The sequence below is a fragment of the Shewanella sp. BJSY2023SW005 genome (assembly GCF_047314585.1).
GTDB classification, from domain to species: domain Bacteria; phylum Pseudomonadota; class Gammaproteobacteria; order Enterobacterales; family Shewanellaceae; genus Shewanella; species Shewanella algae.
This window is the reverse complement of record NZ_JBKORJ010000037.1, coordinates 1-115,343: the sequence shown is the minus strand read 5'-3', so window position 1 is coordinate 115,343 and position 115,343 is coordinate 1. Positions and strand designations below refer to the sequence as shown.

Below are 115,343 nucleotides of genomic sequence, written 5' to 3'. Positions count from 1 at the left end.
TGTGCGTCTGTTGATTTTCATAGTCATCACTCACCATAATTTGGACCCTGGGTCCGTTATGATTGTTGGCCCAAGGGCCTTTATAGTGCCGGTTTCCCGGCGTTACCCCGGGGGAAACACCCCCAGGGCTAAGGTGCGTTACATTACAAAGGTTTGCAGTTGGTTACGGCCATTCACCAGGCTGACAGTAAGCAGTTGACCATCGCGAACCAGCAAGCCCTGTGGGTTGTTTGTGCCAGGCAGTTTCACACCTGAGTGAACTTCACCTGTGAGCAGGTTGAGTTGCATGGCTTCACTCGCGTCATTGTTGAGCAGCCAGGCTTGCTCGCCATCGACGCTGATACCCGTCAGTTGTGGCAGCGCCTTGCCTTCAAGCCCCTTGAGATTGGCTTCGGCAGACAGTGTCATGTCACCCTTGTCGAAACGGGATACCACCAAGGCATCGCTGAATTCGTTGCGGGTGGTGACAGTGACGTATTGATCCAGCGCTTTGCTGTAACCCAGTGCCAGGCTATAACTGGTCTTGGCTCTGACAGTGCTGAACTGACCACGGGCCGTTTCGCCTATGCCGTCGCTGCTCTGATTGAAGCGGCGATAGTTCATTTCCCAATTTTGCTCAGGATCCACTACCAGTTCGGCCCAGGCCTTGTTGAATCCCATCACCAACAGGCTGTTGGCCGAGGTAAAGCTGACGCCGCTCAAGGTTTCAATGTGCAGCATATACATGCCGTCGATTTGCGCCTGCGTGAGCAGCTTGAACTGACGGTCGAGTATGTAGACCCAGTTGTCTGAAGTGGTCAGGGCGTAGAGCTGGCTTTCAGGCTGGTAGTCGATGGCAGTTACCCGGCCGGAAATCGCTTCCGGCAATGCCGTTTGACTCAGTAGTCTGGCTTCTGGAGCCGAGGTAAACAGTGCAGCCGTCTTGTTCCAACTTTCTATATCCGGGTTGCTGATGGCATAGGCGCCGCGGGCATTCGGGGCATAGGTTGGCCAGTGGTCCAGTTCCCAGCTCATGAACTTGGGATTGAAGGATACGCGGCCTGGACTGTCCTGGCCGACGAAGGGAATCGGGCCGGTTTGGGTGAAGGCCTGTACTATGTTGCCGGCAATCACTACCAGGAATACTCCGCAGGCCAATTTTGGCAGGGTGTCCAGCGGCTGTTTGCCATAGGCGTTGCCGGGAAATTTATTGCCCAGGGTCAGCATCAGCAGAGCAACAACCACAAGGACCACGATAAAGACCAGCAGTGCCCAGGTGTAGGTATGGGCGCCCATGATCTTCAATGAGAAGCCCTGGCCTATGTCGCTGCCGAGGTTGATGGAAGTATGCACGGATGCCATAAAGGCACCATAAATACCCAGCCAAACCAGCGCGGCAATATATTTCGGCTTGAGGCCAAAGCGCACAATATACAGAGCGGTCAGCGCCACCAGAATCATTGCCGTACGTTCTTGCCAGCAAAATGCACAAGGGTTATCCAGGAGAATAAATCCGAAAAAGAAACAGGCAATACCTACGGGTAAGGCCATGATGACAATAGCGGCTAAGGATGCCAACTTGTTGAATATATGCTCTTTCATAACGACTCTTTAGTAATTTCCGACTGGAAGTAAAATGCCCCAGGACATCATGATCCAAATAAAGAAACTCATTCCGATACAACCGAAAAGAAGTTTATCTGCCAGTTTTTCTTTTTCTGGTTTCTTATAAACCAGATAAGCGGCATAGGCCGTAATGCAAAATAGTGTGAACTCCATTGGATACCTCTTGTTTCACTTGTGATTTATCTCTATGTGGCCGCAGCCAAACGCCATTCCCGTTCCAGTCCATAAACGAGTTTTGATTTCACCCAGTTGAATGCCGGGGAATTATTAATATTTCCATAAAGAATGTAATTGCCGACAGTACGATGTTCGCTACGGATTTCTTTTATATTTTCAATCATGTTGTCAGATAATCTTCGATAACTGACCGCCGGCAACATGTCGACAAACTTGCGGGTAAATTGATTGCAGCTGAGGGTTATATTGTCCGACTCGGCAAGGATCTGCATCGCGGTGGCAACACTGTCTGTATAACCGGCGACATCCATCTGCAGGCCGTTGTCACGACACAGATTGACCAGCAAAGGGCAGGTCAGGTCGTTGTAGTTGTCGATTTCCAGCAAGGGATAGTGGGATAGCTGCTCCAATGACATGGATTCGGACAGAATTGGATGATCTTTTCTGGCCAGAATGTAGATATCACCTGTCTCAGAGAAGATTTCATAGTTGAGCCGGGTGTCATCAAAACCTTCGTAGACCACCACGAAATCGACGCCGCCACCAATGAGTTCATTGCTGCAGTCATGGCTGAGTGTACGGATGTCGAAACGCAAGTTGGGGGCTTCGGGAAGAATATAGTTATCTATGACTTTATGAACCGCATAGACAAACTCATCATAGGCTCTGATAACAAAATGACCGCCGGATTGGCTGGGGGAAAAGACAGAATGTTGCCTCTCAAGCAGTTGATATTGTTCTACCAATAATTTGGCGTGTGGGATTAACTCTTCGGTCTTTTGTGTAGGAATTAATCCATTTGATTTACGGACAAATAAAGAGTCCATAAAAACATCACGTAGCGCATTTAGTGTACGGGTGACGGCACAACTGGATATACCTAATTCGGCTGCGGCCAAGCTTCCTTGACCATGTTTATATACAGCGAGTAAAACTTTTAATTGGTTGTAATTAAGGCTGTCAATTTTCATGTAATCGCTCCCCACACTGCTGAGACATTACTATGAATTCATTGTTGGCCTATTGCCAAGATTAAGATCACATTGAGAAATAGTTAATTATTTGAAACATGAATTGCTTCCTATTTTTAGCTAAGCGAAAAAACCTTATTTCCGCAGACGAAATTAACATAGGGTTATTTTTATTCTCAGGGTGTGAATCTACTCAAGTAATACAGTGAAAGTATTTTCGAGATACTCACTTGTGACTTTGCTACTTGCGCATGGCAAAAACTTGTTATAGGGATTCAGTTTGGTTTCAAACTGCGCCGTTATAGTCGTTCATTTAATGGAGAAGGAACAAGAATAATGAAACGATTGGGACTGATGGCATCCTTGCTGCTGGCAACGACGGTTCAGGGGCAGGAGTTGACTGCTGCCGAGCAGTTTTTTAACCACTTATCCGGTTTGTGTGGCAAGGCCTACAGTGGTGAGTTGATCAAGGGGGGCAGCAGCGGCGATGGTTTTACGGGCCAGCCGCTGGTGATGCATGTGCGCCAATGCTCAACAACCGAGATCCGTATTCCGCTGCATGTGGGAGAGGACAGATCCCGCACCTGGGTGATCAGCAAGACGGCCGATGGCCTCAGGCTCAAGCATGATCATCGTCATCAGGATGGCAGCGAAGATGCCGTAACCCAGTATGGCGGTGACAGTCGCAGTCCGGGAACCGAGTCCTGGCAGTCATTCCCGGTCGATGAATTTTCAATTGCCAATTTCAAACAGCATGGTCTGGCCCAGTCGGTAACCAATGTTTGGCATCTGGGGCTGGATCAGCAGAATTTCAGTTATCGCCTGACCCGGGAGAAGCGCGATTTTCTGTTGCAGTTCAAATTAAGCAATGAAGTAACGCCACCACCGGCGCCATGGAGACATTGATAATACTGGCAAATGGGTGAGGCGACTCAGGATCACCTCACCCATGGGCTTATTGCGCTTCGAAGGTAAATGATTGTCCGGCAAGTGCGGCTTCAACCATGAGGCCACCCTTGGCAGCGGTAAACACCGCCATGCCGTTGATATAGGAGGCCTTGGCAGCCTGACTGCCGCCGGATTGGCCGGCTCCGGCCGAGTTGCCTGTAGTACCGGCCTGAGCGTTGGCACCGGCGTTGATGGCTACGGCGGAAGCCTGGGCGCCGAATTCAAAGCTGCCGCTGGTAAAGTCGCGGTAGGCCTGTTCATCCTTAAAGAAAATAATCTCGCTGTAGGCCTGACCACCGATTTGAAAACCGATGGAAACTTGAGTCATGCTCGACTCACCGGTATAAACGCCGCCGCGATAGACACGTCCTTTACCATAGGCCGCCCCTATGCCCAGACCTCCCTTGCCGACAGTGGGGAATATGGCGTAACCATAGGCAGAGTCGAAGAATTTATGGGTTTCACTGGCTTGTTTGAAGGTAGCTATGGCACTGCTGTAGCTGTCATTGGCACTGGCCGTCGGGATCAGCAGCAGGCTGCTCGCCAGGGCTAATAAGGCAAACAAGGTACTTGAAATGGCTTTCATGATGAACCTCCAAATTGAGAGTCTTAAGCTCCCCGTCAATGAGAGACTGGGTACCTGTAGGTACTCTTGAGCTTACTTGTCCGGCAGCAAAAATACAGAGGGGGAGACTAAAAAAGCGCCGATAACGGCGCTTTTTGGAGTGAATGTCAGCCAGAGTTCAGTTAACCCATCTCCTATACAGCGCTGCTAAGGAAAGGGTTTGCCGAGAACATAATGTTCAAACCAGGCCTGATCCCAGTCCATCTTGGCTTGTTTGTGCTTGTAGCGGCTCAAACCATGGCCTTCACCCGGGTAAGTAATCAGTTCCACCGGCACATTCAGGTAATGCTTGAGGGCGCGATATAGCCCCTGGGCGTGCCCTAAAGGTACCCTGGCGTCTTTCTCTCCGATATGGATAAGTGTCGGGGTCTTTATTCTGTCTGCATGCGTCAGCGACGAGCCATGGGTATAAGCCTCGGGTTTTTCCCATGGCAAGCCCTGCATAAAGTTGACCACATGTCCGGGCGTGTCTTCCAGCATCCATTGCAGGCGCTGATCGAATACCCCGGCCCCTGAACTGGCGGCCTTGAATCTGTCGCTGCTGGCGATAAGTGCATTGGTCAGATAGCCGCCGTTGCTCCAGCCCATGACGGCCAGCTTGTCGGCATCGACCAGGCCCTCGGCAATCAGCTTGTCCACACCGGCCATGATGTCGTTTACCTCAATCTCGTGTTCATGGCCCACCAGATCAGTGAGGAACTTGTCGCCATAGCCGGTAGAGCCGCGGTAGTTGGGCGACAACAAGGCCCAGCCGTTGGCGGCGAAAGTAGCACGGCCATAGGATCTGTGTTGCAGTGCAAACGGGGTAGCTGCAGTGGGGCCTCCGTGAATTTGCACAACAAGTGGCAGGGGGCCATCGGCTTTGCGGTAGCCGGGTGGTAATTCCAGTATGCCTTCAACCTGAGTGCCATCGGCGGCTTGCCACTTGACTATGCTCAGTTGTGGCAGCAACCAGGAATCGGTTTGCGGATTGATATTGGTCAGGCGTTTGGCCGGTGCTTTGCGTTTCTCGGCGTTGGCGATGAATAGATCGTAGAAGTGATCCAGACCGTTATGGCTGAACGCCAGTTGCTTGCCGTTGTGACTGAAACTGTAGCTGCCGATGACGGTATCATCCTGCAGCAGAGTCCGGGTGTCACCCTGTTCCAGGTCATTGATTTCAGTGCAGTAGAGGCGTACCAGCGCATGATCGGCACCGCGATAGCAGATCTCTTCACTGCCCGGACGCCAATGGATGTCGCCGCCGCTGAGTGTCATATCACCCTGGCGTTTAACACTCAAAGGTGCCTGTTCGGGTTTACTGGTATCACTGATAAACAGCCTGCCGGGATGGCCGTCGAAATCGATTCTGAAGGCGAGTCGGCGGTTATCCTCGGCCCAACTCAGCCCCAGCAGCCAGCCGTAAGGAGAGGGCGCCTGTTCACGCCAACGCTTGTCGGCCAGAACCAGGCTGCCGGCGTTTTTGATATCGAAGACTTCTACCTGGGACCAACCTTCCAGATTGACCAACTCGTTGTCTTCTGTGGTGATCCGCGCCAGTTTATTGTCATCATGGCTGACGCTGAACTCCCAAACCACTTTGTCATCATCCAGCAGCAACTGTTTGCGAAAATGGTTCAGATCCAGGCGGTACAGGGGGGTGGTATCGCGACTGCCGTGAGCATACCCAGGGCCTTGGTGAGCGGCGCGCATACCGGCCCAGGGATCTTTGTCTGTCAGGGTCTTATGGGTCAGGAAATAGAGCTGGCTGCCATCGTCACTCAGCTGGTAACTCTTGACGCCACCGGCCTCTTGGGTAACGGGAACAGCTTCACCACCTTGGATAGAGAGACGATAAATTTGTGGTTTGGCGTTGAAGGGCGCCGGCTGCTCGGCATCGCCGCGGCTGCTGAGAAAGTAGATATATTGGCCATCCGGGCTCCAACTGATAGCGCTTTCACTCTCGTTGCTGAAGGTCAGTCGTTTGCTCTGGCGGCTCTTGCTGTCGACCAGCCAGATGTCTTTCTGGGCCTTATCCAGATTTTTGTCCCAGCGCGATTCCAACCAGGCGGCCATTTTGGCATCCGGGCTGAGCACTACCTGGCCCATGTTGGCTATCTCGAAAAAGTCCTGGTTGGTTATTTTATGCTGCCGCTCTGCGGCCAATACCTGGGTTCCCATACCGATAAGGCACAGGGCCAGCAGGCTGTAGCTGTTAGGCAATCCCATCTCTGTTCCTTTGTTTTTGTTATTAAAAGCCGCATTAGATTAACGTAAAGGTCACAGCCTGGGCGATGTTACTTATCTTTTTTTTCGTGCAGTATCTCATTGAGAAAATCCAGCTCTTCCTTATCGAGAGGCTGTTTGGGTACAGAGGCGGCTTGAGCACGGGATTCGCGTCCACGAAGATAGGCGGCGCGGGTGAGCTGATTGAGGCCGTAGATGGCCAGCAAATAGAGGGTCAGCAGCAGTGCCAGTCTCGGGATTGCCTGCGCCACAGCCGAAAACTGATCGCCGAGAAACAGAGTCAAGAGCACGGCAATGTTACGAACCAACCAGTTCAGTATCAGTGCCAGGGTCAATACCAGCAGCCAGTTACTGCGCAGCTGTTGCAATCTGTTGTCCTGCTGAGCCGATGCATGAAAGTGGCGCTTCATCAGCTGCAGCACCAATACCAGGTACAGGGTGGTTTGCAGTAACAGCAACAGTGGCAACAGCAGGGAACCCCAACTCAGGCTGGGCTGGTAGCCCAGTAGAGCCACACCAGTGACCAGGCTGGGATTGAATAGCCACAGCAACACCACCAGGAACATGGCAAGTATGGACGGCAACAGATGCTTGAGCGGCAACCTTGCATCTACAGTCGGCCTGAGTTGTTGCTTCAGGTATTGATACAGTGCCGGCATCAACAGGAAGTACAGCGGCAGTAATAACAGAAACAGCAAATGGATAGGCGCCGGGGTATTGTCACTATTGAACAGGCCGGTAAAGAAATAGAGTGCCATCAAGGCAAAGATGCCGGCGAGCAGTCGACGTTGGCTATGGCTGTCCTGATAGACAAAGCGGGCGTAGATGGACAACGCCAGGCAATGCAGGCCTCCAAGCAGCGACAGCCACCAGTAAGCTTGGGTAAAAATGTCGCTGAATGCTGTCATCTGGCCCCCTTAACGACATTCTTATCTCAGCCGCTTGAGGGGTGCAACAAAAAATAGTCAGTTTTTGGCGCACTGCATGCGCTTATGGCGGTTGGAGGCATCCTTCGGAGGCTTGCCCGGTGCGGCTTTGCGCTCGCACCAGAGGTGGCGCAGTGCCAGTATCGGGTGGCTCAACAGCATTCTGGGACCGGCATAACGCATCACCTGACGCATCTGCTCTTTGGGTTCAGGTTTGTAGCAGTGTACCGGGCATTTGTTGCAGGTGGGCTTGCTTTCACCGTAGGGGCAGCGGTCGAGGCGGGTGTGAGCGTACTCCATCAAGGCCTGACAGTCGGGGCAGAGGCTGCCATCTTCAGTTCTGGGGTGATGGTCACGGCAGTAGATCCACACCATGGCAGAAACAGTGCGGAATTCGGTCAGTAGTTTTCCTTGCAGCAGTTCCATAGCCTTACCTTAGTAAATAACTCAACTATGGTCATCTTAGTCCTGAGGTGGGGCAGGGTTCAAAGTCAGTGGCAGGAATTATGAAGGTGCGCACAAAATGAAGCTTTATGCGCACCCAAGGTCAAATGACAAGTTAACCCTAGATATGGATAACCTTGTCGGCTTCCAGGGTCCAGCGGCTCAAATCGCCAAGTGTGCCAATGGCGGCGCCGTCCAGCAGCATGTCGGCCACTACGCCGCGGGCTTCAACACAGGTCTTGCACAGCAGCAAGGGCACACCCTGAGCGGTAAGGATTTCAAACATCTGCTGCAGGTTGTAGCTGAGATCAGGGGTATTCTGACCTTTTACTGCGCCAAAGACAGCGTCTGACATCAGGAATAACTTGAGTTCCACTTCGGTCTGCTCCTGGTCTTTCAGCGCCAGGGCGATACGCAGAGTGTTGAATAATTTTTCTGTGCCATAAGGGCTGGCGTGAGCCACTATCAGTAATTTTTGCATCTGAATCCTTGTTTGCCATTCTTGGGATCAAAACCCTAGGAGTGTACCAGCCTGTATCTGTCGATGGCGCGCCAGGCTTCACAGACTGAGTTTCAATTGCAAAAAGCGCCTAAAAGCGAGCAGAAAAAGCATAAATACTTGATTTATACTAAGACGATACTCTATTAATATCGGTTAAACTCTGTGCAGAGCGGGGTGGCTTTGGCGGATTGCCAATACCACAAAACAGGGCCGCCAGTTGGCCCGGCACTCAAGAAATGGTGGACGAAGATGTTTAAAATCCTGGTCGTAGTACTGTTGGTCGCAGCGGGTATTTTCCTCTATAACCGGGCGCAGCGGCTGGCAAAAGAGGAGCGTGATGAGGCGCTTAAGCTCAAAGACAGAGCTTCGGCCATGCCTCAGTCGCCACAGGCCGAGACGGAAAACGAGACTCAGGAAGAGCACCAGAGTGTCGATCTGGACTTTGCCGAATCGAAAGAGCAAGCCGAACCCAAGCCTCAGCCATCGGCTGAGCAAGCGGTCGCAGAGTCGCTTGAGCTTGAACCTCAAGCGGAAAATATCGCCCCTGAGGTGGAAGTTGGCCGCGCCGAGGTCGAGACTGTCCTGCCAGAGCCAGAGCCAGAGCCAGAGCCAGAGCCAGAGCCAGAGCCAGAGCCAGAGCCAGAGCCAGAGCCAGAGCCAGAGCCAGTTAAGGCGGCTGCGCCGGATATCAGTTGGGGCAATATCACCCTCAAGCGGGCGATGGAACAGTATCAGGCCTCTGAAGGCGCTATCGAAGCGCATGATGCTTTACTGGCCGTGATAGGTGAATGCTACAAGCAGCGGAAAAACAGCAAGTATCTGCAGTTGGGGCAAGAGTACGATACTGCATATAGCGCCCTGTTTGCCGCCAGTCGGGAGAAAGTACTCAGCAAATCACCCAAGGCCGAGTTCAAGGGCACAGGTTTTATGCAGCTCTCCACCCTGTGCAGCGATGCAGGTCGTTTCGATGCCGCCATAGCTCTTTGCAACAAGGCGATTGAATATGGGCTGGAAGATGGCACAGTTACGGGCTTTGAAGGTCGTATCAAGCGGATAGAAAAGGCCAGGGATAAAGCCTCGGCCTGAGTACAAAAGCCGATTCAATGTGTAGAATCAAGCAAGGAGTGAAGGGCAAAGTGCTTTTTCACTCCTTCCCAAGCGAGCCTGCGGGTTCGCTTTTTTATTGATGGAGAGCCGCAATGAAACCAGCGACTTTATGGGTTGCCCTCACTTCGCTGTTGCTGCTGGCAGCCTGCAGCAAGCAGCCGCAATGGACCCTGTTTTACTATCCGGATACGGATATACAGCAGCCGAATAGAGATAAGTCGGACGTCGAGCCGCAAACGGCCGAGACGTTGGATCGTTACCACGCCATTGCCGGTTATTATCAAACCCTGCAGCAGTGCCAGGACAAGGGCAGAGGCATGCAGCGCCTCAATGAGGGCAAGGGCAGCTTCGAGTGTGGTCACAACTGCCGTCTCGACGACAGGGATATGATAATCTGTGACCAATGGCACAATAACGGCCCCTAAGGGACATGAAATTTAAACAGGATTACTTCACCCGCCTGGCGGGATTTTACCAGCAGGTACTGCCTGCCGGGCTACCTTCGCCCCATTGGTTGGCCTGGAGTGATGATGCGGCGGCGCTTTTGGGCCTGACTGCCCCCAATGAAACCCTGCTGCAGCAACTCGCCGGCAACCAGAGAATGCCGGGCGCCGAATATTACGCCCAAGTCTACAGTGGACATCAGTTTGGCGGTTACAGCCCCAGGTTGGGCGATGGCCGTTCGATCATTCTCGGTGAGGCGCAGGGGCCTGACGGTGCCTGGGATTTGGCCTTGAAGGGCGCGGGACCCACGCCATACTCGCGTCACGGTGATGGCCGTGCAGTGATGCGTTCTGCGGTGCGCGAGTTTCTGGTTTCCGAGGCGCTGTATCATTTGGGCGTGCCCACCACCAGGGCGTTGGCGGTGATCGGCTCTGAGCTGCCTGTGTGGCGCGAGTCGCTGGAAAAAGGCGCCATTACCGTGCGCCTGGCCCGTAGCCATATACGTTTTGGCCACTTCGAGTATTTCTGTTACAGCGAGAAGGGTCAGGCCGACAAGCTCAAGCAGCTGCTCGATTTCACCCTCAGCCAACATTATCCCCAGTTCAGCCTGGACTATGAGGGCTACAAGGCCTGGTTTGCTCTGGTGGTACGTGATACCGCGCGTATGATAGCCCACTGGCAAGCGGTGGGCTTTGCCCACGGGGTGATGAATACCGACAATATGTCGATTCTCGGTGACAGCTTCGACTTTGGCCCCTTCGCCTTCCTCGATACCTTCAAGGAAGACTTTATCTGTAACCATTCTGATCCCGAGGGGCGCTACGCCTTCGGTCAGCAACCCGGCGTCGGCTTGTGGAACCTGCAACGTTTGGCGCAGGCGTTGACGCCTGTGCTGGCTTCCGATGATTTGATAGCTGCGCTCAATACCTATCAGCATGAGTTAGTGCAGCAATATCTTGGCTTGATGCGCGCCAAGTTGGGGCTGGCACCTTTGGCCGAAGATTTAAGCCTTGATGCCAGGCTGGAGCAGGACAACAAGGACCTGGCGCTTATCGGCGCCTTTACCGGCTTGTTGGAACAAAACGCCTTGGACTACACCCAGAGCCTGCGCCGCTTCGGCGAGCTGGATCCCAAGGCAGAAAACAGCAGTCTGAGGGATGATTTTATCAATCGACAGGGCTGGGATGATTGGCTGCCCGAGTACCGGCGCCGTATCGATACCCGCCAGGGACTTGAGCAGTGGCAGGCCGAGCGCCGGGCTCACAACCCCAAATATATCTTGCGCAACTATCTGGCTCAGGAAGCGATCATTGCCATCGAAGAGGAGGGCAATAGCCAGCCGCTTGAGCAGTTGCACCAGCTCCTCAGGCGCCCGTTCGATGAACAGCCTGAGATGCAGGAGTATGCCAAGCGACCACCGGATTGGGGTCAGGGGTTGATCATGTCCTGCAGCAGTTAAGAAATAGGATTAAAATATGCAGTATCAAAATCTTAGCTTGGATCCCGAGCATAAAACCCTGTCGATGACGGCCGGGGTCGAGTTCGAAGCCTTCGACAGCTTTGCCGAGCCCCTGTGCCGGGCACTCGATGCCAAGGTACTGGAGCGGCAATGGGGTGCAGATCGTCACCAATGGCTGCTGGATTTTGAAGGCAGTCTCTTGTGGCTCAACTATGAGTTCTACGGCGATGTGTGCTGGTTGAGCTGCCAGAGTGAACAAGACTGGGATGTGTTGGTATACCTGAAGCACTTACTGGAGTCACAGGCATGACAGAAAAGCAGGCCACGGCGGCGTTTCATTATCGGGATCTTTCCCCTGAACTGATTTTGGATGCCATTGAAAGTCTGGCGATTTACCCCGAGACGGGGCTAACGCCACTCAACAGCTATGAGAACCGGGTCTATCAGTTTCGCTGCGATCGTGGCCAGAGGTACGTGGTTAAGTTCTATCGCCCCGAGCGTTGGACCGATGCCCAAATTGTGGAAGAGCATGAATTTACGTTCGAGTTGGCCGAAGCCGAGATCCCCATTGCCGCCCCTGTGGTGCTCGACGGCCGCAGTCTGCATCACTTCAAAGAGTGGCGTTTTGCGCTGTTTCCTTCCATAGGCGGTCGCAGCTTTGAGGTGGACAACCTGGATCAGATAGAGGGCGCCGGCCAGTTCATCGGCCGTTTGCACCAGTATTCCCGTGGCAGCCTGTTCAAGCAGCGTTTGAACCTGACGCCGACAACCCTGGGGACTCCGGCGCTGGAGCAATTGCAGTGCACAGAGCTGATCCCGAACGCTTTGCGGGAACATCTGCTCGAGGCGGCGTTAAGCCTTTTCTCTGAGCTGCAGCGGCGTTGGCAAGGTATCGAATACCAGAGTATGCGTCTGCATGGCGATCTGCATCCCGGCAATATTCTCTGGACCCCCAATGGCCCCGGGTTTGTCGATCTCGACGATGCCTGCAACGGCCCTGCGGTGCAGGATCTGTGGATGATGCTGTCCGGCGACAGGCAGCAACAGACGTTGCAGTTGGAGGTATTGCTGGAGGCCTACGAGGCCTTCTCCAACTTCGATACCAAAGAGCTGCAGTTGATAGAGCCACTCAGGGCCCTGCGAATGCTGCATTACAACGCCTGGCTGGCCAAGCGCTGGGACGACCCCGCGTTTCCGCGCCACTTCCCCTGGTTTGCGACCGAAGAATACTGGCAACAGCAGTTGCAAGCCTTTAAAGAACAGCAACAGCGCCTGGATGAAGCGTCACTGAGTCTTATTCTTTATTGAGGCTGCATCGAACGAGTGCCGGGCGTTGAGGATATGGCCGCCCGGCATTTGGATTTAACAAAAAGGGAACTCAGAGCTTGAGTTCGACTCAAAAAGAAGATTATGTTATTCAGCAACTCCAGCAGTGTTGGCTGAAATTTTAATAAACAAGGAACTCCAATGAAGAAAATCCTGATGTTGGCGGCGGCATTTTTGCTGCTTCCCCTGGCGGCCACAGCGGCCCAGTACAAAGAAGGCGTGCATTATACTGTGGTTAGTGAAGGCCCCGCCTCCGCCAAGCCTGAAATCACAGAGTTTTTCTCTTTCTACTGTCCTCATTGCTATAACTTTGAAAAGAACGTGATCCCCAAGCTGAAGGCTCGTCTGCCCGAAGGTGTGGCTTTTGAGCAAAACCATGTCGACTTTATCGGCCGCGAGATGGGTGTTGAGATGTCCCGTGCTTTCGCCACTGCCGAAGTACTGAAGGTGTCTGATAAGGTCAATCATGCCATGTTCAGCGCCATTCAGGACAAGAAGCAGCATTTCACCAATCGTGATGACATCAAGGCTATCTTTGTTGCCAATGGTGTGGATCCCAAGCAGTTTGATTCTGCGGCCAACTCTTTTATGGTCAACAGCATGGTGGCCAACATGAAGCGCAACACAGAAAACGCCAAGATCTCAGGTGTTCCAGCGCTGGTGGTGAATGGTAAGTATCGGGTTGAAACCGGTGCCATCAAGTCTTATGACGAGATGTTGGATATTGCTATCTATCTGACTCAGCTGAAATAATTTAGCATCTAAATACAAAAAAGGGCCTTAATGGCCCTTTTTTGTTACCCGGAAAACAGCTGGGCATAAAGCAAAAAAAAAACCGTACTCCCTGGTCGCAAGAAGCACGGATTAGAGCCATAGGGCTCAGTTTTTACCCTGAGTAACGGCTTTACTCTAGCAGTGCGTCAAAAAATTGGCAAGTGTTGCTTTATTGACTAATCTGCATGGGCGAGAGGTATAACAGCAAGATTTTTAGAACAAAGGCGCATATTTGCGAATTTTGACTCATTTTCCTGGATTGAAATGAAACCTTCCACCGGGTTAGGGGGTCAAAACTTCGGGATCGGAAATCAACTAAAGGAGGTTTCTCGTGCGTGTATTTCCTGTCTATGCTCCCAAGCTGATTGTCAAACACGTAAGGATATTCTTGACCGGCGCCGTCTGGGTGAAAGATCTGGGAAGATTAGAGTTTGATAAAGGGCGCTTTTTGCTGCCGAGAAAAAGCCTGCCAAAGGTAAAGCAGGCTATCATGGAATTGAACGAACTCATTGAAACTCAGAATAGCCAAGCTAAAACCGTTTAGATTCAGTTGACTTCGTCGTTGAGCAGACCAACAAGGCCGGTGACTTTCTCGTTCCACGAGTTGAGATCTTGCTGAAGTTGTTGGTTTTGCTCTATCAGATGGGCATTCTTCTGCTTTTCTTCTTCCAGCTCCATTTTCAGAAGCTCAATATTTTCGAGCGCGGCCTGGATCTTGGTCTCCAGTTTGGACAGTAATTCTAGGCTCATACAGGAGTCCTTAAATAGTTGGGCGAATGAGATATTGATTCTATCAGTGCCGCTGGCTTAAGGAATAGCTCTTATCTCCAAGTGTCCAAAAAATATGCGATAAAATTGGCTGTTTGGCAGTTTTTTTCACTTATCTGAACCACAACTGTCCCAAGCCGACTTTTGCCGGATAAAATAACGGTTTTCACCTGGAACCAAGCCGATGACAATTCAACGTATCGATACCAATCCGCGCATGAGCAGCATAGTGATCCACAACAACACGGTTTATCTCTGTGGTCAGGTTGCCAAGGATAAGTTTGCCGATATTCAGCAGCAGACCCGTACCATGCTAGAAGAGGTGGATGAACTGCTTGAGCGGGCTGGCAGTAGTCGTGAGCGGATCCTCTCTGCGACTATCTACCTGAAACAGATGAGCGATTATGATGCCATGAATGCTATCTGGGATGCCTGGCTACCGGCGGAGCATGCACCGGCCAGAGCCTGTGTGGAGGCGGCTATTGCCGAACCCGAGTATCTGGTGGAAGTCTCGGTTATTGCGGCGATTTAAATCTCACAGCCTGCCGAGGCAATCAGCACTCGGCCAAACTCGGCGCCTTCCTGCTCAGGTGTGATAGCCAGCAGTTGATCCATTCGAATGGCGCGGTTGCTGGTGGCCGTTTGCACCAGCAGCCACTCGCTCTTGTCGGGACGTGTCTCGGTGATCAGCGCCTTGCCATGCAGTATCTCTCCTTGCAACAGCTCTATTTTCAGCGGATAACCGCGAATACAGGCCAACTCCAGGTAATCATAGCGGCCGCAATCTATGGCTTGGTAAGGTTTCATATCTTGGTCTTTTAGTTTGAAGTTAAATAATGCGCTTCCAGATGGAAGCTTGAGCTATCCAAAGTTGCACCTGCTTCCATGCAGAATGGTATAAAAGTAGTTCGAATTTTCACTTATACCAAAATAACTTGCAGTAAATTGTGAGACATGAACCTGGTGGGGGAGTGGCTTGCTAAAGTCGCTGTATCGTCGTGGCTGTTAACCATGCCACTCGATTCAAGAAGAGATATTAAACAAAAAGCCCCATAAATGGGGCTTTTTAGAGGCTGGAGTTTGGCTAAAATCGATAGTCGACACTCAGGTACAGTTGCTGGGTGTTATCCAGTGCATATTTGCCTGAGTCTATCTTGTTGTCATAGTCCTGCTTCAGATAGCGATAACCTATCTCGGTATTGAGATTGTCGCTCAGCTTATACACCAGACCTGTCTGACCACCCCAGACAAAATTATTGTCTGATTCCAGGGCACTGCTATCCGGTGCCGTGTGGTTGATACCGGCGCTGGCACCGACAAACCAGTTCAGTTTGTTGGCCTGATCCAAACCTATCAGGTAGTCATAGGAAACCAGCCCCATCTGCTGCTTGGCAAAGTCATCGCTGTTGTAGCTGTACGTCGCGTAGAGACGCTGGTTGGGGGTCAGGAAGGCACCACCACGCAGCATGTAGACGGCATTGCGATCATCATCGCTGAACTTGCCGCCATCAGTGGGCTTATGAGAGTAGTCATTTTGCTGCGCACCAACACCGCCGCCAACAAACCAGTCAGCTGCAAAAGAAGGGGCTGAGAAAGCGAGAGCCGCAGCGGAAGCCAGTACTAGAGATTGAATTTTCATAATTTACTCCTGGATCCGGGAAAGTCCGGATGACTGTTTTTAAGCCGGGTCAACTTGTGTTCATCGGCAGGTTAGGACCGCTTTACTGAACTCCACCTGAATGAGAGCTTGATCGGGTTTTTAATCGTATGTATTGGCTTTTTGTGTTAAAAAACCTGATGTTAGAAATTCCAATTGTTGTGGGTCAGTGATGGGTTTGTGGTCGAAAAATAGACTGTTAACCTGAGGGAAAAGGGATGAGACTGGTATTTGTACACGGCTGGAGTGTGACGTCCACAGAGACCTATGGTTATTTGCCGCAGGCATTGGCCAAGCTGGCAGACACTGAGCTTGAGGTGAGTCATCTGCACCTGGGACGCTATATCAGTTTTCAGGACCAGGTGAAGTTGGAGGACGTTGCGCTGGCCTTCGAGGCTGCCAGACGTGAAGTGCTGGGGGATGAACCTTTCGCGGTGATCACCCACAGCACTGGAGCAGCCGTGATACGTTGCTGGTTGGAGACCTTCTTCGGAGCCCAAAAATTGGCGGCTTGTCCCGTGACTCATATGATCATGCTGGCACCGGCCAACCACGGCTCCGCCCTGGCACAGCTTGGCAAGTCGCGCCTCGCCAGGATTAAGGCCTGGTTCGATGGATTGGAGCCGGGGCAGAAGATCCTCGACTGGTTGGAGCTGGGCAGCCTGGGGCAGGCTGCTTTAAGTAAAGCCTGGTTGAACTATGATTTTGAGGCCGCTCGGCTTTGGCCCTTGGTGCTGACCGGCGAAAGTATAGATGCGTCCCTCTATGATTATCTCAACTCCTATACCGCCGAGCCGGGCTCGGATGGTGTCGTGCGGGTCGCCGCGGCGAATATGAATTATGCTCGCCTGCGCCTGGTGGAGCAGGCACAGGAATGTGACAGCTTTGATGGTGCCTGCGTGGCCAAGCTGGCGCCGGAAAGTTTCATTCAGGCCCCTGTCAGTGGCTTCGGCATTATTCCCAAGGCCAGCCACAGCAAAGAGAAAATGGGGATCATGCGTTCCGTCAGCCGTAGAAACGCCGCCAACAAGCCGGTAGTGCAGGCGATTCTGAATTGGTTGAAGGTCGACTCGGTAGAGGCTTACCGCCGTGCCTGTCAGGAGCTTACGCGGCAAACCCAAAGCCGGACCACCAAGAAGCGTTACACCATGCTGGTGATTCGGGTGTGGGATGATACCGGCGCCGCCATAGAGGATTTCGATTTTTATCTGCTCAGTGGCGAGCAGTATCTGCCGGGTATTCTGCCAAGAGGCTTTATGCAGGATAAACAGCGCAACCAGCAGAGCCCCAACTGCCTGACCCTGTATCTGGATGCCGCCAAGATGCAGACCCTGCCTCAAGGGAAAATCGGCTTTAAGTTGGTACCGCGCCCAGATGATGGCGCCTGTTATTATCGTGCGGTTGAGTTCCAGTCTGATGCCGGCGCGGTATCCAGGCTGCTGAAGGAGGACGCCACTTTGGAAGTGGATCTCTTGCTTAAGCGGCACAGGGATGCAGGGCTGTTTACTCTGATCAGCCCTGAAGAGGGCAGCGACTTTTCCCGCTTAGCTCCCCAGGGGGAACTTACCGATATTTGATGGCTAAATTTTTTACAGTACTCCTGCTGGACGCAGGCCTTGGCCCTCTTGACATTATTCCGGGCGCTCCCTAGTCTGCTTGAACAATAGTCAAGGTGGTAAGCAATGGAAATCAAGTATCAGTTAAAGCCCGCCGCAGAGCGTCGCTCAGAGCAGTTTTGTCCTGAAGGTAATGTTGGCTTTGGTCGTCTGCGCACCGACCATATGTTCATGATGGATTATTATGATGGCGAGTGGCGGGATCCCCGCATCGTCCCCTACGGTCCGTTTGAGATGGCTCCCGGCGCGATGGCGCTGCATTATGGTCAGAGTATTTTTGAGGGCGCCAAGGCCTTTATGCATGAAGACGGTGAGATTTATACCTTCCGTCTCAACAAGAATGCCGAACGCATGAACCGCTCTGCCGATATCGTCTGTATTCCCAATATTGATGAAGCCATGCAGCTTAAGGCGATCAATGCCCTTATCGATGTCGACCGTCTCTGGTTCCCCATGCAGGACGGGGCTTGCCTCTATATTCGGCCCTTTATTTTTGCCACCGAAGACAGACTGTCAGTCAGCCCGGCCAACCGCTACACCTTCTGTGTGGTGATGAGCCCCAGCGGTGCCTACTATGGTGAGAGCCTCAACGCCATTCGCCTGCTGATCAGTAAAGAATTCCACCGTGCAGTATCCGGTGGTACCGGTGCCTCCAAGGCCGCCGGCAACTATGCCGCTTCACTGCGTGCCGGTAAGTCTGCCGCGGCTCACGGTGCTTCCCAGGTGCTGTATCTGGACTCAACCAATGAATATATCGAAGAAGCCGGGGCGATGAACCACTTCCATATTCTCAAGGATGGCACAGTGATCATCCCTGAGTTTACCGATACCATTCTCAAGTCGATCACCTCACAGTCTATTATTGAGTTGGCGCCACTGCTTGGCTGTGAAGTCCGCCAGGAGCAGGTCAAACTGGATGATTTTATTGCAGGTGTCGAGTCGGGCGAGATCATCGAAGCCGGTGGTTTCGGCACAGCCGCCGTGGTTTCTCCGGTCGGCTCCTATATTTTTGAAGATGGCCGGGTGGTTACTGTTGGTGACGGCAAGGTGGGTGAACATGTCAGTCGCATCTATCGAATCTTCACCGAAATCCAGAAAGGGCACAGACAAGGCCCACAAGGCTGGGTTTGCAAAGTGCCCAGGCTGGAGAAGGCATAAGCCAATAACTAATTATTGATAAAACGCGGCCATTTGAGCCGCGTTTTTTATGGGGTGATGCTATTTTCGGCCGAGTAAGGCTTGTGCTTGCGCTTCTGTCATTGGGCGCCCCAGCAGGAAGCCCTGGGCCTGATCGCAGCCCTGGGCGGCGAGGAAGTTAAGCTGGGCCTGGGTTTCTACCCCTTCTGCCACCACCTGTAACTCCAGGCTGTGAGCCAGGACTATGATGGCGCTGGTAATGGCGGCATCATCAGGATCTTTGGTGATATCACGGACAAACTCGCGGTCAATCTTCAAGGTGTTCAGCGGGAAACGCTTGAGATAGGCCAGACTGGAGTAGCCGGTTCCGAAATCATCGACCGCCAGGCTTAACCCCAACCCCTTCAGTTGATTGAGTATTTCCACTGATTCCAGCGGTTGCTGCATCACAGCCGACTCTGTCAGCTCTATCTCAAGTAGATCTGCAGCCAGACCATGCATGGCAAGAGCAACCTCTATGCTGGAAATAATGTCAGTCTGCAGCTGTTTGGCGGAGATATTGATCGCTATCGGAACCGCTTCCAGCCCCTGATTCTGCCAGCGCTCCAGTTGACTACAGACACTCAGCAGTACCCACTGACCTATGGCGTTGACCAGGCCGGTTTCCTCGGCCAGCGGAATAAACTCCGCCGGAGAAATAGGCCCCAGATCCTGGCTTTCCCAGCGCAGCAGGGCCTCCATGCCGGTGAGTTTACCGGTATGGACGCAGAATTTGGGTTGGTACAGCAGATAGAATTCGTCGCGATCCAGCGCCTGTTTCAGCCCGGCTTCCAGCTGCACATGGCGCACCGCATAGGCGTTGAGTTTAGCTGTGTAGAACTGGAAGTTATTGCGCCCCAGCGACTTGGCATGGTACATGGCGGTATCGGCAAACTTCAGCAATTCCAGTGCTTCTTCGGCATCATCCGGATAGAGGCTGATGCCTATGGATGGTGAAACATTGAGGCTGAAGTTCTCCAGTGCGAAGGGGCGTTCGAACGCCGCCAGCAGTTTTTCGGCGATAACGGTCGCCGCCTTGGTTTTTTGCAGGCCTTCGAGGATGATGATGAACTCGTCACCGCCCAGGCGGGCAACAGTATCTCCATCTCTTATCGCTTGGGTCAGTCTGGAGGAAACCGCTTTCAGCAGTTGATCGCCCACATGATGGCCCAGAGAATCGTTAATGTGTTTGAACCTGTCCAGATCCAGAAACAGCAGGGCGACCATGTTACGGTTACGGTGCGCCTGGCGCAGGGCATGATCCAGTCTGTCCTGGAACAGAGTGCGATTGGGCAGGCCGGTGAGCTGATCATAGTTGGCCAACAGGCGCAGGTCTTCCTCGGCCTGTTTGCGGTCTGTGATATCGGTAAATACCACCACGAAATGACTGGCTTCGCCCTGGCTGTTGAGCACCTGATTGACTTCCATCCATACCAGCAGCGGCTGCTTGCTGTGGGTGCGGATCTGCACTTCACCGGACCAGTGTTTTTGGTTCAGCAATTGATGCTCTATCTGCTGATAGAAGCTTCTGGCGTAGAGTCCTCGGGTCAGGAACAGGAAAGACTTGCCGGAGATCTTCTGTTCGTTGAAGCCGGTAGTGCTGCAAAACGCCGGATTGACCGAGATGATGCGGTAGTTGAGATCGCAGACCACCACAGACTCATTCATGCTTTCCAGTACCTGGGACGATAGCCGCAGCGCCTCTTCCTGGCCACGGCGCATGCTGATATCCGTGTAGGTGCCCGCCAGGCGCAGTGGTTTGCCACTACGGTCGCGTTCGACGATTTTACCGCGATCCAACACCCAGCCCCAGTGCGTGTTGCCAAGCTTGATACGATACTCGGCCTCGAAGAATTCGGCATCCCCCTGCAGGTAGCTCTCCAGTGCCGCTTGAACATGGGGCCTGTCGTCGGGATGTACCAGCGCCATCTGCCGACTGGCGTTGGTTTCCAGTGGTGCTTCCGAGCCTTGTTTGGGGCCGGTAACGAAGAAGCGATCGTCTTCCAACTGCCAGTCCCACATCCGGTCACCCGAGCCCCAGAGCGCCAGTTTCAGCCTCTCTTCAGAAAGCTGGATATTGGACTGTGTTTGCTGCTCGAGACGACGTTGCGACAGGAAACGCCTTAGCCAGAGGCCAAACAACAACAGCGCCAGTGCCAGGTAAAACAGATTAGCCAGGGTGGTGCGGTAAAAAGGGGCCGGCACTGTGAGTTTTAACAACAGTTGCTCATGTCCTTCGGGATTGTGCTGCAACTGATGGCGGGCAAACAGCCGATAGTCGCCGGGCGCCAAATTGGTATAGCTGATCTCGTGCAGCGACTGGGCCGGATGCCAACTCTTGTCCCAGCCCTCAAGGAAAAAGCTGAATCTGTGGCGTTGGGGATAGGCAAAATCCAGTGCCGTGATCTCAAAGCTTATTAACTGCTCACTGTAGGGAATCGTCAGCTCGGGTATATGGCCAAGATCCAGCCTGGGAAAATAGCTGTTGCCCAGGCGGTAACCGGCCAGGGCCAGTTTGGGTTGTTTGCGTACCTTGGGCACCTGCTGAGGGTAGAAATGGTTCAACCCATTGATGCCTCCAAACCAGATACTGCCATCCTTGTCCTGCCAACTGACATTGCCGTTGAATTCCAGCGCCTGCAAACCTTCATATTCGTTGAAGGTCAGCACCTTTTCCTTGTCGATGGCAAAGCGGCTGATCCCTGAATTACTGCTGAGCCAGAGGTCGCCGCTCTTGTCCTGCTCCATGGCATAGACGGTTTTGCCCGGTAATCCCTGATTACGGCCGAAGTGTTGCAGCTCATCCTGGCGCAGGCGACTGAGGCCACCGTGAGTGGCAAACCAGATATTGCCGTCCCTGTCTCTGAGAATATCCCGCACCATGGGATTGGCCAGGCGATCACCGCGGATGATCTGTTGTTGGCCGGTGTCGGGTTGCAGCCAGTAAGCACCATTGGTGGTGCCGACCCAGATGCCATTGTTGGCCGTGGTCAGGCTGAGGATCATCTGCGACTGTGGCCCTTCTTCAAGATACTTGTTGACAAAGTGGGCCTGGAAAACACCGGTATCCGGGTCGAAATGGTATAAAGTGTTGCCGGCACCGAGCCAGATCTGTTCATCTGGGCTGATGATCAAATCGCGAATACCGGGTTCGTTGCCCGGGGGCCGATACAGCTGCATTTGGCCGCTTTTGTTCAGTCTTATCAAGCCTTCACTGCTGGCCAGCCATAGCCTCCGGCTGCTGTCCTCGGTAATCGCCCTGATAGTGAGGTCCAAAAAGGATTCATCCTGCCCAAGTAGTTTGGCGAGCTGGCTGTTGTGGGAGAAAAATCGGCCATCTTGATCCATATGAAATAAGCCGGCCCTGTCGGTGCCCAAATACAGCAAGCCGTCGCCGGAGCGGAAAATGGCGCGGATATTGTTGTCCCGCTGGCGTTCCAGGGGTTGTTGATTGTTGTAGATATGCTCGAAGTACTGCCGGGCCAGATTCACCTTGTCTATGCCTGAAAACAGGCTGCCAATCCACAGAATACCGTTGTTGTCCTGCAGCAGGCTGTAGACATCATTATCGCTGAGGCTATTGGGATCGGATGGGTCATAGCGATAGTGCCTGGCTTGCCACTGGCCTTCTTTAAGCTGTAGCTGGATAAGCCCCGTCTGTTGGCCCCCTAGCCAGATGCCGCCTCTGCTGTCAAAGATAAACTCCAGAATGCCCCGATTGGGCGTTGGCAGCCGGTAGATGAACTCTGGGTTTTTCAGCCCGGGCGGATAACGCCAGAGTGCATCATCGATAACCAGCCACAGGGCGCCATCTTCGCTCTGGCGAGCCTGTACCGGATGACCATGTTCGGCATCGGGTAAGGGCAGGGGCTTGAGTCCTTCATTACGCAAAACCAGCAAACCATCACTTTGGGTGCCAATCAGCAGGGCATCTTTTCCTATGGGAGTCAGTACCCGGATATCGGCGCTGATATTTTGCCCCAGTGACAACTCATGCAGCTCGCCGCTGACCGTATCCAGGGCGTAGAGTCCATTGCCGCTTCCGACCCAGAGTGTCTCACCCACCAGAGTCAGGCGGTTGATTCTTTTGCTGTTGATCCCCTTGTCACGGCCAACGGGAGTGAATACTCCCGTCTGTAGATCCAGGCGGTTCAGTCCGCCGTTGAAGGTGCCTATCCACAACTGTCCCCGGCTATCCTGCAGTATGTCGGTGACATGATTATCCGACAATGTCTGGCTGTGGTAGGGGTCATGTTGAAACAGAGTAAATTCGATGCCGTTGTAACTGTGCAGCCCATCCTGGGTGCCAATCCACAAAATGCCCGCCTTGTCCTGGTAGAGGCTGGTGATGCTGTTCTGATTCAGGCCATTCATGCTGCTGACATGCTGGAATCTGAGCTGGGGCGCAGGTTCTGCCCTGAGCTCAAACAGGCAGACAGATAACAGTAGCGCGGCGAGTAGGCAGCAGATCCGAGACAAGAGGCCCTCTTTTTCAGTAGGTTTTTGATTGGTGAGAATTTATTTTATAACAGATTTCTTTTCTCAGTTTGGCAAACTTTATCGCACTTTATCCTACTTTGTTGCCCAGTTGATAACAGAAAGGAAAAAAGGCCCCGCCGGAAGGGAGGAAGCGGAGCCTTTTGGAAAGGGGGAGAGGCAATCGACAGCTGTGTTATCAACGACTGCCATCGAAAGCCAAGCTACTGTTAGAAACTGTCGTCCGGAATCCGTACTGCGCCTTCCATCAGGATGCGCGCCGAGCGACTCATGATGGCCTTGGTCACCTGCCACTGGCCGTCCTTGAATTCGGCTTCGGCGCCGACTTTCAAGGTGCCGGATGGGTGGCCGAAGCGTACCGAACTGCGCTCACCGCCGCCGGCCGCCAGGTTAACCAGGGTGCCCGGGATAGCCGCGGCCGTGCCTATGGCCACTGCCGCCGTGCCCATCATGGCGTGGTGCAATTTACCCATGGACAGGGCGCGAACCAGGAGGTCGACATCGGTTTCGGCCAGCTGTTTGCCACTGGAAACCTGATGCGCCTGTGGTTTGGCCACAAACGCTACCTTGGGAGTGTGTTGGCGGGTTTCGGCTTCGGATAGACTCTTAATCAGCCCCATGGCCAGCGCGCCGTGTGCCCTAAGCAGCTCAAAGCGAGCCAGAGCCTCGGGATCGCCGTTGATCTCCGGCTGCAATTCGGTGCCTTGATAGCCGAGATCGGCGGCATTGACGAAAATGGTCGGGATCCCGGCGTTGATTAGCGTCGCCTGAATTTTACCGCTGGGGTGTACTTCGGCGGGAACCGTCAGCTCATCCACCAGCTTACCGGTAGGGAACATGGCGCCGCCGTCTTCACCATCATCGGCGGGGTCGATAAATTCCAGCACAATTTCGGCGGCGGGGAAGGTGACGCCGTCGAGCTCAAAGTCACCGGTTTCCTGCACTTCTCCGGCGCTGACCGGCACCTTGGCGATAATGGTCTTGCCGATATTGGCCTGCCAAATCCGCACTTCGCAGATGCCGTTTTCCGGTACCCGTTCCGGGGCCACCAGACCGGCATGCAGGGCAAAGGCGCCGGCCGCGGTGGAAAGGTTGCCGCAGTTGCCGCTCCAGTCGACGAAGGGCTTATCTATGGAGACCTGACCATAGAGGTAGTCCACGTCGTGACCGGGAACCTGGCTGGCATTCATGATCACACATTTGCTGGTACTTGAGGTCGCGCCGCCCATGCCGTCTGTGTGTTTGCCGTAGGGGTCAGGGCTGCCGATGACCCGCATCAACAAGGCGTCGCGGGCCGGGCCGGGCACTCTGGCCGCCTCGGGCAGTTTGTCCAAGCGGAAGAACACTCCCTTACTGGTGCCGCCGCGCATATAGGTGGCGGGAATTTTTATCTGTGGTTTAAATGCCATGGCATTGGATCCTTTGAGATAAATATTTTTATCAGTCGGCCATAACCTTGGCTATGGCCGACTTGGTCACGCATCAAGGGCCGGCTTAAACATTGCCCTGCAAGAAGTCCTGCGCGAAACGCTGCAGCACACCACCGGCTTCATAGATGGTCACTTCCTCAGCGGTATCCAGGCGGCAGCGCACAGGTACTTCCACCGTTTCGCCATTGCTGCGATGCAGCAACAGGGTCAGGGTGGCGCCGGGTGTGCGCTCGCCGAGAACGTCGAAGGTTTCTGTGCCATCTATGCCCAGGGTCAGCCTGTCGGTACCCGGGAAGAACTCCAGCGGCAGCACGCCCATGCCTATCAGGTTGGTTCTGTGAATGCGCTCGAAGCCTTCGGCCACAATCGCCTCGACTCCGGCCAGACGCACGCCCTTGGCAGCCCAGTCACGGCTGGAGCCCTGGCCATAGTCTTTACCGGCTATGATGCACAGCGGTTGCTTGCGCTCCATGTAGGTTTCTATCGCTTCCCACATGCGTACCTGTTGCCCTTTGGGCTCGATACGGGCCAGCGAGCCCTGGATCACCTTGCCGCTGTCGTCCTTGACCATTTCGTTGAACAGTTTGGGGTTGGCAAAGGTGGCCCGTTGAGCCGTCAGATGGTCACCCCTGTGGGTGGCGTAGGAGTTGAAGTCTTCCTCCGGCAAGCCCATCTTGGCCAGGTATTCGCCGGCGGCGCTGGATGGCAGAATGGCGTTCGATGGCGACAGGTGATCCGTGGTGATGTTGTCACCCAGTACCGCCAGTGGCCGCATCCCCTTGAGCGCACGTTCACCGGCCAGGGCACCTTCCCAGTAGGGTGGACGGCGGATATAGGTGCTCATTGGGCGCCAGTCATACAGAGGGTCGACCCCATCACCGTATTCCACGGCGATATTGAACATGGGCTCATACACCTTGCGGAACTGCTCCGGCTTGACCGACGATTTGACGATGGCATCTATCTCTTCGTCGCTGGGCCAGATGTCCTTGAGGGTTACAGCGTTGCCGTTCTGATCTGTGCCTAGTGCGTCTTTCTCTATGTCGAAACGCACAGTCCCTGCAATGGCGTAGGCCACTACCAAAGGCGGCGAGGCCAGAAATGCCTGCTTGGCATAGGGGTGGATCCGGCCATCGAAGTTACGGTTACCGGACAATACCGCGGTGGCGTAAAGATCTCTGTCTATCACTTCCTGCTGGATTTTGGGATCGAGCGCGCCGCTCATGCCGTTACATGTGGTACAGGCGAAGGCGACTATGCCAAAGCCCAGCTGTTCCAGGTAAGGCAATAGCCCAGCCTCGCGCAGATAGAGATCCACCGCCTTGGAGCCGGGGGCCAGAGAGGTCTTGACCCAAGGCTTGCGTACCAAGCCTTTTTCCACAGCGTTGCGGGCGATAAGACCGGCGGCAATCACGTTGCGTGGGTTACTGGTGTTGGTACAGCTGGTGATGGCGGCGATAATCACGGCGCCGTCCGGCATCAGGCCTTCTTGCTGCTCTACCTTGCCGGCAATGCCTTTGGCGGCCAAGTCGCTGGTGGCCAAACGGGCGTGCGGGTTGGAAGGACCGGCCATGTTGCGCACCACGGAGGAGAGATCGAACTCCAGCACCCGCTCATATTCGGCGCCTTCGAGGCTGTCGGCCCACAGACCCGTGGTCTTGGCATAGTTTTCCACCAGCGCCACCTGCTGGTCATCACGGCCGGTGAGGCGCAGATAATCTATGGTTTGCTGATCGATATAGAACATGGCGGCAGTGGCGCCATATTCGGGAGTCATGTTGGAGATGGTCGCCCTGTCACCCAGGGTCAGGCTGGCGGCGCCTTCACCGAAGAATTCCAGATAGGCACCCACCACTCGCTCTTTACGCAGGAATTCGGTCAGCGCCAGCACTATATCCGTGGCGGTAATACCGGGAGCGGCCTTGCCGGTCAGCTTGACGCCGACTATGTCCGGCAGGCGCATCCAGGAGGCGCGGCCGAGCATCACGCTTTCGGCTTCCAGGCCACCCACGCCTATGGCGATCACCCCGAGGGCATCCACGTGTGGTGTGTGGCTGTCGGTGCCGACACAGGTGTCCGGGAAGGCGACACCGTCGCGGCTCTGGACCACGGGGGACATCTTCTCCAGGTTGATCTGGTGCATGATGCCGTTGCCGGGTGGGATCACATCGACGTTTTTAAAGGCCGTCTTGGTCCAGTTGATAAAGTGGAATCTGTCTTCGTTGCGTCTGTCTTCAACGGCGCGGTTTTTCTCGAAGGCATCCGCTTCAAAGCCGGGGTGTTCCACCGCCAGAGAGTGATCCACAATCAGTTGGGTCGGCACCACAGGGTTAACCTTGGCCGGATCGCCGCCCTTGTCGGCGATGGCATCACGCAGACCGGCCAAATCAACCAGTGCTGTTTGGCCGAGAATGTCGTGACACACCACCCGCGCCGGGAACCAGGGGAAGTCCAGATCCCGTTTGCGTCCGATAATCTGTTCGAGGAAGTCGTTGAGCCTGCCTGGCTCGGCGCGGCGGACCAGGTTTTCAGCCAACACCCGCGAGGTGTAGGGCAGTTTGGCATAGGCTCCGGGGCTGATGGCCTCGACTGCGGCGCGGGTATCGAAATACTCGAGGCTGGTGCCGGGCAGGGGAGTTCGGTAATTGGTATTCATGAGTTCTGTCCACTGAGAAGCAACTGCAAAAAGAGCCGGGCCCCTGCTCACTTGGGTGCCCGCTCTTGCTCATTCATCGGGCGACCGTTTGGCCGCCGGGATCAACGCTCGCTGAGAGGCGTCACCTTGCGTGGCTCAACTCCAACATAATCGGCACTCGGGCGGATAATGCGGTTGTTGGCGCGCTGCTCCATCACGTGCGCGGCCCAGCCGGTGAGGCGGGAGCAAACGAAGATGGGGGTAAACAGCTTGGTGGGGATCCCCATGAAGTGATAGGCACTGGCGTGGAAGAAGTCGGCGTTACAGAAGAGTTTCTTCTCTTCCCACATCAGGGCTTCACAGGCAACAGAAACGCGATAGAGGCGATCATCACCATATTCCTGCGCCAGCTTTTCCGACCACTCTTTGATGATCACGTTGCGGGGGTCAGACTCGCGGTAGATGGCGTGACCAAAGCCCATGATCTTCTCTTTGCGCTCCAGCTTGCCCTTGAGCACTTCGCGGGCATGGTCTTCATCGCGCATATCCTGAATCAGCTCCATCGCCGCCTCGTTGGCGCCGCCGTGCAGAGGGCCGCGCAGTGAGCCAATGGCGCCTGTTATGCAGGAATGCATGTCAGACAGGGTAGAGGCACAAACCCGGGCGGTGAAGGTAGAGGCGTTGAATTCGTGCTCGGCGTAGAGGATCAGTGACACATCCATAACCCTGGCATGCAGGGCCGATGGGGCTTCGCCGTGCAGCAGGTGCAGGAAGTGGGCGCCTATCTGGTCGTCATGGGTTTCTGTGTCTATACGCACGCCGTCATGGCTGTAGCGATACCAGTAACAGATGATGGAAGGAAATGCCGCCAGCAGACGGTCGGCCACTTCACTCTGCTCGGAGAAATCTTTTTCGGTTTCCAGGTTACCCAGCATGGAGCAACCGGTACGCATAACGTCCATAGGGTGGGCATCGGCCGGGATCCGCTCCAGCACCTCTTTCAGTGCCTGTGGCAGGCCGCGCATGCCTTTGAGTTTCTGACGATAGGCCGCCAGTTGAGTTTCGGTGGGCAGTTCGCCGTAAAGGATCAGGTAGGCCACTTCCTCGAAGCTGACGTTTTCGGCCAGATCTTTGACGTCATAGCCGCGGTAGGTCAGGCCTGAGCCGGACTTACCGACTGTGCTCAGTGAAGTTTCGCCTGCGCTTTGGCCGCGTAATCCGGCGCCGCTCAGTTTCTTGTCAGTCATAATGCATTCCCTCTTCCGTTACACTCTTGTCAATTTGTTGGCCAGCCATAGCTGGTTTGGTATGCGGTTGCCTTTTTCAGCGCTCTGGGGTGCTGTGTAGGGCGGCAACCCCGGGTGTTTCTTGGGGCAAACCCTGCAACCGGCGCGTCTGCGCCGGTCAATCATCCCTGGATTCAGCCGTTACTTTTGGCTGAACAGCTCATCGAGCTTGGTTTCGTAGTGGTGGTAGCCGAGGAACTTATACAGCTCTTCACGGGTTTGCATGGCATCGACCACATTGCGTTGATGACCGTCGGCCATCAGTGCCTGCATCACTTTCAGGGCGGCCAGGTTGGCGGCGCGGAAGGTGCTCAGTGGGTAGAGCACCATGTCGGCACCGGCTTCGGCCAGTTGTTCCTTGTTGAACAGTTCTGTCTTGCCGAATTCGGTCATGTTGGCCAGGATCGGGGCGTTGACGGCCGCCTTGAATCGACGGTACTGATCCAGCTCGGTCAGCGCCTCGGCAAAGATCATGTCGGCACCCGCCTCGATATAGGCCTGGGCGCGTTCGATACCGGCATCCAGCCCTTCCACGGCAACTGCGTCTGTGCGAGCCATGATGACGAAGTTCTCATCTGTGCGGGCATCCACGGCAGCCTTGATACGGTCAACCATCTCTTCGGTGCTGACCACGGCCTTGTTGGGTCTGTGACCACAGCGTTTCTGTGACACCTGATCTTCCATATGCACGGCGGCAACACCGGCCTTTTCAAATTCCTTGATGGTGCGGGCAATGTTGAAGGCGCCGCCCCAGCCTGTGTCTATGTCGACCAGCAGCGGCAGTTCGGTGGCCGATGTGATACGGCCGGCATCGATCAGCACATCGTTCATTGAGGTCATGCCCAGATCCGGCAGGCCGTAAGAGGCGTTGGCGACACCGGCACCGGAAAGGTACAGGGCCTGAACACCGGATTGCTCGGCCATCAGGGCGAAATAGGCATTGGTGGTTCCCACGATTTGAAGCGGCTTGGCCTTGGCCAGAGCCTGGCGGAATCTGAGTCCTGCGCTGCGAGTCATCTGTTTGCTTCCTTATATTGAGTCCAGGGCGGCATGCTCCGCCTGAAGCTGTTTGAGTCTGAGTTCGGTATTGCGCCGTCCCTGTTCGATATGACGGCGCATCAGCAAGCCGGCCAGTTCGGCATCGCGCTGTGCTATGGCTTCGACTATGCGTCTGTGCTCGGCAATGGCTTTGACCGGGCGGTTCTTATTGGTGCATTGATAGCGATACATTCTCAGCAGGTGATATAAGCCGCCGATCAGGGTTTCCTGCAGGTGCTTGTTACCGCTGGCGCGGATGATCTGATAGTGAAAGTCCACATCACCCTCTTCCTGAAAATAGGTATCGCCTTCTGCCAGCGCCGCTTCCTGACGGGCCAGCAGTTGCCACAACTGGTCGAGCTGCTCATCGGTTATCCGTTTGGCGGCCAGTTCACAGGCCATGGCTTCCAGCGTGCTGCGCAGCTCGTAGAGGTCGTTGAGCTCGGCCACTGTCATGGCGGCGACTCTGGCGCCCACATGGGGGATACGTACTACCAAGCGCTGACGCTCGAGGATCTGCAAGGCCTCGCGGGTTGGACCGCGGCTAATACCGTACTTGAGTGCCAGCGCCTGCTCGTTGATCTTGCTGCCGGGAGCCAACTCACCCTTGATGATGCTGGTCTGAATTTGCACCAGGATCTGATCCACCAGGGTACTGCTCTTCTCCGGAGTGGCTTTATCAACGCCGTTTTTGTCCAATACAGGTGCCTGAGTCACTGCTTAAGTTTCGCTCGATTGTTAACAATGGTTCGACATTAGATGTGATCTGGGTCATTGTCAACAATACCTTTACCTAGACGTAAGTCTAATATTTTGGTGTTTTTGATATTTAAGCCCTTATATAACATTGCGTTAAGTTTATTTTTTAAACTTGCTGTTAGCATGGGTTTACACTTGCTATTGCAACTATTGTCGACAATCTTGTTTTAAACAGTTTTCTTGAGGGGCGACTGATAGAATGCTCCTTGTCAGCGGCAGACAAGGAAAAGAGCGAAGCTTGTTATCCGTAGCAGTGTCCCAGACCCTGGGCCGTTAAACCGAGAGCATGAGCCACTGCCAATTAGGCGAGGGCGGTTGCCCGGAGTGAATCGTTCGAGTGAGGAGAGAGGCAAGAGTGACAAGAGTGGACAAAGCATGAGCGCAGAAATCATCAACACAGCAAAACCGAATCGGATATTGATAAGCGCCTGTTTATTGGGGCAAGAAGTACGCTATGACGGTGGCCATAACTTGCTCAATGATGCCAGAATGCAGCTATGGCAGGCCCAAGGGCGGTTTGTGCCTTTCTGCCCCGAGTGCGCCGGCGGCTTGCCGACACCCAGAGCTCCGGCCGAACAGATACAGGGACGAGTGCTGACCTGTGACGGTGAGGACGTGACAGAGGCCTTTGAGCGAGGCGCCGAGCTGGCACTGGCCAAGGCGCAGCAACAGCAAGTGGTTGCGGCCATTCTCAAGGCCCGCAGCCCTTCCTGTGGCAAAGGCAAGATTTACGATGGCAGTTTCTCCCGCCAACTCATAGAGGGCGACGGCGTGACCGCCGCCTTGCTGATGCGTCATGGCATTCAAGTGTTCAGCGAATTTGAGCTGGATGCTGCCGAGAAGTATCTGACTGAATGTGATAAAAGCGCTTGAGTCGAAATACTCAGTTTTAAAACAACAATGCCGGGCTTAGGCCCGGCATTGTTTTGTCTTGGACAATCACTGTCAGTGGCTTTTTTGTGCCAGCTTGTTGTAGTCGTCGGCGGGATGGCATTCGGCCAGCAACAGGTCTATTTGGGCATCTTTTTGTTGCCAGATGTCGTTGAGCCAGCGTTGAAACTCTACCCTGTACTCTGGCTCGCTGAAGTAGCGAACAGAATCCACCTGAGGCACGGGCAGAGCCTCGATTCGCACCACAATTTTGTGCACTTTACCCTGCATCACGGCGCCGAGAATATCCTTGGGGGCATCGGGATAAAGCACTGTCACGTTCAGCAAGGCATCAAACTGCTCGCCCATGGCTGACAAGGTGAAGGCAATGCCACCGGCTTTTGGCCGCAGCAGGTGCTTGTAGGGGGATTTTTGCCGCTGCCGTTTGTCTTCGGTAAAGCGACTGCCTTCCACATAGTTGATGATGGAGGTGGGCAAGTCTTTGAATTTTTCGCAGGAGCGCCGGGTCGTTTGCAGATCCTTGCCCCTGAGCTTGGGGTTTTTCTTCAGCTTTTCCGGGCTGGTGCGGTTCATAAAGGGCATGTCCAGCGCCCAGCAACCCAGGCCCATAATGGGAACATACAGCAACTCTTTCTTGAGAAAGAACTTCAGCATGGGGATGTTGTTGCGCAGGATATAGGTCTGCGCAGCAATATCAAAGCCACTGAGGTGGTTGCTGATCAGCAGATACCAACCATCTGGCTTGAGGCTTTCAAGTCCCTGCACATCCCATTCGACCTTGGCTATCAGGTGCAGTATGCCGCCATTACAGCTGGCCCAGGCCCACATGAACCGGTTCATTAACCGGGTCATGGCGATGCGGCCACCCTTCCAGGGCAGCAACAATTTGAACAGGCCGCCGATACACACCAGCGACCCCCAAACGGCGGTATTGATGATCAGCAAGCTCAGGCTGAGAATAAACAGCACAGGCCCGGGCAGGAAGTGCAACATCAGGAGTCCCCTTGAGAATGGTTTGCCTTGGCGGCCAATTGTTCCAGCACTTCATCCTTGTGCTGCCAGAGGGCGTTCAGCCGCTCCTGAAAGGCTTGTTTGAACTGACGATCATTGGCGTAGTCACCCCGCATCCCCGAGTCTATCTCCTTGACCTCCAAATGGAGGTAAACCTCAGGCAAACGGCCGCTGATATAGTCCCAAAAACTGGGGATCTTGCCGGGATAATAGATGGTGACATCCACCAGTTTGTGGATCTGCTCGCCCATGGCCGACAACGCAAAGGCCATGCCGCCGGCCTTGGGTCTGAGCAGGTGTTTGAACGGTGAGTTTTGCTTCTGGTGCTTGCTGGGCTGAAAGCGGGTACCTTCGACAAAGTTCATCACGCTCACCGGCTTGTGCTTGAATTTGGCGCAGGCCTTACGGGTAATTTCAATGTCTTTGCCTCTGAGTTTCGGGTTCTTTTTCAACTCAGCCGTGCTGTAACGGCGCATAAAGGGAAAGTCCAGCGCCCACCAGGCCAGCCCAAGTACGGGCACATAAATCAGCTCTTTTTTCAGGAAAAACTTGAGAAAAGGGATCCGCCGATTAAGCAGTCGCTGCAGGATCAAAATATCGACCCAGCTCTGGTGGTTGGCTACCACCATATACCACTCCTGCTCTGACAGCTCCGGAAGCTCGTCTATATGCATCTTCAGCGGATGAAGCAGCTTTTCTATGCCGCCGTTAACACTGATCCAGGCACTGGCGCAGAAATCCAAAGCGTGGCTGCATAGGCGCTGTAATGGCTTTATTGGAAGCAGTTTTATCAGGCTGCCCAGCAGAATTGGCAGGCTCCAAAACAGGGTGTTGATAACATAGCCGCTAAAGGCAAGACAACCTCGAATCAAGGACAACTTGGGCTCCCTCAGGATCATAAAAAGAAAAATCGACCGACTATGTTAACCGCAGTCGCCACCAGGCTTCAATCTTAAGCTGGCGTTGACAGGGAGTTAGGGCCTGCTCACATAAGCATTGGTACAAGAGGTTTAGCCTGCTTCAGCCGTATAAGTTGCGCCATCTATATCTCTGCGCTGTACAGAAGATGGCTTGCAATGCAGCGTCTTTCAGCATCTTCCTGAGCCTTTACCCGTATGTTGCTTTGTGGCGAAACTGCGCCTGGCACTTTAAATCCCCGGCGCATTTTTGGTGGAAGCCGGTTGACTGTCAAGCGCAACACTGGCGCCGGTAAATGGGACAATCGGCGCCGTTATAGGCTAGGGCTGCATAGCGGCTATGGCTGGTTAATTGATAGGGCTTGGTTTTCGGGCCGGGCAAATACTTTGGCACAGAAGCTTGACTCTGGAGCTTACTCCAAGCTTTACACTCCTTGGCAATAACAAACGGCCCGGATAGTCACATTTGAGTTCCGAGGCATCATTTGAGCCATAGCATGAGGCACAGTTATGAGTCATTCCTGTTGTGATCCCAAACCCACGCCCGAGCCTGTAAAGGCGGGGGCTAAGGACCCGGCAAATTGCACAGCAAGTTGTACAGATGGTCACATAGTCAGTAACGCTGTCAGTCATTCCAACGAGCATTCTGGCTGTCATTCGGCTTGTTGCCATGATCATCATGAGTCCCATCAAGCCGACTCCGCTGCCGAAGTCAACACTGCCAGGCTTGCTCAAGGTGAGCAGCATCAGTGGCAAATACTGGGTATGGACTGTGCCAGCTGTGCCCGTAAAGTCGAAACTGCGGTTTCCAGGGTGAGCGGCGTTTGCAGCACCAGGGTGGTATTTGCCACCGAAAAGCTGCTGGTGGAACTGACGCCCGGCGTTTCGCCCCAAGGCATAGTCGATGCTGTGCATGCGGCCGGCTTTAAGCTTAAGCAGCAGGCCCAGGCAGGTAAGGAAGGCCCAAAACCCGGCCCGGCGAGCCGGCTTGGCAAATACTGGCAACCCAAATACTGGCAACCTTTGTCACTGGCACTGTTAATGCTGCTGGCGGCTCTGGCGCCTGCGAGTATCAGCACCAGTCTGTTCACTCTGGCTACAGTTTGGGGGCTGCTGCCTATTGCCCGCAAGGCTTGGGCCCTTATTCGCAGCGGCACCCCTTTTGCCATTGAAACCCTGATGACAGTTGCCGCCATAGGTGCCTTGTTGCTGGGCGAAACGGCCGAGGCGGCTATGGTGTTGCTCCTGTTTATGCTCGGTGAGCAGCTCGAATCGTTTGCGGCCGGCCGCGCTCGCGCCGGAGTCAGCGCCTTGATGGCATTGGTGCCGGATAAGGCATTGAGGTTGCAAGATGGCCAGAGGCAAGAGGTGGCCGCCTCAGAGCTGCGTCCGGGCGACATCATAGAAGTTGCGCCTGGAGCTCGCCTGCCGGCCGATGCCGAACTGCTCGATGCCTCGGCGGCATTTGATGAAAGTGCCCTGACAGGAGAATCTATCCCGGTAGAAAGGGTTAAGGGCGAACGGGTCGCCGCCGGCTGCCTGGCAGCCGACAGGCTGGTGAAGATGAAGGTTGTCTCCGAGCCCGGCAGCAACGCCATAGACCGCATCCTGCATTTGATTGAAGAGGCCGAAGGGCAAAGAGCACCGATAGAGAGATTCATCGACAAGTTCAGTCGCTGGTACACACCAGCCATCATGTTGCTGGCCTTGTTGACTGTGCTGTTGCCACCTCTGCTGTACGCCGAGCCTTGGGAGCAATGGATCTACCGTGGTTTGACACTGTTGTTGATAGGTTGCCCCTGCGCCTTGGTAATTTCGACGCCGGCGGCGGTAACCTCTGCGCTGGCGGCCGCAACCCGTCAGGGAGCCTTGATTAAGGGCGGCGCGGCATTGGAAGCACTGGCACATGTTGATACCGTCGCCTTCGATAAGACGGGTACCCTCACAGAAGGTAAACCTGAAGTTACCTTGGTGGAGAGCCTCACAGAGCAGGATGCGACCAAGTGGCTCAGGGTGGCCGCCGCCATTGAATTGGGCTCACATCACCCCCTGGCACAGGCGATAGTCAATCATGCCAAAGCGCAGCAGCTGGAACTGCCAGGCGCAGAAGCTATTCGGGCTTTACCCGGTATGGGCGTTGAAGGGCGGGTCGATTCGCAAAAATGGCGACTGTTGGCCCCTTCAAGGTTGCCAAGCTTAGCTCCTGAGTTGCTGCAACGCGTCACAGAACTGGAGCAGCAGGGGCAAACCTTGGTCGTACTGTGTGATGCCGAGCAGGAGCCACTTCGTCCTGTGGCCATCATTGCCCTCAGGGATCAGCTGCGCGTCGAGGCCGCCGAAGCCATAGCCAAACTACGCCATCTCGGTATCGACAGCGTAATGCTGACAGGTGACAACCCAAGAACCGCCAAGGCGATTGCCGAGGAGCTGACCATCGACTGGCGCGCCGGGCTGCTGCCGGAAGATAAAGTTTCTGAGGTGGCGGCATTGGCCGAGCGCCGCAATGTTGCCATGACGGGAGATGGTATCAATGATGCCCCGGCAATGAAGCGAGCCCGTATCGGTATTGCCATGGGCGGCGGAACCGATGCCGCGCTGGAAACCGCCGATGCGGCCCTGACCCACAATCAGTTGGGAGGGGTGGCGGCAATGATCCACTTGGCCAGGGCAACCCTGAGCAATATCCGCCAGAACATAGCCTTGGCGCTGGGGCTGAAGGCGATTTTTCTGGTGACCAGCTTACTGGGGATCACCGGCCTCTGGCTGGCGGTGATGGCCGATACGGGCGCAACTGTGTTGGTAACTGCCAACGCCTTGAGACTGCTTAGAAAGCGCTACTGAAATGTATTGGTGTTGATAACAATAAAAAAGAGGAAGGTACCTTAGACCTTAACACCTTCCTCTTTCAAACGGACTCAGGTTATGCCTTGGAGCATGCCATTAGTGTATAGAGCTTGCCCTCAAAGGTATTGCTGCTGGGCCACACTGCAATGCCTACCCGCTGAATCTTGTTGAAGCCACACTCGTTTAACAGCTGCAGATATCCCTCATCTTGCCAAGCCTGCATCCGGCTGCCGAATCGCGTCACCTTGCCGTTTTCTTCAATCACCCAAAACAGTGTGGAACTGGTTTGGAGTGCCTCGTCCCAAGCATGCTCCGTCAGTAGCAGGTGGGGAGCATCGAGAAATAGGCCCTGTGAATGCCTTTGCCAGCTTGGCTCTGCCTGTCCCTGTCGTTTGACTTCATCAAAGCTGTGAACTTCCACAAGTAGTTTGCCATTCGGCATCAGCCAGTTTGCACAATCCTTGAGTAAACTCTTGGCATCCGCTGCGCTGAAAACATTCAGCTCACCGAAGGTCATCATGATGAAGTCAAACTTCTTGGTCGGCCGGTAGCTTCTGACATCCAGCAGTTGATAGTCGATATCCAGTCCAGCCGTCTGCGCTTGTTGTTGGGCGTAGGTTATAGAGGCTGGTGAGAAGTCGACGCCGGTGCAGCAAAAGCCGCGTTTTGCCAGCAATTGAGTGTAAAAGCCGGGGCCACAACCCAGATCCAGCACTTTTGCGCCAGGAGCCAGTTGGCTGCAGAGCCAATCTACCTGGCGCTCAATCACCGCCAGTTTTCTACTGGCCCAATCGTGCTCCTGGGAGAGGTGGTTTTCCAGCATTCGCTGGCTGAAATCGGCATCATTCCAGGGAATTTTGCTTTCGTTCGGCAACAGCCTTATTGGCAAATGCTGGCTGATTAGCTTATTGATATTCATACATTTCCTTGCTTTTCTAAAGCTTACTTGTGTATGCAGCCTGTCATTTTGGTAAAGTTGAACCACTGGCCGTTTTCGGCGGCCATCATCTCGCGATCCCGTACGGCATAAGGGTTGTCGCATGCCAACCACTCCTGCCATGCCTGGGTGCACTGCCCGCTCTCTTCGCACAGCTCCAACTGTAAAAATGCGCTCTGTTGCCAGAGTTGCATCCACCAGTCGACGGTGAAAAAGTTCATCCCGGGCTGCCACCAGGGGGCCAGCTCAGGGGCAACACTTTGCTGCAGTGGAAAAGGCTTTTTCAGCCCGGGTACCACTATGGCGACCTGGCCGCCCGGCTTGATGAAAGGGGCGAGGTGGGTGTCAAAAAATGCTGAACTGGCACCAAAGTAGTGGTAGGCATCGATGGACAAGACAGCATCGAAACTGTTTTCTGCAAATGGGGCATGTCCCGGCCGCATCTGGGTTACGTCAAAGTTCACTGCCGTGATCCTGTCTTCCAGGCCTGCAGCCTTGAATCTTGCCTGGTTGTCTTCGGCCGCTATCCAAAGATCCATTGCGGGACTTCGAGGTTGAAGGCCTTCGCCAGATAGATGGAGGTCATGCCTGTGCCACAGGCCAAGTCCAGCACCCGCATCCCTGGTTGCAATTGCAGTGACCGGCAGACTTCTTCGGCCAGCAGCAGGGCGTTGGGGCCCATCATGTTGCTGTTGATATAGTCACGGGAAAATAGTGTATTCATCTTTCTTTCCTCAACGGTTGTCCAGTTGGGCGCGCACATTGTGCAAGCCGGCCGTGGTTATGCGATAGGGCTGACCTTTGACAGATTTGATCAGTTTTTTGACTTTGAGTTTTTTGAAAATGGCGAGGGTACAGTCGCAAAGAACAAGCCCTTCGCGGCTATAACATTCAACGGCTGTGACGCGACCTGAAGTGTCGCGGAAATAACAAATGCGTCCGCCTTTGGCGAGGACGTGCAGGGTACGTTGTTCCTGACGGGATATATTCATACTGGAAAAACTCGATAATCATCATGAGCAAAACATGCGGGCACTTGTCAGTGTCCACCTTTGATTTACGCGCATTGATAATCAGACCGGCCTTGAAAGGTCAGTTAACTGATTATCTGATGATTACAATCTCCAGCATCAATGCCTCAATGAGAGTTGAAAGTAGCTTTACCGCTCAATTTTTACCACTAAGGATGTTAGATGTAAATCAGCCGGTTGGGGAACTGTGATTTTAGGCTGTTGTTTGTGCATTTGACTCTTGTTTTCAGTTGATTGGACTGTGAATAAAGCTCAAAGGCGTTTGGCCCGTCTGCTTTTTAAAAAACGCAATGAAGGCGCTGTCGGAAGAAAACGCCAGATTGTGGGCCACTTCACTGACAGATCTGGCGCCGGATAGGAGTTCGATGGCCTTCAAAAGGCGCCACTGTTGGCGCCATTGCTGATAAGTCATACCGGTTTCAGCCTTGAATAACCGGGTGACTGTCTTGGTGCTGGCGCCGACACTGCCGGCAAGTCGGCCTATATCAGGCGCGAGAAACTCTTCCTTGATAAGCTGCTGGCGGAATCGGCGAAACCTGCGATCCCGTGGCAGTGGCAGCTGAAATGAATGTTTCTTGGCGGCATAAAACTCTTCCCAAAATAACGCACTGCTATTGGCCATATTCTGCTCCGGCGTGTCCCAAGGCCACAGTGCCATTTTGTCTATCAAGGCTTTCAAGAGGGCGTTGACTTCTATCATGCGAAGCTCAGCCGGAGTGTTGAACCTGGCACAATCAAAATACAAAGAGCGATAGGCCACCACATTGGTCATTACCGCGCGGTGCGAAATACCGGGCGGGATCCACACGGCTTTGGTGGGTGGCAAGATGCAGATGGCATTCTCCAATGCAAAGCTCATGCAGCCGTGGGGGGCATAAAGCAGTTGCCCTTTATGGTGTTGGTGCATGCCCGAATCGTGCTGGCCAACATCGGCCGCTATGCCGATAACACTGGCTGGAAAGGTATCCGCATCGAACTCAGTTTCCTGCTCAATAATCGCCATGATGTCCCTATTTTGATGTTTCTTATCTTTATGTTGTTAACGTGCCATTTCATCAAGAGTATACACTGCGCGCCGACTTGGAAAGCGCGGATCAAGCTTGGATGCAAGGCATGGTTCGCAGCTTGCTTGATTGTGATAAGGATAAGAGATGAAAACCAAACCTTCGCTATGGTTGATGCTGGCGCTACTGATGTTCCCGCAAATAGTGGAAACCATTTACAGCCCGGCCCTGGGGGCGATTTCGCAGACATTTGCCGTGTCCTACCCTCAGGCGGCGCAAACCCTATCGGTTTATTTTTTGGCTTTCGCTTTGGGCGTGGCAGTGTGGGGCATAGTGGCCGACAGTTGCGGCCGTCGCCCGACCATGTTGCTGGGACTCTTTATCTATGGCGTCGCAGCCTGGGTGGCCATGTCAACAACCAGCTTCGCGGTGCTGATGGCCGCCAGAGCCAGCAGCGCTTTTGGTATTGCTGTCGGCTCAATCGTCACTCAAACCATGCTGCGTGACGCCTTCAGCGGCGAAGAGTTGGCGAAAGTGTTCAGTGTGATGGGACTTGGGATTGCCATCAGCCCTGTTATCGGCATGTTTTCCGGTGGCCAATTGGTCAAGGTGGGTGGTCATCATGCGGTGTTTTTGGCTTTGTTTATTATGGCCTTGGGTTTATTCGCCTATTGTTTTATCAGGTTGCCGGAAACCCAAACCAGCAGGCAGAATTTGCAACTGGTCGCCTTGAGTAAACGTATGCTCGGTGACAGGCAAATCTGGCAATCTGCACTCTTGGTTACTGCCTATAACGTTGCCCTGTTTTCTTACTACCAACTCGGTGGATTCAATTTTGCCAGGCTTGGGTTCACGCCGGAACAGTTCGGTTACAGCGGCTTAATCCTTGGCCTGGGCTCACTGGTCGGCAGCTACAGTAATAAACGCTTGATCTCCAAGGGAGTCTCTCAAGGCAAACTCCTGCAAGGCGCTGCTCTATTGCTGCTTATGGGAGCCATAGGGGTACAACTCTCGCTGAACTCCATCGGGTTTCTGGCGCCTATGCTACTCGTGGTTATGGCATTCGGAATAGCTATCCCCAATGTGCTCAGCATGGCTTTGGCTCAGTACCGACAGCAGGCCGGCAGCGCCGGTGCCCTGTTCGGCTTGATGTACTACTTACTCATCGGCAGTGGCCTGGCTCTGGCAGGCGCGGTGCAGCACTTGGGATGGGTACTGTTAGCCTGCGGCAGCATGGCGCTGTTGGTAAGCCGGGTTCGCTGATGAGTTTGCCGCAGTTGGCTATAGTTCAATGCAGAGTTTGCGCTATTAGGCCCAGTCTCCGGTCTTAGTGTTCATTTGCGGCGACCAGCTATTAGGTAGGATCTAGAAATGACAAAGCCCCTTATTGAAGGGGCTTTTTGGAATGGGGCTTGCTGAATTTTGAACGTTTTTAACAGCGCGGAATATCACTCCACGTTCTGGATCTGATTATGGAGTTTGGCTTTGTAATCAAGTTATATCAGTGCTTTAGTGGCTGCATAGTTTTTATTTGCTCGGGTTTGTAACCGTTTTAGTAACCACTTTGCTGATGGCTTGCGTTGCTTTGATGTACTTACATTTGGATGATGGTGATATGGGAGAGTGATAGCGACTTCGTTATCACTCTCTTAATTTCGGCTTAATTTACACCTAATGCTTTATACACAGCATCTACCGGATCGGCATAGAAGCTGATCTGGAATTTCGAGAACACTTCTGCTGGCACAGTTGGGATATCTGATGCAGAAGCCATCGGCAGTAGCACTCGTTTCGCGCCGCTGTCCATTGCAAGTTGCAGCGAGCCTGCTAAGTCTTCCACCGGATTCACCACTCCACCCAATGTCATATCCCCCAAGGCCACCATCTGCTCCTGCAGAGGTTTACCTAGCAAGATCGAGCAAAAGGCAATAAGCGCCGCCAGGCTGGTCTTCGTGCTGGGGCCAGAGTTGTGTAGTTCAACTACATGCAAGTGGTATTCATGGTCAGAGAATTTGGCGCTGGCACTTACACGGTTGAGGTTGCCCTTGAAGTAATCAAAACCTACCCGAATAGCTTCTTTGGCTGGCGTGTTGGAACCAAGACCCGAAGTAGAGTGCTTACCATTTCCTGGTGTCATCTGGGTTTCAAAGCGATACAAGCCTAACTGGCCGGCGGTGCCCTTGGTTACCATATGTACCACCCCAGGCTTGCCTAACCCTTCAGGGATCAGTTTACTACCGCCTTGCTCAGGTACATTGACGAAGAACTCTTCGAAGGTTTCATTATCCAAGTAACTGAAATGCACATCAAAGAATTCCATGCCACCAAGCTTTTTCAACTGCTCTTTTACCCGGCGGCGAGTTTCCAGCGCATAGGTCAGACAGGCTCTAACATCTTCTTTGGTGTACTTGGCATCTGGATGCAGCAGCTTTAGCAGGCCAGATGCTGTTCTCCTGACCGCAATTACATCACGCTGATTGAGGTTATTGCCCAGCTTAAAGTAACGGTCAATGGCATCGGCAAAACTACGCTTGCGCATCTCGCGCATGTATTCAGCTAGATAGTCTGTAATGAGGCCGTAACTATTGGTAAAAAATTCCGGCCGCATTTTAGGAATTTCCCAGCCGGGAATATAGGCATGGAAGCGGTCAAAAAAGGCAGTGTCTATCATGGCATCTGGGAACGGTGCCAACAGATGGCTGGTCTTCACCAAGGTTTCGACGCTCTGGTTAATGTTACCTACGAACACCATGGACGCTTTGGCTTCGATGGAATCACGGCCACGGGCGAAAGAGCCAGACGCCATGTAATCCTTCATGATCTGCACGCCATCTTTGTCTTTAAAGTTAATGCCGGCTACTTCGTCAAAGGCTACCACATCCCACATGCCCACCAGCCCTACCTGGCGCGAACTCATGTTGTAAAACAAGTTGGCAACCGTAGTTTGGCCGCCGGATACGAGTAGCGAGTTTGGCGAACACTCTTTATATACGTGGCTCTTACCTGTGCCCCGTGGGCCAAGTTCGCAGACGTTGTAGTTGTTTTCAACAAACGGGATCATCCGTGTCAGCAGGTGCCACTTGGTGCGGTGTTCAAGGTTGGTAGGTTCCATCCCCACAGAGCGCAGCAGCACATCCATCCACTGATCGGTTGAAAACTCCGCACGGGCGCTAAACAGCTCATCCATGTCCATAGATGGCATCTGGATAGGCTTGAGGTTTGCCACCGAAAATGGCGAAATTTTCTGACCCTCTTCAAAAAAGTAATTCAGGGTCACGATGCACCAAATACCACCAGTCAGTAGCTTTTCGTTCTGCTTAACGATACTTGGCGGAATAATGGCGTCTTTAATCCCCAGGTTGGAAAGTTCAGCCTCATAGACATCTTTCTTCTGGTTCAAACGTACGCCAACCTTATCAATTACCTTAAAACTACCGCGTTCTCGAATAAGCGATTTCACCTTTTCGGCTTCATCGGGGCGCACATAGTTTTCGGCCAGCACTTTTTTAACGTTTTCCATGCCCTCACGTACTACCTCGGAATCGTCCGAAGCGCAGTACATGCCGAGCAGATACTCGAGCACGTATACAGGCACGTTGGCGCCTTCTTTAAGTTGTTTGGTCAGGTCTTTACGAACCACTTTGCCCTTAAAGAAGCGGTTAAGGCGGGCATCCAAATCGGCGGCGTTAAGCTCGGCAATTTCGTCACTGCTGGTTTTGGCTGGTGGAAGTGCAGGATTTTCATCATGTTGTACAGACTCAGTGCATGGTACTGCGCCTGTATATACATCCATCTGCTGGATAACGACATTGTTGGTCACTTGGGTTACAGATGTTGGTTCCTTTGATTCGGCTTTGCCCAAGAACTCGCCGCTGTCATGTTGATGATCATTAGTAGACATGAAATTCACCCTGTCGGCTTGCAAGGTCCATTTTACAGGACATTGCCATTGTTATTCATTTTTTAGTTAGCTAATTAAAACAGTGGTTCGTGCACCACTACCGTGCAGCCGTCACTAGCTGATTAAAAACCAAAGTCATTATTAAAGGCCAAATCAATGGTGACCGGATAACGGGTAAGTTCTATGCCTTCTTCGTCATCGGTCAGGACCAGTTGATAGTGTGCCTTGCGGTCATACTGCTCGGCCGTGAGTTTAAGCCGGATGTCTTGCGCCCGTTCATCAAGGCTATTGGAGGAGGATTCAAAAGTCGCCCGCTCAATTGCAGATACACTTTGACCCGCATCATCCAATATGCAGAAACGTACACTACGTCCCTTAAACTTATCGCCCACTGCATCTGTTTGCAAAAAACGAATTTTATCAATGACATTAACCAGCTTGATAGGTTGGTGAGCAGGCACCACGCCGACTTTTTGCTTCTCATTTAGCTGCTGTTTTTTCCCGCGAAGCTCTTGTACTTCAAGTATGGGAACGCAAATCTCCTGCAGCATAGCGCCGCCATGCACAAAACGGGCTCCGCCCACAAAATGGAATCGACTAACGCCTTTGGGTAGCCAGCATTCCATGTCGGTTGTTCCTCCGAGTATTTGAGCCAGGTGGCCATGCCATACCTCGTTATTTTCAGGCAAGTTACGGCCGAGCAAATAACGCTTTTTAGCAATCACAGTCCCGGAAGGTTCGTGTAAAAGACTCGATTTCACCCCAAGATCGGGATTAGCCTGCTGGAATAAAAATCCATGGTCGGCGGTGACCAGTACCTTAGTTACCCCAAAGCCGTTGATGACTTTGTTGATGAGTGTGTGAAGCTCTTGAATTGCTTTACGAGCCGCAACAAAGGTTTGGTGTTCTGTAGCCGCTTTATCGCCGTAGGCATCAATCACATCATGGTAGATGTAAATAACGGTCGCATCATCAACGACCTCATTGGCCTGTGCTCGAGTCCAACTCAGCAGATCTTTGGCCGATATTGCCAATCCGCCAACGGATTGCAGAATGGCGCTGCGGTTGGCAAGACCTGCACTGCTTTTGCCATCCACCAGCACAGTCGCACCATCGGTGGAAAAATCCAGTTGCTTATGGGGCAGTAATGCCGCCATTCCCAATTGGGTATAGCTTGGCAGCACGCTCACCTGGCTTTTGAGCTGAGCGGAAAAACGCTTGGCCAGATTAATCTCAGTCTGCAGTTCTTTAGCCACTTCATAACGCAGCGCATCGCTGATAATTACAAACTGGCGCCGCACGCCACTCTGTGCAAGGCGTGGCCTGACGTTAAGATCGTAAAACTGTTCCTGTCCTGGTACGCCAAACTGCCAGTTATCCAGTTTGTGCTCTTTGGCAAGCAAGCCATCCCAGGCGAGGCCCAATTGGTACAGATACCAGCTTACATAAAGGTCTTCGATGGCCGAATCAAGGTTGGTAAGAATTTCTACGGTTTGTCCCTGTAAAGCTTCTACTGCCTCATTGAACAGACGGTAAGAGGCGTCAAACTGATACAGTTCTTTTTCGTAGGCCAGATACATGGCCTGTGCTGTGGAGTAGTGGAATCCATCGGGGAAACACTTACGCAGCTCAAAGAGCTGTTCAGCATGGTTTAGTGCCAGATATAAATGATTATATTTGGAGGTAGTACGTGCCCAGTACATCTGCCGACGACGTGATAGCAACATGGCAAAATCAGCGCGTGAGAATGCCAGTCTGCCTGCCTGCAGATCATTAACCAGCACACGAATGATCATCTGCTCTATTGTTTCAAAGGTTTCCACTGCCAGTAACTGCTGTGGCTCCAGCTCACGTAAGCGATTATCAAGCTCAAGCTGGCTTGAAATACGGGCTGAAAGTACCCGATAGTCTTCGCTGTAACGGCTTGAGTCCCGCCACAGGCCCAGTAGATGCATAGCATTGACGCGCCCCGATGGATTTGCCAGCAGTTGCCCCTTCATCCACTGGGGTCTGGCACCATCCATCAGTTCATAACACTCGCTCACCATCATGCGGCGCAGCAAATCGTTAAGGGTCGGCTTAGGTGCATCGTCGCCATTGCCGTTGTGACCATTGCCGTTCTGATTAGAATGGCTATCGCTTTCGGGCAGCAGGTAATCAAACTGCTCCGCCATCAGTGCCCAAAAGCTGGTTAGCACCCCATGCTTTTCAAGCAGTGCCAGCTCTTTTTGAATGGCGCTGTCATCCTCATCCACCATCAGGCTGCCCAGCGTCATCAGCATGTCGGGATAATTTGCTTTGCTACCCAGCAGTACACTGATGATTTTCATGTCCAGTGTCAGCGCCGTTTCCTGGCCACTGCGGCCATCAATGCGGGCTTTGAGGGTTTTCAGCCTCTCCTGGCTGGCAAAAAAGCCTTGCCGCGCCGCAATGTGCTCACGCAGCGACATATCATGCAGCCCAAGTTCGTTGAGGATGATGGAGGCAGCATCAGCATAAAAAGTTTCGCTGTAACAGCGCATATCCAGCAGCCAGTCCTGCGCCGCTATCGGCTCGGCGCTTGGCCAGTACAGCAAAAATGCCTGCGCTGGTTCGTGCAAATCAATGCGGCAGCGCACCTCAAGTTGCGACTCATTGGCCATATTGAGTATGCATACAGGTTTATCCTGATGCCACAACGACAGTTGTGGCACCACATGGGTAAAGCTTTGATCCGGGTCATGCCAAAATACAATCCGGCTTTCGGAGAATTTTTTGTTAAGACCCTGTTCTAACTGAGAAATGTCCATAATGGCCCAAAAAATCTAAAAGTAGCAGCGCGAAATAATTAGTTCGTTATTCCCGTTGCATCCAATTATCACATAGATGCAGATATATCGCGCTGTCAGTCGCCTTTACCGCCTGTGATAGCCTTAACGTCACTGAGCAGGCTACCGAACTTGCCATAGTTCACCTTTACGCCATCATCCAAATCCAGTTGTATACGCATATCTGCGTGGTGCTTGAGTTCATCATCAAAGGCGCGCAGTTCACTTAGCTGCTTGGTCAGCTTGTCGATTTCTTTCCCCAAACGTTTGGCATCGGCAGTGCTGGCCTCAGTTTGCTCCATACGCTTACGCTCGATGCGGCTCGCCATCTGGCCCAGCAGCGGCGTCACATACTCGGTGCGCATCCGTGGCAGGGTGGACTCATTATAACGGTGCAGGTACACCAGGCACTCGAAGGCCTTTTCCTTGCCGGAGCTGAACAGCCAATAAATCGGCCGCTTCTTGTAGGTTTTAAGATGATCTTTATAGAACTGGCTCGAGAGATAACGGCGAATAGTCTCGCGGGCAGTCTCGCCGCCTTTTTTAACCGGTTTGATGGCATACAGGCAGAGGCTGTCGGCGATAAAGTTAAGGTTCTCCTCCAGCTGCGCCTTGCCCCAGACGGTCGCGACAAACTCTTCGATGCGCGCCGCCACATCATCTTCAAACCAGTTCTCAGAGGTTAAGGGCAAGATGCCATCGTCGTCGGCGGAGAAAGTCGAATAGGCGCCCTTATCCACCAGTGCCTTAAAACCTTCGTTACCGGCATGGGCGTACACCAGGCCTTCGCGGTCCAGCGAATAGCGACCCATCATGCAGCCAATGGCGTAGGAGATGAGTTCCGCAATGGTGTCCGACTGCAAGCGCGCCTCGCGCTCTTCGTCGGTAAGGTTGCCGCCATAGCGGTAGTGCGGGTTGCAGGTCAGGGTGATTTCGCTTAACGGTACCTCGGGCGTCAGTTCATCCTGCAGGCCGTATGCTTCGATGAAGATACGGTTGTTTTCTTGCTCCAGCCGCTGCATCTCTAGCGTCATCTTCCGCCAGTGTGTACGAATATTCTGGAAGGTGGCTTTCACTGACGGCTGGCGGTAGTCGGGATTCAGTAGCGGCATGCTGGTAAAGTCCCAGGATGTTTCAAAGGAGTCCCAGTCGTTTTTGCCGAGAGATATCAGCCGCTTAACATTGGCATCTAAATTCTGTTTGTTATTTTCAGGGGGCTGAAACGGAACGCGTGCCATATCACCGACCTGAAACGTTGTAGTTGGATTGAGAATTTGCATAAATCCAAGCATTAGTTTGCTATTCATCAATCCGATTACTCGTTTCAGCATACTCCTTGCTGGAAAACCTGAAGAGCCTTTAACGTCAAAAATGAAGCCATTGGGCGCGTGTCTAGCGGCAAATGAGTTCGTCGTTATGTCAGCCCATGTGATCCCCTCTTTGAAGTAGTACTCTGTATTTTGAGGTCTGGATCGTACTTTGCCATTCTCATCTGTAAAATTACGGATGCGGATTCCGTCATCTTTCCAGTCAACGACATATTCACAATTCCCGTACCATTTACGCCAGTCGCCACCCTTGTTGTATGGGAACCACTTTAATCCTGTCTCTCTTGCTTCATCACGTGAGGAGAGCCCAAAGCCAATCTCTTTTAGAGAGACTTCGTGCCACGCCCTCATAAATGTGTCATTCGATCCGGTTTGCAAACCAACTCTAGGCTTTACGACTTCGCCAAATAATGGAGCGTGGGCAAAGACTTGGCGAATAGTATCACTTACCCAGTAGGCGATAGGGCTGCCCGGTATTTTCTTGAAATCTTCTGTTGAGGCGAGTAAGGGATTTGAGCGTCCCTCTCTAAGGCTTGTATCTTTCTCCGCTTCACTTCTTCCATCAGTAAGTTTCAAAAAATAGCCTTTGAATTTAGTATCTCTTGAGTTGGCTATTACAAACGCAGTTGTCGAGACGACCTCTCCGCCAATGCTGTCAAAGGCTCTTGCGCCCAAATGGGCCATGGAAACAATTGTAGATTTGTGGAGAATTTCGGTGCGCAAAGTCTCGAACGAGGATAGAAACATCCAACTTTGCATAGTTATCATGGCAACTGAACCTCGCTTGTTAGCCAGATCCAAATTGCGTTCGATAAACATCGCAAATAGGTCTGATTTGCTGTTTGGGAACTGCTTTTTAGCAAACTCTTTCAGATCAGCATTCATGCCCTTACTGCCCATATAAGGCGGGTTGGCAATGACCGCATCATAGCGTTTAGCGAGAATGCTGGCCTGATGTAGCAGCCCCAGCAGTGCGCGGGCGGCGGGCTTTTGCTGGGTATCGCCGCTGCCTGTTAAGCGCTGCAAAGTAGCGAGCAGGTCATCAATGGCCTCGGCCTTATCGGCTGGCACCTCAATCAGGGAGCCTAAGGTTTTGGCATCGATAAAGCGCTGCTGTAAATCGGTAAGCAGTTGTAGGCGGTTATCGTTGGCTGCAATGGTTTGAGGCGCAGCTGCAAACAGGTCTTGTACCTGGCCTCGGTTCCAGTCGGCGTTGAGGTTAAGGGCTTGCCACAGCTTGCTGATATTGAGCGAGCGGCTTTCCTGCAGGGCATAAATGTTTAGTTTAAGCTCGCGGGAAAAGAGTCTGCGGTCATCCTGACGGGCGCGCATCAACAGGGCAAAACCGGCGAGCTGCGCGGCGCGGTCGTCAATGTCGAGCCCATAGAGGTTATGGCCGAGAATGAGCAGCGGAATATCGCGGCTGCGGTAGCCGCGCTCTTCGTAAATGTGATAGAGGATGTTATAGGCTTCCACCAAGATGTGGCCGGAGCCGCAGGCCGGATCCAGTACCGTGATGGACTCGGGCTCAATGCTGGTGGGGGTTAAGCGGGCAAGTTCGCTCAGCACCTCATCCGGCTGCTGCCCCGGCGCCACATAGTAGGGCATGTCTGCGGCGAGCGGCGAATCTGGGTAGGTTTGCAGCCAATAGCGCCCAACCGAGTTTTGCACCAGATACTGCACAATCCAGTTGGGGGTAAACAGCTGGGTGGCAGCCGGAATATCGGCGGATTTCACCACCTTGCCGATGACCTCATCCTTTTTGTCGCTGATGTAAAACTGATACAGCCAACCTATGACCTCAACCTGCTCCCAATCAGCCTCGGGAATACCATCCACCAGCTCACGCCAGAAGGCATCGGTACGGGTAAGGCCGGTGGGCAGCAGCAGCTCGGTTTCATCGTCGATGGCTTCAAACAAAAATGGCATCGCCTGATGCAGGCGGTGGCACTGACCGAGCAGTAATTCGCGGTACAGCGCCTCTTGCTGATTACCGGCCAGTAAGAGCTCGAGTAACTCAGATTTGTCGAGGCTGATGCCCTCAGCCATTAATGAATCAATCACCTCGGTGGCGCGGTCAAGCACCTCAAAGCCCTGGGGCTGGGTGGGGTGAGACAGAATACGCACGCCGTGCTCGAGGTAGGCATCGTCGCTTTTCAGCTCCATAAAGCGGATGGCACAAAAGCGATTAAACCAGGTGTAAGCCACCTGCTCTATCAGCGCCTCAAAGCCTTCATCGGCTATGCGTTGGGTTAGGTGCTTGAGCGGTGCGCTGTAGTGGGCAGGATGGGTATATCCTGCTACCTGGAGTACATCACCACTGACGTTTGGTGGGGTGATGCTGGTGGCGCTTAGGCCAAACTCGGCAGCACGGGCGCGAATGGCTCGGATAAAAGCACTGCGGGCACGGGGTGCGACTTTTTTAAGGTTGTTGGTGTTCATAATTGATCCGGGAAATGCTTCGTTGTGTCTAGTGCAAACGCGCTATCAGCTGATGGCAAAAATCAGAATAACGCCTGCTGCATGTGTAACCGCGCTGCCAGGTATGCCAATGCCGAGATGAAGAGTGTGCTTGCTGCAACCGTGGAAATCAGCCAGCTACGGGCACGTTTTTGCCAGCCTGCTTCATTGCGCTCCATATCGCTACGCAGTTGCGCAAGTGCTTCTGTATAGGCTTGCAATTGCTCCTGGTGAGCATCCGCTGTTTTTACGAGTTGCTGATGTTGCTGAGTGGTTGAGGCAGACAGGGAACTCAAGGCCGCTTGCTGTACATCCAGCGCCTGGGTCCAATCCGTTTGCTGCTGAATCATTGCCACTTGCCAACGTGTGTCATGCTCAGCTAAAGCGCTCTGCTGTCTGAGCTCGGCCTGTTGAAGTGCTTGCTGGAGTTGGGCCTCCGTAGCAGCCATAGACTGATAGATGTTTGTTTTAATATGGTCTATTTCATCGAGAGATATTTTCATTGCATTGGCAACTTCACGCTCATGGGCATCAAGCTCACTCTCGACCTGAGACCTGAGCTCAGACTGCTCTAACAACATTTTCTCAACGCTTTGCGCATGCTCCTGCTGTAACAATCGATGTGATTGGTGTATCTCAATAATTTGCTGGTCCACACTGGACAGCAGCTCATCTTTGGTATGCTTGACCTCATTGGCTATATGAATCAGCTGTTTAGCACCTTCTTGGGTGAGACCTTTCAGCTCAAAATATTCATTTACCAGTTGTTCGAGTTTCGCATTCTGCTCTGATAACTCCTGCTGCTGCCGTTGGATATGATCCGAGCTTTCGGCAAGCTGTTGAGTCTGCTCATGAATAAGCTCTTGTTGGATTGCCAAGTCTTCCTGTTGGGTAGCCAATTGCTTAGATTGAGCAACGCTCAATACCATCAACTGGCCAAGCCTTTTTGAAAAGCTGGCTTGCAACTCGACAGCATCAAGTTTTGCATTTTCCAGCTCGCTTTTATTCCACCAACGGCTTAAAAAATTTCGACTTTCATGTCGGGCCCTGGCCGACTTGATGTCATCCAACTTCTGATAGTCAGATGAAAAATCTTGCAATAATCCTTTCATATCCACTGCTTGCAGAATGTCTTCAGGTATTGCTACATTGGCCATCGATTTGACGAACTTGTTGACTTGCGTTCCCATTACACACTCCATCCCTTGATATTCATGCTTTCCATAAGCGCATCCAGCTCTTGTTGCTGGTCTTGGTATTGACGTTTTTTTACACTAAGTTCCTGCAAGAGTTGCTTCCTGCTGGTTAATTCTTTTTCGTATGATTGGCTTATAACTGAAAAATCTTCAGTAACTTCGCCCAATAACAATTCTATATTGAGATAGGTTCCTGCAACATCCTGGTAAATAGACGAGTTTTTGAATTGAGCCTCCAGTAAGTCAGCCATATGTAAAACATTACTGTGTAGCTCATCCAGATGCGCTTCTTGGGCTTGTAGTAATTCCGTGCCTTTTTCAGCAAGCTTGTCGAACAGGCTATCCAGACCATAAATAATCAGTGCGGTAATAACCCCTGTTAATATCCCTGCAATTGCAGGGGAAAGAATATCTGCCAGTGGAGCCAGCAAGGGCACAGAGAGAACAAAGGCTTTGATCGACTCTTCAAACAGCATACCCAAAGCCATAGTAACCACTCCGGCTATTATTTTGGTTACCTGACGACAGACTTCATCAAAACTCATGTTCTCTGGTGGGTAGACAACCATTTTGATAGCCTCCCACAGTCCCTTTATGCCTTCGCGGATGATGGTGACCACCTTGGCAGAAGTTGTCACCACTGAGTTGATGACAAACGTAAGCAGGTTGCTGACAAAGCCTTGAACGCCTCCTTGAATCGCGGCATCCAACGCACTGGCCAGTTTACTCACGACTCTGCTCGCGACTCTTCTAAATGCAGCAATAAGTCTGTCAATCAACCCGGGCTCTCTAAATGTGGATGTTAAAGATTTGAATTCTAGAAAAGATCCATTGACGAACTCATAGAGCAGCACCCCTAGCGCTTGCCTTAACGCATTCTTTCCGGCTTCTTTAGCACCAGTCATGGCAAGCTCACTGCCCTGTTTTTTGATCTGCGCGGCAAGTAGGTCCCGCTCGATCGCGCGATCTGAGTTTTTTACAGTTTCGTCGAACACCTCTTTGTCAATTCCAAAGGATTCGGCGTTAGTTTTACCCTTATCGGCTTTGCGTTCCTGTGCTGCCCATTCACGCTTATCCTTATCTTGCATTGACTGATTGATTCGCCCCTCAGCGGCTACAAGGTTCGCATCTTGATTGGCCATTTCAACCCGCTGCTCTTTCGTCATAAACAAGTTGGCACCAGAGTCCATTTCAATGGTTTTGGCAGCACGAACGTGATCCAAGTGAGTTTGACCATCCCTTGTTAACTCCTTGCCGGTGTAGGCACTGACCGGAGCGTCCTCTTGCTTGAACATTTCCTTACGTTTAGCGGGAAGATCTCTATCGTAGGCATCTCTATCAAAATTTTCTGACCGCTTTTCAGTTAGCTCATCAAATTTAGCCCTATCTTGCTCAGTTGCCGTGATCCCTTGTTCAAAATTATGCAAAGTAGTCACGTTGCCACCGGTTTTATCATCGAACATCGCCGGAGTTAACCCAAAGGGACCGATAAGCTGCTGAAGTACTTGTTGTTGGCAGCTAGCCATAAGCTCGCTTAATCGCTGTTCCTTCAATGCGGCTTTGGTTTGAGTAACTTGTTGAGTCTGCTTCATGTGTCGTTCCCTGAATCCCTTGCCCTATTTAATCCGTACCCGTTTGCCGGCGCTGATGGCCTGATTCAAGCGGCTGCGCAGCTTATCGAGATATGCTTCGATATCGTCACTGGTTTCAATAAACATGTGACTGGCACCGAGTAGCTCAGTAGGTGACACAATTTCAATCGGTTTGGCGGCCGGAGTCTGTGTCTTGACTTGTGGTTGTGCTGGGGTATTCGTGGCCGACTCCATACCATTTGTCGCAGTGGCTGTTGATTGCCCTTCTGTGACTGTTTGCGCCCTATTTGTAGCATTTTCAGTATGTGCAGCTTTCGCCTTTTGGGCCTCGCTGTACTTGTTGATGATATCGATGACATCGTCTTCAAGTTCATCGGCTTCTTTCTCTAGGCTTAACATCTCGTGCAGAGAATGGCTTTGAGCTACTTTTTGCTTAAGTGTTTCAAAAGGATGCAGGGCACGATTGCAGACCTCATCTGGTAATCCATTCAGTAGCTTGATACAGCCTTGTTTAACCGCATCAATGGTAACAGTGGCGGTGTAACGTCTGGTTTCTATCAGGCGTTGGTTGACCCTTTTGATTGCATCTATGTGATTAGCCACTGAGCGCAGCTTGGCATAGGGACTGCTGGCATTGGCGATAAGCTCAAGCTCATTGAAGGCATTAGCTGCCTCAGGCTCCTGATCCAGCGCATGACGATTAGCTACAAACTGATCGCCCAATGCTCGTTTGAGTTGTTGCCAGGTATCAAACTGGCGAGTGTAGAATTCTTCTACTTCTTCGAAGTCTTCGGCAAAATCCTGTAGTTCATTATTGTTGTTCTGTAGCTGCTCAATCAGGCTAAAGCTATTATTTTGCTGCTCAAGCAGTACTGCAACCAAACGGCTACCGGTATCGAGTACCGACTTGCCTGGGCTGTCTGATTGCGTTGCTTTTGTAGTGAACTCTCGCAGCAGTGTTTGCCAGCCTTTGAGTTCCTCCACCAGCTTTTTGGCCAGCTCTTTTTCATTGGCTTCAAATGGCTTGTTAAAGATGTCTTTTGCCAGTTTTGCTGCCTTGGTGATTTGCAGCTCGGAGTGCTGACGTACCCGGCGCAGCCTCAGACCTGCATGGCTTCGTACCGAGGTAAAATGATCGTAACTCCGCTTTAATGGCAGATCACCCGATGAGGTAGACAGAGCGACTTTGCCTTGCAGCACCAGGTGTGCCAGCTGCAGAATCACTTCATCTCGGTTCCAACCAAATGGACGGGCGGTAAAACGGTCCAGCATCTCTTTCAGATATACAGGTTTGTTTGCTTCGTCCGAGATTTCGAGGAATAGGGAGATCTCTTTTTTGGCGGCTGCATTGGGGTCTTGTTCATTCAGGCCAAGGTTTAGTTGTGCTAAATCATCTGCCGTCACTACAGCTTTAAGTTCATGCAATGGTGCATTGCCAGAGCTCTTAAGTAGGGTTAGCTTTTGGAATGAATTTTCAATTACATAAGCAAAGCATTCATCGACGATGCTGGTCACATTGGAGGCTTTGATGTTCAGTTCGCTTCCCAACACATAGCAGGGCGAGCGCCTCACCAGCTCCTCGAACGCCAGACTCAGCCGCTTGCGGCGACTGGTATTTTCCATCGCTTTTTCTGCGAGCAGTTTTTCTTGCTCAGGGCGTTGACCACGTATACCGGAGAGGAACTTTTCAGTTTTGAGCCAGGTGTCAAATTCATCCCACAAACGCTTATCACTGGGCAGGCGCACTAACACGCAGCCCTGGCCCTCACTGCTCATCGCTTTACAGGCTTGCTCGTTATAGCTGTCGTAATTGGCGTCCAGAGGAGACACTACTTTGAGAACTAAATCCGTTTGCAGACTGCCATCCAGCGGGTGACCGTTACAGAAACGACTCAAAGGATAGTCTTGTTTATTAATTGGATAACGATACTGACGTTTACCGCCAAGCACTTCATCAAACACCAGTTTAGCGAGTTGACGGTTTTCCTCGGTTGACTCAACCAAGGTATGTTTAATTTCCTGTTCGATGGCTTTTTCATCATCAGTCAGGAATACATACTCATCGCCGTTACGGGTAATGAGCAGTTGGCTTTCGAGACGGTTAAGACTGGCTTCGATACGACTTTTCAGTACGACCTTGTCAGTGTCGATTTCTTCAATCGACAGGGTAACCAGGTTGTCCAGCGTCGATTTGAGAATATCGACATAACGAATCAAGAACAGGGTTTTGAGAATGCAAACATCGTAAGGTTCGAGTGATTTTTTGTCGGTGGCTTGCTCGAATATGCGTTTAACGTTGGTATCAAGGAATGACTCAATTGCCGGATAAAAGGCGTGGAATGGGATAAGGACTCCCACTGATTGCTGCATAAACTGGCGGGCAGCGTTCTGGAATGCATCCAGCAATGAACGCTCGCCCCTAGAGAGGTGTTTGCCAGTAGCCCCCACTTTTCGAATTGCCTCAAATACCTTCTGCACCAGCAAATACTGGTAAGGCACAAAGGGATAGTGATCAACAAACTGGACGTTATCTTCGAAGCTATTGAGTTCGACTGTGGTATTGCTATCGAAGGCCAACTGGTTTTTAAGGATGTCGCCTTTTTTGGCGTACAACTGAGCTAACTCATCTTTTGCAACCGGGCTTTTTTCAAGCAATCTTGCCTGGATAACCTCGCTGGTGTTGGAAGACGACAGCGAGATGCGGGTATGGAAGCGCCCCTGAATTTTGGAAAAATCCTGACCTTTTTTGGCGCTGAGATCCCCAAGAACGGCGTCAATATCTTCCTGTGAGGTGACAATCACCCAAGCGCGCCCACCGCAAGCGGTTCCAAGGTTCTCTGTAATGGTTTGCAGTTTCAGCATCATTTGCGTGTTATCGCCAATGAATTGACCGACTTCGTCTACCAGGAACAGGATACGCTTGTCACCGGAGCGATCGAGATACTCCCGGACCCATTTGGCAAAGTTAGCAATGTCCAGCGTGAACATGGACTCCAGATTATCCATGCTTTGAATTGAGGATGTTTCCGACTGGCCGGTTGCGTGCGCCCATGCAATCGCCATTTCATCACGACTGAAACTATAGGCATCGCGCTCGTCTTCCCAGCGTTCTCCTTTAACTTCCTGGAATTTATCTTTAAAAGCCTGAAATTGGCCACGTTCGTCGAGTTCTCGCTCCAAATGCGCGATGTGCGGGTGATCTGCACAGTAACCAAGACGTTCGTTAAAGACTCGCAAGAATACTTTCAAGATTGCGTCTTCTTTGTCTTCGGTGTCGGCTTTGCTGTCGATGTTAAATAGAATAACGTCGGTATCGCGACTCACCGCGGCGTGGATGTCGCTGTAAAGCAGACTATCGGTGATTTTCGAACGAAAGAAGTCTATCGCTGTACGGGTTTCACCTGCATTTACAGCTTTTTGATTGCCCAGCAGATAAGATAGGATCTTGATAAAGTGCGATTTACCCGAGCCAAAATACCCAGATACCCAGATACCAATTTTACCTGCTACCGAAGGATCGTCAGGAGCTGAGATACCAGGAAGGTAAGTCTCAAAGAAGTGACGGAGATGACGATCTAGCTCTCGTGTTACGACGTACTCGTCCAGTTCACTCCAAATGATTTGTTCATCGAGTTGATCGGCTTTAACGACACCATTAATTGGACGGTCGAGTTGTTTAGTAAAAAGATCTTTCAGTTGCATCATGTAATCCCAATATTCTGTGGTGCAGATGGGTATCTGGCATTCCGTTGCTAAAATGTTTAAAAAAACGCGCTTAACGTTCTGTTACGTATACTGCTTTGCTTTGGGGACGAGAGGGAACGCCCGGTAGTAGTTGGCACGTGATATTTCGGCCGAGTCAAAATCAAAGGGGTATAGTTCCAGCCCTGTGTAACGACCTGGGTACATCATAACCAATGGTATTTGGTCCATTTTTGCGTGCAGCGCGTTTAGCAGGCTATGCCCTCGCAGTAGCGGCCAACATTGTCCAAGGCCAGACAGCACAACGAATTGAGGCTCTCTTGTCATTATTTTTGCTGCTAGATGACTGGCGACTCGACCTTGCTCCAATGGACCTTTAAGCGCTTTAGCTAATGCCTCTGCGCCTTTTTGCTTTTCCATTTGGAAGGATTTGTCTAACAGCTTTCGTCCTTGCAGTAACTCTACTAATTCTTCAAAGATATTAAGGTGTACGAAGCGATAGCCTTGACGTTCAAGCTTACCAAGCGTACCGACAAGGTGCTCTCTGACCATGAGTTCATGCTGGGGAGGGTAATCGAAGATGTAGAAGCCAATCTCTCCCCCTAGTTCTTGATTGAGCAAAAAGCTGTCGCTCTTTAAGCGCTCTTCGATGACATCAAGGCGCGTTATTAGTGAGGCTTTGCTTTCTTGCTGATTGTTCATCGTGCACCTTCCATGGCATCAAGAATTTGTGGGCAAGAATACCGATTGCACCACTCTGATATCAGTGGATGCAAGTAAACTTTTTTAAGTTTTTTACTGCGGCCGGACGCTAGATAGCCTGCATCTGCCAGTATCTTGAAGACATTTGAACCAATTTTGTTAATTGAAGTGCTGGCGTAATTGTCTAAACCCTCGATTATACGCATCCGAGAGTTGATGAATTCTTGCCAGTCATCGTTTTTCAGCTCTTCTCTGTACATTCGTCTGGCGTCTGCGAAGCTGGTTTGCATGAAGTCAGTTAAAACAGGTGATTGCTTCATAATTGCCAGCAGCAATAGCTGACTTGCCAGTTCATCATGTGCCTCTTCAAGTTCTGTCCAAAATGCTTCTCCTAATGGCTCAATACGCTTGCGAACTGTGCTTGCCATGCGTTTAGCACTGTGAATAGAGGGCTTTTGCAGGAGGTTTTCATCAACTATGGCCTGTAGCCAGTGTTGCTCATCGGGATGACTTTGCAGTAAGTGCGCAATAAGTCTACTTTCTCGGAGCATGATGCTACCGCCGATAATGTCACCTAAGTATTCTTTTGCATTCATGATTGGGAGCTCTTATTCATGCCCGGTGCGATGACGGTGTTTTCTACACCGTAGAGGGCTTGATAGTTTTTCAGGGCCAGATGTAGCTCAGGGCCTTGAAGTGAATGGTTCTGACTGCAGTCGACATTCCATAGTCGCAACAGATATCCGGCTAATGCTGCGCGGATGTCTAGTCTCAACATTTGTTCGCACATCTGGTAGTCACGAATGACTGCTTCTGAGTGGGTGAGACTTGGGTGTGGCTGAAGTACCAACTCGACAATCCTGTTCCACTGTTTGTCTCTGAGTTGTTTTTCATGTTCTGCGATTGGCGCTGAGATTAGTGTTGCTGATTCAATCCGGGTGAGTACGAAGTCCCTGAACTCACCGCTCAATCTGTCAAATGCCCTGATATGCCATCGTAAGCCTGTATCCACGAGTGTATGTGGTACTACCTCACGTGTAGTCTTGCCTGAAGACAAAGAGTAATAAGTAATTTTTAAAGCTAAACCCTTATACATAGCCTCATTGACCATGGCCACAATATGAATCGAAGGCTGATTTATCCTGTAGGGACTGTCACAGGTTATGGCTGGGAATCCTTGGTTGAAAAACCCATCACCGAAGCCATGACTAAGGGTGGCTAATGTTTTTATTACATCAAACTCAAAAACAGGTTGATATAACTCGGTTTTCAGATGAAGTTTCCGCCTCTCATCATAGGCCACATTCTGAGGTGCAATTTCTTTGTATCTGGCAAAGTCTTGGGTTGCAACTGAGGGTGCGATGCCAAAGCGCTCTATAAGGTCCGCTCTACGGGCCTCTCCTTTGAACATTAATACAAAATCGATGTGCGCTAATCGCTCTCTTTGGGAGAGGGTTAAGCTATCAAGAGTCAGTTGCTTCACAGACTATTCCAAGAGCAGGGCAGGTAAAATTGGACAGATTATTATGAGCTGACCACCTACTGATTTTCAGTAGGTTGGATGTTAGCAATACAGGTCCTGCACAGCCATAGCCACAAGCGTAAAAATTGAGATTGTTGTCGCAAAATGTCGCTAAGAGCACTAACTGATAAACAGCCTATTTAAAAAGCTTTCTTCTGAATATCTCTGGTCAAAGTAACGTGATACCAATTTCATTTAATAGTTGATCTGTTTCAGCGGGAGTTCAATGCACTTGAGACAAGGCGAGTCGGCGAAGTCATAGTGGTGCTATGTCGAGACGACTTAACGCGGTATCAAGTGCATTGAAACCCGCACTGTGTGAACGTGTCAGGCATCCTGCTTCTGTGTTGCATTGCTCTCAAAGGGAACCACCCTTAGTCAATCAATGCGCCTTGAATCAGCATCCCTGACACGCTCTGAATTGATCAAACTATTAATGAAGTTGGTATGACTACCAAAAATTCCCATTAACTACACTTTTTGCATCCCATTGAATCTGCGCATCTATCTGAGTGCTGCTGGCTAACCGATTGAAGAACGGCATGGGGTACAACCTGGTATAAACATGGAAGTGTAGGTGGGGAGCATCAGTCTCTTTATAGTAATGGTCAAGTGCTGATTGAATGACCTCCAATGCCTCAGGACCTTGCTGGCGGGCAATGAAGTATTTGGCATATTCAAGCTCGATTCTGAAGCGCTGTACGATGTTTGTGACCTGCTGGTGGTCCTTGTATTCATAGTTATTGAGCAACGCCACCAGCTGGTTGTATGCGTCGATACCTGTCTGCAAATCCTGTTGATTCAGTTCTTGATTGCAATACCAGGCAAGGGCGTTTTTCATTGGATTGGCTCGCATAGCCATCTTTCCCTCTTTGGTTTTGGCACCTGTCGATCTGCCACCATGTAACTTGCAACGGCCATTGATTTTGTTGCCGTATCGCAGACACCGACCACCACTTCGGGTTTTGGCTCCGCACCGGGGTAGGCTATCTAAGTTAAATCTGGTCATTAGAGATGATCCCTAAATTGTTTCAGTTTCATCGTTTCAAAGTGGATCAGCTAGTGGATCAACTTCGGTTCATGGGGTTTGTTTTGACTCAGCCGTCATGGGCTTTGTGGATCCACCTCTCAGCCAAGGTTTCATCCCGGTAGCGATAGCTTGGGTTTAGGTTAGCTCGGGTATCAGAATACGGCTTGGCTGTCATAATGGTGTTGTCTGGCTGCAATTGTTCACCATTGGCATTGGGGCTTCGAAGGCAACAAGATGACTGCTGTTTTTTCGGCTTAGCTTGATTGGCTAAGGATGGTTTGGACCTTTTTAGTCTACTTATTCTTGCGTTAATTGCTTGCTGAGGTGGTGTTTGCTTTGGTATCTCACCTTTGCGTGAGAACCAACTGCGTAATACCGTTATTGGCTTGCTGAGCTTAGGGTCCACCAGCAGTAGGTCTGTATCATGATTTTCTGCCTTCTGAGCTTGAGGTATGCGGAAGATTAGACCTGCACAGCCATTAGGGTTGAGTTCTTTGGTGCTGCGTTTCGTGAGGTAGCTGACGCGATAGACGGCAGACACCAGACTTCGTCTATCTCCCCGGTAGACGTTGCAGTAGCAGTTTTCAGGGATATGCATGCTACCGCCACTGATAGCGTTCCAATCATTTCTCAGGGACTCAACAAGTCCAGTTGAATGTCGAATTTCATGACCACTGAGAAAGATGGCTAAGTGGTAGTGTTCTTTGTTGCTGGTCTTTTGCTCTCGAGCGCATATCAATGCACATTCGCATTGGTAGCGAGTTTTGAGTTTGCTTTGTTGTTCAGACAGAAATTGAGAGATCAACTGATTATCTTGATTGAATGACTGGGGATGTAAGTCCACTCTGAGCACAAAGACTTTGCTGTATCTTGAAAGCATGGCTTCAAATACCCCAAACGTCTTGTTGACTGCTTTTGTTGGAAGCTTTGCTTGTTTGTCCAAGTAGACATTCCATGCATGTTGTTTGTAGCCATACAAGTAGGAGTTGTCTTTGGTAATTGCAAAACACATTGGGCAGTGGTCTCTCTAGATTCTTAATTACCGGGTAGTAATGCGATGGGTCATCGGGGTGATCCCTATGGGAAAGCCGGTTGCAGTGGGGATGATGTATTTGCTGGTTAGGGAACCATTCGTCATCTTGCGTCACCCCTCGCGTAAACGAGTTAGCCAGGCAAGAAAAAGGCGGGATTACCCGCCATTGCTTATTCTGGTTTCAAGCCATCGGTGAACATCTCGCAAGAGCCAGACATTTGAGCCACCTTGCTTAAACGCTGGCTGTGGGAAAATACCCTTGGCTCGCCATCTGTCGATAGTTGAACGGCTAAAGCCAGTTAGATTTAGTATGTCGTCAGTTGTCACCAATCTATGTTGATCGATATACATAGTTAGCGGATCTACTGCTTGGTTACTCATGCCTCATCTCCAACCATTTCACGACTGGCTACCCAGGCATTGAGTTCTGACAAAAGCCAGGCAACAGCATGGCCGTTTTCATTAAGGCGACGTCTCTTAGGGAAGAGTCCTTTCCGTTCCATTGACCAGGCAGTTGTTCTACTGATCTGAGTGATTTGACGGCGCTCAGCTTCTCGCACAAAGCGATCACCGGGTTGAATTGCAGGGGCTGATTTCATACATCATTTCTCATCATAGTGTTCGAGGCTGTTTGCCGTAGTACAGGGCCAGTTTGGTGCTGATTTTGTCTCATCATAGTGTTCGAGGCTGTTTGCCTGTTGATGAGATGTATTTTGTTGATTATGAAAAAAGGAAATAGCCCCTCTACTCAGAAGAGGGACCATTTTTACGGCTATGTGTATGTATTTAAATGGTTTGCTCTATTATCTCTTTGATCCGGCGGGCAGGGAAAATGCTCTTAAGTTCTTTGACTAACTGCGCACTCGTCAGTTTAGAGCCAGTGCTTGAGCTGGAAAGTCTTTTGGCGGATAGCCAATTTTTGATTGTTTTTTTCTCAGGATACCGGCAAGAAAAGCTCTTCAAAGCAGGGATATTTTTGTTCTCCCCTTGTTGCGAGAACTCCTGAATGACTTCATAGATTGCAGTATTAAGTGCTTCCTTTGTGATTTTTCCTGGGAGCTGGCGTTGCTGAATTTCAGATGCCATCATGTAAACCAATTCTTTGATACAGCTATATTTTTCAGCTTTCTTGGTTCCTCCCTGCTGGGGTTGAACGACAGATTTTTTGTAACCTAGGTCGGTATATCTGTCGGTAAGAGCAAGCGCATCATTAGAGCCAGCGTAATACCCCATCATCACAGAAATGTTGAGTATGCTGTCCAGGAAGCAGTACAGCTTATTGTGTGCTGGCTCTATTTCTGGATATTCCCGGAGTAATTGAGACATCATTGACATTAATCGGGCATGGTTATCTCTTACCAGCTCGAGCTGGTGGGGGTGCTCCTGATTACCCCTGCCATGATAGAGCCCTCCTTTATTAGCAAGAGCTTTAGAACGGCTTTCTAGTAGCTGAAGTAATGCCAAGCCAGGCGCTAATGACTTCTGACCACTGTCGAAGTCATGGCTCAGGTCATGCGGAAAAATCATACCCAGAGCGTCGAGTTGGTCTGGTACCAACTCAGGCAAAAGCATATTACTTACGTCTTGAGAACGCTTTAGTCGCTCTGATTCAGGTATTTTCATCGTTGTACTACTCTAGTTATTAAGTCGTGAATCACTATTTACTAATGGAGTTAGGCTGTTAGCTAATTTTTCGTGAGCTTCGCGGCGTTCATCCAGATAGTCATAGCGGTTGTAGATGGCTTCTACACCCTTGAGTTTGTGATTTAAACATCGTTCGGCAACGTGACCAGGGATGCCGAGTCCTGACATAAGGCTGCGACAGGTTCTCCGGAGGTCATGTATTGTGAAATGGTCTATGTCTGCCTCAGCAAAAACATTGGGATAGTGTCGTGTGCCTCCATTCACGGGTTTACCGAACATTTTGGATAGGGCGTGGTTCAGTGTGTCAGGCGAAATATGGCCTCTTTTCGCGTTGGTTTTCCGTGAGGGAAACAGGAATTCAGAACCACATGCCCGCATCTTCAGCTCCTCAAGCCAAGGCAAGATCTCTGTCGGCAGAGGAATGGTAATTGCTACACCTGTTTTGCTGCGTTCAGCAGGGAGGTGCCAAAGTTGACTAACCAAATCTAATTCACTCCACTTAGCTTCAGTCAGTTCGTTTTTGCGCACCCCTAACACCAGCAATAATGCGATGGCTAGATAGTTATCTCGGGTAAAGGCTGCTGGGTAACTGCGCAGAATTGGAAACAACTTCGATAGCTCATCCATGCTCAAAGCTCTGTCTCTGCTTTTTTCAAGACCACCAGCATCGTTGACGCTGAAAGGGCTTGCTGGGTTGCTTTTGGCAAGGTCGAGTTTGCAAGCATGATTGAACATCTGTTTGCAGTACATCAGGGTGTCATTGGCTGTAGAAGGACGACCGCTTTCCTCGACCTTTTGAATTATGTCTCGGATATCCCTGGCTCCAACTGAGTCAATTGGTTGTTGACCTATATAGGGTTTCACCTCTTTCTCATAAATGCGTTTTGGCACATTTGGGTGTTTGAGCCGCTTACAAAGACCTGCGTGCCAATCACCAAACAAGTCATCAACTGTGTAAATCTCTACGCGATTGCTTTTCTGCCGTTCAGCTTTTGGATCAATACCTTTCTTGGCATTAGCTTTGATGACGGCAGCCTGGGCTTTAGCATCGGCCAAGGTCACTTGCGGATACTGACCACCAGCTAGGGTTATGAACTTTCTCTTACCATTTACCGTGTATCTCACCTCCCAAGACGCCTTCCCTGGGGTTTGCACCCTAATGTAAAGCCCATCCCCAACCGGCTTGCGGGTAATTTCTCCTGATTTGATGAAGGCGCTGATCTGCTTACTGTTCATGGCATCACACTCGAAGTGGTTACTAATCTTTAGTTTTAGTGCGTATTAGGTGGTTACTATCAAGTTAGTTACCTATCTAGTAACCACTATGAATTGAACAGCATTAAACAAGATAAAACAAGTGAAAACAAAAAAGCCCAGCATTTACTGGGCTTAAGTGGCTATTTGAAACTTGTCTGAACGCCTGCGAACATCATTCCATATTTTGGATCTGCTCTCGCATCTGCTCAATCAGCACTTTAAGCTCGACTGCGGCGGCGGTGATTTCGCTGCTGATTGATTTGGAGGCCAGGGTGTTGGATTCGCGGTTGAACTCTTGCATCATGAAGTCCAGTCTGCGGCCTTCGCTGCCACCCTTGTTGAGGATCCGGCGGGCTTCGGCCACGTGGGCTTCGAGACGATCCATCTCTTCGGCCACGTCCTGTTTTTGGGCCAGCAATACCATTTCCTGTTCCAGTCTGGCTGGGTCCAGTTCGCCCTGGATTTCGGCCAGGCGTTTGCTGAGTTTTTCCCTTTGCCATTCCATGACCTTGGGCATGTGCTCGCGGACTATGGCGATCTGGGCTTCAACGGCATCCAGGCGGGTCAGTAGCATCTCTTTGATGGCGCTGCCTTCACGGCCGCGGGCTTCGATAAACTGATCGACGGCGCCGTCGAAGGCTTTGAGCAGTTCGGCGGCAATGGCATCCATGTCTTGCTCGGATGAGGACATGACCCCAGGCCAGCGCAGAATATCCACCGGGTTGAGCTCACCCTGGCCGGCTTGCTGTTTTACCCAGTTGGCGGCCTGCAACAGTTGCAGTGCCAAGTCCTGATTCATATTCAGCTGGGTACCTTGTTGATCGCTCAGCTCGTAGCGCAGGTTGACTTCTACCTTACCGCGATTGAGACGCTTGCGCAGTCTGTCTCGCAGCACAGGCTCCAGGCTGCGGAACTGTTCCGGCAGGCGCAGATAGGTTTCCAGATATCTCTGGTTGACTGAGCGGATTTCCCAGGAGGCTGTGCCCCAGTCGGCTTTATGCTCGATACGGGCGTAGGCGGTCATGCTGTGGATCATCAGATATTCCAGTTGCTTGAAGACGGGTGTAGCAGAGGATTATAGACAGCTTGCCCCCGGGGTTAAAGTAAAGTGTATACACTTTGTCGGTTCGATACGGATCCGCCATGGCGTCAAGCGTCGCAAGGCCCTATAATATGCAGCCAATTCAGTCCAGACGACAAAATACAGGAATTCATTATGCGTCCCAGCAACAGAACTCCGGCTCAAACCCGCCCCATTTCAATCACTCGCCAGTTTACCGCCCATGCTGAAGGTTCTGTGCTGGTCGAGTTCGGCGATACCAAAGTACTCTGTACCGCCAGTTTTACCGAAGGGGTGCCGAGATTTCTCAAAGGCCAGGGCCAAGGTTGGGTGACGGCAGAATATGGCATGTTGCCCCGTTCTACTCATAGCCGTATGGATCGCGAAGCGGCCCGGGGCAAGCAGTCTGGTCGTACCCAGGAAATTCAGCGCCTCATCGGCCGTGCTTTGCGCGCCGCTGTGGATATGAAGCTGCTGGGTGAAAACACCATAGTGATCGACTGTGATGTGATTCAGGCCGACGGCGGTACCCGCACCGCAGCCATCACAGGTGCCTGTGTGGCTCTGGTGGATGCGCTCAATTGGGCTCGTGCCAAGGGTATTCTCAAGGCCAATCCGCTCAAATTCCTGATCGCCGCCGTGAGCGTGGGGATTTTTGAAGGTGAGCCTATCTGTGACCTGGAATATATCGAAGACAGCGCCGCCGAAACCGATATGAACGTGGTGATGACAGAAACCGGCAAGATCATCGAGATCCAGGGCACCGCTGAAGGCGAGCCGTTCAGCCATGAAGAGTTGCTGAGTCTGCTGGAGCTGGCCAAGCATGGCATTCGTGAGATTATCGATGTACAGAAGGCCGCATTGAGTTAAGTTTTTTAAGGACCCCATGAGGGTCCTTTTTTTCGTACTCCAGAGAGTACTTGTTCGTACCCGTGAGCCTTAAGGGCTTGCCCATAATCAAAAGAGGAGAGATCGTGAAAGCCTATCAGCGCGAGTTTATTGAATTTGCCCTTGAGCGTCAGGTGTTGAGATTCGGTGAGTTTACCCTGAAGTCCGGCCGCAAGAGCCCATACTTCTTCAATGCCGGTCTGTTTAACACTGGGCGGGATCTGGCCCGCCTGGGCCGTTTTTATGCTGCTGCGTTGGTGGATGCCGGTATCGACTACGATCTCCTGTTTGGCCCGGCCTACAAGGGGATCCCCATCGCCACAACCACGGCTGTAGCCTTGGCCGAACACCATGATCTGGATATTCCTTACTGCTTTAACCGCAAAGAGAAGAAAGACCACGGCGAAGGCGGCAACCTGGTTGGCAGCGAGCTCAAGGGTAAGGTGATGTTGGTGGATGATGTGATCACCGCAGGTACCGCTATTCGCGAGTCCATGGAGATTATTCAGGCCAATGGCGCGACTCTGGCCGGGGTATTGATTGCACTCGACCGTCAGGAGAAGGGCAAGGGCGAACTGTCTGCCATTCAGGAAGTGGAGCGCGACTTTGGTTGCCAGATAGTGGCCATCATCAAGCTGGCCGATTTGATTGCCTACTTGGCCGAGAAACCGGGGATGGAACAGGAGTTGGCCGCCGTCAGCGCCTATCGTGAACAGTACGGTATTTAATGCCACTCAGGATAGAATCTCATCTCTTACAGAAGCTTGAGTAACTTTCTGTACAGTCCATAAAAAACGCTGCCTTGGCAGCGTTTTTTATGGCGGAGAGGCTATTTGGCCTGATGCAGAAACTCGGCGCGAGTGGCCGGGTTGGACTTGAATACGCCGCCAAGAGCCGTAGTGGTGGTGGAGCTGGTGGAATCCATCACACCGCGGGATTTAACGCAGTAATGCACCGCATCCATTTTTACCGCCACATCTTTGGTTTCCAGCAGGGTCTGCAACGCAACCAGTACTTGCTGGGTCAGGCGCTCCTGTACTTGTGGCCGCTGGGCAAAGAAACGCACTATGCGGTTGATCTTCGACAGGCCGATGATCTTCTTCCGCGGCAGATAGGCCACAGTAGCCGTGCCATCTATGGTCACCAGATGGTGCTCACAGGTGCTGGTGAGGCTGATGTCCTGCACCCGCACCATTTCATCGAAGCCCATCTTGTTGTCGATAACAGTGATCTTGGGGAAGTTGGCATAGTCGAGGCCGGAGAAAATTTCGTCGACATACATCTTGGCGATACGTTTCGGCGTATCCATCAGGCTGTCGTCGCTCAAATCCAGCGACATCAAGGTCAAAATGGCCTTCATATGGGCCTCTATTTTTTCCTTGCGCTCCTCGGCCGACAAGCCACAGGGTACCATGGGGGTCTCGAGTCCTCGCTCCAGGAGCGCGGTCTGAACCATCAAAGCTGCTTCACTCAATGCCATTGTTTTCCTCCGGCGGATAGACGCCAAGCCAGCGCCTTCCGTTTGTTACTGTCCGCGCAAGCTGTGACGCTTTTCACATTTATCTGCGGGAAGCGGAGGATACCGCTATTTGCTGTAAATTCATACCAGAAAAGCCCCATAGCACGAAAAAAGCCGCTCCCTGGAGAGCGGCTTGGTTTACGGCTGTTCAACTTAAACGCCCAGATTCTGCTTCAGGAAGTTGAGCATTTTCTGATAATAGATGGCTCTGTGGCTTTCATCGTAGAAACCGTGGCCCTCATCATCCATGATGATTTTCTGGTAGGGGTAGTTACGCTTCTTGAGCGCATCTTCCAGGGCTTCAAACTGCTCTATGGGAGCGCGCTCATCATTGCCGCCGTGTACCAACAGCAGATTGGCCTTGAGCTTGTCGACGTTGCGAGTGGGCGACATGGCACGCAGCACGGCCTGATCCTGACCAAGCACAGTTCGCAGGTAGCTGGTACCCGAATCACGTTCCTGCACGTCACCTTCTTTAAACATCATTTCCAGGTCGTACACCCCGGCAAAGCCGATGGCGCACTTGAACAGATCCGGCTCCATGACCGAGCTTTGCAGCGCGCTGTAGCCGCCAAAGCTGCCGCCGACGATACAGATTCGCTGCTTGTCCACTATGCCTTGATCTATCAGATGGCGGGTGGCGTCTATGATGTCGTACTGAATTTCACTGCCCCACTTGCGGTAGCCCGCTTGCTGGAAGGCTTCGCCGTAACCACCCGAACCGCGGAAGTTAACCTGCAGTACGGCTATGCCCTGATTGGCCAGCATCTGGTTTTGAGGATCAAAGCCCCAGCTATCCCTGACATAGTGTGGGCCGCCGTGCGGGTTGACCACCAGAGGCAACTGTTTGGGATCTTTGCCGGGTGGCAAGGTCAGGTAGGCCTGAATTGTCATGCCGTCACGCACCTTGATGTCCATGGGTTTCACTTCGGCCATTTTGGCCGGATCTATGCTTCCCATGGTGCGCAGCAGGTGTCTGAGTTTGACCGCTTTGGTATCAAACAGATAGTAGTCGCCCGGGTTGCGGTCGTTGAAGGCCAGAATGACCATCTTGTCGGCGTTACGGGTCTCGCTGACGATGCGTACCTGGTGCCCCGGCAGGCTGGCCAGCAGTTGCTTGAGATACACGGCATGCTGATCTTCAGAGTCAACAAAGGCGTAGGTTGGGTAACCGTTGGCAAATTCCACCGCGTAGAGCTGTTTGTTCTGGCCGTTGATCCAGAAGTTGTCCGGCTCGACTCTGGCATCACTGACTATCTGCTGCTTTTCACCGGTTTTCAGGTTGACCCGATACACGGCCTTGGGCTCACCGGCCAGGGAGGCGGAGGCATAGACACTGTTGGGATCTTCGGTAAAGGAGATAGGGGTAAAGTCCTTCAAACCTATGTTCAGCTTGTCTGTGTCAATCCATTCGCCGTCGTTACGGTAGAAAATACGGGTGTTGTTGCTTCTGTCCTGACCGGCAACAAAGCGCACTTCACCGTCATCATCTGTCATGAAGCTGGCCATACCTATGGGAGAGCGGGTGATTTTCTTGCGGGTGCCGCGGTAGACATCAACCTGATAGACATCCTGCAACTGTTCATAATCCAGGCTGCGACCGCCGTTCCAGGGGATGGCGTTGACCAACATGTAGCGGTCATCATCCGGCAGGGGATCGAGTACATAGGCAGTGGCCTGGATAGCGGTGTTTTTCTTCAGGTGGGAACCGGTTTGCTGCTGGCCCGAATTGTAACCGAACAGATAGGCGGCCTTGGAGCCATCGGCATTCACCGCCATCAACTCACCATAGTAGAGCGGGCGATCATCCCAGCCCTTGAGGTATTCCTTGGCGACCACGACACGTTCATCGTTGACCCAGGAATAACTGCCCACTTGGGCATTGCCCGGGAAATAAACAATGTGCTTGGCACTGAGATCTTCAGTATTGAGGATCAGTAGCTTATCTTTTCCTTCGTGATTCATGATCACGCTGAGATAGTCACCTGAGGGGGAGATTTTGACATTGGTGTATTGCGCACCCTGGCTGAAAATTTCTGCCGGCGTGGGTGCTTGATTGCTCTGGGCCAAAGCGAGAGTGGGTGCCAGCAGTAACGTGCTAGCCAACAAAGGTTGGAACTTCATTTGACATCCTTGTATTTATTATTGGCGGTTTATGTTTGTTTGATGTTAATGAAATGCTTGGGTTTGGACAAGGCTAAATCCATAAAAAAAGGACGGTTTTTACCGTCCTTGATCCCGAAAACAGGGGGCTCAGCTCTGTAATAACTGGCTTTGAATAAACTGCCACTGCTCCTCGAAGTGAGCCGTTGGCTTGAGCTTGAATTCACTGCGAACAAACTGGGCAATACGGCCTTCGGCCACGGCCAACAGCAGGTTTGCCAGAATGGCTTCATCCAGGGCGAATTTTTGCCCTTCTCGCAGGGATTTTTCCCGCAGGATCTGCTTCAGATGGGTTTCCAACTTGGCAAACAACAGGTTGATCCTTTCTCTGAGACGCTCATTTTCGCCCAGCAGGGCATCACCGCTCAGTACCCGGGAGATCCCTGGGTTGCGCTCGGCAAACACCAATAACAGCTGCAGTGCCTGTTGGCAGCGTTTCATGGTGTCTTTCTCCTCATCCATGATGAGGTTGATGCGTGACAGCAGAGAGTCTTCAATAAACTCAATCAGGCCTTCAAACATCCGCGCCTTGCTGGGAAAGTGGCGATAGAGCGCCGCTTCCGACACGCCAACTTCCGAGGCCAGCTTGGCGGTGGTAATCCTTTGCCCCGGATTGGTTTCCAGCATTCTGGCAAGGGATTGGAGTATGTGTTCACGACGATTGATTTTTTCTTTTACAGCCATGTTTCGCTCTGTCAGTGGCAGGAATTATTGAGTGCCTGAATGGCCGAAGCCACCTTCGCCTCTGTCCGAGGTGTCAAATTCATCCACCAGTTTGAACTGGGCTTGAACGACGGGCACAAACACCAATTGGGCCAAGCGGTCACCTATCTCCAGGGTGAAAGGTGTCTGGCTGCGGTTCCAGCAGGAAACCATCAGCGGGCCCTGATAGTCAGAGTCGATAAGGCCGACCAGGTTGCCGAGTACTATGCCGTTTTTGTGGCCCAGACCCGAGCGGGGCAGGATCACCGCCGCCAGAGAAGGGTCGGCCACATGAACCGCAATTCCGGTCGGGATCAATACAGTTTCACCCGGGGCTATGGTGATGCTGGTGTCCAGCATGGCACGTAGATCCATGCCGGCACTGCCTGGGGTCGCATAGCTTGGCAGCGGAAATTCACTGCCAATACGCGAGTCGAGAATTTTCAGTTCTATGGGTGTTTTCATGAGTTGTTTTTATGCTTCGCTATCAGGATCAGCAACTGTTTGGCCAGGCTCAACTTGTCGGTGGCCGGCAGTTCATCACAACCTGTTGCAGAAAATACTTTCAGGGCATTCCGGTCGGCGTTGAAACCCTGACCCGGAACAGACACATCGTTGGCGGCAATCATATCGAGTTTCTTGCGCTTGAGCTTGTCACGCGCATAGGTCTCCACCTCATGGGTTTCTGCCGCAAAACCCACAGTAAAGGGCCGGATAGGATGGCTGGCGACCGTGGCCAGAATATCCGGGTTACGCACCAGTGCCAATGCCATGGTTTCGGAAGATTTTTTTATCTTGGCTTCGGCGACATCGGCGACACGATAGTCTGCCACTGCAGCGCAGCCAATAAAAATATCCTGCTGTTCCACCCGGTGCATCACGGCATCGAGCATCTCTTTGGCCGATTGCACATCGACTCGGGTCACCCCTGCCGGGGTCGCCAAATTAACCGGGCCGCTGACCAGAGTCACTTCGGCGCCCATCTGCGCCGCAGCGGTGGCCAGTGCAAACCCCATCTTGCCTGAGCTGTGGTTGGAGATATAACGCACAGGATCTATCGCTTCGCGGGTCGGTCCTGCAGTCAGCAGCAGCTTTTGGCCTGCCAACAGCTGTGGCTCAAAGCAAGCGGCGGCTCGCTTGGCGATATCATTGGGTTCCAGCATACGCCCCGGGCCGACTTCACCACAGGCTTGGCTGCCGCTATCCGGGCCCCAGATACCATAGCCGCGCTCGGCTAGCACCTTGAGGTTCTCCTGAGTCGCTACGTTTTGGTACATCTGTTGGTTCATCGCCGGGCAGAGCACCACCTTAGCCGCCGTTGCCAGGCAGGTGGTGGTGATCAGTTCATCGGCCATACCGGCACGAATGCGGGCCAACAGGTTGGCGGTAGCGGGGGCAATGATAACCAGATCGGCCCAGCGGGCCAACTCGATATGCCCCATGGCTGCCTCGGCCGCAGGATCCAGCAGATCTGAGGCAACAGGATGGCCGGATAACGCCTGCAAGGTCAGCGGGGTAATGAATTCCATGGCGCTCTGGCTCATGACGACTCTGACTTCGGCACCTCTGTCTTGCAGGCGCCGCACCAGATCGGCACTCTTGTAGGCGGCAATGCCACCGCCAATCCCCAAGAGGATTTTTTTATGCTTCAGGCTCATAGAGACAATCAACTGATGGTAATTGGCGGCTAAGATATCACAAAGCTCCCCCGACTTGGCAGGATGCAGCTTCAAAAATCTCGACCATAATTGAAACAAAGTATAGGGCACAGGGATGGGAGCCAAGGATGGGGATCAGAGACTGGCCAACGGGCGAGGGACCGAGGGAAAAGTTGCTGCAGCAGGGAGCCAAGGGCCTGAGTGATGCCGAGTTACTGGCAGTATTACTGCGTAACGGCCTGGCGGGGCAGAGTGCGGTCGAGTTGGCCAGAGATTTGCTCGCGGCATTCGGTTCACTGCGGCAACTCTTGGTGGCACCGCTGAATCAGGTTGCCCGAATTCCGGGAATGGGGCCGGTAAAATATACCCAATTGCAGGCTGCTGCCGAACTTTCGAGGCGAATTTCCCGGGAAAAGCTGCAAAGAGGGGCGGTTTTGACAAATCCTGATTTGACTCGCGACTATTTAATGAGACAATTAGCAGACCGTGCCACCGAGGTGTTTGCGATTCTGTTGCTGGATAGCCAGCACCGAGTGATCCAATTCGTGGAGTTATTCCATGGCACCCTGGACTCTGCATCCGTCTATCCACGAGAGGTGGTTAGGCTAGTGCTGGAAAAACAGGCCGCGGCGGTCATAGTTTGCCATAATCACCCGTCCGGCGTGGCTGAGCCCAGCCAGGCTGACAGGCGAATTACTGAGCGGTTGAAATGTGCGCTCGCAACCATAGATGTTTCACTTCTGGATCATATGGTTGTAGGGGATTGCGAGATAGTTTCCTTCGCAGAACGCGGATGGATGGATTGATCCATCGCTTGATCTTTCCTCAGTTATCCTGTATAACATGCGCCCTCTTTGTGCCTCGGGCGACGGCCATACGAGGTACATTAATGCTCGAGCGTTAAAATTGTTTTTTGGAGAAGATTGACATGTCAAGAGTATGCCAAGTTACTGGCAAGCGACCAATGGTTGGTAACAACCGTTCGCACGCAAAAAACGCAACTCGTCGTCGTTTTTTACCTAACCTGCAGAACCACCGTTTCTGGTTAGAAGACGAAAAGCGTTTCGTACAATTGCGCGTTTCTACCAAGGGTATGCGCATTATCGACAAGAAAGGTATCGAAGTCGTTGTTGCTGAACTTCGTGCCCGTGGCGAGAAGGTGTAATAGAAAATGGCTAAAGCTAAAGGCAATCGTGAGAAGATCAAGCTGGTTTCAAGCGCCAAGACTGGTCACTTCTACACTACCGACAAGAACAAGCGTAACATGCCTGAGAAAATGGAGATCAAAAAGTTTGATCCCGTAGTTCGTCAGCACGTTATCTACAAAGAAGCCAAAATCAAGTAATCCACTTGGTATTTGAATTCTTGGAAAGCCCCTCTCGTAGGGGCTTTTTTTTGATTTGAATTTAGCCGCCGCGGCCGTAGTCGAGCCGGTTTGGCTCTCGTTGCTCTTAAGCTTATCTCCTTTGTCACCAAGCTGCCTCTATCACCTTCAATCCACTTTAGTCCTGAGTTATTCCGCGTAAGGATCCGGCTGCTGGCCTTCTGCGGTTCAGGTGGATTCATACTTTCTAAACAGATCCCTGCTATACCTTTCTATGCAATCACTTGAACCGCAGCGGCGAATATTTACTCGGTTTGAGTCTCAGGGGGGAAGATGCTGGATATGACTTACCCTTCATGTGAATAGTTAGAGATTTAAAATAAGTATTTGTGCAAATAAATTCTTTTTAAGTGAATTTAAATGCATTATTATGTTGTCCGTGCCACGGGGGTGGCATTCATTTTATGTCGGCTTTAACGAGTGTGAGGTAAATCCCAAGGTGCGTACCACAGAATTGGTTGATGGTTTTCGTCATTCTGCTCCCTATGTCAATGCTCACAGGGGCAAGACATTTGTTGTGATGTTGGGGGGCGAGGCGTTGGCTCAGCCTAAGTTTCGCTCCATCATCAATGATGTTGCTCTGCTGCATAGCCTGGGGATCAAGGTGGTATTGGTCTATGGCGCCCGGCCACAGATAGACGAAGCCTTGGCTAACAATCAGATTGAGCCTGCCTACCATCAAGGCGTGCGGATCACCGATGAAGCCACTCTCAAGGTCATTAAGCAGGTAGCCGGTTCTTTGCAGTTTGATATTACTGCCAGGTTGTCCATGAGCCTGTCGAACACGCCGATGCAGGGCGCACAGATCAACGTGGTCAGTGGTAACTTTGTCATCGCCCAGCCTTTGGGGGTCGACAATGGTATTGACTATTGCCTCTCAGGCAAGGTGCGCCGTATCGATGTTCAGGGACTCAAACGGCAGATGGAAAACAACTGCATCATCCTGATGGGGCCGATAGCGGCCTCGGTCACTGGCGAGAGCTTTAACCTCACCGCCGAAGAAGTGGCGACTCAGGTGGCTATCAAGCTCAAGGCCGACAAGATGATAGGCTTCAGCTCCCAGAATGGTATTTTGGATCGCAACGGTGATGTGATTGCCGAGCTGATGCCCAACGATGCCCAAAAAATTCTCGATAAACTGGCCGGCCAGGGTGAAGGCTGTGTCGGCACCATGGCATTTCTCAAGGCCAGTATTGATGCCTGTCGCAGCGGTGTGCCCCGTTGCCATCTGGTCAGCTATCTGGAAGATGGTGCCCTGTTGCAGGAACTCTTCTCCCGTGAGGGCATAGGTACCCAGATAGTCACAGAGAGTGCCGAGCGCTTGCGGCGCGCGTCCATTGCCGATATTGGCGGCATACTCAACCTGATCCGCCCGCTGGAAGAACAGGGGATCCTGGTGCGTCGCTCCCGCGAGCAACTGGAGATAGAAATAGAGCAGTTTATGCTGATTGAGCGTGATGGCCTGGTGATAGGCTGCGCGGCGCTCTATCCCTTTGAAGAGGACAACGCCGGCGAGTTTGCCTGTCTGGTGGTGCATCCTGACTATCGCGACGCCGATCGCGGTAGCCTGCTGTTGCAGAACATCATAGGCCAGGCCAAGGTGCGTGGTTATTCCAGGCTGTTTGCGCTGACGACCCGCAGCATTCACTGGTTCCTGGAACACGGCTTTGAGCTGGTGGAGGTCGATGCCTTGCCGAATAAGAAGAAGCAGCTCTATAACTACCAGCGTCGCTCCAAAATTTTGGCGCTTGACCTGTAAAAACCGGCCCCGCTCAGCGGGGCTTTTTGTAAGCAGGTATATTTCATTTGTTGACATATTATGTCTTTAGCTCCTAAGCTAAGCCCACTTATGCCTATCCATTAAGGAGCAAGAGATGAACAGTGGAAGTTACGAGTTGGCGCCATTGACCGGCATCGCCAGTGGCAGTTTTATCGCCTTGATACTGATGTTGGCGGCCATCTTGCTGCTGATCCGCATTCGGAAGATGCCGGCAACGGCCAAGAGCGCCGCCTCGGGTTTGCTGTTGGTAACACTGGCGGGATCTGTGTGGGTATTTTGGCAGGCGCAGGCATCCAAGGTGGAATTGACGGCTCAAAGCCTGGTGGTCGAGGTGCCATTCTACGGCCAGAGCCTGGCTCCAGAGCATCTGCGTGTCTCAGAGGCGAAAGTGATTAATCTCGGCGATGCCAGCGGCCCCAGGCTTGGCATGCGTACCCAGGGCATAGGTCTGCCCGGTTACACCCTGGGGTGGTATCGGCTCAACGATGGCAGCAAAGCGTTTGTGGTTCTGACGGAAAAAGATAGCGTCTTGTTACTGCCGACCGACCTTGGTTACAGCCTGCTGCTGAGTATGCCCGAGGCGGAGAGTTTGCTTGAGGGACTGGGGCAGAACCAGCCGGGATAAACGTTGAATATTGCCAACCGGCCCGGAAACTCCATCCGGCCCGGTTGTGTTTGTTACCTGCGAGAGCGTTTTCGCAGCATATCCAAAGTAAACACCACCAGGGCGGCCCAAATAAAGCCGAAGGTAATACTCTTTTCGATATCGAAGGGTTCATCGAACAGGGTCACTGCCATGATAAACATGATGCTTGGGCCTATGTACTGGAAGAAGCCCAGCATGATCAGCGGGATCCGCACTGCTGCACCGGCAAAGCACAGCAAGGGGATGGTGGTGATGATACCGGCGGCCATCAGCAGCAGGTTGAGATCCCAACTGTTGCTGAGCATATTGGCGCCGGCTTCACCAGTGCCCAGCAGTAAAAAGCCCAGCGCTGCCGGCATTAACACTGCAGTTTCGACCAAAAGGCCAGTCTTGGCGTCGACATTGACCTTCTTGCGCAGCAGGGCGTAGAAACCGAAGGAGGCTGCGAGCCCCAGGGATACCAGCGGAATCGAGCCGAAAGAAACCAGCTGGATCACCACCCCGGCGGCGGCAAGCGTTACCGCCACCCATTGTAGTCTCCCGAGCCGCTCCCCCAGAAACAGCATGCCGAGCAACACATTGAACAGCGGGTTGATAAAGTAGCCCAGACTGGCATCCAGCATATGATCATTGTTGACCGCCCAGATAAACAGCAGCCAGTTGCCGGCGATAAGAATCGAAGTCAGCAGTAGTACCGCCAACTGTTTCGGGCGCTTGAGCAACAGCCTGAGCTGTCCGAAACCACCGATAAACTGCATCAGGATCCCCATAAAGACGAAGGACCAGATGATGCGGTGCAGCAAGATCTCGGGGGCCGAGACATGATGCAACAACTTGAAGTACAGCGGCGCAAAGCCCCAAAAAATATAGGCGCAAAGGGCGAGAATGACCCCCTTGCGGTATTCGGTTTCAGGCATAGGTACTACACAATGACGAAAAGGAGAGAAGGGCGATTGTAGGGGGCAAAGCCCCTCGGCTCAAGTTATCGACAACAGATTCAGTGTTTGAGTTTTAAACAGCTACTCAGCCGACCATGTAAGTCCCTGTACCAAAAGCGATATGGCTGCCTTTTTCATTATGCAGCTCCATTCGACAGACAGAGACCCTGTTGCCGGCACGGATCACTGTTCCTGTGCCGCTGAAGACTTCTCCCCAGCCGGGGCGCAGATAGTCGATCCTGAGATCTATGGTGCTCAGGGTTTGCAGTCGCTGTTGCAACTGCTCCACTGTCCAGTTGTCGCGACTGATCACTAAGCCGGAGAATGCCGTTAGGCCGCCAACCACATCCAGCACGGTTGCGGTAACCCCGCCATGGAGTATTTTTTGATGTATGTTGCCGATTAGCTCCGGCTTCATTTTGATCTCCACTTCGACACCAGAGGCGTCGTATCGGCGGATCCCAAGGCCGAGAAGATTGTGAAAAGGCACATGTTTATCAAATACTTCTGCTACCTTGGCGAGTACCTCGGCTTGAATGTCCTGGCTCATAGGGCTTCCTGCTGTTGTTGTTTTTTAGAGCAATCAATCTAACGCTAATATGGCCGTTTGCCTAGTCCAGGCGGAAAAATCCCCTCTTGGCTGGCACTCTGGTGTTGGCTTCATTTAGAATAGCGGCCTCTTCTTTGGACACAGACAGTCATGGATCAGCCGCTGAATATCGCTCCCGAGAGCCTCAATCATCCCCAAGACCCTATGCAGCAAGCCTTGCAGCAGGTATTTGGCTACCGCACTTTCCGTGAAGGGCAGCGCCAGGTGATTGAACGTGTGATGGCCGGGGAAGACTGCATGGTGATCATGCCCACCGGCGGCGGCAAGAGTCTGTGTTACCAACTGCCCGCATTGTTGATGCCAGGGCTGACTCTGGTGGTTTCGCCGCTGATCTCCCTGATGAAAGATCAGGTCGACAGCCTGCTGCAGACCGGGGTCAATGCCGCTTATCTCAACTCATCCCTGCCCAGGGAGCAGAGCCTCAAGGTGCTGCGCCAGTTGCATCAGGGGGAGATCCGCCTGCTGTATGTCTCGCCGGAGCGCTTGCTGCAACATGAATTTATTGAGCGACTGCAATCTCTGCAGCTGTCGATGTTTGCCGTGGATGAGGCGCACTGTATCAGCCAGTGGGGCCATGATTTTCGCCCCGAATATGCCCAGCTTGGCCGCCTGAAACAGCTGTTTCCCGGCGTGCCTGTAATGGCGCTGACCGCCACCGCCGATAAGGCGACCCGGGATGATATCTGCCAGCGGCTCAATATCGCCCCCTATGTGCTTCTTTCCAGCTTTGATAGGCCGAATATTCGCTACACAGTGGCGGAAAAGCTTAACGCCGCCAATCAATTGCGCCAGTTTATTGCCGCGCAGAACGGCGCCGCCGGGATTGTTTATTGCTCCAGCCGTCGCCGGGTCGATGAAGTAGCCGAAAGGCTGCGGTTACAGGGCTATGCCGCTGAAGGCTATCATGCCGGTATGAGCGGCGACGAGCGCGCCAGTGTTCAGGACAGATTTCTCAAGGAACAGTTGGATATAGTGGTGGCCACGGTCGCCTTCGGCATGGGGATCAACAAGTCCAACGTGCGCTTTGTGGTGCATTACGATCTGCCCAAGAGCATAGAGGCCTATTATCAGGAAACCGGCCGCGCCGGGCGAGATGGTCTCGAGGCCGAAGCCTTTATGCTGTTCGAGCCCGCCGATATCGGCCGGGTGCGCCACCTGATTGAGCAGGGTGAACCCGGGCCGCAGCAACAGGTGGAACTGCATAAACTCAATACCATGGCGGCCTTTGCCGAGGCTCAGACCTGCCGCCGCCAGGTGTTGCTGCACTACTTCGATGAGCCGGCGCTGGAGCCTTGCGGCAACTGTGATATCTGCCTGGATCCGCCGAAACGCTACAACGGCACCGAGGATGCACAGAAGGTGTTGTCCTGCATATATCGCTTGGGGCAGAAGTTTGGCATGAACCAGCTGATTGAGGTGCTCAGAGGCTCCAAATCGGCCGCCGTGGTCGACCGGGGGCACGACAAGTTATCCACCTGGGGTGTCGGCAAAGACAAGAGCCATGAACACTGGCTCAGTGTGACCAGGCAGCTTATCCATTTGGGGCTGGCGAGCCAGGATATTACCCGCGGATCGAGTATTCGCCTGAATCCGGCCGCCAGGCCTGTGCTCAGGGGCGAAGTTGCACTGATGTTGGCCGAACCCAGAATTGACTTGCATGTTACCCGCAGGCGCAACGTCAGCAGCAAGGCGCCACTCAACTACGATCGCAAGCTGTTTGCCCGCCTCAAGCAGTTAAGGCGCAGCATAGCCGAAGAGCAGGACGTACCGCCCTATCTGGTATTCAACGATGCAACCCTGGCGGAAATGGCGGCGATTTTGCCTACCAGCCAGGGCGAGATGTTGGCGGTCAATGGTGTTGGTGAGCGCAAGTTGGCCCGCTTTGGCGATCAGTTCCTCGACGAGATAGAGGCTTATCTCGCCGGTGACTGATGTTGCTCGGCGGCTTTCTGCTGACTGAGTTGGTTGACGCCGGCACGCTTCACCAGGCTATCCAGGTTATCGGGCTGCTGCAGCGAGGCCACTCCAATGCGCACGGCATGAGCCACTTGCCAGCTCTGCACTATCGGCTTGAGTTGCTCGCTGACCTGCAAGGCGCCCTGGACCGAGGTGTAGGGCAGCAGGATCACTATCTCATCCATACTGTAGCGCAGCAGTCTGTCTTGCTCTCTGAGTTTCTGTTCCAGCGCCCGCTGCAGGGCGGAAAGATCCACCTGACGTATATGGCTGGTACTCAGCAATAACAGGCTCAAGGGGTAGTTGCCCTTCTTGGCACTGCTGAGCATGGCATCCAGCTGCTGGGCCGCAGGCAGTTTTTCCAGTGCCACGGTACTCGGTTGTTGCCAGCGGTTACGGCGACTGACCAACCAGATCAGCGCACCTATGATGGCGAGTGTCAGCACAGAGATGGTGCCGTAGGCCTGGCTCAGTTTGGAGCGCTGATTGGCACTGGCAAGACGAATGTTCTGCTGGGTTTCTACCTGCAACTGCTCCTGCTGGCTGAGCCTGGCCTTGTATTGCATAAAGCGGGTATTGTTGAGCTGCTTTTGGGCCTCGGCCGCGGCCTGGGCCGCCAGTTTCATCGCCTCGTATGCCGGTTTGAACTCTGCTCTTTCGGCGTAATAGTCACTGATAAGCTGTTGGGTATAAGCCACTTCATCGGCCAGTTGCAGTTGCTCGGCCTGCTGCGCCGCCTGCAGCAGCAGCCTTATGCCTTCATCGTCGTTGCGCTGGGCGAGACGTACCCTGGCCAACAGTCGGGTCGCACGCATATAGTTGTTTACTTTGCCTTGTTTTTCATAGGTCTGCAGGGCAATACCCACTAACTCATCGGCAATCTCGGTTCTGCCCCTGGCGAGTTCTATCACGGCTATCTGGCTGTAACTGTTGGCAAGCTCCAGCGGTGAGCCTATCTCAGGCAGCAGTATTTTGGACTGTTTCAGCAGGCTGTCGGCTTGGGCCATATCCTCTTGCGCCAGCGCGACTCTGGCGGCCATCAGTAACAGCACATGGCGCACCTTGCCTTTGGCTTCATCTGTGTCCAGTGCCAACTTGAGATAGTAGGCCGCTTGGCGCAGGTCGCCGGTGGAATACATCAGGCTGGCCATGTCGCCGTAAACATAGGCCAGAGGTGGCCATAGCCAAGGCGGATTCTGACTGCTGATATCCGGGTAGATGTCCAGCGCCAGACGCAGATCTTCAATGGCGGTGCCATAGTTGCCAAGGTCGTTTTCCAGCTGGCCCTTGAGTCTCAGGGCGTTGACCAGAGCCTGGGGTTGGTTGTGGCGTTTGGCCTGCTCAATGGCGCCGTCGAGTAACAGCAGTGATTGCTTCAGATCGTCGAAATTGGCATAGGCATCGGCGCGGCAAATTTGAAAATAACTGTCTGCCTGTTCCAGCCTTAGCTGCTTGGCTCTGGCTTCTCCCAGTTCGGCCAGATTGATGGCGGCGCCGTTGTCTCCTAATTGCAGTAGTGCTTCACATTTAAATAACTGTAATCTCAGCACTTGGGCCTGGCTCAACTCTGAGGCCTGACGCTCAAGCTCGTTGATTTGGGTCAGCGCCAGCGTAGGATATTGATAGAGGGTGTTGGCCAGTGTGTCCAACCGCTCCGCGGCCCAAAGCACACAAGAAAATGACCACAGAAGCAAGCTCAGTGCCAAGAGGCGAAAATCCATTTTTTCTCCGCTGAGTGAAGGTGAGTTTTGCCGGGCGAAACCGTGTTGGGATAATAACTATTTTTTATCATTTTTGGCACAAAAAATGATGCTATCGGCAAGATTTTATTCATCTATTTAGCTTTAGATCACCAAGGCTTGAATGGTGCAAATCAGCACTTTAAGCCGAAATTTTCAACTGATGCTGAGAAATATAGGCTTGACAGCGAGCAAGGAGGCAGTTAATTATTGAACTTCTTGAACCCGGTGGGAAGAATATAAACCCACTTTTAACGAATTTTTATCTGGTATAGAACGGCTAAATGAACCCACAAATGCAACTGTCTCTCCTCCTCCTTACTCTCGCAGTCCCTGCGCGGAGGAGCTAGACTTGCACGTCGATTAGCAAGCCAGAACTCAAAACCCCGCGCCAGAAACCGCGGGGTTTTTTGTTTCTGGCACGGGAAAAATCAATCGAAACCCCTGAATGGAGAATCCAGATGTCTGACAGAGTGTTTATTTTCGATACCACCTTACGGGACGGCGAGCAGGCGCTGGCTGCCAGCCTGACAGTGAAAGAAAAACTGCAGATAGCCATGGCTCTCGAGCGCCTGGGGGTCGACATCATGGAGGTGGGGTTCCCGGTTTCCTCTCCCGGCGACTTTGAGTCGGTACAGACCATAGCACGTACCATCAAAAACAGCCGGGTCTGCGCCCTGTCGCGGGCACTGGAGAAAGATATCGACGCTGCGGCCCAGGCCTTGTCGGTCGCGGATCAGTTCCGCATTCATACCTTTATCTCAACTTCAAATATCCATGTGCAGAGCAAACTGAAACGCTCCTTCGACCAGGTGCTGGAGATGGCGGTAGGGGCGGTGAAGTATGCCAGGCGCTTTACCGATGATGTGGAGTTTTCCTGCGAAGATGCCGGCCGGACTTCGATAGATAATCTGTGTCGCATGGTCGAGGCGGCCATCGAAGCCGGGGCCCGCACCATCAATATTCCGGACACAGTGGGCTATACCATTCCCAGCGAGTTCGGCGGCATTATTCAAACCCTGTTCAACCGGGTGCCCAATATCGATCAGGCGGTGATCTCTGTGCACTGCCATGACGATTTGGGGTTGTCGGTCGCCAACTCCATCATGGCGGTGCAACAGGGGGCCCGGCAGATTGAGTGTACAATCAACGGCATAGGTGAACGGGCCGGTAACTGTTCACTGGAAGAGATTGCCATGATCCTGGCGACCCGCAAGGACATTCTGGGGCTGGAGACAGGCATCAAGGCTCAGGAAATTCACCGCACCTCCTCCATGGTGAGCCAGTTATGCAATATGCCGATCCAGGCCAATAAGGCGATAGTGGGCACCAATGCCTTTACCCATTCATCCGGTATCCATCAAGACGGCATGTTAAAGGCGCAAAACACCTATGAAATCATGGCTCCTGAGAGCATAGGCCTGAATCGCAATCACCTGAATATGACCTCACGCTCCGGCCGCCATGTAATCAAGCATCGAATGGAGCAGATGGGTTATTCAGAGCAGGATTATTCACTGGATCAACTGTACGACGCCTTCCTGAAACTGGCCGACAAGAAGGGCCAGGTGTTCGACTATGACCTGGAAGCCTTGGTGTATATGGAGGGCCGGGCGGCGGCCGACGACTACTTCCAGTTGCAGCAGCTGGTGGTGCAATCCGACTCTACCGAGGGCATGGCCACCGCTACTGTACGTATTGAAGCCGCCGGTGAGGTAGTGACCGAAGCCGCCACCGGTAATGGCCCTGTGGATGCCTCCTATAAGGCGATAGCCCGCGCCAGCGGCCAGAGCGTGGATATTTGCAGCTATAAGTTGAGCGCCAAAGGCGAAGGTCAAAATGCGCTGGGGCAGGTGGATATCACGGCTCAGTATCAGGGGCGCAATTTCCACGGTGTCGGCTTGGCTACCGATGTGGTCGAGGCTTCGGCCGCGGCCCTGGTGCATGTGATGAACCTTATTCAGCGCGCCGACCAGGTGGCGGATCATAAACAGAAAATACAACAGAGAAAGGAGTTGGGTGGCGTATGAGTTATCAGATAGCGGTATTGGCCGGCGATGGTATAGGTCCGGAAGTCATGGCCCAGGCCCGTAAGGTGCTGACGGCGGTAGAGCAACGCTTTGGTCTGGCAATGGAGTACGCCGAATATGATGTCGGCGGCATAGCGATAGATAACCATGGCTGCCCGTTGCCGGTATCGACCCTGGCCGGCTGTGAAGCGGCTGACGCGATTCTGTTCGGCTCGGTAGGCGGCCCCAAATGGGAAAGACTGCCTCCCAATGAACAGCCCGAGCGCGGCGCACTGTTGCCGCTGCGGGGCCATTTCGGCTTATTCAGTAACCTCAGACCGGCCAAGTTACATCAGGGGCTGGAACATCTGTCGCCGCTGCGAGCCGATATCTCGGCCAAAGGGTTTGATGTGCTGTGCGTGCGTGAACTGACCGGCGGTATCTACTTTGGCAAACCCAAGGGGCGTCAAGGGGAGGGCGAGAGCGAAGAGGCGTTTGACACCATGAGATACAGCCGCGCCGAGATCCGCCGTATCGCCCATATCGCCTTCGAGGCCGCCCGCGGCCGCCGCGGCAAAGTAACTTCGGTCGACAAGGCCAACGTGCTGGCCTGCTCGGTACTTTGGCGTGAAGTGGTCGAGCAGGTCGCGAGCGAGTATCCGGATGTGGAACTGGAACATATCTATATCGACAACGCCACCATGCAATTGCTGCGTCGTCCCTGGGATTTTGATGTGATGCTGTGCTCCAACCTGTTCGGCGACATACTTTCCGATGAAATCGCCATGTTGACCGGCTCAATGGGGCTGTTGTCATCGGCTTCCATCAACAGCAGTGGTTTTGGTCTCTATGAACCGGCCGGTGGCAGTGCCCCGGATATTGCCGGCAAGGGGATTGCCAACCCGGTAGCGCAGATCTTGTCGGCGGCCTTGATGTTGCGCCACAGCCTGCAGCAGGAAGAGGCGGCGGCAGCGATAGAGCGCGCCGTTGGCAAGGCGCTGGCAGATGGCTTCTTTACCTGTGAGTTGCTGGCGCCGGAGCAGCGGGATAATGCCAAGACCACGACAGAGATGGGCGACTATATCGCCAATGCGATTCGGGAGGGGGTGTAATGGGCAAGACATTGTATGAAAAAGTGTGGGATGCCCACCTGGTGGCGACGCCGGCGGGAGAAGCGCCGATTATTTACGTCGACCGTCATCTGGTGCACGAAGTGACATCACCCCAGGCCTTCAGTGGCCTGAAGATGGCCGGGCGCCAACTTCGGGCACCGGACAAGACCTTTGCCACCATGGATCACAACACCTCGACCAAGAGCGCCAGTCTGGATGCCTTGAGCCCCATGGCGCGCACTCAGGTTGAAACCCTGGCACAGAACTGTCGCGAATTCGGCGTGCGTCTTTATGACATTCACCACCCCAATCAGGGCATAGTGCATGTGATGGGGCCTGAGCTGGGCATTACCCTGCCGGGTACGGTTATTGTCTGTGGCGATTCCCATACCGCTACCCACGGTGCCTTTGGCGCGCTGGCCTTCGGTATTGGCACCTCAGAGGTAGAGCATGTGCTGGCCACCCAAACGCTGCGGCAACTCAAAGCCAAGACCATGAGAGTCGAGGTCAAGGGGCAACTGGGTGAGGGCATTACCGCCAAGGATGTGGTACTGGCGATTATCGGCAAGATAGGCATGGATGGCGGCACCGGCTATGTGGTGGAGTTTTGCGGTGACGCGATTCGCACCCTGTCGATGGAAGGGCGCATGACGCTGTGCAACATGGCGATTGAGATGGGCGCCAAGGCCGGCATGGTCGCGCCGGATGAAACCACGTTCGCCTATCTTGAGGGACGTCAGTTTGCGCCCAAGGGCCCCGATTGGGATGCCGCCCAGGCAGCCTGGAAGACGCTCAAGTCCGATGAAGATGCCATCTTCGATGCCTATGCGGAGTTGGAAGGCAGTGAAATCGCGCCGCAACTGACCTGGGGCACGAATCCGGGCCAGGTGGTGGCCATAGATAAACCTGTGCCCAACCCCGCCGAGGAGGCCGATGCCACAGTGCGCGGGAGTATGGAAAAGGCGCTGAATTACATAGGTTTGACGCCGGGCACCCTGATGACGGATGTGGCCATTAACAAGGTCTTTATCGGTTCATGCACCAATTCGCGCATCGAAGATCTGCGTAGCGCCGCGGCGCAGATCCGTGGTCGGCGGGTGGCTGACGGCGTGACCGCCATAGTGGTGCCTGGCTCGGGACAAGTAAAGGCTCAGGCCGAAGCCGAAGGCTTGGATAAACTGTTTGTCGAGGCCGGGTTTGAATGGCGCTTGCCGGGCTGCTCCATGTGCCTGGCGATGAATGATGATCGCCTGGAAAGCGGCGATCGCTGCGCCTCAACCAGTAACCGCAACTTTGAGGGGCGGCAGGGACGCGGCAGCCGTACCCATCTGGTGAGTCCTGCCATGGCAGCCGCTGCCGCCATTGCCGGTCACTTTGTCGATATCCGCCACGCTGGCCAGGAGAAATAAAATGCAGGCTTTTACTATTCATCAGGGAATTGCGGTGCCATTGGATAGCGCCAATGTGGATACGGATCAGATCATCCCCAAACAGTTTCTGTCCAAGGTCACCAAGGATGGCTTCGGTGTCCATCTCTTTCACGACTGGCGCTATCTGGACGATGCCGGTGAGCAGCCGGATCCTGCCTTTGTGATGAACCAACCCCGATATCAGGGAGCCTCTATTTTACTGGCGCGGGAAAACTTCGGTTGTGGTTCCAGCCGTGAACACGCGCCTTGGGCCCTGGCCGACTATGGTTTGCGGGTGATTATTGCGCCCAGCTTTGCCGATATCTTTTACGGCAACGCCATCAATAATGGGTTATTGCCGGTGATCCTTGAGGCCGCTGAGGTGCAGCAGTTGTTTGAGGAGGTAACGGCGACCGAAGGCAGTGAAATCAAAGTCGACCTGCAGCAGTGCCAGGTTGTTTCACCCTCCGGGAAACGCTTTGCATTTCAACTGGCTGAATCTGCCCGTCATAAGCTGCTCAATGGATTGGATGCCATCGGCCTGACTCTATCCCATGAGCAGGCCATCGCCGATTATGAAGCCGGGTTGCCGGGATGGCGCGCCTAATCCCGCCTGTTATTTCAGCGTACACTTGTACAAGAGCAGACCAGTGGCTTGGTAACTGGTCTGCTCTCTTGTGTTCAAAACAAGCATGTTGACTGTAATTACCTATAATTTATTTTTTAAAAACATTTGGTTATGGGTTTTGCTCATGGGGAGGTAGACTGCAACTTTGAATGCTTAGTGATTTATGCTGTTTGTCTGGTTTAAATTAAGTGAACAAGTGTTTTTATGGTTACTTGATAATTTATAGTTATTTTTCAAGTTGATAGTTTTTGTTTTCTTTTGGGTTTCAATACTTTTCAGCAAACATCAATGCCGTTTCCTCTCTGTTTTAAGCACTGATAGCGTGACAAGTGTCACTTTTGCGTCTTTATTTGTTGATTTTTGCGGTTGTTTATCCTGTTTTTTGCTTGCTGCTTGCAAAGATATTCTGTGTCAGTAAACTGCGCCGCAACAAAATGGAGTTATTACTCTATTCAGAAATTGCTAAATAAACAGACAGAGAATAACAATGAAGAAACAACTTATTGCTGTCGCCATTGCGGCCAGCTTTGTGGGAGCAACGACTCAGGTTCAAGCAGCTGGTTTCCAACTGGCAGAATCTTCAGCGACCGGACTTGGACGTGCCTTCGCCGGTGAAGCGGCCATGGCCGATAACCCTGCGGCTCAGGGGCGTAACCCTGCCATGCTCAGCTATCTTGAAGGTCGGCAGATCTCTGCCGGTGCCATCTATGTGATGCCAGAAGTTGACGCCATGGGCCAGGTTTCGCTGGCATCGCCTTTGCTGCCAAAACCTATCATCATGAATGCTGATGCGCTCGATGTGGCCGATAATGCCGCAGTACCTAACTTCTATTACTCCAACCAGCTCAACGACAGTTGGACCTGGGGTCTGGCTCTGAACTCCAACTATGGTCTGTCTACCGAACTGCCGGCCGCTCACGCCGCCTCCATTTTTGGTAACAAGACCGCGGTGACCACTGTAGAGCTGAATACCAATATCGCTTACCGCATTGATGAGCACTTCACTGTGGGTGCCGGTCTGCGCGGCGTATATGGTGACGGTGAAATCGGTGCTTCGGTTCCCGGCTGGATTGAAGGTGTTCGTGCTATCCCAGGCTTGCCTGCCGCCGGTACTGAGCTCAAGCATCTGGAAGGCGATGATTTCGGTTATGGATGGCAGCTGGGGGCCAGCTGGCAGATCAACCCTGATCATCGCCTGGGCATCGCCTATCACAGCCACGTTGAGCTGGATCTGGATGGTCAGGCGCGCGGCCTGGTCTATACCGGCGGTACAGCCGAGGTTGAAGGCTACCTGCCATTGGAGCTGCCGGCATTTGCCGAGCTGGCTTCTTACCATCAGTTGACTGACAACTGGGCGATGCACGCCAGTATCAACTGGACCGACTGGAGCGTGTTCAACAAGCTGGTGGCGTATTTCCCCGGCGAGCAGAAGCCAATCGATCCAGCTACTAAACAACCAATCTCCAGTGATTTAGTAAAGGAAGAAAACTTCAAAGACAACTGGCGTTTTGCTCTGGGTACCAGCTACCAGCTGAACAACGAGTGGTTGTTGCGTGCCGGTGTCGCCTTGGATAAGACAGCGGTTGACGATGAATACCGTACTATCACTATTCCAGATACCGACCGTCTCTGGTTCAGTGTCGGTGCCGGGTATGCGCCCAGCAAGAACCTGACAGTGGATCTGGGTTTGACCTATATCCGCGCCCATGGTGATGCTCCTATCACTGAGACTCAAGATTTTAAGCACCCCGATACTGAAAAGCGTTTAGCTCAGGTTGCCTTCCAGGGCGATGCCAGCGGCCACGTCTGGTTGGTGGGTCTGCAAGTGACCTACAAGATGTAATACCATTCCGGCCAAGGAATGAGACAAGAGCCCCGCCGAGCGGGGCTTTTTCATATCTGTCAGGTAGGCCAGACCGGCTTGATGGTCACCAAGGTTAGACCTAAGGCTGTTTTGTACTTGGCGTGACCGGTCTCAGGGCTTATATTCATGCTATTGCCAACAAAAGAATAATAAGCCCATGAAATATCCACTTCTGTTTGCCAGCGCTATCTCACTGATTTCAATGCCGAGTTTGGCCGAGTCAGATCCTGTCAGTATGTTTATTCAAGGTTTCAATGAGCAAAAGATTGAGCTGATGTTGGCGCAAACCACGGAAGAGGTGACTTGGTTTAATGTCAGCATCACCAAGGTCGACAGACAGGCTTCCGGGCATGCGGAATTGGGCGCGGCTATGACCGACTATTTTCAAACTTTGCCGGGGGCCAAGGCCAGTATTCTTGGCTCGCTGAGCTCGGGTAACTATGTCAGCACCCTGGAAAAGGTCAGCTGGCAGCAGGATGGCGAGCAAAATAGCCAATGTAATATGGGCGTTTATAGCTTGAGGGGCGATAAGATTGCCGCCGTTTGGTATTACCCGGCGCAGGAGTGTGATATTCCCGAAGCGGAAATCGGCTTACCCCGAGGCGATCAGCCTTGGCAGCAAAATTAATTCAGCCAACCCAAGAAAGCTTTCACGTGCAAAAGAAATATATTATTGCCCTGGATCAGGGCACTACCAGCTCACGGGCGATTATTTTCGATCAACAGGCCAATATCGTGGCCGTCTCCCAGCGAGAGTTCAGTCAGCACTACCCGCAACCGGGTTGGGTCGAGCATGATCCCATGGAAATCTGGGCATCCCAGAGTTCGACACTGATAGAGGTCATCGCCCGCGCCGGGATCCACAGTGACGAAGTGGCGGCCATCGGCATTACCAATCAGCGGGAAACCACTGTCATCTGGGATAAGCTCACAGGTAAGCCAGTTGCCAACGCCATTGTTTGGCAGTGCCGGCGCAGCAAGGAGATCTGTGAGCAGCTCAAGGCCGAGGGGCTGGAGGACTATGTCCGCGACAATACAGGTTTGTTACTGGATCCCTATTTTTCGGCCACCAAGATTAAGTGGCTGCTGGATAATGTCGAGGGTGCCCGCGAGCGGGCCGAAAGAGGCGAGCTGCTCTTTGGCACTATCGACAGCTGGCTGGTATGGAAGCTGACGGAGGGCAAGGTGCATGTGACCGACCCCACCAATGCGTCGCGCACCATGCTCTACAACATCCATAAACAATGCTGGGATCAGACCCTGTTACAGGCGCTGGACATCCCAGCTTCGTTGTTGCCCGAGGTCAAGCCGTCGATGGCTGTCTATGGCACAACCCGGATTGCCGGTGAGGGCAGTGAAATTCTCATCGCCGGCATGGCCGGGGATCAGCAGGCGGCGCTGTTCGGCCAGCTGTGCGTCGAACCCGGCATGGCCAAGAATACCTATGGCACAGGCTGCTTTTTGCTTATGAACACAGGTGACAAGGCGGTGCGCTCAGAGCATGGGTTGCTGACAACCGTGGCTGTAGGCCCCAAGGGCGAGGTGCAATACGCGCTGGAAGGCTCGGTATTTATGGGCGGCGCGACCATACAGTGGCTGAGGGACGAGTTGGGGCTTATTCGTGATGCCCAGGACACAGAGTACTTTGCCTCCAAGGTAGAAGATACCAATGGGGTTTATCTGGTGCCGGCATTTGTCGGGCTGGGAGCCCCTTACTGGGACGCCAACGCCCGCGGCTCTTTGCAAGGATTGACCCGCGGCGTAAACCGCAACCACATCATACGTGCGGCGCTGGAATCCATCGCCTATCAGAGCCGGGATCTGCTGGATGCCATGAGTAAAGACAGCGCTGTTGCACTCAAGCAGCTGAGGGTGGATGGCGGCGCCGTGAGTAACGACTTCCTGATGCAGTTCCAGGCCGATATCACAGATACTCAGGTACTGCGGCCGGCCTTGACCGAAACTACCGCCATGGGAGCGGCATTTTTGGCCGGTCTTGCCTGTGGTTTCTGGGACTCGGTGGAAGATCTTTCTCACCGGAGCGATGTTGAACGTTGCTTCGAGCCGGCCATGGATGAAGGACGGCGGGAGCTTTATTACCGCGGTTGGCAGAAGGCGGTGGACCGTTGTCGCCACTGGCATGAAACCGAGGAACTGTGATGTGCCGGGTGGTTTCTTGTCGGCTGTTATTGTCTCCTATTGAATAGTGACTCAAAATAGTGCCCCAAAGACACCAAAGTGAGCCCGCTATGACAGTGACGACCGAAGCCGAATATCTGGCGCAATACAATATCCATGACTACCCGCTGCCGCTGACCAGTGTCGATAGCGTGCTGCTTTGTGTGCGAGAAGGGCAATTGTGTGTGCTCTTGGTCAAGCGTTCCGGGTTTCCCTGCAAAGGGATGTGGGCATTGCCGGGAGGCTTTATCGATCTGCAGCAGGATGAGGATATCGATGCTTCGGCCAAGCGCAAACTTAAGCAAAAGACCGGCATAGTGCCACCCTACCTGGAGCAGTTACAGAGTATAGGTAATGGCCGCCGGGATCCCAGAGGCTGGTCGGTCACCATCAGCTATTATGCGCTGATGCCTCATCTTGAGCCCGTCATGGAAGGGTCTGAAGAGAGCCGCTGGTTCAGCTTGCAGTCGCTGCCCGAACACTTGGCCTTTGATCACGCCGATATCATAGCCTTGGCACAGGAGCGCTTACGCCAAAAGGCGCTATACAGCCTGGTGGCGGCTTTTGCCCTGCCGGAATTGTTTACCCTGGCCGAGTTGCAGCGAGTGCATGAAGCCATTCTGGGTAAGCCACTGCAGAAGAAATCTTTCCGGCGGCGAATCGAGCAGGCCGGCGTGCTCGCCCCCTGTGGAGAGGGCCGGGTCGAAGTCGGTCGCCCACCCCAACTCTACCGGGTATTGCCTGAAGCCGCCGATTATCGCTTTGTACGCAACCTGGAAGCTTGAACTCCATTCGAGCTTCTTTGGTTTACCATCATCTTATCTATTCTATTGGTTTAATTCTTCTTTTTAGATAAGTGTCCTATTGACTCAAAATAAGCTTGACCGCTCCAAGTTGTTGCTTTAGATTAGGTGTCACTAAGACACTTAATGGTGAGCGATATGGATATCAGTATTGAGCTAGTAAACAAAGATGCGACCAGACAGGCTTTGACTGTTGAGCAATGGCGGTTTGCCGGTGGTGAGCAACATGTGCGTCTGGCAGGTTTTGATGGACAACAGGTACAGAGCGCGATTATCTGCGCCAGGTTGCAGAGCAGTGATGCCATCATGCAGCTGCTGCTGATCAAAGATGCTTTGGACCGCGCCGCCCCGGGCATTCAGGTTTCACTGCAACTTCCCTATTTCCCCTATGCCCGCCAAGACAGGGTTTGCGTCGCCGGTGAGGCCTTTTCCGCCGCCGTGATGGCGGGGTTGCTGCGAAATGCCGGCTTCAGCCAGATCCGCTGCTGGGATCTGCACTCGGCGGTCAGTGAGCAACTGCTGGAGGCCGAGCAGGTACATCAGGCGCAGCTGGTTTGTCAGTTTGCGCAGCTGAAGCAGTGGCTGCAAACCCACCAGGCGGCACTGCTTGCGCCGGACAAGGGCGCCAGCCACAAGATAGCCAAGGTTGCCGATGCGCTGAGTGCCGCCGGGATTGAGGCCGAAGTCTTTCAGGCCAGTAAACGCCGGGATCCGGCGACGGGCGCCATATTGGCATCCGAGTTGGACGCCGATGTTGCTGGTCGCAGTCTGCTGATCCTGGATGATATTTGCGACGGTGGCAGAACCTTCATCGAGCTGGCGCGGCTTTTGAAACAAAAAGGCGCCGCCCGAGTGGGACTCTATGTGACCCATGGCCTGTTTTCCCGCGGAATAGAGCCGCTGGAAGGCTTGATTGATGCCGTGTTTACCACAGATTCTGTGTGTCCATTGCATCCGTTTGAGTCGCAAATTGTCGAGCTGCACACCTTGAAACTGTTTGAATAAAAGGAGTTTATTATGAGTATCATCGCCCCCTCAATGCAGAAGGATGTCTACAAAGAGTTTCATGGTCGCGCCTATCATCCTCAGGTGACCGAGGTGTATGCCAACTTCACTTCCCGCAGCGGTCGCAATGCCAACATAGCAGACAATGACAAAGTCGCCTTTATTGGACTGCAGTATTTTATCAAGAGTTATTTGATGGAGGAGTGGGACAGCTTCTTTCGTCAGCCCAAGGCGCAGGCCGTGGCCGCCCATAAGCGCATACTCAGTGCCATGCTGGGGTACAGCGTCGATGTTTCTTATCTGGAAAAACTCCACGACCTTGGGTATTTACCGCTGAGGATCAAGGCGCTGGAAGAGGGGACTCTGGTGCCTTATCTGGTGCCGCCGTTGACCATAGTCAACACCCATCCGGATTTCCCCTGGTTGACCAACATGATAGAAACCGTGCTCAGTTGTGAAAACTGGCCGATACAAACCAGTGCCACCACGGCCGTTGCTTACCTGCGTACCTTTAAAGAGTTCGCCGATAAGACAGGCCTGCCCGCCGAGATGGTAGCGTTTCAGGGGCATGACTTCAGTTTTCGCGGCATGTTCGGTAAGCAGGCCGCTGCCATGAGTGGTTTTGGCCATTTGGCCAGCGGTTTTGTTGGAACCGACACCATTCCGGCGGTGCTGTTTGCCGAGAAGTACTATGGTGCCGATGTCGATAAGGAGTTGGTCGGCGCCTCAGTGGATGCCACCGAGCACTCGGTGACCTGTTCCTGGATCCTCGAAGGGGAGATCGCCTTCTTCCGTTATCTGATGCAGACCCAGTCTCCCAAGGGGATCCTCAGTGTGGTGTCCGATACCTGGGATTTCTGGACTCTGGTGACTCAATACTTACCTGAACTCAAGCAGGAGATCCTCGAGCGTGACGGCACCCTGGTGATCCGTCCCGATTCCGGCGATCCCGTGACCATTCTCAGCGGTTATAAGCTGGCGCCTGAAGCACTTATCCGCGAATGTGGCCTGGATGAAGCCTTGCAAAAGGCGGCCGATAGCGGTTATGAGGCGATAAGTTGGCATGGTGAGTTTATCGGTCTGCAGCGCCAAACCCTGATGGCCTGCGAGGTGAAGGGGCTTATCGAGTGCCTGTGGGACATTTTTGGTGGCACCTTGACCGACAAGGGTTACAAGTTATTGGATAACCATGTGGGTGCCATTTATGGCGATGCCATCACGCTCGAGCGCCAACGACAAATACTGCAGCGTTTGATGGATAAAGGTTTTGCTTCCAAAGTCGTGCTGGGGATTGGCTCATACAGCTATCAATATGTCACCCGAGATACCCATGGCTCGGCAGTCAAGGCGACCCACGTGATAAAAGACGGCGAGCCGCTGGCGATTTTCAAGGCGCCCAAGACAGATAGCCAAAAGCGTTCCGCCAAGGGGCTACTGCAAGTGGTTATGCAAGACGGGGAGCTGGTGCTGAGAGACGATGTTTCGGTGACTGAAGAAGCCCAGGGGCTACTGCAAACCGTTTATGAGGATGGCAAACTACTTCGCGAAACCAATCTGGCCGAGATACGTCAGCGGGTGGCGGCGCAGTTATGAAGCCTTGATTCAATGACATTCACCGGCAGGGTCAGACATCGATATCTATGATCTGACCCTTGCCTTCTTCCTGCGCCCTGGACTCATCCCTTTCTTCATCTTCCTGGCGGCGGTTATGTTTACGCCGCTCGTGGGCAAAGCCTTTCTGCTCTTTGCGGCGATCAGCGACTTTTTCACGCTTGTCTATTTCGGGAGGCAGTTGCGATTGCGGGGCTTCGTGGCTGTCGGGCGCTATGGCGGAGCTGGTCTTGACCTGCTCCACTTCGCGTTTGGGCTGAAATACTGCCTTGACCGGGCGTGCCAACATGGCGTAAATGCTGTCCAATCCCATTAGAGTTCCCCGTGCCGGCGGCTTTTTCGCCGGTTAGATGCTTTAACTGTTAGCCTATTCTGTATCCTTTATCGGCCTGTTTCGCCTAAAAATTAGACTGAATTTATCCTTTGGGGTTCCGACTGTATCAAAACAACGCTGAATCTTTGACTCAGGCTCTGAACGCTATTTAGGAAAAGCCAGTCGCTCCGATATGGCAAAGAAATTTTAGTTAACCATGATTTAACATTAAACCCTCATATACAGCTGTAAAGTTGGCATAGCGGTTTATCCTGGCCGAGTTTTGCCGCCACAGAAGTTTGCACTGGATCGCACTCCTGAATGCCAGGATCCGGGAAACTTCTCCACAATCGTTTCTTTTCACTGTGAAAATCTCCCCTGTCAGTGTTGAAATTTTCCACTGCCAGGGGCGGTAGCGCCACTTTTTGCCACTTGGAATTCGGCTGTTCAAAAAATGTTGTGACACGCTGCTAACCCGCTTGGTGACTGGCTTTATTCGAGTTTGCATTGCTTGACAATCCTTGTTGACTATCCCTAAACTTAGCATCTGTGGGAATTTGTGGATATTTGTGGATCTATTAACTGAGCAAGGATGAAACCAAGTGTTTTCCGGCGCAAGTGCTTTGAATCTGGATGCCAAGGGGCGGATCGCTATGCCAACGCGATACCGCGAGCCTCTGCATGCCGATCATCAAGGCAAGCTGGTAATCACTGTGGATATCCAATCTCCCTGCCTGTTGATCTATCCGATAAACGAATGGAACAAAGTCGCCGACAAGCTGCTCGGTCTGTCTGATTTTCAACCACAGGAGCGGGCGATGAAGCGCCTGATGTTGGGCTATGCCCAGGAATGTGAGTTGGATGCCAACGGCCGGGTTTTGCTGACTCCGCCGCTCAGGCAATACGCTTCTTTGGAAAAGAAGACCATGTTGGTTGGGCAGTTGAACAAATTCGAACTCTGGGATGAGCAGGTCTGGCAGCAGCAGCTGGCCGACAGCCTGGAGATGATTAAGAGCCAGGGATTGACCGCCAGTGAGCGGCTGGCGGATTTCTCACTCTGATGAGTGAGACCAGATTAAAGAAGAGAGTGATGAGCCAAAACTTTGCCCACCTGTCTGTCCTGCTTCAAGAAACGGTAGACGGGCTCAATATCCGCCCAGATGGCATCTATATCGACGGCACTTTCGGTCGAGGCGGACACTCACGTCAGATCCTTTCCCGCTTGGGTGAACAGGGGCGGCTGATTGCCATCGATAGAGACCCGGCGGCCATTGAAGCTGCCAAACAGTTTGCCGATGATCCGCGTTTCACCATAGTCCATGGCGGTTTTGGCCAGTTGGCCGACTATGTTGAGCAACTTGGACTGGTGGGCAAGATAGACGGTGTCTTACTGGATCTCGGTGTGTCATCACCGCAACTGGACGATGCCGAACGAGGCTTTAGTTTTCTGCGTGATGGCCCACTGGATATGCGGATGGATAACAGCCAGGGCGAAACGGCGGCTCAGTGGCTCGCCAGGGCCGAAGTCGAAGATATGGCTTGGGTATTCAAGACCTATGGTGAAGAGAAAAACGCCCGCCATATCGCCCGTTGTATCGCCGCCGACCGTGATGAGAAGCCGTTTTTGCGCACCAAAGATTTGGCCGGCTTGATCGAAAGGATCACCAAACACAAAGAGCGCAACAAGCATCCGGCAACTCGAGTGTTTCAGGCGATTCGCATCTATATCAATAGCGAGCTGGATCAGATAGATCAAGCACTGGAAGGGGCACTGCAAGTACTGGCGCCCAAGGGACGGCTGTCGATCATCAGCTTCCATTCTCTTGAAGATCGCATGGTGAAGCGTTTTATCCGCCGTCACAGCAAAGGCGAGGAAGTGCCCTACGGTTTGCCGGTGACCGAGGCCGAGCTCAACCGCTCGCGGCAGCTGTTGCCCATAGGCAAGGCGATGAAACCGTCGGATGAAGAGATTGCCGTTAATGCCCGGGCCCGCAGTTCTGTACTCAGAATTGCCGAGCGTTTGCCTTACTGAGGTTGACGGTGAGTAAGTCGCAACTCAATCTGGCGCGCATAGTGCTGCAGGATCTTTGGCAGCACAAATGGATCCTCTTGCTGGGCATGCTGGTACTGGGTAATGCGGTTGCCGTGGTATATACCAGCCACATCAGCCGTACCCAAACTAGTGAGTTGGACAAGCTGTTACAGGAAAGGGATCGCTTGGATATCGAGTGGCGCAACCTGTTGCTGGAAGAACAGTCGCAGGCAGAGCACAGCCGGATAACCCGGATTGCGACCAAGGAATTGGACATGATAAGGCCCTTACCCAATGAAGAGGTGGTAGTGAGACTCCCATGAGAAAACAGGCTAAAAGGATTCAAAAGCCCCAACTGATCCACTGGCGACTGCAAGTGGTGGTGGCTTTTGTTTGCCTGTTGTTTGTCTCGCTTGTTGGACGTGCCGCCTACATCCAGGTGATAGAACCGGAAAAACTGCGTCATGAGAGTGATATGCGCACTCTGCGAACCACCTCCAACGAGGTGCAAAGAGGGCTTATCACTGACCGCAACGGCGAGATGCTGGCCGTCAGCGTGCCTGTACGTGCCGTCTACGCCGACCCCAAGGTGGTTCACGACAAGGATGGCTTCAATGATATGCGCCGTTGGCGGGCGCTGGCCGATGTATTGCACGAGCCGCTGGATGACCTGTTGGCAAGGGTGCAGTCCAACCCCAAGAAACGCTTTACCTACCTCAAGCGCCAGGTTACCCCGGCGGTAGCGCACTATATCGAACAACTGAAGCTACCCGGTATTTACCTCAAGTCTGAATCACGCCGTTACTATCCGGCCGGTGAGATCAGCGCTCAGCTGGTCGGGATCACCAATATCGATGATGTCGGCATCGAAGGCATTGAAAACACTTACAATAGCTGGCTGACCGGCACTCCCTCCAAGCAGAAGGTGCGCAAGTCCCGTGACGGCCGGGTGGTTGAGCGGCTGGATATTATCCAGGAGGGCGAGAGCCCCAATGATCTGGTGCTCAGCATAGATCAGCGTATTCAACAGTTGGCTTACCGTGAGCTCAAGCGTGCCACCGAAATGAACCAGGCAACATCCGGTTCTGTGGTGGTGCTGGATGTGCACACGGGTGAAGTGCTGGCGATGGTCAACACCCCCTCCTATAACCCCAACTCGCGGGAAAATCTGCAGAGCCACAGGATGCGTAACCGCGCCCTGACAGACACCTTCGAGCCGGGTTCGACGGTGAAACCCTTTGTGGTGGTAGCAGCGCTGGAAGCCGGAATCGTCAAGAGCGATGAGCTAATCCCGACATCACCCGGTTGGATGCGTATCGGTGGTCGGCAGGTGCGGGATGCTCGCAACTATGGCGATATGTCACTGGCGAAGATTTTGATCAAGTCCAGTAACGTGGGGATCAGTAAGTTGGCACTGGAAATGCCGGTGCAGCAGCTGCTGGGCACCTATCAGTCCATGGGGCTCGGCAACTATTCAGGGATCAACCTGACCGGCGAGAGTGCCGGTTTGGTGCAGGACAGACACAGATGGTCCGACTTTGAACGGGCGACTCTGTCCTTCGGCTATGGCCTGACCGCTACCCCGCTGCAATTGGCGCGTATGTACGCCACTCTGGGCAGCGGCGGCATGCTTTACCCGGTATCGATTCTTAAACTGAAGCAACCGCCGGAAGGCACCCGGGTAATAGCCCCGGACGTGGCCCGCGATGTGATCAACATGCTGGTGGGCGTGACCGAGAAGGGCGGCACAGGTACTCGGGCGCACATTGAAGGCTATCCGGTTGCCGGTAAGTCGGGCACCAGTCGTAAGGCGATAGCCGGTGGCTATGGCGATGATTATGTTGCCCTGTTTGCCGGTGTCGCGCCGGCCAATAACCCCAGGCTTGCCATGGTAGTGGTGATCAACGAGCCCAAAGGGGACAGATATTATGGCGGCGTGGTGGCGGCACCTGTGTTTGGCAAGGTGATGTCCGGCGCGTTGCAGATGTTGAATGTGGAGCCTGTGAGTGATGATACTCGCGTGCAACTGGCTCAGGTACCTAGGAGAGCAGAATGATGTTATTGCGGGATCTGCTGGCTCCCTGGTTTCATTACTCCGGCGCGGAGGCGGTGGCCGAGCCCTGTCTAGACAGCCGGAAAGTGGTTGAAGGCGGCCTTTTCGTGGCCGTTCCCGGACATCAGGCCGATGGTCGGGAGTATGTTGCCGCCGCCTTCAACAAGGGAGCCGCGGCTGCCTTGCTGCATACGGACGATCCGGATGCCCACGGCAAGGTGGAGCGGGAGCAAGGCTTAACCATCTACTTTTTTCAACTGAGTCGGCAGCTATCGGCGCTGGCGGCCCAGTTCTATGGCATTCACGCGGTCAAGCCTCGTCTGGTGGGGATTACCGGCACCAATGGCAAGACTTCTGTCAGCCAGCTAATCGCCCAGTGGGTGTCTTTGCTCGGCGAAAAGGCCGGTGTCATGGGCACTTTGGGGAACGGTTTGCTGGGGAAACTCCAGGAAGCGACCAATACTACCAGTGATGCCTTGGCCGTAATGGCCCAGCTCAAGGCTTTTGAGCTGATGGATGTCAGCGTCTGTGCCATGGAAGTATCCAGCCACGGTTTGGTGCAGGGGCGGGTAGAAGCCGCGCCCTTTGAAGTGGCTGTGTTTACCAACCTGAGCCGGGATCATTTGGATTATCACCATACTATGGAGGCTTATGCCGCCGCCAAATTGAGGCTGATGCGGTTTGCCTGTCTCAAACACGCGGTGATTAACCTGGATGACGCCACAGGGCAGGCCTGGTTCGAGGAACTGCCCAAGGCCAAGTTGCTCGGCTATAGCATTAAGCAAGATCCCAGAGCGGCAGTTGTTGCTGTTAATCCTCAATATCACGCCAAGGGCGTGCGCGCCGAGATCCACTGGCCGGAAGGCAAAGGCGTGCTGGAGACCCCGCTGCTGGGCGAATTCAATCTCTCCAATCTGTTGGCGGCGCTGACGGCGCTCTATGCCATGGGGTATCCGCTGCAAAAGCTGCTGTCGCTGTCACCGGCCCTGAAGCCCGTGCCCGGACGGATGGAGTGTTTCCCGTCGAACAAAGGTTTTTCGCTGGTGGTGGATTATGCCCACACCCCGGATGCGCTGGAGCAAGCGCTCAAGGCGCTGCGGCTGCATACCGACAACCGCCTCTGGTGTGTCTTTGGCTGCGGCGGCGATCGTGACAGGGGCAAGCGGCCGCTGATGGCCCGCGCTGCCGAGGCTTTTGCCGACCGCTTGATGGTCACCAGTGACAATACTCGCAGCGAAGAGCCGCAAACCATCATTGATGAAGTCATGGCCGGGCTGACTCAACCCGAGGCGGCATTCTCCTGTGTCGATAGGGTGACAGCCATTAAACAGGTTTGCGCCCAGGCCGAGGCGGGAGATGTGATTTTGCTGGCCGGCAAGGGGCATGAAACCTATCAGGAAGTGGCAGGAAGCCGTCATCACTACGATGAGCGGGCCTTGGCGCTGGAACTTAGCGGAGGCAAGGCATGATCCCTTTAACTCTGCAACAGATAGCCACGGCGCTGAATGCCAAGTTGATTCCAGCGACTGCCGCAGAGCAGCTGGTTGAGAGTGTCAGCACAGATAGCCGCGATATAGGCACCAAAGGTTTGTTTATCGCCCTCAAGGGTGAGCGCTTCGACGCCCATGAGTTTGCGCCAACGGCGGTCAAAAATGGCGCCGCAGCGCTCCTGGTCAGCCGCGAGTTGGCACTCGATGTGCCGCAGCTGCTGGTGGCCGACCCTCACCAGGCCCTGGGGCAACTGGCGGCTATGGTACGCAGCCTGGTATCACTCAAGTGTGTTGCCTTGACCGGCTCCAACGGCAAGACCAGCGTCAAGGAGATGTTGGCGACCATATTGTCGCAACATGCCAAGGTGCTCTACACAGCCGGTAACTTCAACAACGATATAGGCGTGCCGCTGACAGCCTTGCGACTGGAGCCTGAACACGAATACGCGGTATTTGAGCTTGGTGCCAACCACAAGGGTGAAATTGATTACACCTCGGCCATAGTGCGCCCGGATGTTGCCCTAGTGAACAATGTTGCCAGCGCCCACCTCGAAGGGTTTGGCTCAGAGGCCGGTGTGGCGGCGGCCAAATCCGAGATTTTCAATCACTTGGCCCCAGACGGCTGCGCCATTATCAATGCCGATGACAGATACGCCGAGGTAATGCGTCAGGCTGCGTTAGGCTACCGTCAGTTAAGCTATGGCATTGACGCAGCAGCCGAGTTGACAGCCAAAGATTTACAGGCCGATGCCTCGGGGCGTTATCGCTGCACTCTTTGCTGGCAGCAACAGGAGTATTCGCTGGCGCTGCCGCTGGCCGGCCGACACCAGGTGGCCAATGCCCTGGCGGCAACTTCGGTTTGCCTGGCGCTGAGCCTGGATATGGCAAGCATTATCTCTGGCTTGCAACAGATGCAGCCGGTCAAGGGACGCATGCTGCCCACTGAGCTTGGGCGAGTGCAGCTGATCGACGATAGCTATAACGCCAATCCGGCCTCGGTCAAGGCTGCGATCAACTGGCTTCACGAAATTCACGGAAATCGCATTCTGGTACTGGGCGATTTGGGGGAATTAGGCGACAATGCCCCCCTTTTGCATCGCGAGCTGGGTGAGTATGCCCGGGAGGCCGGGATAGATGCCCTGTTTTGCAGCGGTCAATTAACCCAGAACACCAGCCAGGGGTTTGGTACGGAACATCTGGATACCCAAGGGCGTTTGGTGGAAAGTTTAATCAAATATATCAATCAGTTGTCAGGGAGTGTCACTGTATTGGTCAAGGGTTCACGCAGCATGCGTATGGAGCGTGTGGTCGAGGCCCTTAAATCAGCCTTCGGGCGTGGGGAGTTAGTGTAGATGCTGGTGTATCTGGCGGAGTATCTAACCCAGTTTTATACCGGGTTTAACGTGTTTTCCTATTTGACCTTCAGAGCTATTCTGGGGTTGTTAACCGCCCTCAGCTTCGCGCTCTGGTGGGGGCCCAAGTTGATTGAACGTTTGCAGCTTTTGCAGATAGGCCAGGTGGTGCGTAACGATGGCCCTGAGTCACATTTCAGTAAGCGTGGCACCCCAACCATGGGTGGATTGCTGGTGCTGGCGGGGATCTTTATCAGTGTCCTGCTGTGGGGCGATCTCGGTAACCGTTATGTCTGGGTGATGTTATTCGTTCTGGGCAGCTTTGGCCTCATCGGTTTCCTCGATGATTACCGCAAGGTGGTGCGTAAGGATCCCAAGGGGCTGGTGGCCCGTTGGAAGTACATTTTACAGTCGCTGGCGGCAATTGCTGTGGCCTTTTATCTCTACGCCACCGCGGCCCTGCCGGGTGAAACCCAATTGGTGGTGCCTTTCTTCAAGGATGTGATGCCGCAGCTGGGGCTATTTTTTGTGGTACTGGCCTATTTCACCATAGTGGGTTCGAGCAATGCGGTTAACCTGACCGACGGCCTCGATGGCTTGGCGATTATGCCGACCGTTATGGTTGCGGCGGCGTTCGCGCTTATTGCTTACCTCTCCGGCCATGCGCAATTTGCCGGCTATCTGCATATTCCGCATCTGCCTGGCGCCGGTGAACTGGTGATTGTCTGCACCGCGATAGTCGGTGCCGGTCTTGGTTTCCTTTGGTTCAACACCTATCCGGCACAAGTGTTTATGGGCGACGTGGGCTCGTTGTCACTGGGCGCGGCGCTCGGCACCATGGCAGTGCTGGTACGACAGGAAATCTTGCTGGTGATCATGGGCGGTGTATTCGTAATGGAGACTGTGTCAGTCATCCTTCAGGTTGGATCCTATAAGCTGCGTGGCCAACGGATTTTCCGTATGGCACCCATACACCACCACTATGAATTGAAAGGTTGGCCCGAGCCCAGAGTGATAGTGCGTTTCTGGATTATCTCTTTGTTCCTGGTTCTGCTGGGATTGGCCACCCTGAAGTTGAGGTAAACAGTCATGATGAGTCGCTGTTCGCGCATAGTGTTGGGATTGGGGGCCACAGGCTTGTCTGTGGTGCGCTATCTGGTGGCTCAGGGGCATGCCCCTATGGTGATGGACAGCCGCCGCAATCCACCCGGTGCTGAGGCGCTGAAAAATGAGTTTCCGGATCTGGAGTTTTGCTTCGGTGGTTTCGATTGCCGTGGTCTGGTGCAGGCCGAGCAGATCATCATCAGTCCAGGGATCCCCATGGATACCCCCGAAGTAAGGGCAGCGTTGGATATGGGCATAGAAGTGATCGGCGATGTGGAACTGTTTGCCCGCGCCATCGCCGACAAGGGCCCATGTGTGCTGGCGATTACCGGTTCCAATGGCAAGTCGACTGTGACGACTCTGGTCGGTGAAATGCTCAAAGCCGGTGGCAAGCAAGCCGCCATCGGCGGCAACATAGGGGTGCCGGCGTTGGAGCTTTTGGGCGAAAACGTCAGTCACTATGTGCTGGAGCTATCCAGTTTCCAGTTGGAAACCACTCATAGTCTCAAGTGTTTGGCGGCAACTTGCCTGAACATTTCCGAAGACCACATGGACAGATACAGCGACCTGGAAGCCTATCGTCAGGCTAAACTGCGGCTCTATGAACTGAGCCGACTGGCGATTTTCAACCGGGATGATCCGCAAACGCAGCCCATGTCACCCATGAACAACAATAGCTTTGGTCTGGGTAACCCCGAAGGGGATGAGTGGGGGATCACCGATGGCAAGATTTTCCACGGCAGCAGTGAAATCATGAATCTGATGGATGTGGCACTGCTCGGCAGCCATAACCACGCCAACCTGCTGGCCGCCATGGCGTTGGCCGATGCGGCCGGCGTGGATAAGGAAGCCATGGCCAGAGTGGCCCGCGAGTACAAAGGCTTGCCGCACAGATGTGAACTGGTGGCGGTCAAGAATGGCGCCACTTGGATCAACGATTCCAAGGCCACCAATGTGGGCGCTACCGTGGCTGCGCTCGAAGGGCTCAGCGACTACCTCGGTGATGTGATCCTGATTGCCGGTGGTGATGGTAAAGGAGCCGATTTCCGGCCGCTTGCCAATGCGCTCGGCTCTGTGACTCACCTTATTACCCTGGGGCGAGACGGTGACAAGATTGCGGCATTGAAAGAGGGCGCCATCAAGGTTGGCTCCATGGCAGAAGCCGTGAGCAAAGCCGCCGAGCTGGCGAGTTCCGGAGACATAGTCTTGTTGTCACCGGCCTGTGCCAGCCTGGATATGTACAGCAACTTTATGGCCAGAGGCGATGATTTCCGCCAACTGGTGGAGGCGCTGGATGAGCAGTGATGAACGACAACTCAGCCTGTTCGGAACCAGCCTCAAGTGGCGCTGGCCCGACTGGTTCGGTGAGAAGCAATCGCAGGGCATGCAACTGTATGACCGGCGTTTGCTGCTTGCCGTTTTGTCGTTGATCGCCTTTGGCTTTGTGATGGTGATGTCGGCTTCTATGCCGGAAGCCCAGAGCCTGACAGGTAATCCGTTTCACTTTGTGACCCGTCATCTGTTTTATCTGGTGGGTTGCGTGGTGATAGCCGCAGTGGTGTTGCAGGTAGAGATGCAGCGCTGGCAGCAACTGAGTCCGCTGATGCTGTTGTTGGTTGGAGTCATGTTGGTGGCTGTGCTGATAGTGGGCACCACGGTAAATGGGGCGACCCGCTGGCTGTCTCTGGGGCCGGTGAGAATTCAGGTAGCCGAGATAGCCAAGTTTGCTTTTGCGGTCTACATGGCCGGTTATCTGGTACGGCGGCATCAGGAAGTGCGTGAAAACGCCAAGGGCTTTTACAAACCGATTGCGGTTTTTGCCGTCTATGCCTTCTTGATCCTGATGCAACCTGATCTGGGAACTGTGGTGGTGCTGTTTGTTGGCACAGTCGGGCTGCTGTTTTTGGCCGGCGCCCGTTTGCTGGACTTCTTTGCGTTAATCCTTGCAGGGGTTATGACCTTTGTGGCTTTGGTTCTGCGGGAGCCCTACCGGATGCGGCGGGTAACTTCCTTCCTCGACCCCTGGCAGGATCCGTTCGGCAGTGGTTACCAGTTGACTCAGTCGCTGATGGCCTATGGCCGCGGCGACTGGTTTGGTCAGGGACTTGGTAATAGCATCCAGAAACTGGAATACCTGCCGGAGGCGCACACTGACTTTATCTTTGCCGTTATAGGGGAAGAGCTTGGATTTATGGGCATTATCGCTGTGCTGGCGGTACTGCTGTTTGTGGCGCTGCGGGCAATTCGTCTCGGCAGTCAATGCTTGGCCATGGATCGGGCATTTGAGGGTTATCTGGCCTACGCCATAGGGATCTGGATCTGTTTCCAGACTGTGGTGAACGTGGGCGCCAGTATCGGCATTTTGCCGACCAAGGGGCTGACACTGCCCTTTATCAGCTATGGCGGCAGTAGTCTCTGGGTGATGACGGCTGCGGTCATGATGCTGATCCGGATAGATCATGAGCGGCGTCTCAGCCTGATCCAGGCGGTGCAGGGGAGGCTGAAGTCATGAAGGGTAACAATTTGAATAACAAACGTATTTTAGTGATGGCCGGTGGTACCGGCGGTCACGTTTTTCCGGCGTTGGCAGTGGCCAGACGCCTGGCACAGCAGGGTTGGCAGGTGCGTTGGCTGGGTACGGCAGACCGGATGGAGGCGCGCTTGGTGCCTCAACACGGCTTTGACATAGATTTTATCGACATCAAGGGCGTGCGCGGCAACGGCATAGTGCGCAAGCTGGCGGCACCTTTCAAGGTGCTGCGCTCGATTATTCAAGCGCGCAGGGTCATCCGCGAATTTCGGCCGGATGTGGTGTTGGGCATGGGCGGCTTTGCCAGCGGTCCGGGCGGCGTTGCCGCCAAGCTCAGTGGTATTCCGTTGGTGTTGCATGAGCAAAACGCCATTCCGGGGATGACCAATAAGCTGCTTTCCCGTATCGCCACTAAGGTGCTGTGCGCCTTTGCCAATACCTTCGAGCCGGGTAAGGCCGAAGTGGTGGGCAACCCTATTCGCCAGGAGCTTATCACTCTGGGTGGGCAGCCCAGAGCCCAGCATCAGGATGCGCTGAAAATTCTGGTCGTCGGTGGCAGTTTGGGGGCCAAGGTATTCAACGACCTTATGCCGGCCGTGGTTGCCGAGGTCAGCAAGTCACAGTCGGTGACGGTTTGGCATCAGGTGGGTAAGGGCAATCAGGCGCCGGTGGAAGCCGAATATCAGCAGCTGGGACAAGACGGCAGAGTCAAAGTGGCTGAGTTTATCGATGATATGGAAGCCGCCTATCGCTGGGCCGATGTGGTCATCTGCCGCGCCGGAGCCTTAACCGTTTCCGAGTTGGCGGCCGTTGGCCTGCCCAGCCTGTTGGTGCCTTATCCCCATGCGGTGGATGATCACCAGACCCGCAACGCCCAGGTGTTGGTGGATGCGGGTGCGGCCTTCCTGTTGCCGCAGCCTATTGTCGATGTGCCCAGGCTGGCGAATAAGCTGGCCTTGCTTGGCAGTGATAGAAATGAATTGGCCCTGATGGGGCAAAGAGCCAGAGCGGCCGCCGTGCTGGATGCGACCGATAAAGTCGCCCAAGTCTGTATCGAACTGGCAGAGAAAGGAAATAGATGAATAACAGAGCAGAGAAATACGCCCAGCTTCGCGCCATGATCCCGGAAATGCGCCGGGTGCGTCGTATTCACTTTGTTGGCATAGGTGGTGCCGGCATGGGGGGCATTGCCGAGGTTCTGGTCAACGAAGGTTATCAGGTCAGTGGTTCGGATATTGCTGAAAATGCCGTGACTGAGCGTTTGGCGGCTCTGGGTGCTCGCATCATTATCGGCCACAGTGCCGAGGCTGTGGTGAACGTTGATGTGGTGGTGGTTTCCACCGCGATTAAAGCGGATAACCCGGAAGTCGCGGCCGCCAGAGCCAGCCGCACTCCGATAGTGCGCCGTGCCGAGATGCTGGCCGAGCTGATGCGTTACCGTCATGGGGTGGCGATTGCCGGCACCCATGGCAAAACCACTACAACCAGCCTTATCGCCAGTGTTTATGGCCAGGCCGAGCGGGATCCGACCTTTGTAATAGGTGGTCTGCTCAATAGTGCCGGCACCAATGCTCGCTTGGGGCACAGCCGTTACCTTATCGCCGAGGCCGATGAGAGTGATGCCAGCTTCCTGCATCTGCAGCCCATGGTGAGTGTGGTAACCAATATTGAAGCCGACCATATGGATACTTATGGCGGCGATTTTGAGAAGTTGAAAACCACCTTTGTGGACTTCCTGCATAACCTGCCGTTCTACGGCGTGGCCGTGCTCTGTATCGATGATCCTGTGGTGAAAGAGATCATGTCGCGTATTGGTCGCCACATGGTGACCTATGGCTTCAGTGATGAGGCCGATGTGCAGGCACTCAACTTTAGCCAGGAAGGACATCAATGCCGTTTCACCGTGCGTCGCAAGGGGCGGGACGACTTGGAGCTGCTGCTGAATCTGCCGGGACGGCACAATGTGCTGAACGCCTTGGCGGCGATTGCCGTGGCCAGTGAAGATGATATAGATGATGCCGCCATAGTGCAGGCGCTGGCGGAGTTCCAGGGAATTGGCCGCCGCTTCCAGCACCTGGGGGCCTTCGATACTCCCAAGGGCGAGGTGATGCTGGTTGATGATTACGGCCATCATCCCAGTGAAGTCGCTGCCACTATCAAGGCGGCTCGTGCCGGTTGGCCTAATAAGCGCCTGGTGATGGCTTATCAGCCACACAGATATAGTCGCACCCGGGATCTGTACGAGGACTTTGTCGAAGTATTGTCTCAGGTCGATGGCCTATTGCTGCTGGAGGTCTATCCCGCCGGTGAAGCACCTATCGCGGGAGCAGACAGCCGCGCGTTGTGCCGCAGCATCAGATTGCGTGGTCAGGTCGACCCTATCTATGTCGCTACGCCGGAGCAGTTGCAGGAGATACTGCCGGATGTGCTCAAGGACGGCGATCTGCTGATGACCCAAGGCGCCGGCAATATAGGCGCCCTGGCGCGCCAACTGGCGAGCAGCAAACTGGGGTTTAGTGATGATAAGAAAGATACGATTGCTGAATAGATTTTCGCCGCTTAATGGCTTGAAAACAGTATCTTTTGACCAAGAAAACCAGCCCTATATAATGGCCGGTTTTCCGTCAAGCTAACGGGCAGGACCATGGCGCTGAAGGACAGGTTGCACAAGGGCCGGGCAAGGCTAGCCGGAGTCAATTGGTATCTCTGCAGCGGGATTGGCTTTCTGCTGTTGGTACTGGCGGCATTCGGCATGGCGGCTTGGAAACTGGGACTGGTGCTGAATGATGCCGAGGCTTTGCCCATTGAGGCAGTGGCGATAAAAGGCGAGCGCCAGTACACCACGGATGCGGAAATCCGTGGCGCCTTGCAGGACTTGATGCAGCGTAGCTTTTTCAGCGCTGATGTGGCCGAGGTGCAGCAGGCGCTGGAGGCCCTGCCTTGGGTATACAGGGCCTCGGTTCGGCGCGAATGGCCGGCCAAGCTGAAGGTTTATCTGCAGGAGCAGGTCGCCGTGGCGCACTGGAATCAGGATGAATGGCTCAATGAACACGGCGAGGTGTTCCTGGCGCCACCGCAACCCGGGCTGGAAAATCTGCCTTGGCTGGCGGGACCTGAACCTATGGCGAAGGAGGTATTGATCTCCTTTCGGCAGATGGATGAACTGCTGCGGATAAACAGCTTCAAGCTGGATAGATTGAGTCTCAGCCCGAGACATGCCTGGGAGGCGACTTTGGGCAACGGCATCATGCTGGAGTTGGGACGAGAGGATAAGATGGCGCGGATACAGCGTTTTATCAACGTGTATCCCGAGTTGGTTAAACAGGAAAAGAGTGTCGCCAGAGTGGATCTACGCTATGACACGGGTCTGGCAGTAGGCTGGGAAGACGCACAAGAAGAGAGCCGTTAATTAATGACCAAGAACCAAGATAGAAATCTGATCGTCGGATTGGACATAGGGACATCCAAGGTCGCTGTGATCATAGGTGAAGTCTTGCCTGATGGCGAAATCAGTGTCGTCGGTCTGGGTAATCATCCATCACGCGGCATGGATAAAGGCGGGGTCAACGACCTCGATTCTATCGTGCGCAGTGTGCAGCGGGCCCTGGATCAGGCCGAGCTGATGGCAGACTGTCAGGTGTCTTCGGTGTATTTGAGCATTTCCGGCAAGCATATTGATTGTCAGAACGAAAACGGCATGGTCTCCATCAATGATGAAGAGGTGACCCAGGAAGACGTGGACAACGTCATTCACACGGCCCGTTCGGTGAAGATCCCCACCGAGCGCCGCATTTTGCACGTACTGCCGCAGGAATATGCCATAGATGTTCAGGAAGGGATCCGCAGCCCTATCGGCATGTCCGGCATGCGGATGGAAGCCAAGGTGCATATAGTTACCTGCGCCAATGATATGGCCAAGAATATCACCAAGAGTGTTGAGCGCTGTGGCCTCAAGGTGGACGACCTGGTGTTTTCCGGTATCGCTTCGGCCGATGCGGTACTGACCAATGATGAAAAAGATCTGGGTGTTTGTCTGGTGGATGTCGGTGGCGGTACCACAGATATCGCTGTGTATACCAATGGCGCTCTGCGTCACTGCGCCGTGGTGCCGGTGGCCGGCAATCAGGTAACCAGTGATATCGCCAAAATTTTCCGCACGCCGCTGTCGCATGCCGAGCAGATTAAAGTGCAGCATGCCAGTGCCCGCAGCTCCATGGTGAGCCGTGAGGACAGCATAGAGGTACCGTCCGTAGGTGGTCGGCCATCAAGAACCATGTCGCGTCATACTCTGGCCGAAGTGGTTGAACCCAGATATCAGGAACTGTTCGAGTTGGTATTCAAAGAGCTCAAGGACAGTGGCCTGGAAGATCAAATTGCCGCCGGCATAGTGTTGACCGGGGGCACCGCCTCTATCGAAGGGGCGGTGGATGTTGCCGAAGCCACGTTCGGCATGCCGGTCAGGGTGGCATCACCGCTGCCGGTGAAAGGTTTGTATGAATATGTGGATCAGCCCATCTACTCCACAGGTGTTGGGCTGTTACATTACGGCGCGCGCAGGGTTATCGAACGTCAGTTTGAACGACCCGAGCGTCAAGGGGTGACCAGTCTCTGGAATCGGGTTCAGAGCTGGTTTAAAGGTGAGTTTTAACTTACGTAAACGCAGGTAATACGGAGAATTCAACCATGTTTGAGATCATGGATACTCATTCTGACGAGGCGGTGATAAAGGTCATCGGCGTCGGTGGTGGCGGTGGTAATGCCGTCGAACATATGGTGAAACACAACATCGAAGGTGTTGAGTTTGTTGCCACCAATACAGATGCCCAGGCACTGCGTAAGTCTGCCGCGGGCACCACAATTCAACTGGGACGTGATGTCACCAAGGGCCTGGGTGCCGGTGCCAACCCGGAAGTCGGTCGCGCTGCTGCCGAAGAAGATCGTGAAAATATCCGTGAGGCCATCAAGGGCTCGGATATGATCTTCATCGCTGCCGGCATGGGCGGTGGTACGGGTACAGGTGCTGCTCCTGTGGTGGCGCAGATTGCCCGCGAAGAAGGGATATTGACAGTGGCCGTGGTCACCAAGCCTTTCCCATTCGAAGGCAAGAAGCGTATGGCCTATGCCGATCAGGGCATTGGAGAGCTGGCCAAACATGTTGACTCGCTGATCACTATCCCCAACGAGAAGCTACTCAAGGTATTGGGCCGTGGTACATCATTGCTGGATGCCTTCGCTGCCGCCAACAACGTACTCTTGGGCGCGGTGCAGGGTATCGCCGAGCTGATCACCCGTCCCGGTCTGATTAACGTCGATTTCGCCGACGTGAAAACTGTTATGTCCGAAATGGGTAACGCCATGATGGGCACAGGGGTAGCTCGTGGTGAAGACCGCGCCGAAGAAGCTGCCGAAGCGGCCGTTGCCAGTCCGCTGCTGGAAGATATCGACTTGGCAGGCGCCCGCGGCGTACTGGTCAACATCACTGCCGGCATGGATATGAGCATTGAAGAGTTCGAGACTGTGGGTAACCACGTCAAGGCTTACGCTTCTGACAACGCGACAGTGGTAGTTGGTGCTGTTATCGATCCGGAAATGAGCGATGAGCTGCGAGTCACTGTAGTTGCTACCGGTATAGGTTCGGAAAGAAAACCTGACATTCAGCTGGTATCCAAACCTGCTCCACGTCAGGAACCTGTGCCAGAGCCTAAGGTCGAAGCATACGTGCCTCAGGAAGAAGCCGTTGCGCCTGTATCTCACAAGAGCAATGCGGTTCCTGCGTCACAGCCTGCGCCCAACCCGCACAAAAACGAGCTTGATTATTTGGATATTCCGGCGTTTTTGCGTAAGCAAGCCGACTGATACTGGCGGTTATCGCTGGTGTAAATTGGGTGATCTCCTTTGTTTCTGTTAAGCAAAGGCAGGTAAATTTTTGTGAAATTACCAATTTATGCTAGGATATCCGGCCAGCCGCGCCTGACGAGTGTCGATTTTATCGTCAAAGGCAGGGCTTTTTGTTGAGATGAATACGGGTAACTAAATGATTTTTCAAAGAACTGTTGAAAAAATGGTAAAGACCACCGGTGTCGGTTTGCACTCCGGCAATAAGGTGACTTTGACTATCAAGCCCGCACCAGTCAATACAGGGATCGTACTCGTGCGCACCGATATGCAGCCGGCAGTGGAGATTGCTGCCAAGGCAGAGCAGGTGCGTGAAACGACTATGTGTACGGCTCTGGTCAATGATGAAGGTGTTCGCATCTCAACGATTGAGCATCTGTTTGCTGCACTCGCGGGTTTGGGAATCGACAATGCCGTTATTGAAGTGGATGCTCCCGAGATTCCTATCATGGATGGCAGTGCCAGCCCTTTTGTATTCCTGCTGCAAAGCGCGGGGATCAAAGATCAGTCAGCGGCCAAGAAATATCTGAAAATCAAGCGCACAGTGCGTGTTGAAGACGGTGATAAGTGGGCTGAACTGCGACCTTTCAAAGGTTTCAGAGTCGATTTTGCCATCGATTTCAATCACCCTGAAATCGCCCGTAGTCAACAGCATATGGTGATGGATTTTTCCTCTTCTGCCTTTGTGAAAGATATCAGTCGTGCCAGAACCTTTGGTTTTATGCGTGATATCGAGTATCTGCGTGCCAACAACCTGGCATTGGGCGGCAGTATGGAAAACGCGGTTGTGCTTGATGAATATCGTGTCCTCAACCCCGATGGCCTGCGTTATGAGGATGAATTTGTTAAGCACAAGATTCTGGATGCGTTTGGTGACCTGTATGTGGCGGGTCACGCCATAGTCGGAGAATTCTGTGCCTACAAGACGGGGCATGCCCTGAACAACCAGCTGGTGCGGGCATTGCTTGCTCAGCAGGATGCCTGGGAGTTGGTCAGCTTTGAAAAAGAAGCGGATGTGCCTGTCAGCTTTATGATGCCATCCAATGTCGTGATGGCTTAATCGTAAAACTAGGACTGCCTTTTACGGCTGGCTAATGCAGCCAGCCGTTTTAGTTTCTGGCCCAGCTCGCCCTCGGTGTGTTCGGCCAGTGCATTAATATGTGAAGCTGCAGTTTCACTCAGCTGTCTGTGAACCACTTGGGGTTTTGCCCCCGATGTTGCCAGTGCCGGGTTGACTTTAACCTCAATAGCGGTAAGCATTGGGAGCGTTTCTGCCTGAAGTTGGGCAAGAAGTTTGGTTTTTTGAAAGTTAATCCTGGCGGCCCAAGCGGCGGAAGGGGTCTCAATAACCAACACACTTTGGCGCAGATTGGCAACTTTCAGCTGTTCGCTGACAGGGCCTGACAGCAGTTGTTTGACATGCTGGTTCAGATACAACAAAAGCTCCGCTTTCTCGGCCAGATCGGGCAAACGTCCCGACTGATGCAGTAATTGGCTGAGGTGCTGAGGGAGCTTCTTCATTACGATAATAAGATGGCTGAATTAGGCTATGAGTGTAACAGTTTTTATTCAAGGTCGGAATGGCGTGACGCGCTGGCAACCGGGCAAACGCTGGTTGCTGTTGCCTATTTTGCTCCTCGCTGCGGGCACAGGGCTCTATCATTACAACGCCGAGCGATTTGAGTCGCAACAGGCTAACGTCGACAACGAGCGTCAGGCTCGTGAGCAGCAACAGAAACAAGTCAAAGAACTCAAGCAAGCAACAGAGACTCAGTTGGCAACTCTGGTGGCGCATGTCGCCAGAATGCAGGCCAAACTGACCCGGCTTGAGGCTCTCGGGCAAACTCTTGCCCAGAATTACCAACTTGAAGAACAGTTCGATTTTGGCGCCGAGGTAGGTCTGGGGGGTCTAAGCGAGCTGGGTACCAGCATAGAGCTGGAGCAGCTGATCTCTGATATGGATCGGCTGGCATCAGGAATTGATAGCAATAATGCTCAGTTGTCACTGCTTGAAACAGTGGCTTCCAATCTCCATATAGATGAAGAGCGTTATATATCAGGGCGGCCAATCAATAAAGGTTGGTTATCTTCGCCCTACGGTTTACGTAATGATCCTTTCAATGGCCGCAGAACTGTGCATAAAGGCATAGACTTTGCGGGTACAGAAGGAGCCGATGTAATCGCCACCGGTGGTGGTGTAGTGACATGGGCCGGGAATATGTTTGGCTATGGTGAGTTGGTGGAGATAGATCACGGTAACGGATTGCGCACCCGCTATGGCCATAATAAAGCTTTGTCAGTAACTGTAGGTGATGTGGTCGCCAAGGGCGAGAAAATTGCCACCATGGGAAGCACTGGGCGTTCGACAGGACCCCATGTGCATTACGAAGTGTTGCGGGGTGGACAGCAGATAGATCCCAAGAAGTACGTCTACCGCAAAGCAGGTTAATTGGAACTGGCCGCCAGACTCGCAAGAGGCTTGGCCTACAACAGAATAAGTGATTCAGATGTTAGGTAAATTACTGACAAAAGTATTTGGTAGTCGTAACGACCGCACCCTTAAAGCCCTGGGCAAGATAGTCAACAAGATCAACGCACTCGAAGGTGAATATGAGCAACTCAGCAATGAGCAGCTCAAGGCCAAAACCCAGGAGTTCCGTGATCGGCTCGAAAAAGGGGAAACCCTTGACGACATCATGGCCGAAGCCTTTGCCACTGTGCGAGAGGCTTCCAAGCGGGTGTTCGAGATGCGCCACTTCGACGTGCAGTTGATAGGTGGTATGGTGCTGGACAGCAACCGCATTGCCGAGATGCGCACCGGTGAAGGTAAGACTCTGACCGCCACGCTGCCGGCCTATCTCAATGCACTGACCGGTAAGGGCGTTCACGTTATTACAGTGAACGACTATCTGGCTCGCCGTGACGCCGACACTAACCGCCCACTGTTTGAATTCCTTGGAATGACGGTTGGGGTTAACGTCGCCGGTCTTGGTCAGCTGGAAAAGAAAGCTGCCTATAACTCAGATATCACTTACGGCACCAACAACGAATTTGGTTTCGACTATCTGCGCGACAACATGGCGTTTTCACCACAGGAGCGGGTACAGCGTCCATTGCATTATGCTCTGATAGACGAAGTCGACTCCATTCTTATTGATGAAGCCCGTACACCGCTGATCATCTCCGGCGCCGCGGAAGACAGCTCTGAGCTCTACATCAAGGTCAACACACTGATCCCTAATCTGATCCGCCAGGATAAAGAAGACTCGGACGACTATGTCGGTGAGGGTGACTTCAGTGTTGATGAAAAGGCCAAGCAAGTTCACATGACTGAGCGCGGCCAGGAAAAAATTGAACTCCTGTTGATCCAGGCCGGACTTCTGGCCGAAGGGGATTCGCTTTACTCGGCCGCCAATATCTCACTGTTGCACCATGTTAACGCCGCGCTGCGCGCTCACACCCTGTTTGAACGTGATGTCGACTATGTTGTGCAGGACGGCGAAGTGATCATCGTCGATGAGCACACTGGCCGTACCATGCAGGGGCGCCGTTGGTCTGAAGGTTTGCATCAGGCGGTGGAAGCCAAAGAAGGCGTGAAGATCCAGAATGAAAACCAGACCCTGGCTTCTATCACCTTCCAAAACTACTTCCGTCAGTATGAAAAACTGGCCGGTATGACAGGTACTGCCGATACCGAAGCCTTCGAATTCCAGCATATCTATGGTTTGGATACCGTAGTAATCCCCACCAACCGGCCGATGATCCGTAACGATATGGCTGACTTGGTGTACCTCACTGCCAAAGAAAAGTACGCCGCCATTATTCAGGACATCAAAGGGTGCCGTGAACGTGGTCAGCCGGTATTGGTTGGTACAGTTTCCATCGAACAGTCTGAACTGTTGTCCAACCTGTTGGACCGGGAAAAGATCCCTCACAAGGTACTGAATGCCAAATTCCACGAAAAAGAAGCTGAAATTGTTGCTCAGGCCGGACGTAGTGGAGCGGTAACCGTAGCCACCAACATGGCCGGTCGTGGTACGGATATCGTCTTGGGTGGCAGCTGGAAAGCGGAAGTTGAGGAACTGGAAAACCCAACCGAGGAGCAGATCGCCAAGATCCGTGTCGACTGGCAAGAGCGTCACGATGCCGTGGTTGCTGCCGGTGGTTTGCACATTCTGGGCACAGAACGTCACGAGTCCCGCCGTATCGACAACCAGCTGCGTGGTCGTTCCGGCCGTCAGGGCGATGCGGGTTCATCACGTTTCTACCTGTCGATGGAAGACAGTCTGATGCGGATCTTCGCTTCAGATCGCGTTGCCAACATGATGAAGAAGCTGGGCATGGAAGAAGGCGAAGCCATCGAACATCCTTGGGTATCTCGTGCGATTGAGAATGCCCAGCGCAAAGTGGAAGCCCGTAACTTCGATATTCGTAAGCAGTTGCTGGAGTTTGATGATGTTGCCAACGACCAGCGTCAGGTGGTTTACGCTCAGCGTAACGAACTGATGGATGCCGAAAGCATTGAAGATACCATCAAGACTATTCAGGAAGACGTGATCACAGGCGTTATCGATCAATACATTCCACCACAGTCAGTTGAAGAGCTCTGGGACGTTCCCGGCCTCGAGCAGCGACTCAAGCAGGAATTTGTACTGGACTTGCCGCTGCAGGAGTGGCTGGATAAAGAAGAAGACCTGCACGAAGAGACCCTGCGTGAGCGGATCATCGAATCCTGGCTCAAGGCCTATGAGGCCAAAGAGCAGATGGTGGGCCCTGAGGTGCTGCGCCAGTTCGAAAAGGCCGTGATGCTGCAGACCCTGGATGGTTTGTGGAAAGAGCACCTGGCTGCCATGGACCACCTGCGTCAGGGGATCCACCTGCGTGGTTATGCTCAGAAGAACCCCAAACAGGAATATAAGCGTGAGTCCTTTGAGCTGTTCCAGCAGATGTTGGAGTCACTCAAGCATGATGTGATCAGTATTCTGTCCAAGGTTCAGGTACAGGCTCAATCAGATGTAGATGAAATGGAAGCCCGTCGTCGTGAAGAAGAAGCGCGGATCCAGCATCAATATCAGCACGCCACATCTGAAGCTTTGAATGAAGCCGAACACGATGCTGAAGTTGCTGCACATACTCCAGTTGTGCGTGATGGTGAGAAAGTTGGGCGCAACGATCCTTGTCCTTGCGGCTCAGGTAAAAAATACAAACAGTGTCATGGCAAACTGAGCTAACACACTGTAAGTCATTAAAGGCAATCTCCGGATTGCCTTTTTTGTTGCTTTTGAAATGCGTTTTTTGCTCCACAAACTCACAAATGTGGATAACTCTGGGGGTAAAAAGTGCTTAACGTGTGACTAACCCTATGGCCTCAAAAAAGATCGCAAAATACTGAAAAAAGCCCTTGCGCAAAAGTTTTGGCTCCCTATAATGCGCACCCACTGACACGGCGAACGAGAACAAATATCTGTTCAAATTCAAAGTCGGTAACGCGGCAACAAGCCTTGGTTTCAACGGTGTGAAGTTAAAAACATCACTAGCTCGAAACCAGATAAAAAAGGGCTTGACGCTGAAAAAGGGATGTGTAGAATACGCAGCCCTGACCCGATGAGAATCATCGCGGTCCTGCTCTTTAACAATCTATCAAGCAATCTGTGTGGACACTCACAGGCATTGAGAAATCGACAAAACGATTTAACTCGATGAAGAG

The 115,343-nt window shown here is 53.1% G+C and carries 100 protein-coding genes and 1 pseudogene (1 of these 101 running past the window's edge); 49 read left to right on the top strand and 52 right to left on the bottom strand.

Translation table 11 applies throughout. The annotated features are described in order from the left end of the window. The 4 genes from ACMHXI_RS11700 to ACMHXI_RS11685 form a co-directional block, all read right to left on the bottom strand. Positions 1–21, bottom strand: the start of a protein-coding gene (locus ACMHXI_RS11700) for a molybdopterin-dependent oxidoreductase (RefSeq protein WP_208184367.1). Its footprint begins 2,181 nt before the window's first position; 21 of the gene's 2,202 nt are visible here — the first part of the coding sequence; the start codon lies at positions 19–21; its stop codon lies off the left edge, out of view. 117 nt (positions 22–138) lie between these two features. Further along, a complete protein-coding gene (locus tag ACMHXI_RS11695; RefSeq protein WP_208161823.1) occupies positions 139–1,581 on the bottom strand; it encodes a disulfide bond formation protein B in 1,443 nt (480 codons plus the stop codon). 9 nt (positions 1,582–1,590) lie between these two features. Next, positions 1,591–1,758 carry a hypothetical protein gene (locus ACMHXI_RS11690; RefSeq protein ID WP_164489371.1) on the bottom strand — a complete coding sequence of 56 codons (168 nt, stop codon included), beginning with the start codon at positions 1,756–1,758 and terminating at the stop codon, positions 1,591–1,593. 32 nt (positions 1,759–1,790) lie between these two features. Then, positions 1,791–2,753 carry a LysR family transcriptional regulator gene (locus tag ACMHXI_RS11685; protein ID WP_025011927.1) on the bottom strand — a complete coding sequence of 321 codons (963 nt, stop codon included), beginning with the start codon at positions 2,751–2,753 and terminating at the stop codon, positions 1,791–1,793. A 336-nt stretch (positions 2,754–3,089) separates the two neighbouring features. On the opposite strand from ACMHXI_RS11685, the gene ACMHXI_RS11680 reads away from it, so the two are divergent. Then, positions 3,090–3,659 carry a hypothetical protein gene (locus ACMHXI_RS11680; RefSeq protein ID WP_208184369.1) on the top strand — a complete coding sequence of 190 codons (570 nt, stop codon included), beginning with the start codon at positions 3,090–3,092 and terminating at the stop codon, positions 3,657–3,659. 49 nt (positions 3,660–3,708) lie between these two features. Here ACMHXI_RS11680 and ACMHXI_RS11675 read toward each other — a convergent pair whose 3' ends face one another. From ACMHXI_RS11675 to ACMHXI_RS11655, 5 genes are all read right to left on the bottom strand, one after another. Beyond that, complete coding sequence (locus ACMHXI_RS11675) at positions 3,709–4,287, bottom strand: YSC84-related protein (RefSeq protein WP_028780964.1); 579 nt, start codon at positions 4,285–4,287, stop codon at positions 3,709–3,711. A 186-nt stretch (positions 4,288–4,473) separates the two neighbouring features. Continuing rightward, positions 4,474–6,534 (bottom strand): alpha/beta hydrolase family protein, encoded by a 2,061-nt coding sequence (locus tag ACMHXI_RS11670; protein WP_208184370.1) that lies wholly within the window; start codon positions 6,532–6,534, stop codon positions 4,474–4,476. Positions 6,535–6,602: 68 nt separating this feature from the next. Further along, positions 6,603–7,460: a hypothetical protein gene (locus ACMHXI_RS11665; RefSeq protein WP_044733502.1), complete on the bottom strand. Its 858-nt coding sequence runs from the start codon at positions 7,458–7,460 to the stop codon at positions 6,603–6,605. A gap of 57 nt (positions 7,461–7,517) precedes the next feature. Continuing rightward, a complete protein-coding gene (locus tag ACMHXI_RS11660; RefSeq protein ID WP_025011925.1) occupies positions 7,518–7,904 on the bottom strand; it encodes a nitrous oxide-stimulated promoter family protein in 387 nt (128 codons plus the stop codon). A 139-nt stretch (positions 7,905–8,043) separates the two neighbouring features. After that, complete coding sequence (locus ACMHXI_RS11655; RefSeq protein ID WP_025011924.1) at positions 8,044–8,403, bottom strand: DsrE/DsrF/TusD sulfur relay family protein; 360 nt, start codon at positions 8,401–8,403, stop codon at positions 8,044–8,046. 270 nt (positions 8,404–8,673) lie between these two features. Here ACMHXI_RS11655 and ACMHXI_RS11650 point away from each other — a divergent pair, with 270 nt between their 5' ends. The 7 genes from ACMHXI_RS11650 to ACMHXI_RS11620 all read left to right on the top strand — a co-directional run bounded on the left by ACMHXI_RS11650 (position 8,674) and on the right by ACMHXI_RS11620 (position 14,078). Continuing rightward, on the top strand, positions 8,674–9,510 hold the full coding sequence (locus ACMHXI_RS11650) for a hypothetical protein (RefSeq protein ID WP_186295257.1): 837 nt from the start codon (positions 8,674–8,676) through the stop codon (positions 9,508–9,510). Between the two features lie 113 nt (positions 9,511–9,623). Further along, complete coding sequence (locus tag ACMHXI_RS11645) at positions 9,624–9,956, top strand: hypothetical protein (protein WP_025010847.1); 333 nt, start codon at positions 9,624–9,626, stop codon at positions 9,954–9,956. A 5-nt stretch (positions 9,957–9,961) separates the two neighbouring features. Continuing rightward, the gene (locus ACMHXI_RS11640) at positions 9,962–11,434 is read left to right on the top strand and encodes a protein adenylyltransferase SelO (RefSeq protein WP_413734995.1); all 1,473 of its coding nucleotides are present in this window, start codon (positions 9,962–9,964) and stop codon (positions 11,432–11,434) included. Positions 11,435–11,450: 16 nt separating this feature from the next. Further along, the gene (locus ACMHXI_RS11635; protein WP_025010848.1) at positions 11,451–11,744 is read left to right on the top strand and encodes a DUF3630 family protein; all 294 of its coding nucleotides are present in this window, start codon (positions 11,451–11,453) and stop codon (positions 11,742–11,744) included. Continuing rightward, positions 11,741–12,742 (top strand): serine/threonine protein kinase, encoded by a 1,002-nt coding sequence (locus ACMHXI_RS11630; protein ID WP_413734992.1) that lies wholly within the window; start codon positions 11,741–11,743, stop codon positions 12,740–12,742. Before ACMHXI_RS11635 ends, ACMHXI_RS11630 begins: the two co-directional genes overlap by 4 nt. A 159-nt stretch (positions 12,743–12,901) precedes the next feature. After that, positions 12,902–13,513 (top strand): thiol:disulfide interchange protein DsbA/DsbL, encoded by a 612-nt coding sequence (locus ACMHXI_RS11625; RefSeq protein WP_025889862.1) that lies wholly within the window; start codon positions 12,902–12,904, stop codon positions 13,511–13,513. A gap of 352 nt (positions 13,514–13,865) precedes the next feature. Next, a complete protein-coding gene (locus ACMHXI_RS11620; RefSeq protein ID WP_025010850.1) occupies positions 13,866–14,078 on the top strand; it encodes a DUF1107 domain-containing protein in 213 nt (70 codons plus the stop codon). 2 nt (positions 14,079–14,080) lie between these two features. On the opposite strand, the gene zapB is transcribed toward ACMHXI_RS11620, so the two are convergent. Next, complete coding sequence (zapB, locus tag ACMHXI_RS11615) at positions 14,081–14,284, bottom strand: cell division protein ZapB (RefSeq protein ID WP_025010851.1); 204 nt, start codon at positions 14,282–14,284, stop codon at positions 14,081–14,083. A gap of 202 nt (positions 14,285–14,486) precedes the next feature. Here zapB and ACMHXI_RS11610 point away from each other — a divergent pair, with 202 nt between their 5' ends. Next, positions 14,487–14,834, top strand: coding sequence for a RidA family protein (locus ACMHXI_RS11610; protein WP_413734990.1), 348 nt, complete (start codon positions 14,487–14,489; stop codon positions 14,832–14,834). Here ACMHXI_RS11610 and ACMHXI_RS11605 read toward each other — a convergent pair. Then, positions 14,831–15,109 carry a Rho-binding antiterminator gene (locus ACMHXI_RS11605; RefSeq protein ID WP_028781134.1) on the bottom strand — a complete coding sequence of 93 codons (279 nt, stop codon included), beginning with the start codon at positions 15,107–15,109 and terminating at the stop codon, positions 14,831–14,833. The genes ACMHXI_RS11610 and ACMHXI_RS11605 overlap by 4 nt on opposite strands. Before the next feature lie 277 nt (positions 15,110–15,386). Beyond that, complete coding sequence (locus ACMHXI_RS11600; RefSeq protein ID WP_044733507.1) at positions 15,387–15,941, bottom strand: outer membrane beta-barrel protein; 555 nt, start codon at positions 15,939–15,941, stop codon at positions 15,387–15,389. Positions 15,942–16,177: 236 nt separating this feature from the next. Here ACMHXI_RS11600 and ACMHXI_RS11595 point away from each other — a divergent pair, with 236 nt between their 5' ends. Together ACMHXI_RS11595 and ACMHXI_RS11590 are read left to right on the top strand one after the other, a co-directional pair. Then, positions 16,178–17,536 carry an esterase/lipase family protein gene (locus ACMHXI_RS11595; protein ID WP_413734988.1) on the top strand — a complete coding sequence of 453 codons (1,359 nt, stop codon included), beginning with the start codon at positions 16,178–16,180 and terminating at the stop codon, positions 17,534–17,536. A gap of 105 nt (positions 17,537–17,641) precedes the next feature. After that, complete coding sequence (locus ACMHXI_RS11590) at positions 17,642–18,733, top strand: branched-chain amino acid aminotransferase (RefSeq protein ID WP_413734986.1); 1,092 nt, start codon at positions 17,642–17,644, stop codon at positions 18,731–18,733. A gap of 60 nt (positions 18,734–18,793) precedes the next feature. Here ACMHXI_RS11590 and ACMHXI_RS11585 read toward each other — a convergent pair whose 3' ends face one another. The 6 genes from ACMHXI_RS11585 to ACMHXI_RS11560 all read right to left on the bottom strand — a co-directional run bounded on the left by ACMHXI_RS11585 (position 18,794) and on the right by ACMHXI_RS11560 (position 30,354). Continuing rightward, positions 18,794–23,230 (bottom strand): EAL domain-containing protein, encoded by a 4,437-nt coding sequence (locus tag ACMHXI_RS11585; protein ID WP_413734984.1) that lies wholly within the window; start codon positions 23,228–23,230, stop codon positions 18,794–18,796. 227 nt (positions 23,231–23,457) lie between these two features. Further along, on the bottom strand, positions 23,458–24,657 hold the full coding sequence (gene prpF / locus ACMHXI_RS11580; RefSeq protein WP_264920684.1) for a 2-methylaconitate cis-trans isomerase PrpF: 1,200 nt from the start codon (positions 24,655–24,657) through the stop codon (positions 23,458–23,460). A gap of 85 nt (positions 24,658–24,742) precedes the next feature. After that, positions 24,743–27,334 carry a Fe/S-dependent 2-methylisocitrate dehydratase AcnD gene (gene acnD, locus ACMHXI_RS11575; protein ID WP_413734981.1) on the bottom strand — a complete coding sequence of 864 codons (2,592 nt, stop codon included), beginning with the start codon at positions 27,332–27,334 and terminating at the stop codon, positions 24,743–24,745. A gap of 101 nt (positions 27,335–27,435) precedes the next feature. Continuing rightward, positions 27,436–28,560, bottom strand: coding sequence for a 2-methylcitrate synthase (prpC, locus tag ACMHXI_RS11570; RefSeq protein ID WP_025889866.1), 1,125 nt, complete (start codon positions 28,558–28,560; stop codon positions 27,436–27,438). 180 nt (positions 28,561–28,740) lie between these two features. Further along, positions 28,741–29,616: a methylisocitrate lyase gene (prpB, locus tag ACMHXI_RS11565; protein WP_025889867.1), complete on the bottom strand. Its 876-nt coding sequence runs from the start codon at positions 29,614–29,616 to the stop codon at positions 28,741–28,743. A gap of 12 nt (positions 29,617–29,628) precedes the next feature. Further along, positions 29,629–30,354: a GntR family transcriptional regulator gene (locus ACMHXI_RS11560; protein WP_071237707.1), complete on the bottom strand. Its 726-nt coding sequence runs from the start codon at positions 30,352–30,354 to the stop codon at positions 29,629–29,631. A gap of 417 nt (positions 30,355–30,771) precedes the next feature. Between ACMHXI_RS11560 and ACMHXI_RS11555 the strand changes: the two genes are divergently transcribed. Further along, the gene (locus ACMHXI_RS11555) at positions 30,772–31,269 is read left to right on the top strand and encodes a DUF523 domain-containing protein (RefSeq protein ID WP_025889869.1); all 498 of its coding nucleotides are present in this window, start codon (positions 30,772–30,774) and stop codon (positions 31,267–31,269) included. A 72-nt stretch (positions 31,270–31,341) separates the two neighbouring features. Here the strand turns inward: ACMHXI_RS11555 and ACMHXI_RS11550 are convergent, their stop codons facing one another. Further along, positions 31,342–32,280 (bottom strand): acyltransferase, encoded by a 939-nt coding sequence (locus tag ACMHXI_RS11550; protein ID WP_071237709.1) that lies wholly within the window; start codon positions 32,278–32,280, stop codon positions 31,342–31,344. Further along, positions 32,280–33,176, bottom strand: coding sequence for an acyltransferase (locus ACMHXI_RS11545; RefSeq protein ID WP_223828889.1), 897 nt, complete (start codon positions 33,174–33,176; stop codon positions 32,280–32,282). The genes ACMHXI_RS11550 and ACMHXI_RS11545 overlap by 1 nt, the downstream gene beginning before the upstream one ends. A gap of 549 nt (positions 33,177–33,725) precedes the next feature. On the opposite strand from ACMHXI_RS11545, the gene ACMHXI_RS11540 reads away from it, so the two are divergent. Then, entirely contained in the window at positions 33,726–36,056 is a 2,331-nt protein-coding gene (locus ACMHXI_RS11540) for a zinc/cadmium/mercury/lead-transporting ATPase (RefSeq protein WP_413734978.1), read from the top strand. Positions 36,057–36,135: 79 nt separating this feature from the next. On the opposite strand, the gene ACMHXI_RS11535 is transcribed toward ACMHXI_RS11540, so the two are convergent. From ACMHXI_RS11535 to ACMHXI_RS11515, 5 genes are all read right to left on the bottom strand, one after another. Further along, positions 36,136–36,978: a class I SAM-dependent methyltransferase gene (locus ACMHXI_RS11535; protein WP_413734976.1), complete on the bottom strand. Its 843-nt coding sequence runs from the start codon at positions 36,976–36,978 to the stop codon at positions 36,136–36,138. 23 nt (positions 36,979–37,001) lie between these two features. After that, positions 37,002–37,535 (bottom strand): SAM-dependent methyltransferase, encoded by a 534-nt coding sequence (locus ACMHXI_RS11530; protein ID WP_413734974.1) that lies wholly within the window; start codon positions 37,533–37,535, stop codon positions 37,002–37,004. Continuing rightward, positions 37,520–37,720, bottom strand: coding sequence for an SAM-dependent methyltransferase (locus tag ACMHXI_RS11525; RefSeq protein ID WP_413734973.1), 201 nt, complete (start codon positions 37,718–37,720; stop codon positions 37,520–37,522). Before ACMHXI_RS11525 ends, ACMHXI_RS11530 begins: the two co-directional genes overlap by 16 nt. Before the next feature lie 10 nt (positions 37,721–37,730). Beyond that, positions 37,731–37,988, bottom strand: coding sequence for a YjhX family toxin (locus ACMHXI_RS11520; RefSeq protein ID WP_117200218.1), 258 nt, complete (start codon positions 37,986–37,988; stop codon positions 37,731–37,733). Between the two features lie 265 nt (positions 37,989–38,253). Beyond that, on the bottom strand, positions 38,254–39,030 hold the full coding sequence (locus tag ACMHXI_RS11515) for an AraC family transcriptional regulator (protein ID WP_117200219.1): 777 nt from the start codon (positions 39,028–39,030) through the stop codon (positions 38,254–38,256). Positions 39,031–39,178: 148 nt separating this feature from the next. Here ACMHXI_RS11515 and ACMHXI_RS11510 point away from each other — a divergent pair, with 148 nt between their 5' ends. Next, positions 39,179–40,294, top strand: a complete 1,116-nt coding sequence (locus tag ACMHXI_RS11510; protein ID WP_117200220.1) for a multidrug effflux MFS transporter — start codon at positions 39,179–39,181, stop codon at positions 40,292–40,294. 397 nt (positions 40,295–40,691) lie between these two features. Here the strand turns inward: ACMHXI_RS11510 and brxL are convergent, their stop codons facing one another. From brxL to ACMHXI_RS11425, 17 genes and pseudogenes are all read right to left on the bottom strand, one after another. Further along, positions 40,692–42,932, bottom strand: coding sequence for a protease Lon-related BREX system protein BrxL (brxL, locus tag ACMHXI_RS11505; RefSeq protein WP_413734970.1), 2,241 nt, complete (start codon positions 42,930–42,932; stop codon positions 40,692–40,694). Between the two features lie 122 nt (positions 42,933–43,054). Next, the gene (gene pglZ / locus ACMHXI_RS11500; protein ID WP_413734968.1) at positions 43,055–45,721 is read right to left on the bottom strand and encodes a BREX-1 system phosphatase PglZ type A; all 2,667 of its coding nucleotides are present in this window, start codon (positions 45,719–45,721) and stop codon (positions 43,055–43,057) included. A gap of 95 nt (positions 45,722–45,816) precedes the next feature. Further along, the gene (pglX, locus tag ACMHXI_RS11495) at positions 45,817–49,509 is read right to left on the bottom strand and encodes a BREX-1 system adenine-specific DNA-methyltransferase PglX (RefSeq protein WP_413734966.1); all 3,693 of its coding nucleotides are present in this window, start codon (positions 49,507–49,509) and stop codon (positions 45,817–45,819) included. A gap of 62 nt (positions 49,510–49,571) precedes the next feature. Beyond that, the gene (locus ACMHXI_RS11490; protein WP_208184384.1) at positions 49,572–50,717 is read right to left on the bottom strand and encodes a hypothetical protein; all 1,146 of its coding nucleotides are present in this window, start codon (positions 50,715–50,717) and stop codon (positions 49,572–49,574) included. Then, complete coding sequence (locus tag ACMHXI_RS11485) at positions 50,717–52,315, bottom strand: hypothetical protein (protein WP_208184385.1); 1,599 nt, start codon at positions 52,313–52,315, stop codon at positions 50,717–50,719. Before ACMHXI_RS11485 ends, ACMHXI_RS11490 begins: the two co-directional genes overlap by 1 nt. Before the next feature lie 24 nt (positions 52,316–52,339). Next, positions 52,340–56,020, bottom strand: a complete 3,681-nt coding sequence (gene brxC / locus ACMHXI_RS11480) for a BREX system P-loop protein BrxC (protein WP_413734964.1) — start codon at positions 56,018–56,020, stop codon at positions 52,340–52,342. A gap of 81 nt (positions 56,021–56,101) precedes the next feature. Continuing rightward, positions 56,102–56,719: a DUF1788 domain-containing protein gene (locus tag ACMHXI_RS11475; protein ID WP_208184386.1), complete on the bottom strand. Its 618-nt coding sequence runs from the start codon at positions 56,717–56,719 to the stop codon at positions 56,102–56,104. After that, positions 56,716–57,315 (bottom strand): DUF1819 family protein, encoded by a 600-nt coding sequence (locus ACMHXI_RS11470; protein WP_208184387.1) that lies wholly within the window; start codon positions 57,313–57,315, stop codon positions 56,716–56,718. The genes ACMHXI_RS11475 and ACMHXI_RS11470 overlap by 4 nt, the downstream gene beginning before the upstream one ends. Continuing rightward, positions 57,312–58,202: a WYL domain-containing protein gene (locus ACMHXI_RS11465; protein ID WP_335922539.1), complete on the bottom strand. Its 891-nt coding sequence runs from the start codon at positions 58,200–58,202 to the stop codon at positions 57,312–57,314. The genes ACMHXI_RS11470 and ACMHXI_RS11465 overlap by 4 nt, the downstream gene beginning before the upstream one ends. A 490-nt stretch (positions 58,203–58,692) precedes the next feature. After that, positions 58,693–59,103 carry a hypothetical protein gene (locus ACMHXI_RS11460; protein WP_208184388.1) on the bottom strand — a complete coding sequence of 137 codons (411 nt, stop codon included), beginning with the start codon at positions 59,101–59,103 and terminating at the stop codon, positions 58,693–58,695. Between the two features lie 12 nt (positions 59,104–59,115). Further along, positions 59,116–59,250, bottom strand: a pseudogene (locus ACMHXI_RS11455) (HGGxSTG domain-containing protein); the annotation flags it as partial. An 88-nt stretch (positions 59,251–59,338) separates the two neighbouring features. Next, positions 59,339–60,214: an inovirus-type Gp2 protein gene (locus tag ACMHXI_RS11450; protein ID WP_208184389.1), complete on the bottom strand. Its 876-nt coding sequence runs from the start codon at positions 60,212–60,214 to the stop codon at positions 59,339–59,341. A gap of 246 nt (positions 60,215–60,460) precedes the next feature. After that, positions 60,461–60,655 carry a helix-turn-helix transcriptional regulator gene (locus tag ACMHXI_RS11445; protein ID WP_368873499.1) on the bottom strand — a complete coding sequence of 65 codons (195 nt, stop codon included), beginning with the start codon at positions 60,653–60,655 and terminating at the stop codon, positions 60,461–60,463. Between the two features lie 26 nt (positions 60,656–60,681). After that, complete coding sequence (locus tag ACMHXI_RS11440; RefSeq protein ID WP_208184391.1) at positions 60,682–60,903, bottom strand: helix-turn-helix transcriptional regulator; 222 nt, start codon at positions 60,901–60,903, stop codon at positions 60,682–60,684. Positions 60,904–61,090: 187 nt separating this feature from the next. Next, complete coding sequence (locus tag ACMHXI_RS11435) at positions 61,091–61,927, bottom strand: hypothetical protein (protein WP_335925059.1); 837 nt, start codon at positions 61,925–61,927, stop codon at positions 61,091–61,093. A gap of 12 nt (positions 61,928–61,939) precedes the next feature. Next, positions 61,940–63,184: a tyrosine-type recombinase/integrase gene (locus tag ACMHXI_RS11430; protein ID WP_208184393.1), complete on the bottom strand. Its 1,245-nt coding sequence runs from the start codon at positions 63,182–63,184 to the stop codon at positions 61,940–61,942. 193 nt (positions 63,185–63,377) lie between these two features. Continuing rightward, positions 63,378–64,241: a YicC/YloC family endoribonuclease gene (locus ACMHXI_RS11425; protein ID WP_208184394.1), complete on the bottom strand. Its 864-nt coding sequence runs from the start codon at positions 64,239–64,241 to the stop codon at positions 63,378–63,380. Between the two features lie 180 nt (positions 64,242–64,421). Between ACMHXI_RS11425 and rph the strand changes: the two genes are divergently transcribed. Beyond that, positions 64,422–65,135: a ribonuclease PH gene (gene rph / locus ACMHXI_RS11420; protein ID WP_025010865.1), complete on the top strand. Its 714-nt coding sequence runs from the start codon at positions 64,422–64,424 to the stop codon at positions 65,133–65,135. 104 nt (positions 65,136–65,239) lie between these two features. After that, entirely contained in the window at positions 65,240–65,881 is a 642-nt protein-coding gene (gene pyrE, locus ACMHXI_RS11415; protein WP_025010866.1) for an orotate phosphoribosyltransferase, read from the top strand. Between the two features lie 101 nt (positions 65,882–65,982). Here pyrE and folE read toward each other — a convergent pair whose 3' ends face one another. From folE to coaBC, 5 genes are all read right to left on the bottom strand, one after another. Further along, positions 65,983–66,633, bottom strand: a complete 651-nt coding sequence (gene folE / locus ACMHXI_RS11410; protein ID WP_025010867.1) for a GTP cyclohydrolase I FolE — start codon at positions 66,631–66,633, stop codon at positions 65,983–65,985. Between the two features lie 192 nt (positions 66,634–66,825). Further along, on the bottom strand, positions 66,826–68,796 hold the full coding sequence (locus ACMHXI_RS11405) for an alpha/beta hydrolase family protein (RefSeq protein WP_144166122.1): 1,971 nt from the start codon (positions 68,794–68,796) through the stop codon (positions 66,826–66,828). Between the two features lie 129 nt (positions 68,797–68,925). Next, positions 68,926–69,519, bottom strand: coding sequence for a nucleoid occlusion factor SlmA (gene slmA / locus ACMHXI_RS11400; RefSeq protein WP_025010868.1), 594 nt, complete (start codon positions 69,517–69,519; stop codon positions 68,926–68,928). A gap of 24 nt (positions 69,520–69,543) precedes the next feature. Beyond that, positions 69,544–70,002, bottom strand: a complete 459-nt coding sequence (gene dut, locus ACMHXI_RS11395) for a dUTP diphosphatase (protein WP_025888140.1) — start codon at positions 70,000–70,002, stop codon at positions 69,544–69,546. Next, entirely contained in the window at positions 69,999–71,195 is a 1,197-nt protein-coding gene (coaBC, locus tag ACMHXI_RS11390) for a bifunctional phosphopantothenoylcysteine decarboxylase/phosphopantothenate--cysteine ligase CoaBC (RefSeq protein ID WP_071237741.1), read from the bottom strand. Before coaBC ends, dut begins: the two co-directional genes overlap by 4 nt. A gap of 128 nt (positions 71,196–71,323) precedes the next feature. Between coaBC and radC the strand changes: the two genes are divergently transcribed. The 5 genes from radC (at position 71,324) to ACMHXI_RS11365 (ending at position 74,984) form a co-directional block, all read left to right on the top strand. Further along, positions 71,324–72,001, top strand: a complete 678-nt coding sequence (radC, locus tag ACMHXI_RS11385; RefSeq protein WP_093983855.1) for a RadC family protein — start codon at positions 71,324–71,326, stop codon at positions 71,999–72,001. A 122-nt stretch (positions 72,002–72,123) separates the two neighbouring features. Beyond that, entirely contained in the window at positions 72,124–72,360 is a 237-nt protein-coding gene (rpmB, locus tag ACMHXI_RS11380; protein ID WP_028769274.1) for a 50S ribosomal protein L28, read from the top strand. Between the two features lie 6 nt (positions 72,361–72,366). Next, positions 72,367–72,540 (top strand): 50S ribosomal protein L33, encoded by a 174-nt coding sequence (rpmG, locus tag ACMHXI_RS11375; protein ID WP_025010872.1) that lies wholly within the window; start codon positions 72,367–72,369, stop codon positions 72,538–72,540. Between the two features lie 478 nt (positions 72,541–73,018). Continuing rightward, complete coding sequence (argA, locus tag ACMHXI_RS11370; RefSeq protein ID WP_028781111.1) at positions 73,019–74,338, top strand: amino-acid N-acetyltransferase; 1,320 nt, start codon at positions 73,019–73,021, stop codon at positions 74,336–74,338. A gap of 115 nt (positions 74,339–74,453) precedes the next feature. Next, positions 74,454–74,984, top strand: coding sequence for a PH domain-containing protein (locus ACMHXI_RS11365; protein ID WP_208184395.1), 531 nt, complete (start codon positions 74,454–74,456; stop codon positions 74,982–74,984). A gap of 53 nt (positions 74,985–75,037) precedes the next feature. Here ACMHXI_RS11365 and rarD read toward each other — a convergent pair whose 3' ends face one another. Continuing rightward, positions 75,038–75,922 (bottom strand): EamA family transporter RarD, encoded by an 885-nt coding sequence (gene rarD, locus ACMHXI_RS11360; protein ID WP_025888142.1) that lies wholly within the window; start codon positions 75,920–75,922, stop codon positions 75,038–75,040. A 106-nt stretch (positions 75,923–76,028) separates the two neighbouring features. After that, entirely contained in the window at positions 76,029–76,493 is a 465-nt protein-coding gene (locus tag ACMHXI_RS11355; protein WP_025888143.1) for a thioesterase family protein, read from the bottom strand. 204 nt (positions 76,494–76,697) lie between these two features. Between ACMHXI_RS11355 and recQ the strand changes: the two genes are divergently transcribed. Further along, positions 76,698–78,485 carry a DNA helicase RecQ gene (gene recQ, locus ACMHXI_RS11350; RefSeq protein ID WP_371872546.1) on the top strand — a complete coding sequence of 596 codons (1,788 nt, stop codon included), beginning with the start codon at positions 76,698–76,700 and terminating at the stop codon, positions 78,483–78,485. Here the strand turns inward: recQ and ACMHXI_RS11345 are convergent. Next, positions 78,467–80,230 carry a diguanylate cyclase domain-containing protein gene (locus ACMHXI_RS11345; RefSeq protein ID WP_117200224.1) on the bottom strand — a complete coding sequence of 588 codons (1,764 nt, stop codon included), beginning with the start codon at positions 80,228–80,230 and terminating at the stop codon, positions 78,467–78,469. The two genes, recQ and ACMHXI_RS11345, sit on opposite strands and share 19 nt — an antisense overlap. 479 nt (positions 80,231–80,709) lie before the next feature. On the opposite strand from ACMHXI_RS11345, the gene leuA reads away from it, so the two are divergent. From leuA to ACMHXI_RS11295, 10 genes are all read left to right on the top strand, one after another. Beyond that, positions 80,710–82,278, top strand: a complete 1,569-nt coding sequence (gene leuA / locus ACMHXI_RS11340) for a 2-isopropylmalate synthase (RefSeq protein ID WP_413734956.1) — start codon at positions 80,710–80,712, stop codon at positions 82,276–82,278. Continuing rightward, positions 82,275–83,369 (top strand): 3-isopropylmalate dehydrogenase, encoded by a 1,095-nt coding sequence (gene leuB, locus ACMHXI_RS11335; protein WP_413734954.1) that lies wholly within the window; start codon positions 82,275–82,277, stop codon positions 83,367–83,369. Before leuA ends, leuB begins: the two co-directional genes overlap by 4 nt. Beyond that, positions 83,369–84,778 (top strand): 3-isopropylmalate dehydratase large subunit, encoded by a 1,410-nt coding sequence (gene leuC / locus ACMHXI_RS11330; protein ID WP_413734952.1) that lies wholly within the window; start codon positions 83,369–83,371, stop codon positions 84,776–84,778. The genes leuB and leuC overlap by 1 nt, the downstream gene beginning before the upstream one ends. Position 84,779: 1 nt before the next feature. Further along, entirely contained in the window at positions 84,780–85,385 is a 606-nt protein-coding gene (gene leuD, locus ACMHXI_RS11325) for a 3-isopropylmalate dehydratase small subunit (RefSeq protein WP_101095151.1), read from the top strand. Between the two features lie 508 nt (positions 85,386–85,893). Beyond that, entirely contained in the window at positions 85,894–87,249 is a 1,356-nt protein-coding gene (locus ACMHXI_RS11320) for an outer membrane protein transport protein (RefSeq protein WP_345888293.1), read from the top strand. Positions 87,250–87,427: 178 nt separating this feature from the next. Then, positions 87,428–87,898: a nuclear transport factor 2 family protein gene (locus ACMHXI_RS11315; RefSeq protein WP_101056257.1), complete on the top strand. Its 471-nt coding sequence runs from the start codon at positions 87,428–87,430 to the stop codon at positions 87,896–87,898. A gap of 26 nt (positions 87,899–87,924) precedes the next feature. Continuing rightward, positions 87,925–89,430 carry a glycerol kinase GlpK gene (gene glpK / locus ACMHXI_RS11310; RefSeq protein WP_117200229.1) on the top strand — a complete coding sequence of 502 codons (1,506 nt, stop codon included), beginning with the start codon at positions 87,925–87,927 and terminating at the stop codon, positions 89,428–89,430. Positions 89,431–89,519: 89 nt separating this feature from the next. Continuing rightward, a complete protein-coding gene (locus ACMHXI_RS11305) occupies positions 89,520–90,233 on the top strand; it encodes an NUDIX hydrolase (protein WP_071237730.1) in 714 nt (237 codons plus the stop codon). Positions 90,234–90,389: 156 nt separating this feature from the next. Then, positions 90,390–91,256 carry a ribose-phosphate diphosphokinase gene (prs, locus tag ACMHXI_RS11300; RefSeq protein WP_045283635.1) on the top strand — a complete coding sequence of 289 codons (867 nt, stop codon included), beginning with the start codon at positions 90,390–90,392 and terminating at the stop codon, positions 91,254–91,256. A gap of 12 nt (positions 91,257–91,268) precedes the next feature. Further along, complete coding sequence (locus ACMHXI_RS11295) at positions 91,269–92,849, top strand: nicotinate phosphoribosyltransferase (protein WP_025888152.1); 1,581 nt, start codon at positions 91,269–91,271, stop codon at positions 92,847–92,849. Between the two features lie 31 nt (positions 92,850–92,880). On the opposite strand, the gene ACMHXI_RS11290 is transcribed toward ACMHXI_RS11295, so the two are convergent. Next, entirely contained in the window at positions 92,881–93,180 is a 300-nt protein-coding gene (locus tag ACMHXI_RS11290; RefSeq protein WP_025010884.1) for a hypothetical protein, read from the bottom strand. Between the two features lie 602 nt (positions 93,181–93,782). Here ACMHXI_RS11290 and mraZ point away from each other — a divergent pair. From mraZ to lpxC, 15 genes are all read left to right on the top strand, one after another. After that, entirely contained in the window at positions 93,783–94,241 is a 459-nt protein-coding gene (gene mraZ, locus ACMHXI_RS11285) for a division/cell wall cluster transcriptional repressor MraZ (protein WP_025010885.1), read from the top strand. Positions 94,242–94,270: 29 nt separating this feature from the next. Next, positions 94,271–95,212 carry a 16S rRNA (cytosine(1402)-N(4))-methyltransferase RsmH gene (gene rsmH, locus ACMHXI_RS11280; protein WP_025010886.1) on the top strand — a complete coding sequence of 314 codons (942 nt, stop codon included), beginning with the start codon at positions 94,271–94,273 and terminating at the stop codon, positions 95,210–95,212. Between the two features lie 8 nt (positions 95,213–95,220). Further along, positions 95,221–95,535 (top strand): cell division protein FtsL, encoded by a 315-nt coding sequence (gene ftsL / locus ACMHXI_RS11275; RefSeq protein ID WP_025010887.1) that lies wholly within the window; start codon positions 95,221–95,223, stop codon positions 95,533–95,535. Continuing rightward, positions 95,532–97,268: a penicillin-binding transpeptidase domain-containing protein gene (locus ACMHXI_RS11270; protein WP_025010888.1), complete on the top strand. Its 1,737-nt coding sequence runs from the start codon at positions 95,532–95,534 to the stop codon at positions 97,266–97,268. Before ftsL ends, ACMHXI_RS11270 begins: the two co-directional genes overlap by 4 nt. Further along, positions 97,265–98,734 carry a UDP-N-acetylmuramoyl-L-alanyl-D-glutamate--2,6-diaminopimelate ligase gene (gene murE, locus ACMHXI_RS11265; protein WP_025888155.1) on the top strand — a complete coding sequence of 490 codons (1,470 nt, stop codon included), beginning with the start codon at positions 97,265–97,267 and terminating at the stop codon, positions 98,732–98,734. The genes ACMHXI_RS11270 and murE overlap by 4 nt, the downstream gene beginning before the upstream one ends. Further along, the gene (locus ACMHXI_RS11260; protein ID WP_025888157.1) at positions 98,731–100,107 is read left to right on the top strand and encodes a UDP-N-acetylmuramoyl-tripeptide--D-alanyl-D-alanine ligase; all 1,377 of its coding nucleotides are present in this window, start codon (positions 98,731–98,733) and stop codon (positions 100,105–100,107) included. The genes murE and ACMHXI_RS11260 overlap by 4 nt, the downstream gene beginning before the upstream one ends. Next, a complete protein-coding gene (gene mraY, locus ACMHXI_RS11255) occupies positions 100,108–101,190 on the top strand; it encodes a phospho-N-acetylmuramoyl-pentapeptide-transferase (RefSeq protein ID WP_071237737.1) in 1,083 nt (360 codons plus the stop codon). Positions 101,191–101,196: 6 nt separating this feature from the next. Continuing rightward, positions 101,197–102,516, top strand: coding sequence for a UDP-N-acetylmuramoyl-L-alanine--D-glutamate ligase (gene murD / locus ACMHXI_RS11250; protein ID WP_413734945.1), 1,320 nt, complete (start codon positions 101,197–101,199; stop codon positions 102,514–102,516). Then, complete coding sequence (gene ftsW, locus ACMHXI_RS11245; RefSeq protein WP_117200230.1) at positions 102,506–103,723, top strand: cell division protein FtsW; 1,218 nt, start codon at positions 102,506–102,508, stop codon at positions 103,721–103,723. Before murD ends, ftsW begins: the two co-directional genes overlap by 11 nt. Beyond that, complete coding sequence (murG, locus tag ACMHXI_RS11240; RefSeq protein ID WP_101095162.1) at positions 103,720–104,823, top strand: undecaprenyldiphospho-muramoylpentapeptide beta-N-acetylglucosaminyltransferase; 1,104 nt, start codon at positions 103,720–103,722, stop codon at positions 104,821–104,823. The genes ftsW and murG overlap by 4 nt, the downstream gene beginning before the upstream one ends. Next, positions 104,820–106,289, top strand: a complete 1,470-nt coding sequence (gene murC, locus ACMHXI_RS11235; protein WP_219160194.1) for a UDP-N-acetylmuramate--L-alanine ligase — start codon at positions 104,820–104,822, stop codon at positions 106,287–106,289. The genes murG and murC overlap by 4 nt, the downstream gene beginning before the upstream one ends. A 96-nt stretch (positions 106,290–106,385) precedes the next feature. Further along, positions 106,386–107,150 carry a cell division protein FtsQ/DivIB gene (locus ACMHXI_RS11230; RefSeq protein ID WP_106408513.1) on the top strand — a complete coding sequence of 255 codons (765 nt, stop codon included), beginning with the start codon at positions 106,386–106,388 and terminating at the stop codon, positions 107,148–107,150. Between the two features lie 3 nt (positions 107,151–107,153). Beyond that, positions 107,154–108,389, top strand: coding sequence for a cell division protein FtsA (gene ftsA / locus ACMHXI_RS11225; RefSeq protein ID WP_025010894.1), 1,236 nt, complete (start codon positions 107,154–107,156; stop codon positions 108,387–108,389). Positions 108,390–108,424: 35 nt separating this feature from the next. Continuing rightward, entirely contained in the window at positions 108,425–109,597 is a 1,173-nt protein-coding gene (gene ftsZ, locus ACMHXI_RS11220) for a cell division protein FtsZ (protein WP_025010895.1), read from the top strand. Positions 109,598–109,775: 178 nt separating this feature from the next. Next, positions 109,776–110,696: a UDP-3-O-acyl-N-acetylglucosamine deacetylase gene (lpxC, locus tag ACMHXI_RS11215; protein ID WP_025010896.1), complete on the top strand. Its 921-nt coding sequence runs from the start codon at positions 109,776–109,778 to the stop codon at positions 110,694–110,696. Between the two features lie 8 nt (positions 110,697–110,704). Here the strand turns inward: lpxC and ACMHXI_RS11210 are convergent, their stop codons facing one another. Continuing rightward, positions 110,705–111,157: a DUF721 domain-containing protein gene (locus ACMHXI_RS11210; protein WP_025010897.1), complete on the bottom strand. Its 453-nt coding sequence runs from the start codon at positions 111,155–111,157 to the stop codon at positions 110,705–110,707. A 28-nt stretch (positions 111,158–111,185) separates the two neighbouring features. Here ACMHXI_RS11210 and ACMHXI_RS11205 point away from each other — a divergent pair, with 28 nt between their 5' ends. Both ACMHXI_RS11205 and secA read left to right on the top strand, forming a co-directional pair. After that, on the top strand, positions 111,186–112,085 hold the full coding sequence (locus tag ACMHXI_RS11205) for a M23 family metallopeptidase (RefSeq protein ID WP_028781130.1): 900 nt from the start codon (positions 111,186–111,188) through the stop codon (positions 112,083–112,085). Between the two features lie 58 nt (positions 112,086–112,143). Beyond that, positions 112,144–114,867, top strand: a complete 2,724-nt coding sequence (gene secA / locus ACMHXI_RS11200) for a preprotein translocase subunit SecA (protein WP_044733552.1) — start codon at positions 112,144–112,146, stop codon at positions 114,865–114,867. Positions 114,868–115,343 lie beyond the last annotated feature (476 nt).

Excerpts from the sequence above, each read along its gene's own strand:
- ACMHXI_RS11695 (WP_208161823.1), bottom strand. The coding sequence starts at position 1,581 with ATGAAAGAGCATATATTCAACAAGTTGGCATCCTTAGCCGCTATTGTC.
- ACMHXI_RS11690 (WP_164489371.1), bottom strand. The coding sequence starts at position 1,758 with ATGGAGTTCACACTATTTTGCATTACGGCCTATGCCGCTTATCTGGTT.
- ACMHXI_RS11685 (WP_025011927.1), bottom strand. The coding sequence starts at position 2,753 with ATGAAAATTGACAGCCTTAATTACAACCAATTAAAAGTTTTACTCGCT.
- ACMHXI_RS11680 (WP_208184369.1), top strand. The coding sequence starts at position 3,090 with ATGAAACGATTGGGACTGATGGCATCCTTGCTGCTGGCAACGACGGTT.
- ACMHXI_RS11675 (WP_028780964.1), bottom strand. The coding sequence starts at position 4,287 with ATGAAAGCCATTTCAAGTACCTTGTTTGCCTTATTAGCCCTGGCGAGC.
- ACMHXI_RS11670 (WP_208184370.1), bottom strand. The coding sequence starts at position 6,534 with ATGGGATTGCCTAACAGCTACAGCCTGCTGGCCCTGTGCCTTATCGGT.
- ACMHXI_RS11665 (WP_044733502.1), bottom strand. The coding sequence starts at position 7,460 with ATGACAGCATTCAGCGACATTTTTACCCAAGCTTACTGGTGGCTGTCG.
- ACMHXI_RS11660 (WP_025011925.1), bottom strand. The coding sequence starts at position 7,904 with ATGGAACTGCTGCAAGGAAAACTACTGACCGAATTCCGCACTGTTTCT.
- ACMHXI_RS11655 (WP_025011924.1), bottom strand. The coding sequence starts at position 8,403 with ATGCAAAAATTACTGATAGTGGCTCACGCCAGCCCTTATGGCACAGAA.
- ACMHXI_RS11650 (WP_186295257.1), top strand. The coding sequence starts at position 8,674 with ATGTTTAAAATCCTGGTCGTAGTACTGTTGGTCGCAGCGGGTATTTTC.
- ACMHXI_RS11645 (WP_025010847.1), top strand. The coding sequence starts at position 9,624 with ATGAAACCAGCGACTTTATGGGTTGCCCTCACTTCGCTGTTGCTGCTG.
- ACMHXI_RS11640 (WP_413734995.1), top strand. The coding sequence starts at position 9,962 with ATGAAATTTAAACAGGATTACTTCACCCGCCTGGCGGGATTTTACCAG.
- ACMHXI_RS11635 (WP_025010848.1), top strand. The coding sequence starts at position 11,451 with ATGCAGTATCAAAATCTTAGCTTGGATCCCGAGCATAAAACCCTGTCG.
- ACMHXI_RS11630 (WP_413734992.1), top strand. The coding sequence starts at position 11,741 with ATGACAGAAAAGCAGGCCACGGCGGCGTTTCATTATCGGGATCTTTCC.
- ACMHXI_RS11625 (WP_025889862.1), top strand. The coding sequence starts at position 12,902 with ATGAAGAAAATCCTGATGTTGGCGGCGGCATTTTTGCTGCTTCCCCTG.
- zapB (WP_025010851.1), bottom strand. The coding sequence starts at position 14,284 with ATGAGCCTAGAATTACTGTCCAAACTGGAGACCAAGATCCAGGCCGCG.
- ACMHXI_RS11610 (WP_413734990.1), top strand. The coding sequence starts at position 14,487 with ATGACAATTCAACGTATCGATACCAATCCGCGCATGAGCAGCATAGTG.
- ACMHXI_RS11605 (WP_028781134.1), bottom strand. The coding sequence starts at position 15,109 with ATGAAACCTTACCAAGCCATAGATTGCGGCCGCTATGATTACCTGGAG.
- ACMHXI_RS11600 (WP_044733507.1), bottom strand. The coding sequence starts at position 15,941 with ATGAAAATTCAATCTCTAGTACTGGCTTCCGCTGCGGCTCTCGCTTTC.
- ACMHXI_RS11595 (WP_413734988.1), top strand. The coding sequence starts at position 16,178 with ATGAGACTGGTATTTGTACACGGCTGGAGTGTGACGTCCACAGAGACC.
- ACMHXI_RS11590 (WP_413734986.1), top strand. The coding sequence starts at position 17,642 with ATGGAAATCAAGTATCAGTTAAAGCCCGCCGCAGAGCGTCGCTCAGAG.
- prpF (WP_264920684.1), bottom strand. The coding sequence starts at position 24,657 with ATGGCATTTAAACCACAGATAAAAATTCCCGCCACCTATATGCGCGGC.
- acnD (WP_413734981.1), bottom strand. The coding sequence starts at position 27,334 with ATGAATACCAATTACCGAACTCCCCTGCCCGGCACCAGCCTCGAGTAT.
- prpC (WP_025889866.1), bottom strand. The coding sequence starts at position 28,560 with ATGACTGACAAGAAACTGAGCGGCGCCGGATTACGCGGCCAAAGCGCA.
- prpB (WP_025889867.1), bottom strand. The coding sequence starts at position 29,616 with ATGACTCGCAGCGCAGGACTCAGATTCCGCCAGGCTCTGGCCAAGGCC.
- ACMHXI_RS11555 (WP_025889869.1), top strand. The coding sequence starts at position 30,772 with ATGAGCGCAGAAATCATCAACACAGCAAAACCGAATCGGATATTGATA.
- ACMHXI_RS11550 (WP_071237709.1), bottom strand. The coding sequence starts at position 32,280 with ATGTTGCACTTCCTGCCCGGGCCTGTGCTGTTTATTCTCAGCCTGAGC.
- ACMHXI_RS11540 (WP_413734978.1), top strand. The coding sequence starts at position 33,726 with ATGAGTCATTCCTGTTGTGATCCCAAACCCACGCCCGAGCCTGTAAAG.
- ACMHXI_RS11535 (WP_413734976.1), bottom strand. The coding sequence starts at position 36,978 with ATGAATATCAATAAGCTAATCAGCCAGCATTTGCCAATAAGGCTGTTG.
- ACMHXI_RS11530 (WP_413734974.1), bottom strand. The coding sequence starts at position 37,535 with ATGGATCTTTGGATAGCGGCCGAAGACAACCAGGCAAGATTCAAGGCT.
- ACMHXI_RS11525 (WP_413734973.1), bottom strand. The coding sequence starts at position 37,720 with ATGAATACACTATTTTCCCGTGACTATATCAACAGCAACATGATGGGC.
- ACMHXI_RS11520 (WP_117200218.1), bottom strand. The coding sequence starts at position 37,988 with ATGAATATATCCCGTCAGGAACAACGTACCCTGCACGTCCTCGCCAAA.
- ACMHXI_RS11515 (WP_117200219.1), bottom strand. The coding sequence starts at position 39,030 with ATGGCGATTATTGAGCAGGAAACTGAGTTCGATGCGGATACCTTTCCA.
- ACMHXI_RS11510 (WP_117200220.1), top strand. The coding sequence starts at position 39,179 with ATGAAAACCAAACCTTCGCTATGGTTGATGCTGGCGCTACTGATGTTC.
- brxL (WP_413734970.1), bottom strand. The coding sequence starts at position 42,932 with ATGTCTACTAATGATCATCAACATGACAGCGGCGAGTTCTTGGGCAAA.
- pglZ (WP_413734968.1), bottom strand. The coding sequence starts at position 45,721 with ATGGACATTTCTCAGTTAGAACAGGGTCTTAACAAAAAATTCTCCGAA.
- pglX (WP_413734966.1), bottom strand. The coding sequence starts at position 49,509 with ATGAACACCAACAACCTTAAAAAAGTCGCACCCCGTGCCCGCAGTGCT.
- ACMHXI_RS11490 (WP_208184384.1), bottom strand. The coding sequence starts at position 50,717 with ATGGGAACGCAAGTCAACAAGTTCGTCAAATCGATGGCCAATGTAGCA.
- ACMHXI_RS11485 (WP_208184385.1), bottom strand. The coding sequence starts at position 52,315 with ATGAAGCAGACTCAACAAGTTACTCAAACCAAAGCCGCATTGAAGGAA.
- brxC (WP_413734964.1), bottom strand. The coding sequence starts at position 56,020 with ATGATGCAACTGAAAGATCTTTTTACTAAACAACTCGACCGTCCAATT.
- ACMHXI_RS11475 (WP_208184386.1), bottom strand. The coding sequence starts at position 56,719 with ATGAACAATCAGCAAGAAAGCAAAGCCTCACTAATAACGCGCCTTGAT.
- ACMHXI_RS11470 (WP_208184387.1), bottom strand. The coding sequence starts at position 57,315 with ATGAATGCAAAAGAATACTTAGGTGACATTATCGGCGGTAGCATCATG.
- ACMHXI_RS11460 (WP_208184388.1), bottom strand. The coding sequence starts at position 59,103 with ATGGCTATGCGAGCCAATCCAATGAAAAACGCCCTTGCCTGGTATTGC.
- ACMHXI_RS11445 (WP_368873499.1), bottom strand. The coding sequence starts at position 60,655 with ATGTATATCGATCAACATAGATTGGTGACAACTGACGACATACTAAAT.
- ACMHXI_RS11440 (WP_208184391.1), bottom strand. The coding sequence starts at position 60,903 with ATGAAATCAGCCCCTGCAATTCAACCCGGTGATCGCTTTGTGCGAGAA.
- ACMHXI_RS11435 (WP_335925059.1), bottom strand. The coding sequence starts at position 61,927 with ATGAAAATACCTGAATCAGAGCGACTAAAGCGTTCTCAAGACGTAAGT.
- ACMHXI_RS11430 (WP_208184393.1), bottom strand. The coding sequence starts at position 63,184 with ATGAACAGTAAGCAGATCAGCGCCTTCATCAAATCAGGAGAAATTACC.
- ACMHXI_RS11425 (WP_208184394.1), bottom strand. The coding sequence starts at position 64,241 with ATGATCCACAGCATGACCGCCTACGCCCGTATCGAGCATAAAGCCGAC.
- rph (WP_025010865.1), top strand. The coding sequence starts at position 64,422 with ATGCGTCCCAGCAACAGAACTCCGGCTCAAACCCGCCCCATTTCAATC.
- folE (WP_025010867.1), bottom strand. The coding sequence starts at position 66,633 with ATGGCATTGAGTGAAGCAGCTTTGATGGTTCAGACCGCGCTCCTGGAG.
- ACMHXI_RS11405 (WP_144166122.1), bottom strand. The coding sequence starts at position 68,796 with ATGAAGTTCCAACCTTTGTTGGCTAGCACGTTACTGCTGGCACCCACT.
- slmA (WP_025010868.1), bottom strand. The coding sequence starts at position 69,519 with ATGGCTGTAAAAGAAAAAATCAATCGTCGTGAACACATACTCCAATCC.
- dut (WP_025888140.1), bottom strand. The coding sequence starts at position 70,002 with ATGAAAACACCCATAGAACTGAAAATTCTCGACTCGCGTATTGGCAGT.
- coaBC (WP_071237741.1), bottom strand. The coding sequence starts at position 71,195 with ATGAGCCTGAAGCATAAAAAAATCCTCTTGGGGATTGGCGGTGGCATT.
- radC (WP_093983855.1), top strand. The coding sequence starts at position 71,324 with ATGGGGATCAGAGACTGGCCAACGGGCGAGGGACCGAGGGAAAAGTTG.
- rpmB (WP_028769274.1), top strand. The coding sequence starts at position 72,124 with ATGTCAAGAGTATGCCAAGTTACTGGCAAGCGACCAATGGTTGGTAAC.
- rpmG (WP_025010872.1), top strand. The coding sequence starts at position 72,367 with ATGGCTAAAGCTAAAGGCAATCGTGAGAAGATCAAGCTGGTTTCAAGC.
- ACMHXI_RS11365 (WP_208184395.1), top strand. The coding sequence starts at position 74,454 with ATGAACAGTGGAAGTTACGAGTTGGCGCCATTGACCGGCATCGCCAGT.
- rarD (WP_025888142.1), bottom strand. The coding sequence starts at position 75,922 with ATGCCTGAAACCGAATACCGCAAGGGGGTCATTCTCGCCCTTTGCGCC.
- ACMHXI_RS11355 (WP_025888143.1), bottom strand. The coding sequence starts at position 76,493 with ATGAGCCAGGACATTCAAGCCGAGGTACTCGCCAAGGTAGCAGAAGTA.
- recQ (WP_371872546.1), top strand. The coding sequence starts at position 76,698 with ATGCAGCAAGCCTTGCAGCAGGTATTTGGCTACCGCACTTTCCGTGAA.
- ACMHXI_RS11345 (WP_117200224.1), bottom strand. The coding sequence starts at position 80,230 with ATGGATTTTCGCCTCTTGGCACTGAGCTTGCTTCTGTGGTCATTTTCT.
- leuA (WP_413734956.1), top strand. The coding sequence starts at position 80,710 with ATGTCTGACAGAGTGTTTATTTTCGATACCACCTTACGGGACGGCGAG.
- leuB (WP_413734954.1), top strand. The coding sequence starts at position 82,275 with ATGAGTTATCAGATAGCGGTATTGGCCGGCGATGGTATAGGTCCGGAA.
- leuC (WP_413734952.1), top strand. The coding sequence starts at position 83,369 with ATGGGCAAGACATTGTATGAAAAAGTGTGGGATGCCCACCTGGTGGCG.
- leuD (WP_101095151.1), top strand. The coding sequence starts at position 84,780 with ATGCAGGCTTTTACTATTCATCAGGGAATTGCGGTGCCATTGGATAGC.
- ACMHXI_RS11320 (WP_345888293.1), top strand. The coding sequence starts at position 85,894 with ATGAAGAAACAACTTATTGCTGTCGCCATTGCGGCCAGCTTTGTGGGA.
- ACMHXI_RS11315 (WP_101056257.1), top strand. The coding sequence starts at position 87,428 with ATGAAATATCCACTTCTGTTTGCCAGCGCTATCTCACTGATTTCAATG.
- ACMHXI_RS11305 (WP_071237730.1), top strand. The coding sequence starts at position 89,520 with ATGACAGTGACGACCGAAGCCGAATATCTGGCGCAATACAATATCCAT.
- prs (WP_045283635.1), top strand. The coding sequence starts at position 90,390 with ATGGATATCAGTATTGAGCTAGTAAACAAAGATGCGACCAGACAGGCT.
- ACMHXI_RS11295 (WP_025888152.1), top strand. The coding sequence starts at position 91,269 with ATGAGTATCATCGCCCCCTCAATGCAGAAGGATGTCTACAAAGAGTTT.
- ACMHXI_RS11290 (WP_025010884.1), bottom strand. The coding sequence starts at position 93,180 with ATGGGATTGGACAGCATTTACGCCATGTTGGCACGCCCGGTCAAGGCA.
- rsmH (WP_025010886.1), top strand. The coding sequence starts at position 94,271 with ATGAGCCAAAACTTTGCCCACCTGTCTGTCCTGCTTCAAGAAACGGTA.
- ACMHXI_RS11270 (WP_025010888.1), top strand. The coding sequence starts at position 95,532 with ATGAGAAAACAGGCTAAAAGGATTCAAAAGCCCCAACTGATCCACTGG.
- murE (WP_025888155.1), top strand. The coding sequence starts at position 97,265 with ATGATGTTATTGCGGGATCTGCTGGCTCCCTGGTTTCATTACTCCGGC.
- ACMHXI_RS11260 (WP_025888157.1), top strand. The coding sequence starts at position 98,731 with ATGATCCCTTTAACTCTGCAACAGATAGCCACGGCGCTGAATGCCAAG.
- mraY (WP_071237737.1), top strand. The coding sequence starts at position 100,108 with ATGCTGGTGTATCTGGCGGAGTATCTAACCCAGTTTTATACCGGGTTT.
- murD (WP_413734945.1), top strand. The coding sequence starts at position 101,197 with ATGATGAGTCGCTGTTCGCGCATAGTGTTGGGATTGGGGGCCACAGGC.
- ftsW (WP_117200230.1), top strand. The coding sequence starts at position 102,506 with ATGAGCAGTGATGAACGACAACTCAGCCTGTTCGGAACCAGCCTCAAG.
- murG (WP_101095162.1), top strand. The coding sequence starts at position 103,720 with ATGAAGGGTAACAATTTGAATAACAAACGTATTTTAGTGATGGCCGGT.
- murC (WP_219160194.1), top strand. The coding sequence starts at position 104,820 with ATGAATAACAGAGCAGAGAAATACGCCCAGCTTCGCGCCATGATCCCG.
- ACMHXI_RS11230 (WP_106408513.1), top strand. The coding sequence starts at position 106,386 with ATGGCGCTGAAGGACAGGTTGCACAAGGGCCGGGCAAGGCTAGCCGGA.
- ftsA (WP_025010894.1), top strand. The coding sequence starts at position 107,154 with ATGACCAAGAACCAAGATAGAAATCTGATCGTCGGATTGGACATAGGG.
- ftsZ (WP_025010895.1), top strand. The coding sequence starts at position 108,425 with ATGTTTGAGATCATGGATACTCATTCTGACGAGGCGGTGATAAAGGTC.
- lpxC (WP_025010896.1), top strand. The coding sequence starts at position 109,776 with ATGATTTTTCAAAGAACTGTTGAAAAAATGGTAAAGACCACCGGTGTC.
- ACMHXI_RS11210 (WP_025010897.1), bottom strand. The coding sequence starts at position 111,157 with ATGAAGAAGCTCCCTCAGCACCTCAGCCAATTACTGCATCAGTCGGGA.
- ACMHXI_RS11205 (WP_028781130.1), top strand. The coding sequence starts at position 111,186 with ATGAGTGTAACAGTTTTTATTCAAGGTCGGAATGGCGTGACGCGCTGG.
- secA (WP_044733552.1), top strand. The coding sequence starts at position 112,144 with ATGTTAGGTAAATTACTGACAAAAGTATTTGGTAGTCGTAACGACCGC.